The organism is Streptomyces sp. NPDC001156 (assembly GCF_053598275.1).
Genome location: NZ_JBSFJX010000007.1, coordinates 55,319 through 167,078 on the forward strand (window position 1 = coordinate 55,319; position 111,760 = coordinate 167,078).

At 70.8% G+C, this 111,760-nt stretch carries 101 protein-coding genes, 5 pseudogenes and 1 riboswitch (2 of these 107 cut by a window edge); of the genes and pseudogenes, 46 read left to right on the forward strand and 60 right to left on the reverse strand.

What is annotated here, in order from left to right; all coding sequences use genetic code 11:
- Positions 1-74, forward strand: the end of a protein-coding gene (locus ACWDA7_RS06005) for an alpha/beta fold hydrolase (protein WP_450602970.1). The gene continues 787 nt to the left of window position 1, outside the view; the window shows 74 of its 861 coding nt (coding positions 788-861); the start codon falls outside the window, past its left edge; the stop codon is at positions 72-74.
- Positions 75-408: 334 nt separating this feature from the next.
- Here the strand turns inward: ACWDA7_RS06005 and pdxH are convergent, their stop codons facing one another.
- On the reverse strand, positions 409-1,047 hold the full coding sequence (gene pdxH / locus ACWDA7_RS06010) for a pyridoxamine 5'-phosphate oxidase (protein WP_450603060.1): 639 nt from the start codon (positions 1,045-1,047) through the stop codon (positions 409-411).
- Positions 1,048-1,547: 500 nt separating this feature from the next.
- On the opposite strand from pdxH, the gene ACWDA7_RS06015 reads away from it, so the two are divergent.
- Entirely contained in the window at positions 1,548-2,648 is a 1,101-nt protein-coding gene (locus ACWDA7_RS06015; protein ID WP_450602971.1) for a citrate synthase 2, read from the forward strand.
- A gap of 109 nt (positions 2,649-2,757) precedes the next feature.
- On the opposite strand, the gene ACWDA7_RS06020 is transcribed toward ACWDA7_RS06015, so the two are convergent.
- The 9 genes from ACWDA7_RS06020 to ACWDA7_RS06060 all read right to left on the reverse strand — a co-directional run bounded on the left by ACWDA7_RS06020 (position 2,758) and on the right by ACWDA7_RS06060 (position 14,230).
- Positions 2,758-3,774, reverse strand: coding sequence for an isopenicillin N synthase family dioxygenase (locus ACWDA7_RS06020; RefSeq protein WP_450602972.1), 1,017 nt, complete (start codon positions 3,772-3,774; stop codon positions 2,758-2,760).
- A gap of 232 nt (positions 3,775-4,006) precedes the next feature.
- Positions 4,007-4,603, reverse strand: coding sequence for a TetR/AcrR family transcriptional regulator (locus tag ACWDA7_RS06025; RefSeq protein ID WP_450602973.1), 597 nt, complete (start codon positions 4,601-4,603; stop codon positions 4,007-4,009).
- 37 nt (positions 4,604-4,640) lie between these two features.
- Positions 4,641-5,378 (reverse strand): enoyl-CoA hydratase family protein, encoded by a 738-nt coding sequence (locus ACWDA7_RS06030; protein WP_450602974.1) that lies wholly within the window; start codon positions 5,376-5,378, stop codon positions 4,641-4,643.
- Positions 5,375-6,940, reverse strand: a complete 1,566-nt coding sequence (locus ACWDA7_RS06035; protein ID WP_450602975.1) for a 4-coumarate--CoA ligase family protein — start codon at positions 6,938-6,940, stop codon at positions 5,375-5,377. Before ACWDA7_RS06035 ends, ACWDA7_RS06030 begins: the two co-directional genes overlap by 4 nt.
- 26 nt (positions 6,941-6,966) lie before the next feature.
- Positions 6,967-8,130, reverse strand: coding sequence for an acyl-CoA dehydrogenase family protein (locus ACWDA7_RS06040; RefSeq protein WP_450602976.1), 1,164 nt, complete (start codon positions 8,128-8,130; stop codon positions 6,967-6,969).
- Positions 8,131-8,213: 83 nt separating this feature from the next.
- Complete coding sequence (locus tag ACWDA7_RS06045; RefSeq protein ID WP_450602977.1) at positions 8,214-10,061, reverse strand: acetyl/propionyl/methylcrotonyl-CoA carboxylase subunit alpha; 1,848 nt, start codon at positions 10,059-10,061, stop codon at positions 8,214-8,216.
- A 5-nt stretch (positions 10,062-10,066) separates the two neighbouring features.
- Positions 10,067-11,665, reverse strand: coding sequence for an acyl-CoA carboxylase subunit beta (locus ACWDA7_RS06050; protein ID WP_450602978.1), 1,599 nt, complete (start codon positions 11,663-11,665; stop codon positions 10,067-10,069).
- Between the two features lie 37 nt (positions 11,666-11,702).
- Positions 11,703-13,412 carry an acyclic terpene utilization AtuA family protein gene (locus ACWDA7_RS06055; protein ID WP_450602979.1) on the reverse strand — a complete coding sequence of 570 codons (1,710 nt, stop codon included), beginning with the start codon at positions 13,410-13,412 and terminating at the stop codon, positions 11,703-11,705.
- Entirely contained in the window at positions 13,409-14,230 is an 822-nt protein-coding gene (locus ACWDA7_RS06060) for a TIGR03084 family metal-binding protein (protein WP_450602980.1), read from the reverse strand. Before ACWDA7_RS06060 ends, ACWDA7_RS06055 begins: the two co-directional genes overlap by 4 nt.
- A 340-nt stretch (positions 14,231-14,570) precedes the next feature.
- Here ACWDA7_RS06060 and ACWDA7_RS06065 point away from each other — a divergent pair, with 340 nt between their 5' ends.
- Positions 14,571-15,521: an EamA family transporter gene (locus ACWDA7_RS06065; RefSeq protein WP_450602981.1), complete on the forward strand. Its 951-nt coding sequence runs from the start codon at positions 14,571-14,573 to the stop codon at positions 15,519-15,521.
- A gap of 13 nt (positions 15,522-15,534) precedes the next feature.
- Here the strand turns inward: ACWDA7_RS06065 and ACWDA7_RS06070 are convergent, their stop codons facing one another.
- Both ACWDA7_RS06070 and ACWDA7_RS06075 read right to left on the reverse strand, forming a co-directional pair.
- Positions 15,535-16,659 carry a lipid II:glycine glycyltransferase FemX gene (locus ACWDA7_RS06070; RefSeq protein ID WP_450602982.1) on the reverse strand — a complete coding sequence of 375 codons (1,125 nt, stop codon included), beginning with the start codon at positions 16,657-16,659 and terminating at the stop codon, positions 15,535-15,537.
- 187 nt (positions 16,660-16,846) lie between these two features.
- Positions 16,847-19,801: an FAD-linked oxidase C-terminal domain-containing protein gene (locus ACWDA7_RS06075; RefSeq protein ID WP_450602983.1), complete on the reverse strand. Its 2,955-nt coding sequence runs from the start codon at positions 19,799-19,801 to the stop codon at positions 16,847-16,849.
- Positions 19,802-20,091: 290 nt separating this feature from the next.
- Here ACWDA7_RS06075 and serC point away from each other — a divergent pair, with 290 nt between their 5' ends.
- Positions 20,092-21,210: a phosphoserine transaminase gene (gene serC / locus ACWDA7_RS06080; protein WP_450602984.1), complete on the forward strand. Its 1,119-nt coding sequence runs from the start codon at positions 20,092-20,094 to the stop codon at positions 21,208-21,210.
- A gap of 66 nt (positions 21,211-21,276) precedes the next feature.
- On the opposite strand, the gene ACWDA7_RS06085 is transcribed toward serC, so the two are convergent.
- Positions 21,277-22,263 carry a WD40 repeat domain-containing protein gene (locus tag ACWDA7_RS06085; RefSeq protein WP_450602985.1) on the reverse strand — a complete coding sequence of 329 codons (987 nt, stop codon included), beginning with the start codon at positions 22,261-22,263 and terminating at the stop codon, positions 21,277-21,279.
- 142 nt (positions 22,264-22,405) lie between these two features.
- Here ACWDA7_RS06085 and ACWDA7_RS06090 point away from each other — a divergent pair, with 142 nt between their 5' ends.
- Together ACWDA7_RS06090 and ACWDA7_RS06095 are read left to right on the forward strand one after the other, a co-directional pair.
- On the forward strand, positions 22,406-23,089 hold the full coding sequence (locus ACWDA7_RS06090) for a GDSL-type esterase/lipase family protein (protein ID WP_450602986.1): 684 nt from the start codon (positions 22,406-22,408) through the stop codon (positions 23,087-23,089).
- A gap of 75 nt (positions 23,090-23,164) precedes the next feature.
- Positions 23,165-24,157, forward strand: a complete 993-nt coding sequence (locus ACWDA7_RS06095) for an aldo/keto reductase (RefSeq protein ID WP_450602987.1) — start codon at positions 23,165-23,167, stop codon at positions 24,155-24,157.
- A gap of 155 nt (positions 24,158-24,312) precedes the next feature.
- On the opposite strand, the gene thpR is transcribed toward ACWDA7_RS06095, so the two are convergent.
- Positions 24,313-24,906: an RNA 2',3'-cyclic phosphodiesterase gene (gene thpR, locus ACWDA7_RS06100; RefSeq protein WP_450602988.1), complete on the reverse strand. Its 594-nt coding sequence runs from the start codon at positions 24,904-24,906 to the stop codon at positions 24,313-24,315.
- 113 nt (positions 24,907-25,019) lie between these two features.
- Here thpR and ACWDA7_RS06105 point away from each other — a divergent pair, with 113 nt between their 5' ends.
- The gene (locus ACWDA7_RS06105; protein WP_450602989.1) at positions 25,020-25,607 is read left to right on the forward strand and encodes a Uma2 family endonuclease; all 588 of its coding nucleotides are present in this window, start codon (positions 25,020-25,022) and stop codon (positions 25,605-25,607) included.
- A 30-nt stretch (positions 25,608-25,637) separates the two neighbouring features.
- On the opposite strand, the gene ACWDA7_RS06110 is transcribed toward ACWDA7_RS06105, so the two are convergent.
- Positions 25,638-27,050 carry an MFS transporter gene (locus tag ACWDA7_RS06110; RefSeq protein WP_450602990.1) on the reverse strand — a complete coding sequence of 471 codons (1,413 nt, stop codon included), beginning with the start codon at positions 27,048-27,050 and terminating at the stop codon, positions 25,638-25,640.
- Positions 27,051-27,125: 75 nt separating this feature from the next.
- Positions 27,126-27,563 carry a MarR family winged helix-turn-helix transcriptional regulator gene (locus tag ACWDA7_RS06115; RefSeq protein WP_360993296.1) on the reverse strand — a complete coding sequence of 146 codons (438 nt, stop codon included), beginning with the start codon at positions 27,561-27,563 and terminating at the stop codon, positions 27,126-27,128.
- Positions 27,564-27,754: 191 nt separating this feature from the next.
- Here ACWDA7_RS06115 and ACWDA7_RS06120 point away from each other — a divergent pair, with 191 nt between their 5' ends.
- Complete coding sequence (locus tag ACWDA7_RS06120; protein WP_359393950.1) at positions 27,755-27,937, forward strand: plasmid mobilization protein; 183 nt, start codon at positions 27,755-27,757, stop codon at positions 27,935-27,937.
- Positions 27,938-27,955: 18 nt separating this feature from the next.
- On the opposite strand, the gene ACWDA7_RS06125 is transcribed toward ACWDA7_RS06120, so the two are convergent.
- Positions 27,956-29,407 (reverse strand): NCS2 family permease, encoded by a 1,452-nt coding sequence (locus tag ACWDA7_RS06125; protein WP_450602991.1) that lies wholly within the window; start codon positions 29,405-29,407, stop codon positions 27,956-27,958.
- Positions 29,408-29,659: 252 nt separating this feature from the next.
- Here ACWDA7_RS06125 and ACWDA7_RS06130 point away from each other — a divergent pair, with 252 nt between their 5' ends.
- Positions 29,660-29,911, forward strand: coding sequence for a DUF2530 domain-containing protein (locus ACWDA7_RS06130; RefSeq protein ID WP_359393946.1), 252 nt, complete (start codon positions 29,660-29,662; stop codon positions 29,909-29,911).
- A 101-nt stretch (positions 29,912-30,012) separates the two neighbouring features.
- Positions 30,013-32,406, forward strand: a complete 2,394-nt coding sequence (locus ACWDA7_RS06135; RefSeq protein WP_450602992.1) for a cation-translocating P-type ATPase — start codon at positions 30,013-30,015, stop codon at positions 32,404-32,406.
- 154 nt (positions 32,407-32,560) lie between these two features.
- On the opposite strand, the gene ACWDA7_RS06140 is transcribed toward ACWDA7_RS06135, so the two are convergent.
- The 3 genes from ACWDA7_RS06140 to ACWDA7_RS06150 all read right to left on the reverse strand — a co-directional run bounded on the left by ACWDA7_RS06140 (position 32,561) and on the right by ACWDA7_RS06150 (position 37,810).
- The gene (locus ACWDA7_RS06140; protein WP_450602993.1) at positions 32,561-33,400 is read right to left on the reverse strand and encodes a hypothetical protein; all 840 of its coding nucleotides are present in this window, start codon (positions 33,398-33,400) and stop codon (positions 32,561-32,563) included.
- Between the two features lie 225 nt (positions 33,401-33,625).
- Positions 33,626-36,745 (reverse strand): sacsin N-terminal ATP-binding-like domain-containing protein, encoded by a 3,120-nt coding sequence (locus ACWDA7_RS06145; protein WP_450602994.1) that lies wholly within the window; start codon positions 36,743-36,745, stop codon positions 33,626-33,628.
- 138 nt (positions 36,746-36,883) lie between these two features.
- Complete coding sequence (locus tag ACWDA7_RS06150; protein ID WP_450602995.1) at positions 36,884-37,810, reverse strand: DUF3027 domain-containing protein; 927 nt, start codon at positions 37,808-37,810, stop codon at positions 36,884-36,886.
- Positions 37,811-38,210: 400 nt separating this feature from the next.
- Between ACWDA7_RS06150 and ACWDA7_RS06155 the strand changes: the two genes are divergently transcribed.
- The 4 genes from ACWDA7_RS06155 (at position 38,211) to ACWDA7_RS06170 (ending at position 41,749) form a co-directional block, all read left to right on the forward strand.
- On the forward strand, positions 38,211-39,635 hold the full coding sequence (locus ACWDA7_RS06155) for an MFS transporter (RefSeq protein ID WP_450602996.1): 1,425 nt from the start codon (positions 38,211-38,213) through the stop codon (positions 39,633-39,635).
- 91 nt (positions 39,636-39,726) lie between these two features.
- A complete protein-coding gene (locus tag ACWDA7_RS06160; protein ID WP_450602997.1) occupies positions 39,727-40,188 on the forward strand; it encodes a DUF2771 domain-containing protein in 462 nt (153 codons plus the stop codon).
- Positions 40,158-40,898, forward strand: a complete 741-nt coding sequence (locus ACWDA7_RS06165) for a futalosine hydrolase (RefSeq protein WP_450602998.1) — start codon at positions 40,158-40,160, stop codon at positions 40,896-40,898. The genes ACWDA7_RS06160 and ACWDA7_RS06165 overlap by 31 nt, the downstream gene beginning before the upstream one ends.
- The gene (locus tag ACWDA7_RS06170) at positions 40,895-41,749 is read left to right on the forward strand and encodes a 1,4-dihydroxy-6-naphthoate synthase (protein WP_450602999.1); all 855 of its coding nucleotides are present in this window, start codon (positions 40,895-40,897) and stop codon (positions 41,747-41,749) included. The genes ACWDA7_RS06165 and ACWDA7_RS06170 overlap by 4 nt, the downstream gene beginning before the upstream one ends.
- Before the next feature lie 6 nt (positions 41,750-41,755).
- Here the strand turns inward: ACWDA7_RS06170 and ACWDA7_RS06175 are convergent, their stop codons facing one another.
- The gene (locus tag ACWDA7_RS06175) at positions 41,756-42,139 is read right to left on the reverse strand and encodes a cold-shock protein (protein ID WP_359399790.1); all 384 of its coding nucleotides are present in this window, start codon (positions 42,137-42,139) and stop codon (positions 41,756-41,758) included.
- A gap of 175 nt (positions 42,140-42,314) precedes the next feature.
- Here ACWDA7_RS06175 and ACWDA7_RS06180 point away from each other — a divergent pair, with 175 nt between their 5' ends.
- Entirely contained in the window at positions 42,315-42,566 is a 252-nt protein-coding gene (locus ACWDA7_RS06180; protein ID WP_450603000.1) for a hypothetical protein, read from the forward strand.
- A gap of 22 nt (positions 42,567-42,588) precedes the next feature.
- Here the strand turns inward: ACWDA7_RS06180 and ACWDA7_RS06185 are convergent, their stop codons facing one another.
- Together ACWDA7_RS06185 and ACWDA7_RS06190 are read right to left on the reverse strand one after the other, a co-directional pair.
- Positions 42,589-43,206: an HAD family hydrolase gene (locus ACWDA7_RS06185; protein WP_450603001.1), complete on the reverse strand. Its 618-nt coding sequence runs from the start codon at positions 43,204-43,206 to the stop codon at positions 42,589-42,591.
- Between the two features lie 76 nt (positions 43,207-43,282).
- Entirely contained in the window at positions 43,283-44,266 is a 984-nt protein-coding gene (locus ACWDA7_RS06190) for a hypothetical protein (protein WP_450603002.1), read from the reverse strand.
- A 194-nt stretch (positions 44,267-44,460) separates the two neighbouring features.
- Here ACWDA7_RS06190 and ACWDA7_RS06195 point away from each other — a divergent pair, with 194 nt between their 5' ends.
- Both ACWDA7_RS06195 and ACWDA7_RS06200 read left to right on the forward strand, forming a co-directional pair.
- Positions 44,461-47,046, forward strand: coding sequence for a helicase-associated domain-containing protein (locus tag ACWDA7_RS06195; protein WP_450603003.1), 2,586 nt, complete (start codon positions 44,461-44,463; stop codon positions 47,044-47,046).
- A gap of 195 nt (positions 47,047-47,241) precedes the next feature.
- A complete protein-coding gene (locus ACWDA7_RS06200) occupies positions 47,242-48,885 on the forward strand; it encodes a DNA repair helicase XPB (protein WP_450603004.1) in 1,644 nt (547 codons plus the stop codon).
- A gap of 133 nt (positions 48,886-49,018) precedes the next feature.
- Here ACWDA7_RS06200 and ACWDA7_RS06205 read toward each other — a convergent pair whose 3' ends face one another.
- Positions 49,019-49,207: a hypothetical protein gene (locus tag ACWDA7_RS06205; RefSeq protein WP_359399818.1), complete on the reverse strand. Its 189-nt coding sequence runs from the start codon at positions 49,205-49,207 to the stop codon at positions 49,019-49,021.
- Between the two features lie 334 nt (positions 49,208-49,541).
- On the opposite strand from ACWDA7_RS06205, the gene ACWDA7_RS06210 reads away from it, so the two are divergent.
- Positions 49,542-51,629 (forward strand): HelD family protein, encoded by a 2,088-nt coding sequence (locus tag ACWDA7_RS06210; protein ID WP_450603005.1) that lies wholly within the window; start codon positions 49,542-49,544, stop codon positions 51,627-51,629.
- A 235-nt stretch (positions 51,630-51,864) separates the two neighbouring features.
- Here the strand turns inward: ACWDA7_RS06210 and ACWDA7_RS06215 are convergent, their stop codons facing one another.
- Positions 51,865-52,560, reverse strand: a complete 696-nt coding sequence (locus tag ACWDA7_RS06215; RefSeq protein ID WP_450603006.1) for a copper homeostasis protein CutC — start codon at positions 52,558-52,560, stop codon at positions 51,865-51,867.
- Positions 52,561-52,790: 230 nt separating this feature from the next.
- Between ACWDA7_RS06215 and ACWDA7_RS06220 the strand changes: the two genes are divergently transcribed.
- Positions 52,791-53,435 (forward strand): HD domain-containing protein, encoded by a 645-nt coding sequence (locus ACWDA7_RS06220; protein ID WP_450603007.1) that lies wholly within the window; start codon positions 52,791-52,793, stop codon positions 53,433-53,435.
- Positions 53,436-53,462: 27 nt separating this feature from the next.
- Entirely contained in the window at positions 53,463-54,530 is a 1,068-nt protein-coding gene (locus tag ACWDA7_RS06225; RefSeq protein ID WP_450603008.1) for a GNAT family N-acetyltransferase, read from the forward strand.
- On the opposite strand, the gene ACWDA7_RS06230 is transcribed toward ACWDA7_RS06225, so the two are convergent.
- Positions 54,478-54,798, reverse strand: coding sequence for a DUF4031 domain-containing protein (locus ACWDA7_RS06230; protein WP_450603009.1), 321 nt, complete (start codon positions 54,796-54,798; stop codon positions 54,478-54,480). The two genes, ACWDA7_RS06225 and ACWDA7_RS06230, sit on opposite strands and share 53 nt — an antisense overlap.
- Complete coding sequence (locus tag ACWDA7_RS06235; protein WP_360993251.1) at positions 54,795-55,178, reverse strand: hypothetical protein; 384 nt, start codon at positions 55,176-55,178, stop codon at positions 54,795-54,797. The genes ACWDA7_RS06230 and ACWDA7_RS06235 overlap by 4 nt, the downstream gene beginning before the upstream one ends.
- A 56-nt stretch (positions 55,179-55,234) precedes the next feature.
- On the opposite strand from ACWDA7_RS06235, the gene ACWDA7_RS06240 reads away from it, so the two are divergent.
- Both ACWDA7_RS06240 and murQ read left to right on the forward strand, forming a co-directional pair.
- Positions 55,235-56,173, forward strand: coding sequence for a MurR/RpiR family transcriptional regulator (locus ACWDA7_RS06240; RefSeq protein ID WP_359399836.1), 939 nt, complete (start codon positions 55,235-55,237; stop codon positions 56,171-56,173).
- Positions 56,174-56,294: 121 nt separating this feature from the next.
- The gene (murQ, locus tag ACWDA7_RS06245; protein ID WP_450603010.1) at positions 56,295-57,230 is read left to right on the forward strand and encodes an N-acetylmuramic acid 6-phosphate etherase; all 936 of its coding nucleotides are present in this window, start codon (positions 56,295-56,297) and stop codon (positions 57,228-57,230) included.
- A gap of 116 nt (positions 57,231-57,346) precedes the next feature.
- On the opposite strand, the gene ACWDA7_RS06250 is transcribed toward murQ, so the two are convergent.
- The 6 genes from ACWDA7_RS06250 to thrC all read right to left on the reverse strand — a co-directional run bounded on the left by ACWDA7_RS06250 (position 57,347) and on the right by thrC (position 64,619).
- On the reverse strand, positions 57,347-58,834 hold the full coding sequence (locus tag ACWDA7_RS06250; protein WP_450603012.1) for an MFS transporter: 1,488 nt from the start codon (positions 58,832-58,834) through the stop codon (positions 57,347-57,349).
- A 153-nt stretch (positions 58,835-58,987) separates the two neighbouring features.
- Positions 58,988-60,112 (reverse strand): NADH:flavin oxidoreductase, encoded by a 1,125-nt coding sequence (locus ACWDA7_RS06255; RefSeq protein WP_450603013.1) that lies wholly within the window; start codon positions 60,110-60,112, stop codon positions 58,988-58,990.
- A gap of 216 nt (positions 60,113-60,328) precedes the next feature.
- Positions 60,329-61,951: a chaperonin GroEL gene (groL, locus tag ACWDA7_RS06260; RefSeq protein ID WP_359399848.1), complete on the reverse strand. Its 1,623-nt coding sequence runs from the start codon at positions 61,949-61,951 to the stop codon at positions 60,329-60,331.
- Between the two features lie 416 nt (positions 61,952-62,367).
- Positions 62,368-62,571 carry a cold-shock protein gene (locus tag ACWDA7_RS06265; protein ID WP_009339379.1) on the reverse strand — a complete coding sequence of 68 codons (204 nt, stop codon included), beginning with the start codon at positions 62,569-62,571 and terminating at the stop codon, positions 62,368-62,370.
- A 449-nt stretch (positions 62,572-63,020) separates the two neighbouring features.
- Positions 63,021-63,296 (reverse strand): MoaD/ThiS family protein, encoded by a 276-nt coding sequence (locus ACWDA7_RS06270; protein WP_359399853.1) that lies wholly within the window; start codon positions 63,294-63,296, stop codon positions 63,021-63,023.
- A gap of 42 nt (positions 63,297-63,338) precedes the next feature.
- Positions 63,339-64,619, reverse strand: a complete 1,281-nt coding sequence (thrC, locus tag ACWDA7_RS06275; RefSeq protein ID WP_450603014.1) for a threonine synthase — start codon at positions 64,617-64,619, stop codon at positions 63,339-63,341.
- An 18-nt stretch (positions 64,620-64,637) separates the two neighbouring features.
- A riboswitch (SAM riboswitch) is annotated at positions 64,638-64,794 on the reverse strand.
- A gap of 229 nt (positions 64,795-65,023) precedes the next feature.
- Between thrC and ACWDA7_RS06280 the strand changes: the two genes are divergently transcribed.
- Positions 65,024-65,968: a glucosyl-3-phosphoglycerate synthase gene (locus ACWDA7_RS06280; RefSeq protein WP_450603015.1), complete on the forward strand. Its 945-nt coding sequence runs from the start codon at positions 65,024-65,026 to the stop codon at positions 65,966-65,968.
- An 85-nt stretch (positions 65,969-66,053) separates the two neighbouring features.
- Positions 66,054-67,484 carry an alpha,alpha-trehalose-phosphate synthase (UDP-forming) gene (locus tag ACWDA7_RS06285; protein WP_450603016.1) on the forward strand — a complete coding sequence of 477 codons (1,431 nt, stop codon included), beginning with the start codon at positions 66,054-66,056 and terminating at the stop codon, positions 67,482-67,484.
- Between the two features lie 53 nt (positions 67,485-67,537).
- Here ACWDA7_RS06285 and otsB read toward each other — a convergent pair whose 3' ends face one another.
- The 3 genes from otsB to ACWDA7_RS06300 all read right to left on the reverse strand — a co-directional run bounded on the left by otsB (position 67,538) and on the right by ACWDA7_RS06300 (position 70,187).
- Positions 67,538-68,395 (reverse strand): trehalose-phosphatase, encoded by an 858-nt coding sequence (gene otsB / locus ACWDA7_RS06290; RefSeq protein WP_450603017.1) that lies wholly within the window; start codon positions 68,393-68,395, stop codon positions 67,538-67,540.
- An 80-nt stretch (positions 68,396-68,475) separates the two neighbouring features.
- Complete coding sequence (locus ACWDA7_RS06295) at positions 68,476-68,703, reverse strand: DUF3263 domain-containing protein (RefSeq protein ID WP_450603018.1); 228 nt, start codon at positions 68,701-68,703, stop codon at positions 68,476-68,478.
- A gap of 191 nt (positions 68,704-68,894) precedes the next feature.
- Positions 68,895-70,187: an ABC transporter substrate-binding protein gene (locus ACWDA7_RS06300; protein WP_450603019.1), complete on the reverse strand. Its 1,293-nt coding sequence runs from the start codon at positions 70,185-70,187 to the stop codon at positions 68,895-68,897.
- Between the two features lie 105 nt (positions 70,188-70,292).
- Between ACWDA7_RS06300 and ACWDA7_RS06305 the strand changes: the two genes are divergently transcribed.
- The 3 genes from ACWDA7_RS06305 to ACWDA7_RS06315 all read left to right on the forward strand — a co-directional run bounded on the left by ACWDA7_RS06305 (position 70,293) and on the right by ACWDA7_RS06315 (position 73,482).
- Positions 70,293-71,237: an ROK family protein gene (locus ACWDA7_RS06305; RefSeq protein WP_450603021.1), complete on the forward strand. Its 945-nt coding sequence runs from the start codon at positions 70,293-70,295 to the stop codon at positions 71,235-71,237.
- Positions 71,237-72,397 (forward strand): N-acetylglucosamine-6-phosphate deacetylase, encoded by a 1,161-nt coding sequence (gene nagA, locus ACWDA7_RS06310; protein WP_450603022.1) that lies wholly within the window; start codon positions 71,237-71,239, stop codon positions 72,395-72,397. Before ACWDA7_RS06305 ends, nagA begins: the two co-directional genes overlap by 1 nt.
- A 155-nt stretch (positions 72,398-72,552) precedes the next feature.
- Complete coding sequence (locus tag ACWDA7_RS06315) at positions 72,553-73,482, forward strand: 1-phosphofructokinase family hexose kinase (protein ID WP_450603023.1); 930 nt, start codon at positions 72,553-72,555, stop codon at positions 73,480-73,482.
- A gap of 29 nt (positions 73,483-73,511) precedes the next feature.
- Here ACWDA7_RS06315 and ACWDA7_RS06320 read toward each other — a convergent pair whose 3' ends face one another.
- Both ACWDA7_RS06320 and cdgB read right to left on the reverse strand, forming a co-directional pair.
- Entirely contained in the window at positions 73,512-74,471 is a 960-nt protein-coding gene (locus ACWDA7_RS06320; protein WP_450603024.1) for a carbohydrate-binding protein, read from the reverse strand.
- Positions 74,472-74,588: 117 nt separating this feature from the next.
- Positions 74,589-76,259, reverse strand: a complete 1,671-nt coding sequence (gene cdgB / locus ACWDA7_RS06325) for a diguanylate cyclase CdgB (RefSeq protein WP_450603025.1) — start codon at positions 76,257-76,259, stop codon at positions 74,589-74,591.
- Between the two features lie 471 nt (positions 76,260-76,730).
- On the opposite strand from cdgB, the gene ACWDA7_RS06330 reads away from it, so the two are divergent.
- On the forward strand, positions 76,731-77,306 hold the full coding sequence (locus ACWDA7_RS06330; protein ID WP_450603026.1) for a flavin reductase family protein: 576 nt from the start codon (positions 76,731-76,733) through the stop codon (positions 77,304-77,306).
- A 92-nt stretch (positions 77,307-77,398) separates the two neighbouring features.
- Here ACWDA7_RS06330 and arfB read toward each other — a convergent pair whose 3' ends face one another.
- The gene (gene arfB / locus ACWDA7_RS06335; RefSeq protein WP_433131675.1) at positions 77,399-77,827 is read right to left on the reverse strand and encodes an alternative ribosome rescue aminoacyl-tRNA hydrolase ArfB; all 429 of its coding nucleotides are present in this window, start codon (positions 77,825-77,827) and stop codon (positions 77,399-77,401) included.
- Positions 77,828-78,038: 211 nt separating this feature from the next.
- Here arfB and ACWDA7_RS06340 point away from each other — a divergent pair, with 211 nt between their 5' ends.
- Both ACWDA7_RS06340 and ACWDA7_RS06345 read left to right on the forward strand, forming a co-directional pair.
- A complete protein-coding gene (locus tag ACWDA7_RS06340) occupies positions 78,039-78,614 on the forward strand; it encodes a TerD family protein (protein WP_450603027.1) in 576 nt (191 codons plus the stop codon).
- Between the two features lie 118 nt (positions 78,615-78,732).
- Positions 78,733-79,245, forward strand: a complete 513-nt coding sequence (locus ACWDA7_RS06345) for a GNAT family N-acetyltransferase (protein ID WP_450603028.1) — start codon at positions 78,733-78,735, stop codon at positions 79,243-79,245.
- A gap of 108 nt (positions 79,246-79,353) precedes the next feature.
- On the opposite strand, the gene ACWDA7_RS06350 is transcribed toward ACWDA7_RS06345, so the two are convergent.
- Entirely contained in the window at positions 79,354-81,291 is a 1,938-nt protein-coding gene (locus tag ACWDA7_RS06350; RefSeq protein ID WP_450603029.1) for a LamG-like jellyroll fold domain-containing protein, read from the reverse strand.
- A gap of 201 nt (positions 81,292-81,492) precedes the next feature.
- Positions 81,493-82,893, reverse strand: coding sequence for a M1 family metallopeptidase (locus tag ACWDA7_RS06355; RefSeq protein ID WP_450603030.1), 1,401 nt, complete (start codon positions 82,891-82,893; stop codon positions 81,493-81,495).
- Positions 82,894-82,956: 63 nt separating this feature from the next.
- On the opposite strand from ACWDA7_RS06355, the gene ACWDA7_RS06360 reads away from it, so the two are divergent.
- Positions 82,957-83,472 carry a hypothetical protein gene (locus tag ACWDA7_RS06360; protein WP_359399951.1) on the forward strand — a complete coding sequence of 172 codons (516 nt, stop codon included), beginning with the start codon at positions 82,957-82,959 and terminating at the stop codon, positions 83,470-83,472.
- A 75-nt stretch (positions 83,473-83,547) separates the two neighbouring features.
- Entirely contained in the window at positions 83,548-84,231 is a 684-nt protein-coding gene (locus ACWDA7_RS06365; RefSeq protein ID WP_450603061.1) for a pentapeptide repeat-containing protein, read from the forward strand.
- 29 nt (positions 84,232-84,260) lie between these two features.
- Here ACWDA7_RS06365 and ACWDA7_RS06370 read toward each other — a convergent pair whose 3' ends face one another.
- The 4 genes and pseudogenes from ACWDA7_RS06370 to ACWDA7_RS06385 form a co-directional block, all read right to left on the reverse strand.
- Positions 84,261-84,734, reverse strand: a complete 474-nt coding sequence (locus ACWDA7_RS06370) for an N-acetyltransferase family protein (RefSeq protein WP_450603031.1) — start codon at positions 84,732-84,734, stop codon at positions 84,261-84,263.
- A 151-nt stretch (positions 84,735-84,885) separates the two neighbouring features.
- Positions 84,886-85,107 (reverse strand): annotated as a pseudogene (locus ACWDA7_RS06375) (glycoside hydrolase Chb); the annotation flags it as partial.
- Between the two features lie 133 nt (positions 85,108-85,240).
- Positions 85,241-86,647, reverse strand: coding sequence for an NAD(P)/FAD-dependent oxidoreductase (locus ACWDA7_RS06380; RefSeq protein WP_450603032.1), 1,407 nt, complete (start codon positions 86,645-86,647; stop codon positions 85,241-85,243).
- A gap of 10 nt (positions 86,648-86,657) precedes the next feature.
- Positions 86,658-87,356, reverse strand: a complete 699-nt coding sequence (locus ACWDA7_RS06385; protein WP_450603033.1) for a rhomboid-like protein — start codon at positions 87,354-87,356, stop codon at positions 86,658-86,660.
- Positions 87,357-87,572: 216 nt separating this feature from the next.
- On the opposite strand from ACWDA7_RS06385, the gene ACWDA7_RS06390 reads away from it, so the two are divergent.
- Both ACWDA7_RS06390 and ACWDA7_RS06395 read left to right on the forward strand, forming a co-directional pair.
- On the forward strand, positions 87,573-88,631 hold the full coding sequence (locus ACWDA7_RS06390; RefSeq protein WP_450603034.1) for a right-handed parallel beta-helix repeat-containing protein: 1,059 nt from the start codon (positions 87,573-87,575) through the stop codon (positions 88,629-88,631).
- Between the two features lie 43 nt (positions 88,632-88,674).
- The gene (locus tag ACWDA7_RS06395; RefSeq protein ID WP_360993210.1) at positions 88,675-89,727 is read left to right on the forward strand and encodes a methyltransferase; all 1,053 of its coding nucleotides are present in this window, start codon (positions 88,675-88,677) and stop codon (positions 89,725-89,727) included.
- Positions 89,728-89,824: 97 nt separating this feature from the next.
- On the opposite strand, the gene ACWDA7_RS06400 is transcribed toward ACWDA7_RS06395, so the two are convergent.
- From ACWDA7_RS06400 to ACWDA7_RS06430, 7 genes are all read right to left on the reverse strand, one after another.
- Positions 89,825-90,157, reverse strand: coding sequence for a TcmI family type II polyketide cyclase (locus ACWDA7_RS06400; protein WP_450603035.1), 333 nt, complete (start codon positions 90,155-90,157; stop codon positions 89,825-89,827).
- 17 nt (positions 90,158-90,174) lie between these two features.
- Positions 90,175-90,654, reverse strand: a complete 480-nt coding sequence (locus ACWDA7_RS06405; RefSeq protein WP_359399919.1) for an SRPBCC family protein — start codon at positions 90,652-90,654, stop codon at positions 90,175-90,177.
- Position 90,655: 1 nt separating this feature from the next.
- Positions 90,656-90,913 (reverse strand): acyl carrier protein, encoded by a 258-nt coding sequence (locus ACWDA7_RS06410; protein ID WP_359399922.1) that lies wholly within the window; start codon positions 90,911-90,913, stop codon positions 90,656-90,658.
- Positions 90,914-90,943: 30 nt separating this feature from the next.
- Positions 90,944-92,188 (reverse strand): ketosynthase chain-length factor, encoded by a 1,245-nt coding sequence (locus ACWDA7_RS06415; protein WP_450603036.1) that lies wholly within the window; start codon positions 92,186-92,188, stop codon positions 90,944-90,946.
- Positions 92,185-93,453, reverse strand: a complete 1,269-nt coding sequence (locus ACWDA7_RS06420) for a beta-ketoacyl-[acyl-carrier-protein] synthase family protein (RefSeq protein ID WP_450603037.1) — start codon at positions 93,451-93,453, stop codon at positions 92,185-92,187. Before ACWDA7_RS06420 ends, ACWDA7_RS06415 begins: the two co-directional genes overlap by 4 nt.
- Positions 93,450-93,914: a cupin domain-containing protein gene (locus tag ACWDA7_RS06425; protein ID WP_450603038.1), complete on the reverse strand. Its 465-nt coding sequence runs from the start codon at positions 93,912-93,914 to the stop codon at positions 93,450-93,452. The genes ACWDA7_RS06420 and ACWDA7_RS06425 overlap by 4 nt, the downstream gene beginning before the upstream one ends.
- Positions 93,915-93,981: 67 nt before the next feature.
- Positions 93,982-95,139, reverse strand: a complete 1,158-nt coding sequence (locus ACWDA7_RS06430; RefSeq protein ID WP_450603039.1) for a SchA/CurD-like domain-containing protein — start codon at positions 95,137-95,139, stop codon at positions 93,982-93,984.
- Positions 95,140-95,410: 271 nt separating this feature from the next.
- Between ACWDA7_RS06430 and ACWDA7_RS06435 the strand changes: the two are divergent.
- Both ACWDA7_RS06435 and ACWDA7_RS06440 read left to right on the forward strand, forming a co-directional pair.
- Positions 95,411-95,551, forward strand: a pseudogene (locus ACWDA7_RS06435) (FAD-dependent monooxygenase); the annotation flags it as partial.
- A 124-nt stretch (positions 95,552-95,675) separates the two neighbouring features.
- A pseudogene (locus tag ACWDA7_RS06440) lies at positions 95,676-96,355 on the forward strand (FAD-dependent monooxygenase); the annotation flags it as partial.
- 22 nt (positions 96,356-96,377) lie between these two features.
- Here ACWDA7_RS06440 and ACWDA7_RS06445 read toward each other — a convergent pair.
- On the reverse strand, positions 96,378-98,897 hold the full coding sequence (locus tag ACWDA7_RS06445) for a SpoIIE family protein phosphatase (RefSeq protein ID WP_450603062.1): 2,520 nt from the start codon (positions 98,895-98,897) through the stop codon (positions 96,378-96,380).
- A 333-nt stretch (positions 98,898-99,230) separates the two neighbouring features.
- Positions 99,231-99,797 (reverse strand): YbhB/YbcL family Raf kinase inhibitor-like protein, encoded by a 567-nt coding sequence (locus tag ACWDA7_RS06450; protein WP_450603040.1) that lies wholly within the window; start codon positions 99,795-99,797, stop codon positions 99,231-99,233.
- 200 nt (positions 99,798-99,997) lie between these two features.
- Between ACWDA7_RS06450 and ACWDA7_RS06455 the strand changes: the two genes are divergently transcribed.
- From ACWDA7_RS06455 to ACWDA7_RS06480, 6 genes and pseudogenes are all read left to right on the forward strand, one after another.
- Positions 99,998-100,453 (forward strand): MarR family winged helix-turn-helix transcriptional regulator, encoded by a 456-nt coding sequence (locus ACWDA7_RS06455; RefSeq protein WP_450603041.1) that lies wholly within the window; start codon positions 99,998-100,000, stop codon positions 100,451-100,453.
- A gap of 191 nt (positions 100,454-100,644) precedes the next feature.
- A complete protein-coding gene (locus ACWDA7_RS06460) occupies positions 100,645-100,974 on the forward strand; it encodes a hypothetical protein (RefSeq protein WP_450603042.1) in 330 nt (109 codons plus the stop codon).
- Between the two features lie 45 nt (positions 100,975-101,019).
- A complete protein-coding gene (locus ACWDA7_RS06465) occupies positions 101,020-101,448 on the forward strand; it encodes a hypothetical protein (protein WP_450603043.1) in 429 nt (142 codons plus the stop codon).
- 196 nt (positions 101,449-101,644) lie between these two features.
- Positions 101,645-102,136: a DUF2975 domain-containing protein gene (locus tag ACWDA7_RS06470; protein ID WP_450603044.1), complete on the forward strand. Its 492-nt coding sequence runs from the start codon at positions 101,645-101,647 to the stop codon at positions 102,134-102,136.
- Positions 102,136-102,357, forward strand: coding sequence for a helix-turn-helix domain-containing protein (locus ACWDA7_RS06475; RefSeq protein ID WP_450603045.1), 222 nt, complete (start codon positions 102,136-102,138; stop codon positions 102,355-102,357). The genes ACWDA7_RS06470 and ACWDA7_RS06475 overlap by 1 nt, the downstream gene beginning before the upstream one ends.
- Before the next feature lie 25 nt (positions 102,358-102,382).
- Positions 102,383-102,688, forward strand: a pseudogene (locus ACWDA7_RS06480) (tyrosine-type recombinase/integrase); the annotation flags it as partial.
- Between the two features lie 322 nt (positions 102,689-103,010).
- On the opposite strand, the gene ACWDA7_RS06485 reads toward ACWDA7_RS06480, so the two are convergent.
- Both ACWDA7_RS06485 and ACWDA7_RS06490 read right to left on the reverse strand, forming a co-directional pair.
- The gene (locus ACWDA7_RS06485) at positions 103,011-104,849 is read right to left on the reverse strand and encodes a hypothetical protein (protein ID WP_450603047.1); all 1,839 of its coding nucleotides are present in this window, start codon (positions 104,847-104,849) and stop codon (positions 103,011-103,013) included.
- 354 nt (positions 104,850-105,203) lie between these two features.
- Positions 105,204-105,743 (reverse strand): annotated as a pseudogene (locus ACWDA7_RS06490) (ADP-ribosyltransferase); the annotation flags it as partial.
- A 229-nt stretch (positions 105,744-105,972) separates the two neighbouring features.
- Between ACWDA7_RS06490 and ACWDA7_RS06495 the strand changes: the two are divergent.
- A complete protein-coding gene (locus ACWDA7_RS06495; protein WP_450603048.1) occupies positions 105,973-106,194 on the forward strand; it encodes a hypothetical protein in 222 nt (73 codons plus the stop codon).
- A gap of 413 nt (positions 106,195-106,607) precedes the next feature.
- Positions 106,608-107,156 (forward strand): tyrosine-type recombinase/integrase, encoded by a 549-nt coding sequence (locus tag ACWDA7_RS06500; protein WP_450603049.1) that lies wholly within the window; start codon positions 106,608-106,610, stop codon positions 107,154-107,156.
- A gap of 213 nt (positions 107,157-107,369) precedes the next feature.
- On the opposite strand, the gene ACWDA7_RS06505 is transcribed toward ACWDA7_RS06500, so the two are convergent.
- Positions 107,370-107,756 carry an ADP-ribosylation/crystallin J1 gene (locus ACWDA7_RS06505; RefSeq protein WP_384356176.1) on the reverse strand — a complete coding sequence of 129 codons (387 nt, stop codon included), beginning with the start codon at positions 107,754-107,756 and terminating at the stop codon, positions 107,370-107,372.
- Positions 107,757-108,073: 317 nt separating this feature from the next.
- Here ACWDA7_RS06505 and ACWDA7_RS06510 point away from each other — a divergent pair, with 317 nt between their 5' ends.
- On the forward strand, positions 108,074-108,427 hold the full coding sequence (locus tag ACWDA7_RS06510) for a hypothetical protein (RefSeq protein ID WP_450603050.1): 354 nt from the start codon (positions 108,074-108,076) through the stop codon (positions 108,425-108,427).
- Positions 108,428-108,582: 155 nt separating this feature from the next.
- Here ACWDA7_RS06510 and ACWDA7_RS06515 read toward each other — a convergent pair whose 3' ends face one another.
- Positions 108,583-109,095, reverse strand: coding sequence for a hypothetical protein (locus ACWDA7_RS06515; RefSeq protein WP_450603052.1), 513 nt, complete (start codon positions 109,093-109,095; stop codon positions 108,583-108,585).
- A 405-nt stretch (positions 109,096-109,500) separates the two neighbouring features.
- On the opposite strand from ACWDA7_RS06515, the gene ACWDA7_RS06520 reads away from it, so the two are divergent.
- The gene (locus tag ACWDA7_RS06520; RefSeq protein WP_450603053.1) at positions 109,501-109,902 is read left to right on the forward strand and encodes a hypothetical protein; all 402 of its coding nucleotides are present in this window, start codon (positions 109,501-109,503) and stop codon (positions 109,900-109,902) included.
- Between the two features lie 237 nt (positions 109,903-110,139).
- On the opposite strand, the gene ACWDA7_RS06525 is transcribed toward ACWDA7_RS06520, so the two are convergent.
- Both ACWDA7_RS06525 and ACWDA7_RS06530 read right to left on the reverse strand, forming a co-directional pair.
- Positions 110,140-110,685 carry a hypothetical protein gene (locus ACWDA7_RS06525; protein WP_450603054.1) on the reverse strand — a complete coding sequence of 182 codons (546 nt, stop codon included), beginning with the start codon at positions 110,683-110,685 and terminating at the stop codon, positions 110,140-110,142.
- A 366-nt stretch (positions 110,686-111,051) separates the two neighbouring features.
- A protein-coding gene (locus tag ACWDA7_RS06530) for a hypothetical protein (protein WP_450603055.1) crosses the window boundary here: on the reverse strand, positions 111,052-111,760 show its 3' portion. The gene runs 8 nt beyond the window's last position; only the last 709 of its 717 coding nucleotides appear in the window; its start codon lies off the right edge, out of view; the stop codon is at positions 111,052-111,054.

The following is a 111,760-nucleotide window of genomic DNA, read 5'->3' on the forward strand; positions in this document are numbered from 1 at the left end:
TCGTCCACTACGACCAGCCCGAGGCCTGGCGAGCGGCCGTGGAGCCGTTCCTCGACGAGGTTTTCCTGCCGTGACGGGCGGACATGGCGGCCGACCGTAGGTCATCCACCGACATCCCGGAAAAACAGTTGATCCTGGCGCGATCGGTTCTTAGGGTGGCAGGTACTTCGGAAAGGAGGTGGTTCGGCAGATGTATGAATACCGGACGGAAGAGGTGACTGCGGGCTAGCGGCCCGCTGTCGTACTCGGTTCGGCGCCGGACCAGCGCATGGCACGCCCTGCGCAGCCGGCCAATCCAACGCAGTCACCCGACCCGCGAGCTCGCCGGTACGTCCGGCCGGCTCCCCGCCGACAGGCGGAGGACCTGAGCTCGCGGGTCGTCTGCGTCTACGGGCGGCCGTCGAGGCCTCAGGGGCTCAGCCGCTCCACCCGCCACGACCCGTCCGGTTCCGCCACATAGCGGAGGCGGTCGTGGAGACGGTTCTCGCGGCCCTGCCAGAACTCGACCGTCCGGGGGGCGATACGGAAGCCGCCCCAGTTCGGCGGCACCGGGACTTGGGACCCTTCGGGGTAGCGGGCGCTCAGCTCTTCGTACGCGGTGTCGAGTCCGGTGCGAGAGGGGATGACCGAGGACTGGGCACTGGCCCAGGCCCCGAGCTGGGAGCCGTGCGGCCGGGTGCGGAAGTAGGCGGCCGTCTCGTCGCGGCCGGTGCGGCGGGCGATGCCCGTGACGATCACCTGGCGGGCCATCGGGTGCCAGGGGAAGAGCAGCGAGACATGGGGGTTGGTCGCCAGTTCGCGGGCCTTGCGGGACTCGTAGTTGGTGTAGAAGACGAAGCCCTGCTCGTCGTACCCCTTCAGCAGGACCGTGCGTGAGCTCGGGTGCCCGGCCGCGTCCGCGGTGGAGACGACCATGGCGTTCGGCTCATAGATCATCCCGGCCACCGAGGCCTGCGCCGCCTGCTTGAACCAGAGGGAGAACTGCTCCATGGGGTGGACGGCGAGGGCGGACTCATCCATGCCCTCGGCGCGGTAGTGGGCCCGCATCTCGGCGGGATCGTGCGCCAGGTCCTCGGCGGGGGCCTGGGCCGCGGCACGTTCGACGATGGGTTCGATCTCCGGCTCCGCGGCGGAGGATCCGGCGTCGTGGTGCGCGGTGCCTTCGGAGGCCGGTTCGGCTGCGGGGCCGGGGGCGGGTTCGTCCGGGAAGCGGTCGGTCACGCCGTCATCTTGCCGTATGCCTGCGGCACTTCGGAGGGGGTGTGGTTCATCACTGCGTGGCACTCAGTGCCGCAACCTCTCCCCAAAGGTGGCACTCGGGGATATCGTGCAGATGCCGGTCGCGGTGGATGACCGCCGACCGATCGGGGCATCACCCGGGTGACCGTTTCGGACCGCGAGTCTTTCGTCAGTGACCGTGGATCCGGGGCGGCAAGCTTCCCGGCAGCTGACGTCCAGCGCACGGTTCCGTCCCCTCGGACCGTGGACGGCGGCCGACGGGAATCCCACAGACCACATCCGCCGCACACATCACGAGGAGCCGCCTGATGTCCGACTTCGTACCCGGGCTCGAGGGAGTCATCGCGTTCGAGACGGAGATCGCCGAACCGGACAAGGAGGGCGGTGCCCTGCGGTACCGGGGTGTCGACATCGAAGACCTGGTCGGTCATGTCTCGTTCGGCAACGTCTGGGGGCTGCTGGTCGACGGCGCCTTCAACCCCGGGCTGCCGCCCGCCGAACCGTTCCCGATCCCGGTGCACTCCGGCGACATCCGGGTGGACGTGCAGTCGGCGCTCGCCATGCTCGCGCCGGTGTGGGGGCTGAAACCGCTCCTGGACATCGACGTCGAGGAGGCCCGTGACGACCTGGCGCGCGCCGCGGTCATGGCGCTCTCGTACGTCGCCCAGTCGGCACGTGGCCAGGGGCTGCCGATGGTGCCGCAGCGCGAGATCGACAAGGCGAGCTCCGTCGTGGAGCGGTTCATGATCCGCTGGCGCGGCGAGCCCGACCCGAAGCACGTCGCGGCCGTGGACGCCTACTGGACGTCGGCCGCCGAGCACGGCATGAACGCGTCCACGTTCACGGCGCGGGTCATCGCGTCGACGGGCGCGGACGTGGCCGCGGCACTGTCCGGCGCGGTCGGTGCCATGTCGGGGCCGTTGCACGGCGGTGCTCCCTCCCGTGTCCTCGGCATGATCGAGGAGATCGAGCGCACCGGTGACGCGGAGGCGTATGTGAAGCGGGCCCTGGACCAGGGCGAGCGGCTGATGGGCTTCGGTCACCGGGTGTACCGCGCCGAGGACCCGCGGGCGCGTGTGCTGCGCCGTACCGCCCGGGATCTCGGCGCCCCGCGTTTCGAGATCGCGGAGGCGCTGGAGAAGGCCGCCCTGGAGGAGCTGCACAACCGCCGCCCCGACCGTGTCCTCGCCACGAACGTGGAGTTCTGGGCGGCGATCATGCTGGACTTCGCCGAGGTCCCGGCGCACATGTTCACGTCGATGTTCACCTGTGCCCGGACGGCGGGCTGGTCGGCGCACATCCTCGAGCAGAAGCGGACGGGCCGCCTGGTGCGCCCCTCCGCCCGCTACGTGGGTCCCGGCCCGCGCGGCCCCCAGGAGATCGAGGGGTACGCGGCCATCGCGCGCTGAGCGATCGAGAACGAGCACGAAGGGGGCGGGGCGAGCGCGGGACCGGTGCGACCGGCCGCGCCGTCCCCGCCCCCTTCGGCCGACGGGGGCTTCGCGCTCCGCCCCGCTGTCACGCGGGGCTGAGCAGATCCGCGTGGTGGCGTTCGGCGGCCAGCGGGTGTGCCCGCAGCTTGCCCTTCAGCTCGTTGAAGCCGTACTCCGCGAACAGCGGGTTGGCCGGGTCGTCGGTGACGCCGGGCGCGGTGGAGGCGTACGGGAAGGGCAGGGGTTCGACGCGGGCGTCCAGGCGCGGGTTGTAGAAGAACGGCACGGAGAACCGCTCGACGGCGCCGGGCGGGCTGACGACCCGGTGGTTGGTGGCGAGCAGATAGCCGTCGGTCGCCACTTCCAGCAGCTCGCCCAGGTTGACCACGAACGCTCCCTCGAGCGGCGGCACATCGTGGAACCGCCCGTCCGCGCGGTGCACCTGCAGTCCACCGATCCCGTCCTGGAGCAGCAGGGTCAGGAACCCGTAGTCCTTGTGCGCGCCGACGCCCTGCTCCGCACCGTCCGAGGCGCTGCCCGGGTAGCGCACGAGCTTGAGGTGGGGGTGGGCGTGGTCGCCGAAGACCGGGTCATAGAAGCCGGCCGGTGCGCCGATCGCGGTGAGAAGTTCGTGCAGCAGCCGCCGGGCGACCCCGCTGAGCCGGTCGATCCAGGCGAGCGCGGCGGTACGCAGTCCGGGGAGAGCGGCGGGCCACTGGTTGGGACCCTGGAGCCACCAGTAGGCGGGCTCGCCGGGGCCCGGGGCGCGAGCGGGGCGTTCGGCGCCTATGTCGAGCTGGTCGCGCCAGTCCCGGGTGCCGCCGGTGCGCTCGTCGCCGGTGCGGGTGTAGCCGCGGAAGTGAGGCGAGTTGACGTTGTCGAGGGCGAGGCGGTCGGCTTCGGGAAGCGCGAAGAAGGCGTGCATGGCGCCGAGCAGCGCGTCGGTCTCGGCCTGGGTGACGCCGTGGCCGACCAGCTGGAAGAAGCCCACGTCATGGGCGGCGCTGTGGAGCTGCGTATGGAGCAGCGCCCGGGCCTGGGGGCCGCGGTCGGCCGCGGAGAGGTCGATGATCGGAAGTTGGTCGTACGACGGGTTCGTCATGGGGGGCGTCCGCAGGGTGTACGGGGGCACGGATCGGCCGCCGGGGTGGGGCGGGCTCCTGGGTGCCACGGGGGAAGAGGGGGCTGGATCAGGCAGAGCGCCGACAGCCCATGCTCGTGACGCGCACGTAGTCCACGTGCCGGCGTCGGACGAGCATCGGAAGCATGGGGCAAGCGTACTGCGGGGTACGCGAGGCGTGAGTGTGGCGGTCCCCACGCATGCCGCCCTGCCCTCAGCCCAGCGCCTCCTCCAGCAGCTGGGCCCACTGGGCCACCACCCGCTCGCGGCGAGCCCCGTCGTCGGTGAGCAGGTTGGCGAGACCGAGGCCGCGGGCCATGTCGAGCAGGCCCTGGACGGTTTCGCGGACTCCAGGGCGGGATTCGTCGGCGTCGAGGAGGTCGACGGCGATGCGATGGGTCTCGCGGCCGACCCGGGCCTCCAGCTCCGTCACCCGCAGCCGCAGCTGGTCCTCGTTGGAGGCGGCCACCCACAGATGCAGGGCCGCCCGGAACAGCGGACCGGTGTACAGGTCGACGAGGGCCGCGACCACCGCGCGCCGGTCGGCGGCCCCCTGCGGGAACAGGGCCCGTGTCGCGGTGGAGCGTTCCTCGGCGACGTACTCGACGGCGGCCGTGAACAGGTCCTCCCGGGTCGGGAAGTGGTGCTGGGCGGCACCCCGGGAGACTCCGGCGCGTTCGGCGACGACGGAGACCGTGGAGCCCGCCCAGCCGTGTTCGGCGAGGCAGGCCACGGCGGCTTCCAGGAGCCGCTGCCGGGTGGCGCGGCTGCGGTCCTGCTTGGGGACGCGTTCGACCGTGTTCACTCCCATACCGTGCTCCAGGCCGCAGCGTCGGCACGCACCGCGTTCACACCACCCACACGGGATCCCGTCGTTCGAGGAAGGCCGTCATCCCCTCGCGGGCCTGCGGGGAGGAGAACAGCCGGGCCGAGAGCGCGGTCAGGGCGGCCGCGTCCCGGTCGAAGGTCTTCAGCACAGTAGACGTGAGCAGCCGTTTCGTCTCGGTCAGGCCCTGGGGCGAGGCCCGGCGCAGCCCGTCGAGCATGGGCGCGAGCACCTCGTCGACGTCGTCGCCGGCCGCGGTGAGCAGCCCGGTGCGCACGGCCTCGGCGGCGTCGAAGCGTTCGCCGGTGAGGTAGTAGCGGGCAAGGGCCCGGGGGTCCGTGCGGGGCAGCAGGGGCAGGGAGATCACGGCCGGGGCCACGCCGATGCGCACCTCGGTGAAGGCGAAGTCGGCCGCGGCGGAGGCGGCCGCGATGTCGCAGGCGCCCAGCAGGCCGAGGCCGCCCGCCCGTACGTGCCCGGTGACCCGGGCGACGACGGGCTTGCTCAGCTCGACGATCTGCCGCAGCAGGGCGACCAGGGCCTCCGGGTGGGGCGGGTCCCGAAGGTCGGCGCCGGCGCAGAAGGTGTTCCCCGTGTGGGTGAGGACGACGGCGCGTACCTCGCGGTCCTTGCCGCAGTGGGTGAGGGCGTCGGCGAGCGCGCCGACGAGCGAGGACGACAGGGCGTTGCGGTTGCCCGGGGAATCGAGGGTGAGGGTGGTGAGGCCCCGGTCGTTCGCCGTGCGTACGAGATCGGTCACGCGTGCTCCCTCAGCTGCCGGCGCAGGATCTTCCCGGAGACCGCCCTCGGCACTCCGTCGATGAAGGTGACGCGCCGGACCCGCTTGTAGGGGGCGACGCGTTCGGCGACGTACATCATGACCTCGCCCGCGGACAGGTCGTCGGCGCCCGGACGGCGCACCACGAAGGCGTGCGGCACCTCGTTGTTCTCGTCGTTGTAGACGCCGATGACGGCGGCGTCCACGATGCCCGGGTGGGTGAGCAGCAGGGCCTCCAGCTCGGCGGGCGCCACCTGGAAGCCCTTGTACTTGATGAGTTCCTTGACCCGGTCGACCACGAACAGCCAGCCGTCGGCGTCGACATGGCCGACGTCCCCGGTGTGCAGCCAGCCGTCCCGGTCGATCATCGCGTCGGTCGCCTCCGGCCGGCCCAGATAGCCCTTCATCACCTGGGGGCCCCGGATGGCTATCTCGCCGGTCTCCCCGACGCCGAGGTCCTTGTCGGGGTCGTCGAGGGACAGGATGCGCATCTCGGTGCCGGCCACCAGCTTGCCGACGGTGCCCGGGGGCGCGTTGGGGGCGTCGAGGGGCACCACGTGGGTGCACGGGGACAGTTCCGTCATGCCGTAGCCCTGGCCGATGGGCGGCAGGCCGAGGCGCTCGGCGCAGGCCACCGCCAGGGTGGCGTCCAGGGGGGCCGCGGCGCTGATGATGTACTTCAGCGACGACAGGTCGTACTGCGCGACGGCCGGGTGCTTGGCGAGGGCCAGGACGATCGGCGGGGCCACGTACAGACCGGTGATGCGCTGGTCCTGGATGGACGCCAGGAAGCTGTCCAGGTCGAAGCGCGGCAGCACGACGACGGTGGCCCCCTGCCGCAGGGGGGCGTTCATCAGGGCCGTCATGCCGTAGATGTGGAAGAAGGGCAGCACGGCGAGGATGCGCTCCCCCGGGCCTGTCCCGATGAGCGGGCGGATCTGCGCGAGGTTGGTGCCGATCTGCCGGTGGGTGAGCATCACGCCCTTGGGTATGCCCGTGGTCCCGGACGAGTACGGGAGCACGGCGACGTCCTCCACCGGGTCGATGTCGACCACCGGTTCCGGCGCGGCCGACGCCAGCATGTCGATCAGGGAGCGGTGGCCCGGCGCGCTGTCGCAGACGAAGATCTCCCGGATGCCGCCCGCGAGTTCGGCGGCGCGCCGGGCCGTCTCCAGCAGCGGTGAGACGGTGACGATCCAGCGGGCCGCGGAGTCCCGCAGTTGCTTGGCGAACTCCTCGGCCGTGGCCAGCGGGTGCACGGTCGTGACCGAGGCGCCCGCGCGCGTGGCGGCGTAGAAGGCAGCCGGGAAGGCGATGGTGTTCGGGCTGTGCAGCGCGAGCACGTCGCCCTTGCGCACGCCCGTCTCCGCGAGCGCGGCCGCGATACGCCGGTGGAACCGGTCCAGTTGGTCGTACGTGAGGGTGGTGCCGTCCGTGCCGTCGATCAGGGCGGGCAGCTCACCGAACTCGGCGGCCCGGCCCAGGACCGCCTCGTGGATGGGGAGTTCGAGGGACGGGACGTCTTCGTACTCGCTGCGGAACACGGTTCCTCCTAGCGCGAGGGGTGCGCCTAGTACGACTTGGGCAGGCCCAGGGTCTGATGGGAGACGTAGTTGAGAATCATCTCCCGGCTCACCGGCGCAATACGAGACACGCGCGCGGCCGTAATGAGCGAGGCGAGCCCGAACTCACGCGTGAGGCCGTTGCCTCCGAGGGTGTGGACGGCCTGGTCGACCGCCTTGACGCAGGCCTCCCCGGCGGCGTACTTGGCCATGTTGGCGGCCTCTCCGGCGGCGACGTCGTCCCCCGAGTCGTAGAGGAAGGCCGCCTTCTGCATCATCAGGCGGGCCAGCTCCAGGTCGATGTGGGCCTGGGCGAGGGGGTGGGCGATCGCCTGGTGGGCGCCGATGGGCTGCTTCCAGACGGTACGGTCGCGGGCGTACTCCACGGCCCGGGAGATCGCGTAGCGGCCCATGCCGATCGCGAAGGCCGCGGTCATCACGCGCTCGGGGTTGAGGCCCGCGAACAGCTGGAGCAGTCCCGCGTCCTCGTCGCCGACGAGCGCGTCGGCGGGCAGTCTGACGTCGTCCAGAGTCAGTTCGAACTGCTTCTCCGCGCTGTTCAGTTCCATGTCGATCCGTCGCCGTCCGAAGCCGGGCGCGTCCCTGGGGACGACGAACAGACAGGGCTTGAGCCGTCCGGTGCGGGAGTCCTCGGTGCGGCCGACGATCAGGGTCGCATCGGCGATGTCGACGCCGGAGATGAAGACCTTGCGGCCGCTGAGGATCCAGTCTCCGTCGTCGTCCCGGCGGGCGGTGGTGGTGATGCGGTGGGAGTTGGAGCCGGCGTCGGGTTCGGTGATGCCGAAGGCCATGGTGCGGGTGCCGTCCGCCAGGCCGGGCAGCCACTGCTCCTTCTGGGCGGTGGTGCCGAAGCGGGCGATGACCGTGCCGCAGATCGCGGGTGAGACGACGAGCATCAGGAGGGGGCAGCCCGCGGCGCCCAGCTCCTCGAGGACGATGGAGAGTTCGGCGATACCGCCGCCACCGCCTCCGTACTCCTCCGGCAGGTTGACCCCGAGGTAGCCGAGCTTGCCCGCCTCGGACCACAGTTCGCTGGGCCGGCGGTTCTCGGCGACGACCGTGGTGAGGTAGTCGCGGCCGTAGCGCTTGCCGAGGGCGGCCACGGCCGCTCGGAGGTCTTGTTGCTCCTGGGTTTCCATGACGGCGGTCATTGCGGCTCCTCGGAAAGGTGCGGATTCGTCGTGGCTGGTCGCGCTCACGCGGCGGCGCCGCATGTCGATACGGTGCCGGGCCCCTATCGGGGCGCGTCGTCCTGGACCACGGCCAGCAGCGTGCCCACGTCCACCTGCCGTCCCGGCGTCGCGTCGAGGGCCGTGACCGTCCCGGTCACCGGTGCCGTGATCTTGTGCTCCATCTTCATCGCCTCCAGCCAGAGCAGCGGCTGTCCGGCCTGTACGGCGGCGCCGACGGCCAGCCCCTCGGCGATGCGTACGACCGTGCCGGGCATGGGCGCGAGCAGGGAGCCGGGGGCGTGGTCGGCGGTGGGCTCCCGGAAGCGGGGCAGGGCCGTCAGGGCGGTGGGACCCACATACACCTGGTCGCCGTACCGGGACACCGCGAACTTCCGCCGGACGCCGCCCGCTTCGAGGACCACGAGACGGGCGTCCGCGTGCACCACCCGCACCCCGTCGGCGGCCAGGCCCTCCCGCGTATGCCGGTAGCGGACCTCGTGCTCCTCGCCCGCCATGAGGTAGCGCTTGACCTGCGCCTGGGACGGAAGGTTGCGCCAGCCGCCGAACCGCGAGCGACCGTGGGCGTCGGCGAGGGCCGCGGCCAGAGGGGCGTACGGATCTGGAGCGGGCTCGGTCAGTTCGGCGAGGTGGCGCTCGTAGAAGCCCGTGTCCATACGGGCCGCCGTGAACTCCTCGTGGCGCAGGGAGCGCACGAGCAGGTCCCTGTTGGTCGCCGGTCCGTGGATCTCGGCCCGCTCCAGGGCGCCCGCCAGCCTGCGGATCGCCTCCGCACGTGTGGGGGCGTGGGCGACCGCCTTGGCGAGCATGGGGTCGTAGTGGACGCCGATCGCGTCGCCGTCCGCGTACCCGGTGTCCAGGCGCACGTCCGGTACGGACAGGCGGTGCAGCGTGCCGGTCTGCGGGGCCCACGCCTGCGCAGGGTCCTCGGCGTACAGGCGGGCCTCGACGGCATGGCCGCGCGGGCGCGGCGGCTCGCTCTCGAGCGCCTCGCCCTCCGCGACCCGGATCTGCAGGGCCACCAGGTCGAGGCCGTACACCGCCTCGGTGACCGGGTGCTCCACCTGGAGCCGGGTGTTCATCTCCAGGAAGTGCGCCGTGCCGTCCGCGACCAGGAACTCCACCGTGCCCGCGCCCACGTAGTCGACGGCACGCGCGGCCCGCTCCGCCATGGCGCACAGGGAGTCGGTGAGTTCGGGGGAAAGGCCCGGCGCGGGGGCCTCCTCGACCACCTTCTGATGGCGGCGCTGGAGGGAGCAGTCGCGGGTGCCGAGCGCCCACACCGTGCCGTGTGTGTCGGCGAGGATCTGCACTTCGACGTGGCGTCCGCCCTCCACGAACGGCTCGACGAACACCTCGTCGTCGCCGAAGGCGCTCAGGGCCTCGGCGCGCGCGGCCGTCAGCTCGGCGTCGAGGGCGCCCAGGTCCCGTACGACGCGCATGCCCCGTCCGCCGCCGCCGGCCGCCGCCTTGACCAGGACGGGCAGGTCGTCGGCGGTGACCGTGGCCAGCGGCTCCAGGCCCATCAGCTTCTTCGCGCGGGTCTTGGAGGCCATCGCCTCGATCGCCTTCGGCGGCGGGCCGATCCACACCAGGCCCGCGTCCAGCACCGCGCGGGCGAAGTCGGCGTTCTCGGACAGGAAGCCGTAGCCGGGATGCACGGCGTCGGCACCGGAGGCGAGGGCCGCCTTCACGATCAGGTCGCCGCGCAGATACGTGTCCGCGGGCGCCGCGCCCGGCAGCCGGACCGCCGCGTCGGCCACGCGCGCGTGGAGGGCGTTCGCGTCGGCGTCCGAGTGCACGGCGGCAGTGCGGATACCCAGCTCACGGCAGGTTCGGACGATACGGCAGGCGATCTCGCCGCGGTTCGCCACCAGAACGGTAGTAATCACGGGCCTCACATCCGGAAGACGCCGAAACCGCCACGCGCGCCCTCGTAAGGCGCCGTGTGGATCGCGGACAGGCACAGGCCGAGGACGGTGCGGGTGTCGCGGGGGTCGATGACGCCGTCGTCGTACAGCCGCCCGGACAGGAACATCGGCAGGGACTCGGACTCGATCTGCTGCTCCACCATGGCGCGCAGGGCCGTGTCCGCGTCCTCGTCGTAGGGGCGGCCCCGGTCCGCCGCGGACTGCCGGGCGACGATGGAGAGCACGCCGGCGAGCTGCTGCGGGCCCATGACCGCCGACTTGGCGCTGGGCCAGGCGAACAGGAAGCGCGGGTCGTAGGCCCGGCCGCACATGCCGTAGTGCCCGGCCCCGTACGAGGCGCCCATGAGCACGGACAGATGCGGCACCCGGCTGTTGGACACCGCGTTGATCATCATCGCGCCGTGCTTGATGATGCCGCCCTGCTCGTACTCCTTGCCGACCATGTAGCCGGTGGTGTTGTGCAGGAACAGCAGCGGGATGTCGCGCTGGTTGGCCAGCTGGATGAACTGGGCGGCCTTCTGGGACTCCGCGCTGAAGAGCACGCCCTGGGCGTTCGCCAGGATCCCGACCGGGTAGCCGTGCAGGGCGGCCCAGCCGGTGCACAGGCTCGTCCCGTACAGCGGCTTGAACTCGTCGAAGTCGGAGCCGTCGACGATACGGGCGATGACCTCGCGCGGGTCGAAGGGCACCTTCAGATCGTCGGGGACGATCCCGAGGAGTTCCTCCGCGTCGTACTTGGGCGGGGCCGCCGGTCCCGGATCGGGGTACGCCTTGCGGTGGTTGAGGCGGGCGACCACGCGTCGTGCCTGCCGCAGGGCGTCCTGCTCGTCGACGGCGAAGTAGTCCGCGAGGCCCGACACGCGCGCGTGCATCTCGGCACCGCCGAGGGACTCGTCGTCGCTCTCCTCGCCGGTGGCCATCTTGACGAGCGGCGGGCCGCCGAGGAAGACCTTCGCACGCTCCTTGACCATGATCACGTGGTCCGACATGCCCGGGATGTAGGCGCCGCCCGCCGTCGAGTTCCCGAAGACGACGGCGACGGTGGGGATTCCTGCGGCGGACAGCCGGGTGAGGTCGCGGAAGATGGCGCCGCCCGGGATGAAGATCTCCTTCTGGGACGGCAGGTCGGCGCCGCCCGACTCGACGAGGCTGATGCACGGCAGCCGGTTGGCGAGCGCGATGTCGTTGGCGCGCAGCGCCTTCTTCAGGCTCCACGGATTGCTGGCACCGCCGCGCACGGTCGGGTCGTTCGCGGTGATCAGGCACTCGACGCCCTCGACGACGCCGATACCGGTCACGAGCGAGGCGCCCACCGTGTACTCGCTGCCCCAGGCGGCGAGCGGGGACAGCTCCAGGAACGGTGTGTCCGGGTCGAGGAGCAGTTCGATGCGCTCGCGGGCGAGCAGCTTGCCCCGCCCGCGGTGCCGTTCGACGTACTTCTCGCCGCCGCCCGCTAGGGCCTTGGCGTGCTCGGCCTCCAGCTGGGCGAGTTTGGCGAGCAGGGCGTCGCGGTTCGCCCGGTGGTCCGGGTCGTCGACGTCCACGGCCGTGGAAAGGGCCGTCACGGGCGGGCCTCCGGGGTGTGGGACGGGCGTGCGGCGGTCACAGAAGGGCCTCCGGCAGATCGAGGTGGCGGGCGCGCAGCCATTCGCCGAGGGCCTTGGCCTGCGGGTCGAAGCGGTACTGCGCGGCGACGCCCTCGCCGAGGAGCCCCTCGACGACGAAGTTGAGGGCGCGCAGGTTCGGCAGGACATGGCGTACGACGGCCAAGGACCCGGTTTCCGGGAGGAGTTCGCGGAAGCGGTCGACGGTGAGCGTGTGGGCGAGCCAGCGCCAGGCCTCGTCCGTGCGCACCCACACCCCGACGTTGGCGTTCCCGCCCTTGTCCCCGCTGCGGGCCCCGGCGACGAGACCGAGCGGTGCGCGCCGGGACGGACCCGGCGGCAGCGGCTCGGGCAGGGGCGGTTCCGGCACGTCGTCGAGGGCGAGGGTGCCGTGGGCCGGGACCACGGGGATCCGTCGTCCGTCGTGGAGGACTGCCTCGTGTCCGACGGCGTCACGGTCGACGTGGGTGGCCTCGAAGACCCCGTAGGGGGAGCCCTTTCCCGGTGGCGCGACCAAGTGGAAGCCCGGGTAGCTCGCGAGCGCCAGTTCGACCGCCGCGCCGCTGAACGCCCGGCCCACCGCCTCCTCGGTCCGGTCCCGTACGACCAGCCGGAGCACGGCGCTCGCCGTCTCCTCGGTCTGTGCGTCGGGGTGATCGGTACGGGCCAGGTCCCAGCGGACCTCTGCGGGGCGGGACTTGGCCGCGTCCAGGGCCGCCTCCATCTGGGCCCGGACGAGCCCGGCCTTGGCCTCGATGTCGAGTCCCGTCAGCACGAAGGCGACCTCGTTCCGGAAGCCGCCGAGCCGGTTCAGGCCGACCTTGAGCGTCGGGGGCGGCGCCTCGCCGCGTACCCCCTCGATACGCACCCGGTCGGGTCCCTCCTGGGTGAGCCGGACCGTGTCCAGACGGGTGGTGACGTCCGGGCCCGCGTACCGGGCGCCGGCCGTCTCGTAGAGGAGTTGCGCGGTGACCGTGCCGATGTCCACGACGCCGCCGGTGCCCTCGTGCTTGGTGATGACGCTGCTGCCGTCCTCGTGGAGTTCCGCGATCGGGAAACCGGGCCGGAACAGCCGCTCGGCCGGGTGCTCGCCGAAGAAGGCGTAGTTGCCGCCGGTGGCCTGGGCCCCGCACTCCAGGACGTGCCCGGCGGCCACCGCGCCGGCGAGCCGGTCGTACTCCTCGGCGCCCCAGCCGAAGTGGGCGGCCGCGGGCCCGGTGACGAGCGCGGCGTCCGTCACCCGACCGGTGACCACGATGTCGGCGCCCTCGCGCAGGCACGCCGCGATGCCGTGCCCGCCCAGGTAGGCGTGGGCGGCGAGGGCCCCGGGGTGGGACGCGGTGAGGTCGTCGCCCTCCACATGGGCCACGCGTGCCGGGACGCCGAGCCGGCCGGCCAGTTCCCGGACCGCGTCCGCGAGTCCGGCCGGGTTCAGGCCACCCGCGTTCGTCACGATCCGCACACCCCGCGCATGGGCGAGGCCCAGGCACTCCTCCAACTGGCCGAGGAACGTGCGCGCGTAGCCTCCGGCAGCGTTCTTGAGGCGGTCACGGCCGAGGATCAGCATGGTCAGCTCGGCGAGGTAGTCGCCGGTGACGACATCGAGCGGGCCACCGGTGAGCATCTCGCGCAGGGCGTCGAAGCGGTCGCCGTAGAACCCGGAGGCGTTGCCGATGCGGAGGGGGCGGACGGGCGTCGGGGGGGTCAACGGGACTCCCTCTCGCCTTCCGCGCCCGATGTGCCCTTGGGTGCCCGCCCCTCGCCCGGCGGTCCCGCGAACGCCTGCGCGATGTCGAGCCACCGGTCGGCGTCCGGTCCTTCGGCCCGCACCGCGAGGTCGGCGCGGTGGGCGCGCTGGGTGACCAGTAGACAGAAGTCGAGCGCCGGGCCGGTCACCCGCTGGGCGGCGTCCTCGGGCCCGTACACCCAGACGTCGCCGCCCGTGGGCGCGGCCAGCTCCACCCGGAACTCCTCGCCCGGCGCGCTCAGTCCGCGTACCGCGAAGGCGAAGTCACGCGCCCGGACGCCGATACGCACCACATGCCGCAGCCGGTCGGTCGGGGTGCGCCGCACACCGAGCGTGTCGGCGACGTCCTGCCCGTGCGCCCAGGTCTCCATCAGCCGGCCGGTGGCCATGGACGCGACGGACATGGGCGGCCCGTACCAGGGGAAGCGGGTGCCCGAGGGGGCGGCGCGCAGCGCGCGGTCCAGGGCGGCGCGGCCCTCCCGCCACTCGGCGAGCAGACGGGCGGACGGCAGTGCGGCCCCCTCACGCGCGGCATCGTCGACCCAGGTGCCGGGGGACGCGAGCGCCTTCTCCACCTCCACCGAGAACGCGTCCGCATCCGTCACGGCCAGCAGGGCGGCCCGGTCCGTCCAGGCGAGGTGTGCGATCTGGTGGGCGACGGTCCAGCCGGCGGCAGGTGTGGGGAGGGCCCATCGGCTCTGGGCCAACCCGGCCACCAGCCGGTCGAGTTCCTCGCTCTCCCGGCCCAGATCGTCGATCACTGACGATGCGTCGGACACGATGCGCTCCCCTCGGGGCACGACGGTGTGCGTGGGGAGCATGGCAGCGGGCACAGAAACAAGCAAGCGTGCTTGCATTGATTTTCCCTCGCAGGACGGAGCGAGACAGCCGCGGGCGCACGGCGCGCGGGTCGCCAGGGAACGCACAGCGTGGGCCCCGGGGGGACCGGACGGCCGCCCGCTGTTCCGCGACGGGACGCCCTGGTACGGCATCTGACGCGCACGCGACGCCACCCGTACAGGCGCATACAGGGTTCACACGCCTGACTGAGTCCATTACCCTGGACCGTCAGGTGCACCATGCTGAACGAACTCTGCGTCGACTCCTCTGGAAGGCCCCGTGAACACGCCCAGCGCCGCCCCCTCCACCCCGGCTGCCGCGACCGGACCGGCTCCCGCGCACCCGGCGCCCGGCGGACCGCGCCTGCGGGGCGGCTCCCTGGGTCCCGTGGGCCTGGTGCTCGCCGGAGGCATCTCCGTCCAGTTCGGCGGGGCACTCGCGGTGACCCTGATGCCCCGTGCGGGCGCTCTCGGTGTGGTCACCCTGCGGCTCGTCGTCGCGGCCGTCGTGCTGCTTCTCGTCTGCCGGCCGCGGCTGCGCGGGCACTCGCGCACCGACTGGGGCACGGTCGTCGTCTTCGGTATCACCATGGCCGCGATGAACGGCCTCTTCTATCAGGCCGTGCACCGCATCGCGCTGGGCCCCGCCGTCACCCTGGAGGTCCTCGGCCCGCTGGCCCTGTCCGTGCTCGCCTCCCGGCGGGCGGTGAACCTCATCTGGGCGGGCCTCGCGCTGGCCGGCGTCTTCCTGCTGGGCGGGGGCTTCGGGCACATGGACCCGGCGGGCGTGGCCTTCGCGCTCTCCGCGGGCGCGATGTGGGCGGGGTACATCGTCTTCAGCGCCCGTACGGGCCGGCGGTTCCCGCAGGCCGACGGGCTCGCGCTCGCGATGGCCGTCGCGGCGGTGCTGTTCGTGCCGCTGGGGATCGCCGAATCAGGCTCGAAACTGCTCGTGCCGACGACGGTCGGGCTCGGCGCGGCCGTGGCGATGCTCTCCTCCGTCCTCCCGTACACCCTGGAGCTGCTCGCCCTGCGCCGTCTGCCCGCCTCCACCTTCGCGGTCCTGATGAGCCTGGAACCGGCGCTCGCGGCGACCGCGGGCTTCCTCGTCCTCGGCCAGTCCCTGACCGCGAGTCAGGCAGTGGCCATCGTGCTGGTCATCGCGGCGAGCATGGGCGCGGTCCGGACACAGGTCGGGCGGGGCAAGGTGCCGGCGGAACCGGAAGCGTAGAGCAGGGCGACGCTCACCGGCGCGACATGTAGAGACCCAGCGCCCTGTGCAGCAGCCGGTTGAGCGGGAGATCCCACTCGCCCAGGTACTCCACCGCGTGGCCGCCGGTGCCGGTCTTGAACCGGAGCAGGCCCAGCAGGGGGTCGGCCTCGTCGAGGGTGTCGGAGATGCCGCGCAGGTCGTAGACGGCGGCGCCGCTGCCGTGGGCGTCGGTCATCATGCGCCACTGGATCGCGTTGCTCGGCTGGACCTCGCGCCGGCGGGCGGTGGAGGCGCCGTACGAGTACCAGACGTGTGTGCCGACCGTCAGCATCGTCGCGGCGGCCAGGACGTCGCCCTCGTGGTGGGCGAGGTAGAGCCGCATGCGGTCCGGGTCCTCCGCGGTCAGCGCGGTCCACATCCGCTGGAAGTAGGGCAGCGGGCGCGGGATGAAGCGGTCGCGCTCGGCGGTCTCCGCATAGAGGGCGTGGAAGACCGGCAGGTCGTCGTATCCGCCCTGGACCACCTTCACGCCCGCCTTCTCGGCCTTCTTCACATTGCGCCGCCACTGCTGGTTGAGGCCGCTCCGGACGTCCTCCAGCGTCCGTCCCTCGAGCGGTACCTGGAAGACGTAGCGCGGCTGACCCGCCGCGAAGCCGTCCTCGCCGCCCGCTCCCGTCTGCCGCCAGCCCATGCGGCGCAGCCGGTCCGCGACCTCCATGGCGCGCGGCTCGTGCTCGGTCGCCGGCACCTCCCCAAGCCGCCGGGCGTGCGGGTCCGCGATGGCCGCCTTGACGGCGTCCGCGCTCCAGCGGCGGACGACCACCGGAGGGCCCATCTTCAGCGAGAAGGCCCCACGGCTCCTCAGATGCGCGACCATCGGCCGGAGCCACCGGTCGAGGTCCGGCGCATACCAGTCGATGACCGGGCCCTCGGGCAGATACGCCAGACACCGCTTGAGCCTCGGTAGCGGGCGGAGCAGGACCAGGCCCACACCGATCGGCCACCCACCGCCCTCCTCGAACCAGCCGAGGCTCTCCGCGTGCCAGTCCGGCTTCACGTCTCCCCACGACGGCACCTGCATGTGGCTGACCGACGGACGCGATGCGACGAACTCCAGGTGCTCCTCGCGGGGGATCGGGCGGATGCGGAGGGTCATGCGGAGCTCCTCGGATGGTGGACGGCACGTCGACGCCGATACGGACGCGGCCGGCCCGGAATCCGGCTCAGGACACCGGGGGTCCGTCACCGGCCGGGCCGAGGGGCCCGCTCAGCCCCGCCTCTTCATCCTTCCGGGCAGCTCCGGTGCCGCCACGTCGTCCGCGTGGAGTTCACCGCGTTGGTCGTCACCTGCCCGTCCCCTCCAGCCCCTCCGCCAGCACCTCTGCCAGATGCCTCGCGCGACGGCCCGCGAGCTGCTCCATCTGGGTACGGCAGGAGAATCCGTCCGCGAGGAGGACTGCCCCCTGAGGAGCCGACCGCACCGCGGGCAGCAGCCGCTCCTCCGCGACGGCCCGCGACACCTCGAAGTGGCCCTTCACGAAGCCGAAGTCGCCCGCGAGTCCGCAGCAGCCGCCTTCCAGTTCTCCGGTGAGGCCCGCCGCCTCGCGCAGCCGGCGATCGGCCGCGTCACCCAGGACCGCGTGCTGGTGGCAGTGGGTCTGGCCGACCACCGGGCGGTCCACCGCGGGAGGAGTCCAGCCGGGGGCCAAGCCCTCCAGGGCCTCCGCGAACGTGAACACTCCGGAGGCGAGGGCGGCCGCCCGCGGGTCGTCGTGCAGCAGCTCCGGCAGATCGGTGCGGAGCGCCGCCGCACAGCTCGGTTCGAGGACGACCACCGGGAGACCCTCCTCCAGCACCGGTTCCACCAGGTCGAGCGTGCGGCGCAGAACGGTGCGGGCCCGGTCCAGCTGGCCCGTGGAGACATAGGTCAGGCCACAGCAGACCCGGCCGCGACGGGCCGCCGGCCGTGCGCCGCCGTCCCATGCCGAACGCGCGCGTGCCGTCGGCGGCAGGACCGGCCTCAGTCCCGCCGCCTCCAGCACGCGCACGGCCGCCTTGCCCACCGCCGGGGACAGATGCTCCGTGAAGGTGTCGGGCCACAGGACGAGTCGCGGTCCGCCACCCGCCTCGGCGCGCGTCCGTCCGCTCCACCACCGGCTGAACGTCTCCTCGGCCAGCCGCGGAATCCCCCGCTCGGGTGCGATGCCGCCCAGTCGCCTGCCCAGCGCCGCCAACGGCCCGGCGGACGCAAGGGCGTTGACGACCGGCGCGGTGCGCGTACGGGCGACCGCCCGCAGCCACACCGGCAGCCACCCCATCGCGTAGTGCGCGGCCGGTCTGCGCCGCCCCGCGTAGTGGTGGTGCAGGAACTCCGCCTTGTACGTGGCCATGTCGACGCCGACCGGGCAGTCCGTGCGGCAGCCCTTGCAGGACAGGCACAGGTCCAGGGCGTCCCGCACCTCGGTCGACCGCCAGCCTTCGGTGACCACCTCGCCCGCCAGCATCTCGTGCAGCAGCCGGGCCCGCCCGCGTGTGGAGTGCTCCTCCTCGCCCGTCACCCGGAAGGAGGGGCACATCACGTCCGTCCCGGACACCGTCGTCGTACGGCACTTGGCGACGCCCACGCACCGGCGCACCGCAGCCGAGAAGTCGCCGCCGTCCGCGGGGTAGCCGAAGGCGACCTCGACAGGCTCGCGGGGAAGGACCGCGAACCTCAGGTTCTCGTCGAGCCGGGCCGGGCGCACCAGCATCCCCGGGTTGAGCAGGTCGTCCGGGTCCCAGACGGCCTTGGCCCGCTCGAAGAGGGCGACCAGTCCCGGTCCGTACATCTTCGGAAGCAGCTCCGCCCGCGCCTGGCCGTCGCCGTGCTCCCCGGAGAGCGAGCCGCCGTGGGAGACGACCAGGTCCGCGATGTCCTCGGAGAAGCGGCGGAAACGGGCGATGCCCGCATCGGTCAGCAGGTCGAAGTCGATGCGGACGTGGATGCAGCCGTCCCCGAAGTGGCCGTACGGCCTCCCGCGCAGACCGTGGTCGGCCAGCAGGCGTCTGAAGTCCCTGAGATACGGGCCGAGTCGGGCCGGCGGCACCGCGCAGTCCTCCCAGCCGGGCCAGGCCTCCGTACCTCCCGGGGCCCCCGTCCCGGAGGTGTCCGCGGGCATCCGCGTGGCCGTACCGCTCGCGTCCTCGCGCAGGCGCCACAGCGCACGCTGTGCCGCCGGGTCCGTGACCACCAGGGAGTCCGTCGCGTCGGCCGCCCGGACGATCGCCTCCGCATGCGCGCGTGCCTCCGGCGCGCTCGCTCCGCCCACCTCCACGAACAGCCAGGCGCCACCGCGCGGCAGCCCCGCCGACGGCGGCACGAGGTCGGCGGCCATGCCCTCCAGCGTCAGCGGGCCTCCCCAGCCCCCGGCTTCGCCCGAGCGGGGGGACCGCGACGGCCGCAGTCCCGCCGCGGCCTGGGCCGCCGCGCTCTCGTCCCCGTACGCCAGCACGGCGAGCGCATGCGCGCGGGGTGCCTCGACGAGGTCCACGACCGCCTCGGTCAGCACGCCCAGCGTGCCCTCCGAACCGCAGAGGGAACGCGCCACGTCCACGCCCTTCTCCGGCAGCAGCGCGTCCAGCGCGTACCCGGAGATACGGCGCGGCAGCTCCGGATACCCCGTGCGCAGCAGCGCCAACTCGCCCTCCACGAGGGAGCGCAGACCCTCCGGGGCGCCCCGCCAGTCGCGGCCGAGGGTCAGCGCGGCGCCTCGCGCCGTCAGCACCGACAGCTCGCGCACGTTGTCCGCCGTGGTGCCCCAGGCCACCGAGTGGGAGCCGCACGCGTTGTTGCCGATCATTCCGCCCAAGGTGCAGCGGCTGTGCGTGGAGGGGTCCGGGCCGAAGCGCAGGCCGTGCGGCGCGACGGCCTCCTGAAGGCGGTCCAGGACCACTCCCGGCTGCACCACCGCCGTGCGCGCCCCGGGATCCAGGGACACGATCCTGTTCATGTGCCGGGTGAAGTCGAGGACCACGCCTGTGCCCGTGGCCTGCCCGGCGATCGACGTGCCGCCGCCGCGGGCGACCACCGGCACGCCGTGCGCCCGGCACACGCTCAGCGCCGCGGCCACGTCGTCGGCGTCCCGAGGGGCCACCACACCGAGTGGCACCCGTCGGTAGTTGGACGCGTCCATGGTGTGCAGCGCCCGCGCCGTCGTACCGAACTCGACCGCGCCGCGCATCGCCGCGCGCAGCCGCGCACCCAGCGCGCCGACGTCCACGCCCGCCGGTCCGTGCCCTCGTCCACCTGGATCCGTCATGCTTCCCAGCATGCCTCCCCTCACTGACAGTGACCGTCCGGGATCACGCCGATACCGTCTCGTGGGCCGGCGGCGACACAGAACGAACCGAGCCGAATGCCATGGGCTGATCATTCGGACCGTCATGGGTCCCCCGCTCGAGGGAAGCCGCGCGTGGGGGAGTTCGTGGGCAGGGCGGTTCGGGCCACGGCCGGGGCCTGGGGCGCGACCTCCCGTGGACGGCCGACAACCACGTCTCATCGAATGGATACGCTTCGCCCGGGTTTCGCGAAACGGATACGCTCCCCTGCGTGGCTGACATCCAGATTCCTGCTGACCTCAAGCCCGCTGACGGCCGTTTCGGCGCGGGTCCCTCCAAGGTGCGGGTGGAGGCGCTGGACGCCCTCGCCGCCACGGGTAGCTCCCTGCTCGGCACGTCCCACCGCCAGGCCCCGGTCAAGAACCTGGTCGGCAAGGTACGCGAGGGCGTCCGCGAGCTCTTCCAGCTCCCCGACGGCTACGAGGTCATCCTCGGCAACGGCGGCTCCACCGCGTTCTGGGACATCGCGACCCACGGTCTGATCGAGAACAAGTCGCAGCACCTCAGCTTCGGCGAGTTCTCCTCCAAGTTCGCGAAGGCGGCGAAGCTCGCCCCGTGGCTCGCCGAGCCCACGGTCATCTCCTCCGACCCGGGCACGCACCCGCAGCCGGGGGCGGAGGAGGGCGTCGACGTCTACGCCCTCACCCACAACGAGACGTCGACGGGCGTCGCGATGCCGATCAGGCGCGTCGAGGGCGCGGACCCCGGGTCCCTGGTCCTCGTGGACGCCACCTCCGGCGCCGGCGGTCTCCCCGTCGACATCGCCGAGACGGACGTCTACTACTTCGCCCCGCAGAAGTCCTTCGCCTCCGACGGCGGCCTGTGGATCGGGATCTTCTCGCCGGCCGCACTCGAGCGCGCCGAGCGCATCCACGCCTCCGGGCGCCACGTGCCGGAGTTCTTCAGCCTCCCCACGGCGATCGACAACTCCCGTAAGAACCAGACGTACAACACCCCGGCCCTCGCCACCCTGTTCCTGCTCAACGAGCAGGTGGAGTGGCTGAACGGCCAGGGCGGCCTGGACTTCGCGGTCCGCCGCACGGCCACCTCCGCGCGCACGCTCTACGGCTGGGCCGAGGACGTGAAGTTCGCGACCCCGTTCGTCGCCGACCCGGCCAAGCGCTCGCAGGTCATCGGCACGATCGACTTCTCCGACGAGGTCGACGCCGCGGCCGTCGCCAAGGTGCTGCGCGCCAACGGCATCGTGGACACCGAGCCGTACCGCAAGCTCGGCCGCAACCAGCTGCGCATCGCGATGTTCCCGGCGATCGACCCGGCGGACGTCGAGGCGCTGACGAAGTGCGTGGACTACGTGATCGAGAAGCTCTGACCTCTCGCCGCGTCACCGAGGGGCGCTCCGGTACTCACCGGGGCGCCCCTCGTGCATGCCTGACGGTCAGCGGGGGCCGCGGCGCAGCAGCCGTTTGAGGCCGAAGACGAGGACGAAGCCGATGGCGAGCACCAGGGCGCCGACCTTGTAGTCGGCCTTCATGGCCGCTCCCCCGCCGGCGTCGCCCTGTGTACTGTCCTTCCCGGACGGCGACTTGGAACCGCCGGCGCCCTGCCGGTAGGGCACGCTCTCGGCCTGCACCTCGCTGTCGGTGCCCTCGCTGCCGTACAGGAGCTGCGACCCGTCGGTGGTGTACGTGACCGATTCGCCCTGCCGTTGCAGGGGCACCTCGAGCCGGCCCTGCCGCTTGATGTGCCCGTCGTTCCACGCGTATGCGATGCCGCCGAAGTAGCCGCGCACGGCGAGTTGCCCGCCGTCCGGTGAGAAAGCGGCGTCGGTGGCCCACAGGTCGACGGTGGCGACGGGCCGGAAGACGTTCGTCCCGGTGGACGACAGCTCGGCCGGGCCTTCGTAGAGGTGCCCGCCTTCCTCCTTCTTGTCGATGATGTAGACGCGCCCTGTCTTGGGGTGCACCACGAGGGACTCCGCGTCCCGGGGCCCGTTCGAGTACTTCACCACGTACTGGGTGGCGCGGACCGTCTGGTCCTTGAGCACCTTGGGCTCGGGCAGCTTGTAGATCCACACGTACGGCCAGGTGCCGCCGAGGTTGTCGCCGATGTCCCCGACGTAGATCTGGTTTCCCGGGCCGATGGAGATGGCCTCGACGTCGCGCGGTGTGCCGACGCCGCGGAGGGTGACGGTGGCGACCGTCTTCCCGGTGCGGCCATCCACGGCGTAGATGTACGGGCCGTCGTCGCTGTCGTTGTGGGTCCAGTAGATGCCCGGGTGCAGCCGTGAGGCGGCGAGCCCGCTGGACTCGGTGATGCGGGGGTCCGTGATGGTGAAGCCGTCGCCGTCACCGGCGGCGGAGGCGGGCGCGGCGAGCGCACCGATGAGAAGGGCCCCGGCGAGTAAGGCGAGCGATCGACGCATGCCCTCAAGCCTGCCATCCGCGGGCCTGTTCATCGGCCTCCTTGATCAACGCAGCCGATTTCCACCGTGCGTGTCGATCCTCACACCCGCCCCGCCCCATACGTCCTCCCTGCGTCAGGCGGCGATCGTCCATGATGAGCGGATGCTCAGGTTCATGCCCGTAGGCGATTCCATGACGATCGGGAGCGCGGGCGAACACACATGGCGCTACCGGCTGTGGCAGCACCTGTGCGCGACGCACGGCGGCCCGTTCTCGCTCGTGGGGCCGCGCGAGACGCTCCATGACAAGGCGACGGACGCGCCGACGTCGTACGCCTACGCCGAACCCGGCTTCCCGCGGGCCCATCTGGCGGGCTGGGGCGAGGGCTGGTTCCACATGGTGCCGCTGATCGCCGGCGCCGTACGGGAGTCGCGCGCGGATGTGCTGCTGGTCTCGCTGGGCCTGATCGACCTGGGCTTCTACACGAACGCGGAACAGACCGCGGAGAACGTGAGCAGGTTCGTGGCCGAGGCGCGCACGGCGAACCCGCGCATCCGCATGGTCCTGCTCCCCGTGATCCCGAACATCCGGGCCGAGGCTGACGACTCGTTCGCGACGCAGGTGACCCTCTTCAACGAGCTTCTGGCGAAGGCGGTGGCGGATCTGGACGAGCCCCGCTCGCCGCTTCTGCTCACCTCGATCCCGCCGTCGTACGACTTCCACCGGGACACCTACGACGGCACGCACCCGAACGCGAGCGGCGAGCACAAGATCGCGGAGGCGTTCGCGGGGGCGATGTGGGAGGCATGGGGGGTCGGGCACACGTACGCGGCCGGAACAGGCTGACTCGATCCCGGCGTCCCCTGCTCACGGTGCGGCTCCCTTGCCTAGAGCGCACTCCACGCATTTGGGTAGGCAGTCATGGAGTACACGCAGCTCGGACGCACAGGACTCAAGGTCAGCCGGCTCGTCCTCGGGACCATGAACTTCGGCCCGCAGACCGACGAGGCCGACAGCCACTCGATCATGGACGCGGCGCTGGACGCGGGCATCAACTTCTTCGACACCGCCAACGTGTACGGCTGGGGCGAGAACAAGGGCCGCACCGAGAGCATCATCGGCAACTGGTTCGCCAAGGGCGGTGACCGGCGCGACAAGGTCGTCCTCGCCACCAAGGTCTACGGCAACATGGCCGCGGACGGCGACGCCTGGCCCAACCACGACAAACTCTCCGCCCTCAACATCCGGCGGTCGGTCGACGCCAGCCTGCAGCGGCTGCAGACCGACCACATCGACCTGTACCAGTTCCACCACATCGACCGGCGGACCCCCTTCGAGGAGATCTGGCAGGCCATCGACGTCCTGGTGCAGCAGGGCAAGATCCTCTACGCCGGATCCAGCAACTTCCCCGGATACAAGATCGCCCAGGCCAACGAGATCGCCGCGCGCCGGCACGGCACGATCGGCCTCGTCAGCGAGCAGTGCCTCTACAACCTCGCCGAGCGCCGAGCCGAGATGGAGGTCATCCCGGCCGCGCAGGACTACGGGCTCGGCGTCATCCCCTGGTCGCCGCTGCACGGCGGGCTGCTCGGCGGCGTCATCAAGAAGGAGGTCGAGGGCGGACGCCGCGCCACGGGCCGCTCCGCCGACGCCCTGGCCAACACCTCCGTGCGGGCACAGGTCCAGGCCTACGAGGATCTGCTCGACAAGCACGGCGTCGAACCCGGTGAGGCGGCCCTCGCCTGGCTGCTGACCCGTCCCGGTGTCACCGGCCCCATCGTCGGCCCGCGCACCGCCGGGCAACTGGAGTCGGCCCTGCGGGCGGTGGAGCTGGAGTTGTCCGAGGAGCTGCTGGCCGGGCTGGACGACATCTTCCCGGGTCCGGGGCCGTCCCCGGAGGCGTTCGCCTGGTGAGCTCGCACGGCTCCCGGTAGGCCGGGCCGGCCGCGCTCCGCATCACCTGCCGAGCGCGGCCGCCACGGCTACGACGGCGAACAGCAGCACAAGCGCACCGGCCATGATCTGGTTCCGTGTTTTCGGGTCCACTCTTCGAGACTAACCGGCACCCTCTAGGAACCGTCCGCCGGACCATGCCCCGCGGGCCCTAGCGGCCAGCGGGCGACCGGCTCGTAGCGGGGCTGCTCACCGGGCACGCCGGACCTCGGCAGGTTGCTGCGGACCAGGACCAACTCGTCCACCGTCCAGGTACTGCTGCGGAAGTCGCGCAGGGTCTCGACATACGGCCGCGCATCCACCGCGTCACGGCTGCGCGCCACCGTCAGGTGTGCCTTGTAGCGGCGGTGCTCCCCCATGGATACGCCCGCCTTGCGCGCCGCCGCCTCGGAGCGGTCGGCCAGCAGCCCCAGGGTCGGCAGGTCGCCCTCGGCGCCCGCCCACAGCGCCCGCCCGTGCCCGAACTGCCCGCCGCCCCGCAGCGCGAGCGGGAAGGACGGCGTACGGCGTGCCACGCTCTCCAGGCGCGCCGAGAGCTCCGGTAGGACCTCCTCGTCGACCTCCCCGTAGAAGGCGAGCGTGAAGTGCCAGCCGGGCCGGCCGGTCCAGCGCAGTGCGTCCGCCCCGGGCAGCCGCTTCAACTCGGCCACCTCACGGGCGAGCTCGTCGGTGACGTCTTCCGGTGGCAGGAGCGCGACGAAGAGTCTCATGGGACCAGTCTCCCCGGGGTGCCCTTGAAGGTCCGGGCGTGTCCTGGTCACCGTGCGTATCGTTGTACCGCGCGGCTGCATGCAAACAGGCAGCAGCGCGGAGGAGCGGCACAGTGACTGTTCTGGCAGACAGGATCGAGATGGCCGACCAGGGCGAGGAGCTCAGCCTCGACACTATGTTCGACTGGCTGGAGCAGATGCACATCCCCGAGGGTTTCAAGACCGAGATCGTCGAGGGGGGCATCTTCGTGACGCCACAGCGGGACACCCACTGGGAAATCATCGCGGCCATCTACGAACAGCTGCGCACCAAGTATCCGCGCCAGCGCGTGAAGTCCGACGTCCGCATCGACTACCCGGGGCATCTCAACGGCTTCGCGTCCGACGTCGTGGCGCTCGCGGAGGACGCTCGGAAGGACGACAAGGGTCACTGGCGTCACCAGGACGTCGAGTTCGTCGCCGAAGTGATCTCGAGGGACACCGCTCGCAACGACCACGGGCCGAAGAAGGCCGCCTACGCCGCCGCCGAGGTGCCGGTGTACCTGATCGTGGATCCGTACACCGGCACCTGGCATCTGCACACCCTGCCGAAGGACGGCGCATACCGCGGCGAGCTCACCCTGGACTTCGGCGAGGAGATCGACCTGACCGGGACCGTCGTGGGGCTGGTCCTCAAGACGGACGAGTTCCCTCGCGACTGACCCCCGGGCCCGCAGGGGCCAGGGCCCGGTCTACGCCGCCGTCGCCAGCTCCTCCCGCCGCTCGCTCGGGACGAAGCGGACCTCCGGGCGGCCGCGGTTCCAGCCGACCGACAGGCGCAGCCCGCCGACCCGGGCGAGGACCAGGCCGATCGTGACGGCCGCCGCGGCCGAGACGGCACCGCCGAGGGCGAAGCCGACCCGCGGGCCCCAGGTGTCCGTGATCCAGCCGACCAGGGGCGCGCCCAGCGGCGTACCGCCCATGAAGACCATCATGAACAGGGCCATGACGCGGCCGCGCATCGCCGGGTCCGTGCCCATCTGGACAGTCGTGTTCGCGGTGACGTTCACGGTCAGACCGAAGATCCCTATCGGGACCATCAGCAGCGCGAACAGCCACAGCGACGGGGCCCCGGCCGCCACGATCTCCAGCACGCCGAAGACGGCCGCCGCCGCGATCAGCACACGCAGCCGGGCCGCGCCGCGGCGGGCGGCGAGCAGCGCACCGGTCAGCGAGCCGAGCGCCATCAGCGTGTTGAAGAGGCTGTAGGCGCCGGCGCCCGCGTGGAAGACATGCCCCGCGTACGCCGACAGCCACACCGGGAAGTTGAAGCCGAAGGTGCCGATGAAGCCGACCAGGACGATCGGCCAGAGCAGCTCCGGTCGCCCGGCCACATAGCGCAGGCCCTCACGGAGCTGGCCCTTGCCGCGCGGGGCGCGCTCCACCGTGTGCAGCTCACGGGCCCGCATCAGCAGCAGGCCGACGATGGGGGCGAGGAAGGACAGTCCGTTGAACAGGAAGGCCCAGCCCGTGCCGACCCCGGTGATCAGGACACCGGCCACCGCTGGGCCCACCAGACGGGCGGACTGGAAGTTCGCCGAGTTCAGGCTGACCGCGTTCTGCAGCTGCCGGGGGCCGACCATCTCGGAGACGAAGGACTGGCGGGCCGGGTTGTCCACGACCGTGGCGAGTCCCACGGCGAAGGCCGCGAGGTAGACGTGCCAGACCCGGACGTCGCCGGAGAGGGTGAGGAACGCGAGGACGATGCCCGTGGCACCCATCGCCGACTGCGTGACCAGCAGCGCCGGGCGCTTGGGGAGGCGGTCGACGAGGACGCCGCCGTACAGGCCGAAGAGCAGCATCGGCAGGAACTGCAGCGCCGTGGTGACACCCACGGCGGCGGAGGAGCCGGTCAGGCTCAGCACCAGCCAGTCCTGGGCGATGCGCTGCATCCATGTGCCGGTGTTGGAGACGACCTGGCCGAGGAAGAACAGCCGGTAGTTGCGCACGCGCAGCGAGCTGAACATGGAAGAGGTGCGGGGCTTCGCCCGTTCGACGGGCTCGGCGCTCCCGGCGGGGGTGGAGGCCTGGTCGGTCTCGTGGATGGACGGGGAGTCGTGGGTGGCTGGTGCGGGGGCGGAAGCTGCTCCGGTTCCCGAACTCAAAAGGGTTCGCCTCCTTGCGATGACGGCTTCGTGCGTACGCGGGTGGGGGCCGCGTCTGTCATGGGTGCGCACCGGTCACAGGTGCGCGAGCTTCTCCAGCACGGGGGCGGCGGCGCGGAGTTTCGCCCACTCGTCCTCGTCCAGGCCCTCGACCAGTCCGGCCAGGAAGGCGTTCCGCTTGCGGCGGCTCTCCTCGAGCATCGCCTCGGCCCGCTCGGTCTGGGTGACCACCTTCTGGCGCCGGTCCTCGGGGTGCGGCTCGAGCTGCACCAGACCCTTGCTCTCCAGCAGCGTCACGATGCGGGTCATCGAGGGCGGCTGGACGTGCTCCTTGCGGGCGAGCTCGCCCGGTGTGGCGGAACCGCAGCGGGCCAGGGTGCCGAGCACCGACATCTCGGTCGGGCTCAGCGACTCGTCGACCCGCTGGTGCTTGAGTCGGCGCGACAGGCGCATCACAGCGGAGCGGAGAGCGTTCACGGCGGCAGCGTCGTCGCCATGGGTCAGGTCAGCCATACCCTTAGGGTAACTCATTACTTTCCCTAAAGACCACCGGAGCACGCCGCCAGTCGGGTGACACAGGCCACTAGCCGCCGCTTGCTCTTGATATTGTCCGTGAAGCTTCTGAGCTGCACTTATCACCCAAACGAGTGATCCATCGGCGGACGTGACGCACCACCCGCCCGAGTCCGGCAACCCTCATAGCCATGGGGACCAACGTGCTCAGCGTGCGGATGGACCGGGAGCTGCTCGACCGCATCCGGCATCGCGCCGCCCAAAGAGGGATGAGCGTCCAGGACTATGTCGTCCGGACGCTCATCCGAGATGACTTCGACGAGCGGTTCAAGGCCGCCGTCGAAGAGACGGAACGGTTCTACGGGGTCACCTGACCGGCGGCCCCCGGCGGATCAGGTCAGGCCCAGTGCCGGCATCAGGTAGTAGAAGCCGAAGACCGCCGCCACCACGTACATCGGGGCCGGCACCTCGCGGCCGCGGCCGGCCGCGAGGCGCAGGATCACGAAGGTGATGAAGCCCATGCCGATGCCGTTCGTGATCGAGTAAGTGAAGGGCATCGTCATCATCGTCACGAAGGCGGGGATGGCGATCGTGTGATCCGACCAGTCGATCTCCTTCACGGAGCTGGACAGGATCAGGAAGCCCACCGCCACCAGTGCCGGGGTGGCCGCCTGGGACGGAACCATGGTGGCGACCGGGGTGAGGAAGAGGGCCACGGCGAACAGCGCGCCCGTGACGACGTTCGCGAAGCCCGTGCGCGCGCCCTCGCCGACGCCCGCCGTGGACTCCACGAAGCAGGTGGTGGCCGAGGAGGAGCTCGCACCGCCCGCCGCGACGGCGATGCCGTCCACGAAGAGGACCTTGTTGATGCCGGGCATGTTGCCCTCGGCGTCGGTCAGCTTGGCCTCGTCGCTGATGCCCATGATCGTGCCCATCGCGTCGAAGAAGCACGACAGCAGGACCGTGAAGACGAAGAGGAGCCCGGTCAGCACACCGACCTTGCCGAAGCCGCCGAAGAGGCTGACCTTGCCGATCAGGCCGAAGTCCGGGGTGGCGACGGGGTTGCCGGGCCACTTCGGAACGGTCAGGCCCCAGGACGGGATCTTGGCGACCGTGTTGAGGATCAGCGCGAGGACCGTCATCGAGACGATCGAGATCAGGATCGCGCCCTGCACCTTGCGGACGATCAGCGCGAAGGTGAGCAGCGTGCCCAGGATGAAGATCAGCACCGGCCAGCCGTTCAGATGGCCGTCGCCACCCAGCTGGAGCGGGACCGTGGTCTGCGCGACGTCCGGGATGCGGGTGACGAAGCCGGAGTCGACAAGACCGATCAGCATGATGAACAGGCCGATACCGATCGAGATGCCCTTACGCAGGCCGAGCGGCACGGCGTTCATCACCCGCTCGCGCAGTCCGGTGGCGACCAGCAGCATGACCACGACGCCGGCGAGGACCACCATGCCCATCGCGTCCGGCCATGACATCCGGGGGGCGAGCTGGAGCGCCACGACCGTGTTCACGCCGAGGCCGGCCGCCAGGGCGATCGGGACGTTGCCGATGACGCCCATGAGCAGCGTGGTGAAGGCGGCGGTGAGGGCGGTGGCGGTGACGAGCTGGCCGTGGTCCAGGTGGTGCCCGTACATGTCCTTCGCGCTGCCGAGGATGATCGGGTTCAGCACGATGATGTAGGCCATCGCGAAGAAGGTGGCGAAACCGCCTCGGATCTCACGCGGCAGCGTGCTGCCCCGCTCGGAGATCTTGAAGTAGCGGTCGAGGGCTCCGGACGGGGGCCGGGTGCCCGGCTGCTGCGGGGCGGGGACCTTGGCGGGGGCCGAGGTGGGCATACGGGACCTCAAGGGTGCGGGGGATCTCGAACAAAAAGTGATCGAGTCTCACCGCCGTCGGATCTCCAGCGGATTCCCCATGTGCCCGTTGGAGGTTCCTACGAACATAAGCGGCCAGACTCGAACTGTTTCAGTATGAACATATAAGGCGCAGATCGCTATCTCCGCGCGTAGACCCTTGGCAGGCGCAAGCCTCCGCGGAGCACACGGGGTGTCCGCACCCCGCGGACGCGCTCCTCGTAAGCTGTGCCCATGGCGAAGTGGACCCCCAGGCACGAGGCGCCGGAGCCCCTTGAGGGCCCCGTGGTCGCCACCATCACCGGCGGCACGATCCTCTGGTTCGTCCTCTTCCTGGCCCAGCTCCCCTTCTACGGCTGGTTCGCCGACCACGGCCACACCTGGTGGCTGTGGACGTGCCTGGCCGGAGCGGGCCTCGGCTGCATCGGCATCTGGTACGTCCGCAGGCGGGACGCGGCCATCAAGCGGGCGGCCGCTCAGCAGTAGCCGGGTTCCGTACAACCACCCCACGACCCCCGTCCTCCTCGGGTCGGATCTTTGGGGCACTCGGCGGGTGAAGGCGCAAATCCGCACGTACCGTCGAATGCATGACGCATATCGACGCGGGCGCCGAACTCGATCCCGTCCACCCCGTCCCCGTGCCGGGGCGGACGCGGGGACTGTCCGCCGCCGAGGTGGCCGAACGGGTCGCCCGCGGTCAGGTCAACGATGTTCCCGTCCGCAGCAGCCGCTCCCTGGGCGAGATCGTCCGCGCGAACGTCTTCACCCGCTTCAACGCGATCATCGGTGTGCTCTGGGTGGTCATGCTGTGCGTGGCGCCCTTCCAGGACAGCCTCTTCGGTTACGTGATCATCGCCAACACCGGCATCGGCATCATCCAGGAGTGGCGCGCCAAGAAGACCCTGGACTCGCTCGCGGTGATCGGCGAGGCGAGACCGACGGTGCGCCGGGAAGGGGTGGCCGTCCTCGTGGGCACCTCGGAGATCGTGCTGGACGACGTCATCGAGATCGGGCCCGGCGACAAGATCGTGGTCGACGGCGCCTGCGTCGAGAGCGACGGGCTGGAGATCGACGAGTCGCTGCTGACCGGTGAGGCGGACCCCGTGGTCAAACGGCCCGGGGGCACGGTGATGTCCGGCAGCTTCGTCGTCGCCGGCAGCGGCGCCTTCGAGGCGACCAAAGTGGGGCGCGAGGCCTACGCCGCCCAGCTCGCCGAGGAGGCCACCCGCTTCACGCTCGTCCACTCCGAGCTGCGCAGCGGTATATCCACGATCCTCAAGTACGTGACCTGGATGATGGTCCCGACCGCGATCGGCCTGATCATCAGCCAGCTGGTGGTCAAGCAGTCCGGGTTCAAGGACTCCCTGGCCCGCACGGTCGGCGGCATCGTGCCCATGGTGCCCGAGGGGCTCGTCCTGCTGACCTCTGTCGCCTTCGCCATCGGGGTCATCCGGCTGGGGCGCAAGCAGGTCCTGGTCCAGGAACTCCCCGCGATCGAGGGGCTCGCCCGGGTCGACACCGTCTGCCTGGACAAGACGGGCACCCTGACCGAGGGCGGGATGGACGTCACCGAGTTGCGGCCACTGCAGGGCGCCGACGAGACGTACATCCGCCAGGTCCTCGGCGCCCTCGGCGAGTCGGACCCACGCCCGAACGCCTCCCTCCAGGCGATCATCGACGCCTACCCGGACAGCGAGGAGTGGCGCTGTGTCCAGGCGCTCCCCTTTTCCTCGGCCCGCAAGTACAGCGGCGCGTCCTTCAGCGAGGGCGACGGCGAATCCAGTACATGGCTCCTGGGCGCCCCCGACGTCCTGCTGGACCCCGACGACCCGGCCCTGACCGAGACCGAGCGACTCAACGAGCAGGGGCTGCGCGTGCTGCTGCTCGCCCGGGTCTCAGGGGACCTGGACGACCCCCGGATCACGGCGGGCGCCCAGCCCACCGCCCTGGTCGTGCTGGAGCAGCGGCTGCGGCCCGACGCCGCCGACACCCTGCGCTACTTCGCCGACCAGAACGTCCGCGCCAAGGTGGTCTCCGGCGACAACGCGGTGTCCGTCGGCGCGGTGGCCGGAAAACTCGGCATCGCAGGCAAGGTCCTGGACGCTCGGCGCCTGCCCTCGAACCAGGCCGAGATGGCGAAGTCGCTCGACAAGGGGACCGTGTTCGGACGGGTCACCCCGCAGCAGAAACGGGACATGGTGGGCGCGCTCCAGGCGCACGGGCACACGGTGGCGATGACGGGCGACGGAGTGAACGACGTGCTCGCGCTCAAGGACGCGGACATCGGCGTCTCGATGGGCTCCGGCTCGGAGGCGACCCGGGCCGTGGCCCAGATCGTGCTGCTGGACAACAGCTTCGCGACGCTGCCGTCGGTGGTCGGCGAGGGCCGGCGCGTGATCGGGAACATCACCCGGGTGGCCACGCTGTTCCTGGTGAAGACGGTCTACTCGGTGCTGCTCGCGGTGCTGGTGGTGTGCTGGCAGGTGGAGTACCCGTTCCTGCCCCGGCACCTGACGCTGCTGTCGACGCTGACGATCGGCATCCCCGCCTTCTTCCTCGCGCTCGCCCCCAACAAGGAGCGGGCGAAACCGCACTTCGTGCGCCGGGTGATGCGGTACTCAGTCCCGGGCGGGGCCGTGGCCGCGATCGCGACCTTCGTCACCTATCTGATCGCCCGGCACCACTACACGGGTCCTGGCTCACTGGACGCGGAGACCAGCGCGGCGACCCTCACTCTGTTCCTGATCTCCATGTGGGTGCTGGCGATCGTCGCCCGGCCCTACACCTGGTGGCGCGTCACCCTGGTGGCGGCGATGGGCGTGGCGTTTCTGTTCGTCCTGATCGTGCCCGCCCTCCAGCGCTTCTTCGCACTGAAGCTGGTCGGGCTCGCCATCCCGTGGATCGCGGTGGGCATCGCGGCGCTGGCGGCGGTCGCCCTCGAGTTCGTCTGGAAGTGGGGCGACCGCCGCGTGCCCGCGTGAGCTGCACCGTGGGCCACACGCTCTGGCGGCCGTAGCCGGCCGAGCGCACGAAACGGGCCGGGGCCGCCCCGTCGGAGCGGCCCCGGCCCGCAGAACGGAATCGGCCCCCGTGTCCCGGACGGAACGCGGGGGCCGAGCCGTACCTCGGGTCAGATCACTTCACGTCGACGTAGTCAGCGGTGGCGCTGACGCCCGCGACGGTCGGGCTGCCCGCGAAGCTGTAGCGGAAGTAGCCGTCGGTGGACGCCTTGACCGTGGTCTTGAGGGCGCCCGTCGAGGACGTCTTGATGGACTTCACCGTGGTGTAGGTGGTGGAGCCCTTCTTGCGGAACTGGAGCTTGACGTACTGGCCCGCGTAGCCGGCGTACGTGCCGTTCTCCCAGTTGGCGCGCGAGAGCTTGCCCGCGACGGTGATGGTGCTGCCCTTCTTCACCGGCTCCGGGGTGGCGTCCGTGGTCAGCTTGCCGCCGCGCAGCACCTTGACGCTGCCGAGGTTGCCCTGCTCCTTGGAGTCGGCGTTCTGGGTGACGGCGATGCCACCGGCGGTCCAGGTACCGGCGTCGGCGTTCGCGAGGTCGGACCGGTAGACCGTGAGGACGGCCGTGCAGCTGAGGACCGTCGACGAGGTGGCGGTGCAGGTGCCCGGGTCGTCGGCGATCTCCACGTTGGTGGGCTTGGTGATCGAGGAGCCGCGGTAGATGAGCGGTCCGGTGAGGAAGTTGTCGACGCTGGTGTCGAGACCGGCGGCGTGCGTCACGGTGTAGGTGACCGGCACGTTCACCTTGGTGCCGGTGCCGAGAACGATCGCCTTGCCCTTGTTGACCTTCATGTTGGAGAAGGTGACGTTGAGCGTGGCGGTGGCGCCCGTCTTGGCGGTGACGGAGCTGAAGGAGGCCTTGGCGGACGGGGCAGCAGCCGCCTGGGCGGCCGGCACGGCGAAGGCGGAGATGGCCAGGGCGCCGGTGAGGGCGGCCGCAGTGGCGCGAATACGCATTGCGTTCTCCACGTGGAGAAAGGGGCCAGGGGTTGCCCACCCCTGGGGCCCAAGTGTCTGGGGAGTCTGTTGACTCGGATGATCAGATCAACAGCCGAAACCCTTGGTTGTGCACGGCCAAGCTTTCTTTGCCGTCGCATGACCAGGCCGCCCGGCGGCACGTTCCGCGGGCACCGCCCGGAGCCGCGGGCACCGCCCGACGGCTCCGGGAGTAGGGTCAGGGCCTCAGTCGAACCAGCGGTCCCGTGCCAGTTCCTCGGTGCGGGACGGGTCCTCCAGCAGCGCCGCGACCTCGAAGCGGCGCGGCCACTGGCCCGCCGCCCAGGCGAGGCCCGCGGCGACGCCCTCCAGCGTGGCGGCGTGGAGCACGCCGTCCGAGGTCAGGCGCCAGTCGATCTCCACACCGTCCACGACGAGCTCGTCGTGCTCGATGTACGACGCCGGCGTGGCTGAACCCAGCAGGACCCGTACGGACTCCGGTACGTCGTGCTCGACGCCCTCGGAGGTGACCTCGCCCGTCACCGACTCGCTCAGCCGCCGCACCTGGAACAGCTCGGCGAGTTCGGCCGCCCGCGTCGGGCGCACCGGGAGCAACGCAACGCCCTCGGTGAAGGGCAGCAGATCGGGCGAATCGACGACCACCGCGTCGGCGGCGTCCACGACGGCGACCCGGCCGTCGACGACCGCGCGCAGGTCGTCGGGCAGCGTCACCTGCTCCGGGTCCAGTTCGGCCAGGGCCCCGTACAGACCGTGGAGTTGGGCGGCGGACACGGGCCGCTCGGGTTCGGCGAGCCGGTCCAGCAGTTCCGCGGCACCACCGGGCTCCTCCAGCAGGGCCGCCACCGAAGTCCTCACGCCGAGAGCCCGCAGCACCTGTTCGTCGTCGAAGCCGGTCGCGTCCGCCTCGTCGTACAGACCGTGCAGCAGCGGATCGCCGCCCGCGGCCCGCAGACCGGCGGGGCGCCGTCCGTCGAGCACGGGGTGACCGCGCAGCCACCAGGCCGTGTACGGCCGGACGATCTCGTGCGTGCCGTCCGGCAGCAGGATGCGCACGGGCTGGGTGAGGGCGTCCCGCAGCGGGGGCTGCGAGAGCAGGGCGAGCGCCTGCGGCCAGCGGTCGTCGTCCACGAGGTCGAGGTCGCGTACGGCGACGATCTCGGTGGCCACCGGCGGTACGGGGGTGTCGGGCAGCCGGTCCAGGACGTCCTCGCACCACACGTCGACGGCGTCGAGGAGCCCGACGTCGTCGGGTTCGGCGAAGTCCGACTCGCGGGGCTCCAGTTCGTCCGGGTCCAGGACGACATCGGTGGCACGCACCAGGGTGAAGTTGACCAGCACCCCGCAGGCGGCCAGCGGCTGTTCACCCCAGCGCTCGGCCAACTCGGAGTCGACGAAGGCCAATTCACCCTCACGCATGACGCGCGCGAAGTAGCTGCCGGGCAGGACCAGTTCCCCGGCGGGTGCGAGCTCACCGTCCTCGTCGGGCAGGGCGAGCGCGCCGAGCCAGGGCTCCTCACCCGGTTCGAGCCCGGCGTCCCGGACGAGCGCGAGCACGGTGTCGGCCAGCTCCTCGGCGTCCAGGCCCTCCTGGTCCCAGCCGGGGCCCTCGTCGTCGAGCGAGGCGGCGACCGCTGCCCGCACCTGCGGGGTGGTGAGCACGGCGCGCGGGGTGGCCGGCAGGGCCCCCAGCTTCTCCAGCAGGGGGTGCGCCGCGTCCGGGTGCGCGACCTTGAGGCCCAGCCGGGCCAGGGCCTCCGGAGCCACCGGCGGACCCTCCACGGTCGGCAGCAGGATCTGCCGCGGCCCGATCGTCGTCCGTCCGTCGGCCAGCGGCACGGGCAGGCCGGACAGCCGGTCCGGGTCGACCCCGGCCAGGCTGTTGTACAGCCGCCACCACCAGTCGGGCTCCTTCTCGAGACCCGCGAGCCGGTCGACCGCCTCCGTCAGCGGCACCCGGGCGACCCCCAGCGTCCGCAGCTCCACGCGGCGCTCCAGACCGGCGGGCAGCAGACTGGGCAGCACCTCGGCGAGGACCCGCACGGTCTCGGCGCCGGCGCCCTCCACGATCTCGGCGTCCCGTGGGCGCAGCGCCTCCGGCAGCTCCATGTCGTCGCCCGCGTCGTTGGCCGGCGGCAGGAAGGCGGTGCGCGGCAGCCGGTCGAGGACGGCCTGGCGCAGCGCGCCGTCCAGCGCACCCTTGCCGAGCGGGCCCGGGACCAGGTCGATGATGCCCGGGGTCACCGGGCGCCAGACGCCGAGGAGTTCGGCGTACGCGTCGGCCGCCCGCTCCACCAGGAAGTCGGTCAGCGGGCCCGGGGCGGTGTGCCGGCGGGTGGTGTCCAGCGGGAACGAGGCGATGAGCAGGGCGGGTACCCCGAGGGCCTCGTCGCTCGGAGTGGGGGCGTGCACGACCGGTGCCGTACGGGGCCGGGCCGGGGTGCCGTCCGCGTTGACGGGGACGGCCCAGGTCACGGACCAGTGGGGGCGCAGTCGCTCCTCCACCGGGCGGTCGGCGAGGAGGTCAGGGGTGAGGGGGCCGTGCTGGGAGACGGTCCGCCAGCGGGTGGTGCCGTCCCGGGAGTCCTCGACGACCGTGTCGGTGCCGTCGGTGCGGCGGCGCAGCGTGCGCAGGCCCGTGCCCTCGATCTCGACGACGACCTCTTCGAGACCGGGCAGGGCGAGCAGGAGGGCGTCGTCGACGGCCTGCAGGAGCCGTTCGGCGAGGTCGGCGGCGGCCGTGTCGCGCAACGGGAGGATGACGACGGTGTCGTACGGGTCGGGAGCGGTCCCCTCGGCGGCGAACGGCAGCCGCAGCAGCGGTACGTGCCCATCGCGGCGGCGGATCTCGTCGCCGAGGCCGGGGCTGCGCCGGGCGGTCTCGTCGGCCAGTTCACGGGCCTCGGCCAGGGACCAGCGGACACCGCCGTGCCGGCCGACGACCGCAGGCTCGTCGCTGACCGCGAGGACGGCCGCGAAGCCGACGCCGAAGCGGCCCACGGTCGCGTCATGGCTGTCGCGCTTGGCGGAGGCCCGCAGCGTGGAGAGCGACTCGACGCCGACCGCGTCGAGGGGCGCGCCGGTGTTGGCCGCGACCAGCACACCTTCGCGGAGGGTGAGCCGCAGGCGGCCGGGCACCTGCGCCCGGGCCGCGGCGTCGGCGGCGTTCTGCGCGAGCTCGACGACCAGGCGGTCGCGGTACCCGCCGAGTACCAGGTCCTCCTCGGCGTTGGCGTCCTCACGGAACCGGGCCGGGCTGGTGGCCCAGGCCTCCAGCACCCCGTGCCGCAGGCGGGCCGTGCCGAACGGGTCCGCGCCCTCGGCTGCCGGCTGCACGAACTTGCTCACGGTTCACTCTCCCTCTCAGCGCGTGCGGGACGAAGGTACCGTGCGCCGGGGACACCGCGGCTCGCGGAATGCGCCGTCTGCCCGGTGGGCGGACCGGGCCGTCGCACCCGGACCGCGGCTTGCGGGACGCTCTGCCGGTTACGAGTGCCCCAGCTCCGCAGACGACTCGTCAGGCACCGCGGGCACCGAGCCCGAGTCCGGAGAGGGCCGCAGCGGGAAGGGCTCCACCTTCGTCTCGTCGACCACCGGGGGAGCCGGCCGCGGTGTCCTCGGCATGACCGCCGCCTCCGAGTGGGCGCCGCACCCGTACGACAAGGAGACCATACGGCCGTCCGCCGGGGAGAACTCGTTGGCGCACACGCCGAAGGCCTGGCCCAGCGAGCCGCCGACCGGCACCAGGAAGGCACAGCTGGCGCAGGTCGCGGGCGCCGCCTGGGCCATTTGAGTCTTCGGACCGAACGCGTCCTCCCAGCGGTCCGCTGCCATGTGCAGTCCGTACCGGGACAGGACCCGGGCGCGTCGCATGCCCAGTTCCTCCGCCACCGCGGCGATCGTGCCGCGCGACGGAGTGATCGGCAGGTTCGCCGGAGCTCCCGCGGTCACCTCCGCGTCCTCCGCCTCGACCAGCTCCGCCATCTCACCGGAGACCGCGGAGTTCGGCGGCGGCTCGTCGTCGCCCGAGTAACCGGGCTCGAGACGCAGATCGTCCGCGTCCGTCGGCAGCAGGTCACCGGGGCCGAGGTCACCGGGGCGCAGTCGTTCGCTCCACGGCACCCACTCCGGCGCGAGCAGCGCGTCCGCGCCCGGCAGCAGGACCGTCTCGTCGAGCGTGACCACCTTGGCGCGCGACGCCCGCGCCACCGTCACCGCCCAGCGCCAGCCCCGGTACCCGAGCTCCTTCGCCTCGAAGAAGTGCGTGACAACGCGGTCGCCCTCGGAGACCGTGCCGACGTGCTCGCCGACGACACCGGGCGCGGCGGCCTCCTCGGCGGCGGCTCGGGCGAGGTCGACCGCCTCGGCGCACAGACGGTCGGGGGTGCGGCTTCGCGTTGTCGCTGCGCTCACAGGTATCGCTTCTCTCCTACGCCGTCTCACGGTGCGCCCTTCCTCGGCTGGGGGAGCGGACGGAGCGGACCAACGGACCGCGTCGACGTCCGCGCCCGATCGCGCTCGGGCGCACCTACACCACCCATTCTGCGGGATGGATGAGAGGCGCGCGGCCGAGAACAATCGCCACGGCGCGCTAGGCACGCTACCTTCTCCCGGCCTCCCGGCCCACACCGAGTCGCTGGCCTTTCCCGGAGCCCGGTCCTCCGCGGGCCGGGCCGGTGCGTCACGCAGACGGCTCCCCGGCCCGCCGGCCGGTTCCCGCCCTCGGGCCTGTCGCGCCCTCCGCGGACGCCACTCCGCCCCCGTACGCGCGGTAACCGCACTACCCCCGCCTTTCTCGGGGCACTATGACGGGGTGGCAGCCGCGAGGTCGTCCCATGGAGCCGCCGGGGCAGGGGGAGTCAAGGGACGCAGCCAAGAGGGCGGTTCGGGCCGGTTCGGCGGGTCCGTCCGCGCGGTCGGCCGTGCCCTGCACCTGCCCGTCACCGGCGCCGCCCGCGGAATCCGCCGGGCCACGCACGCGCACGGCGCCGGCGAGTCCGGTCTCGGCAAACTGATCGAACTGCACGCGGTCAACGGCGCCGGCGATGTGATGATCACGGTCGCTCTCGCCTCGACCGTCTTCTTCTCCGTGCCGACCGACGAGGCCCGCGGACGCGTCGCGCTGTATCTCGCCATCACCATGGCGCCGTTCACGATCCTCGCCCCGGTGATCGGCCCGCTCCTGGACCGGCTCCCGCACGGCCGCCGGGCCGCGATGGCGGGCGCGATGCTCGCCCGTGCCCTGCTCGCGCTGATCATCGCGGGCGCCGTGGCAGGCGGGGGCCTGGAGCTGTATCCGGCCGCGCTCGGCGTGCTCGTCGCCTCCAAGGCGTATGGCGTCGTCCGCAGCGCCGTGGTGCCACGGCTGCTGCCGCCGGCGTTCTCCTTGGTGAAGGCCAACTCCCGGGTCACCCTCAGCGGCCTGCTCGCGACCGGTCTGGCCGCTCCCGTGGGCGCCGCGCTGCACACCGTCGGCCCGAGCTGGCCGCTCTACGGTGCTTTCGTGATCTTCGTCGCGGGTACGTTCCTGTCCTTCTCGCTGCCGCCGAAGGTCGACTCCGCCAAGGGTGAGGACATCGCGTTGCTGGCGGCGGACCCCGGGCACCTGCACGGGTCGCGCCGCACCACGGCCCGGCGCCCTGGGCTGCGCACGGTCGGGCCCGCCGTGACCCACGCGCTGGGCGCCAACGCCGCCCTGCGGTGCCTGTCCGGCTTCCTGATCTTCTTCCTCGCCTTCCTGCTGCGGGAGCACCCGCTCACCGGTGAGAGCGCGGCGGTGTCGCTCGGCATAGTCGGCGTCTCGGCGGGCGTGGGCAACGCGCTGGGCACGGCCGTCGGAGCCTGGCTGAAATCGCGCGCACCGGAAGTGATCATCGTGACGGTGGTGGCGATCGTGCTGGGCGTGGCGATCACCGCTGCGATCTTCTTCGGCGCGTTCCTGGTGGCGTGTCTGGCGGCGTTCGCCGGGTTCGCGCAGGCGCTGGCCAAGCTGTCGCTGGACGCGCTGATCCAGCGGGACGTGCCGGAACTGGTCCGCACTTCCGCGTTCGCGCGCTCCGAGACGCTGCTGCAGATGGCCTGGGTGCTGGGCGGGGCGATCGGCATCTCGCTGCCGCTGAACGGTGTGCTGGGGCTCGTGGTCGGCGCCGCCATCGTCGCGGCGGGCTGGCTGCCGACCGTGCGGGGCCTGCTCGCCTCGGCCCGGCGCGGCGGCGCGGAGCGAAGGCAGGCCGCCTGACCACAACCCTCGGCACCTGATCGCACGAGTGCGCGGCACGTCGCGCACCCCAGGTGGGGAGCGGCTCGGCGGTGCCCGATAGCCTTCGGCCATGACCGCACTGCGTTCCCGCCGCGCCGTAGCCGCCCTCGGCGCCGTTTCCGCCGGACTTCTCCTGCTGTCCGCCTGCAACAAGCCGACCCCGCTGGCGACCGTCACGGTCGGCACGAACTCGGTGAGCTCCCAGACCGACTGCTACAACGACGGCAACGAAGTCCCGGCAGCGGAGCTCGCGAAGTGCCTCAAGTCCAAGGACATCAAGTCGATCAAGGTCGACCCCGATGAGACGGTCCGCTTCGGTGTGGACCCGAGCATCGCGGACCAGGGCTGGACGATCCTGATGAACGGTCAGCCGCTGACCGAGTCCAGCAAGAAGACCTACCGCACCATCCCGGGCAGTGTGTTCTTCAACGCGCAGTACGGGGCGAGCGGCAACTCCACGCTCGTCTCCATCAAGGAGGGCGAGAACAAGGTGCTGGGTCTGTGGACCTTCAAGCTCGAGAAGGCCTCCTGATCACGCCCCGCGCACATGTCCTGGTGGCCACCGCGGTCCCGGTCGAGCGGGATGCGGTGGCCCAGGCGTTCCCGTCCCCGGCGGTCGAGATCCCCCTTCCCGGGGTGACCCTGCACCGCACGGGCGCCCTCGACCTGCTCGCGGCCGGCGTGGGCCCCGCCCTCGCCGCCTCCTCCACCGCCTGCGCGCTCACCGCCGCCGCGCTCGGCGGCACCCCGTACGACCTCGTCGTCTCCGCCGGCATCGCGGGCGGATTCGCACCGCACGCCCCCGTCGGCTCGCTCGTGGTCGCCGACGACATCGTCGCCGCCGACCTCGGCGCCGAGACCCCGGACGGATTTCTGCCCGTCACCGCACTCGGCTTCGGCACGGTCAATCACCGGCCACCGAATTCACTCGTACGAGACCTCGTCGCCGCCACCGGTGCGCTCGCGGGGGGCGTGCTGACCGTCTCGACCGTCACGGGGAGCGCCGCGCGCGCCGCGGAGCTGCGCATCCGGCATCCGCACGCGCTCGCCGAGGCGATGGAGGGCTTCGGCGTCGCCGAGGCGGCCACCGCGCACGGCACACCCGTCGTGGAGATCCGCGCTGTGTCCAATCCCGTCGGACCGCGCGACCGCGCCGCCTGGCGCATCGGCGACGCCCTCGCGGCCCTCACCGAGGGTTTCGGGAAGCTCGCGCCCGTATTGGAGAGTTGGAAACCAGCATGACCGCAACCAGTGAGCCCCTCCGGATCGCCTACTCCCCCTGCCCGAACGACACCTTCGTCTTCGACGCCTGGGCCCACGGCCGTGTCCCGGGCGCGCCCGCCCTCGACGTCACCTTCGCCGACATCGACATCACCAACGGCATGGCCGAGCGCGGCGAGCTCGACGTGCTGAAGGTGTCGTACGCCGTCCTGCCGTACGTCCTCGACGAGTACGCCCTGCTGCCGTGTGGCGGCGCGCTGGGTCGCGGCTGCGGGCCGCTGGTGCTCACCCGGGAGCCGGGAGCCGATCTCACGGGCCGCACGGTCGCCGTGCCGAGCGAGAGGTCGACGGCGTATCTGCTCTTCCGTCTGTGGGCCGCCGACACCGTGCCCGGCGGGGTCGGCGAGATCGTGGTCATGCCGTTCCACGAGATCATGCCGGCCGTGCGCGACGGGAAGGTCGACGCGGGCCTCGTCATCCACGAGGCGCGGTTCACGTACCAGAACTACGGGCTGCACAAGCTCGCCGACATGGGCGAGCACTGGGAGGACACCACCGGCCTGCCCATTCCGCTGGGCGCGATCATCGCCAAGCGCTCGCTGGGCGCGGACACGCTGAAGCTGCTCGCCGAGTCGGCCCGCACGTCCGTACGCGCGGCCTGGGAGGACCCCGAGGCGTCGCGGCCCTACGTCATGGAGCACGCACAGGAGATGGACCCGGCTGTCGCGGACCAGCACATCGGGCTGTACGTCAACGAATTCACGGCCGACCTCGGCGAGGACGGCTACGCCGCGGTCCGGGGGCTGCTCACCCGTGCCGCGGCCGAGGGGCTGGTGCCGCCCCTCGGCCCGGACGCGCTCGTCTTCCCCTGACCGGGATCAGACGTCCAACTGGTCGGCGACCGCGCGCAGCAGGCCCGCGATCTGCTTGCCGGAGGCCTTGTCGGGGTAACGGCCCTTCTCCAGCATCGGGGTGATGTTCTCGAGGAGGGTCGTCAGGTCCTGAACGATGGACGCCAGTTCGTCCGGCTTCTTGCGCTGCGCGGCGGCGACCGACGGGGCCGGGTCCAAAAGGGTGACCGACAGCGCCTGGTCGCCGCGCTGACCGGCGACGACTCCGAACTCCACGCGCTGGCCCGGCTTCAGGGCATCGACTCCGGCGGGGAGAACCGAGGAGTGGACGAAGACGTCGCCGCCGTCGTCGCGGGAGAGAAAGCCGAAGCCCTTCTCGCTGTTGAACCACTTGACCTTGCCGGTAGGCACGTCTGTCCTCGTCCTCGTACTCGTCGGAAACTGCGTCTGCAAAGTGTTTCGGTAAACGGCTCTGGATAGCACTGCAGCGGGCCGCACGGACCCGCCGGTACCAAGGCTAATGGTCCGGGGCCCGGTGACAAGACGTCGCCGAGTGGTTCCTCGCGCTGGGAACTACCCTGGTCCGGTGCGTGACAAAACCCAAGCGAATTCCGCTGCGGCCAGCGACCGTCTGATCCGTGCCGGTGCCATCGTGTTCTTCGTCGGAGCGGTGGCCACTTTGGTCACGGTCGCCCCGTTCCTGCTCGGAACGAAGCCTTTCCCCACCTACATGTTCGGCCTGAGCATGCTCATGGCCGTCGGCTTCCTGATGGCCGGGGCGGGTGTGTTCCAGTCGATCGCGGAGGGCCGCCGGCGAGCGCGCGGGGCCCGTTCCTAGCGCCTCGGACCGAGCCCGGCCGCTACCGGGACTTGTACGCCGTCAGCCAGGCGGGGAACTCGGTGAGGCCGGCGAGGACGACGTCGGCGCCCGCGGCCCGCAACTCGTCGGCGGTGCAGGGCCCGGTGGCGACGGCGACGGAGAGGGCGCCGGCGCTGCGGGCGCCCCGGACGTCCCCGATGTGGTCGCCGACGTAGACGGCGGCGCCGTGCTCGACGAGTGCCTCCGCCTTCTGCTCCGCCCACAGGTCGCCGATCACCGCGTCGGGCTCGATACCGAGGTGCTCCAGGTGCAGCTTGGCGTTCGGCTCGAACTTGGCGGTGACGACGATCGCGCGTCCACCGGCCGCCCGTACCGCCTCGATCGCCTCACGGGCGCCGGGCATGGCGGGCGTCGCGGCGATGGCGATGGCGGGATACATCTCCCGGTACAGGTCCGCGGTGGCGGCGATCCCGTCCGCCGGGAACCAGTGGACGAGTTCGTCCTCCAGCGGCGGCCCGAGCCGGGTGATCGCCAGATCGGCGTCGATATACGTCCCCGTACGCGCGGAAAGCGCCTGGTAGCAGGCGTGGATTCCGGGCCGGGAGTCGATCAGCGTCATGTCCAGGTCGAAGCCGACGGTGAGGGCGCGAGAGGTCATATGCGCGATTGTCCCAGGAGGGCGTGCCCGAGGACACGGGGCTCCGGCCGTCGCCCCGCGCTGCGGCGCCGCCGCCTCATCTGACCCGCTGTGACCGCCAGGCCAGATACAGGGCGGAGGCGACGGCGGCGCCCCGGACCACCCACGGCCAGGTCTGCACCACCGCGTCGTTCATATGGCCCTGGGCGATCGGGTCGCCCCAGCGGCCGTCTGTGCGGCCCCAGATCCAGACGATGCCGGCGGCCGCGGCCAGGCTCGGCATGCCCACGACCGCCCACTTGGACTCGGCCCGTGTCAGCCGGCGGGACGCCCCTGCGATGAGCCAGCCGAGACCGAGGGCGATCCAACTGCCGAGCACCGCGCCCGCGACGAGCAGCCCGGCGGCCAAGAGAAGCAGCGGGTTGCGCCGGCCTGTGAACCGGAGCAGCCGACGGCGCGGCGCCGCGGTGTCCTCGGCCGCGGGGGCGGCCTCCACGGCCGGCTCCGGGTCCTCGGCGTGGCCGCCCTGCGGCTTCGGCGGGTCGGCCGGCGGCGGTTTCAGCAGTTCGGGGATCTCCACGCCGCCGACGAACCCGGGCACGGCATCACCGAGCTCGAACCCGCCGCCGCGCGGGCCGTCGACCCGCCACCAGTCCGGCACGGCGGCGCTGTCGCCCAGTTCGTCCGCACCGGCGAGATGGGGCGGGGACGGCGTGTTGCGGGAGGTGCCCGCGGGATCCGCGGACCGTGGCCGGGGCACGACGCGCCGCAGGCCCTTGGGCCGGTCCCCGGAGTCGTCGGCGCGCTGAAGGGGGACGGCGGCGGGACGGCTCACCGAGCCGCCGGGTGCGGAGTCGTCGGACGCGGCGGCGACGACCTCGTCGGGTGTGCCGAGACGGGCGAGGATGCGGCGGACCGCGGCCGGGCTGTCGACCGGGGACTTCGCGCGCCGCCGGTCGATCTCGTTGCGCAGGTCGGACACGAGCCGCATCCGCGCGGCCGACGGCAGCTGGCGCTGCTGGGCCACGTCGCCGACCCGGCTCAGATAGTCGAAGACCAGTTGGTCGCTCTCGATCCCCACGAAACCCCTCCGGGGTGGGCCGATTTCACCCCGTACCGTATCCCGCGCATGCCCTCTCCGGGCGCTCCGCCCCGGGCCCGACGGGCCCGGGCGCCGCCCGCGTCCTCGATCGCCGGACGGGCCCGTGGCGCACGACCGGGCTGAACCGTGCCGTCCTCGGCACCACCGTGACCTGACCCGCTACCGTGGACCGGATGACCCCCGAGGAGCGCTCACGCAAGGACTCGTCGGCCACGGGAAGCGGCGCCGCCGCCCCGCGTTCGCTGGCCGAGTCGCTGCGCGCGCGGGACGACGCCTCCCTGTCCGCTCTCCTTCGCGCCCGCCCGGACCTCATCACCCCCGTCCCCACCGACCTCACCCAGCTCGCCACGCGGGCCGCCACCCGGGCGAGCGTGGTGCGGGCGCTGGAGCGTCTGGACCGGTTCGCCCAGCAGACCGCGGAGGCCCTGGCCGTCGCCGGGGACCCGGCCACGTACGCCGAACTGCTGGGCCTGATGGCCGGTGACGGCGGCGCGGAGGGCGACCCCGCGGTCGCCGAGGCCTTCCCACGCGCGCTCGCCACGCTGCGCGAGCGGGCCCTGGTGTGGGGCGACGACGAGCGGCTCCGGCTCGTGCGCACGGCCCGGGAACTGCTCGCCCCGTCCCCGCAGCACCCCTCCCCCACCGGCCTCGGACCCACCGCCGCCGAGACGACGGCCGGCATGTCCCCGGGCCGTATCCAGGAACTCCTGACCACCGCCGGGCTGCCGACCACCCATGACGCCGTCTCCGCCGTGGCCTCCCTCACCGCCCTGTTCACGGACCGCGCGCGCATGGCCGCGCTCCTCGAGACCGCCCCCGCCGAGTCCCTCGAGGTGCTGTCCCGGCTGGTGTGGGGACCCCCTTACGGCCAGGTCACCCCCGATCCCGCGGCGCGGCTGCGCTGGCTGCTGGACCGGGGCCTGCTGCTGCCCACCGCTCCCGGCACCGTCGTCCTGCCCCGCGAGGTGGCCCTGCATCTGCGTTCGGGCCGCGCCCACCGGCACACCGAGCCGCTGCCACCCGCCGTGGAGGTCGCCGCCACGCACCGCCCGCAGATCGTGGACGCGACGGCGGCGGGCCAGGCCTACACCGCGCTCGCGACCGTCGAGGAACTGCTGAAGGACTGGGACGAGGGCGGCCCTTCGGTACTGCGCGCGGGCGGGCTGAGCGTGCGGGACCTCAAGCGGACGGCCGTGGCACTCGACGTGTCCGAGCCCGTGGCCGCCTTCTGGGTCGAACTGGCCTACACGGCGGGCCTGCTGGCGTCGGACGGCGAGGCCGACGAACGGTACGCGGCGACCCCGGCGTACGACGAGTGGCGGGAGCTGTCCGCCGCCGAACGCTGGACCCGGCTCGTCACCGCCTGGCTGTACGCGACCCGCACCCCCGGGCTCGTCGGCGGTCGCGACGCCAAGGACCGTACGCTCTCCGCGCTCGGCCCCGGCCTCGACCGCTCGGCCGCGCCCGAGGTCCGACACCGGGTCCTCACCCTGCTCGCCGGGCTCCCCGAGGGTGCCTCCGCCGCCCCGGAATCGGTCCTGGCCCGCCTGCGCTGGGAACGCCCCCCGCGCGCGGACCGGCCCACGGCCGACGATCTGCGCACCCGCCTCGCCCAGTGGACCCTGTCGGAGGCGGAGCTGCTGGGCGTCACAGGCCGCGGGGCCCTGTCAGCGCAAGGCCGCGCCCTGATCGGTGCGCCCGGGCCCGCGGACCGCACACCGCCCGCCGGGCCGGCCGGCCCGGGCGACAAGCTCCCCGTCCACCGGCAGCACCACCGCCCCGCCCCCCGTGTCCCCCTCACCGCCGCCGAACAGGGCGCGGCGGCCTCCCGCGCCGCGCGTCTGCTCGCCCCCCTGCTGCCCGAACCCCTGGACCACGTCCTGCTCCAGGCGGATCTGACAGCGGTGGCACCCGGCCCGCTGGAGCGGCCCCTGGCCGACATGCTCGATGTGCTCGCGGACGTCGAGTCCAAGGGCGGCGCGACGGTGTACCGGTTCACGCCGGCCTCCGTGCGCCGCGCCCTGGACGCCGGACGGACCGCGTCCGACCTGCACGCGTTCCTCGCCGCGCACTCCCGCACCCCGGTTCCGCAGCCGCTCGCGTACCTGATCGACGACGTGGCCCGCAAACACGGGCACCTGCGCGTGGGCGCCGCCTCGGCGTATGTGCGCTGCGACGACGACGCCCTGCTGAACGAGATCCTCGCCGACAAGCGCTCGGCCGCCCTGCGCCTGCGCCGGCTGGCCCCGACGGTCCTGGCCGCCCAGACCGACCCCGCGGCGCTCCTCGAAGGCCTGCGCGCGCTGGGCCTCGCGCCGGCCGCCGAGTCGGCGGAGGGCGACGTCCTGATCACCCGCGCCCACGCCCACCGCACCCCACCGCGCACCGCGCCCGAGCCGGTCCCGGAGGGTCCCCCGCCGCCCGACGCCACCCTGCTCACGGCGGCTCTGCGGGCCATCCGCGCCGGCGATCTGGCCTCCACGACACCGCGCAAGACCACGGGAGCCCCCACCGCGAGCGGGGACCTGCCCCGCACCACCTCCGCGGAGACGCTGGCCACCGTGCAGGCCGCCGTCCTCACCGGCGAGTCCCTCTGGATCGGCTACGTCAACGCCGAGGGGACCGCCAGCCAGCGGGTCATTGGCCCCATCCGCGTCGAGGGCGGTTTCGTCACGGCGTACGACCACACGGCCGACGAGGTCCGGACGTACCCCTTGCACCGGATCACGGGAGTGGCGGAGCTGGCGGACGAGGGCTGACCGGCGGGCCCGGTCGGCGGTCCGTGACCGCGCGCTTCTCATCCCGCCGCGCACGTGCGCCGCGACGGTCGGTCATGACCCGTATGGGCGGGCGGGAGTTGCACGTGGGGGCTGTGGGCCGTGTGCCATGCCCTGCCGTGATCACCCCCGGATGAGGCACACTGGACGTTTGGCCACAGGGAAAGGGTGCCGCGCGTGAATGGTCCTCTCATCGTCCAGTCCGACAAGACCCTGCTTCTCGAAGTCGATCACGAGCAGGCAGACGACTGCCGTCGGGCCATCGCGCCGTTCGCCGAACTGGAGAGGGCACCCGAGCACATCCACACCTATCGGGTGACCCCGCTGGGACTGTGGAACGCGCGGGCCGCCGGGCACGACGCCGAGCAGGTCGTGGACGCGCTCGTGCAGTACAGCCGCTATCCGGTGCCGCACGCGCTGCTGGTCGACATCGCCGAGACCATGGACCGGTACGGACGGCTGACCCTCACCAAGCACCCCGCGCACGGGCTTGTCCTGACGACCACCGACCGGCCCGTCCTGGAGGAGGTGCTGCGCTCGAAGCGGATCGCCCCGCTGGTCGGGACCCGGATCGACCAGGACACGGTCGCCGTCCATCCCTCCGAGCGCGGGCAGATCAAGCAGACGCTGCTCAAGCTGGGCTGGCCCGCCGAGGACCTCGCCGGTTACGTGGACGGCGAGGCGCACCCCATCGAACTGCGCGAGGACGGCTGGGCCCTGCGGCCCTACCAGAAGCAGGCCGTGGAGAACTTCTGGCACGGCGGCAGCGGCGTCGTGGTCCTGCCCTGCGGCGCCGGCAAGACGCTGGTGGGCGCCGGTTCCATGGCGCAGGCCAAGGCCACCACCCTCATCCTCGTCACCAACACCGTCTCCGCACGGCAGTGGAAGCACGAGTTGGTGAAGCGGACCTCGCTCACCGAGGACGAGATCGGCGAGTACTCCGGTACGCGCAAGGAGATCCGGCCGGTCACCATCGCGACCTACCAGGTGCTCACCACCAAGCGGAAGGGTGTCTACCCGCACCTGGAGCTGTTCGACTCCCGGGACTGGGGACTCATCGTCTACGACGAGGTGCACCTGCTGCCCGCGCCCGTCTTCAAGTTCACCGCGGACCTCCAGGCGCGGCGGCGGCTCGGGCTCACGGCGACCCTGGTGCGGGAGGACGGCCGTGAGTCGGACGTGTTCTCCCTCATCGGCCCCAAGCGGTTCGACGCTCCCTGGAAGGAGATCGAGGCGCAGGGGTACATCGCGCCCGCCGACTGCGTGGAGGTGCGGGTCAACCTCACCGACTCCGAGCGGCTCGCGTACGCCACCGCGGAGACCGAGGAGAAGTACCGGTTCTGCGCCACGACCGACACCAAGCGGAAGGTGACGGAGGCCCTGGTGCGGCGCTTCGCGGGGCAGCAGATCCTCGTCATCGGGCAGTACATCGACCAGCTGGACGAGCTGGGTGAGCACCTGGGCGCGCCCGTGATCAAGGGCGAGACCAGCAACGCACAGCGCGAGAAGCTCTTCGGTGCCTTCCGCGAGGGCGAGATCAGCGTGCTCGTCGTCTCCAAGGTCGCTAACTTCTCCATCGACCTGCCGGAGGCGACCGTCGCCATCCAGGTGTCGGGGACGTTCGGGTCACGGCAGGAGGAGGCGCAGCGGCTGGGACGGGTGCTGCGCCCCAAGGCCGACGGCCATCAGGCGCATTTCTACTCGGTCGTCGCCCGCGACACCATCGACCAGGACTTCGCCGCCCACCGCCAGCGCTTCCTGGCGGAACAGGGCTACGCGTACCGGATCGTGGACGCCGACGAACTGCTCGCCGAGAACTGAGATCGAGAGCGCGGAGCGAAGCCGGAGAAGAAGCCACAGACGGTGTACGAATGGTCACGGTCCGTCACATATGGAGCGGACCCTCGTACTCCGGGCGGTGCCGCCCGTGCGTTCGGGCGCCGCGCGGACGCCGTCACCGGCTGCTGCGGACGCCCGCCTCTTCGCCGTACTCGCCGAGGAGGACCACGTCGATCGCGGCGCCGAGGAACACCTTGACGGCGCGCACGGCGTCGCCGAGGCGATGGCGGTGACGGTTGCCGTCGACGGCGGTCGCGCCGGACGGCGGCCCGTGCCGGGCCGGGGTGAAGGTACCTGCACTCATGTCTCCATGGTGGAACCGCCTGACCCGAATGGCGTCGGACCAAGGACGTAACCTGCACGGCTTCACCGTCCCCCTCCGGTCGGGGCCCGTGTACTCCTCCGGAGGGATGCCGTCCCCTAGGGCGGGCGGACACGCGACCCCGAGGTGCCGGAAAAACCGTTGGCCGGCCCATTCACCCGTCACCTAGAATCTCCTCTCTTGCCCGCCTCCCTTCACGGAGAGCCGTCGTCCGGACGGAAACCGGACGGCACCACCGCCACCCGTCACCGCGCCGCCCGGCCGGTGCGCCCACGCGCCCCGCCCGGCCCGCCGCCCGCCCCGGAGGCACCTTTCCGTGTCCACCCCGTCCGCCCCGTCTGCTCCCGAGCCCGTCTCCCCCCTGTCCGCCCCGTCCGCGAGCGACCCCCTCTCCCGTGAGCGCTCGCATCTCGCCGCCTCGCGGGCCGCGCTGCGCGCGATGCGCGAGGACGTCGAGAACCTCGACATCAGAGACGTCACCGCGAACTGGGTCAACGCCGAGGTGCTCGCCCGGCAGATCGACGAGCGCATCAAGGCCCTCGCCGATCTCAGCCACACCCCGCTCTTCTTCGGCCGCCTCGACTACCTGCACGCGCCCGGCGCCGATCAGGCGGAGGGAGCGGACGGCGAGCGCTTCTACATCGGCCGGCGTCATGTGCACGACGGCGACGGCGACCCGATGGTCATCGACTGGCGCGCGCCCGTCTCCCAGCCGTTCTACCGGGCCTCGAAGAAGGACCCGATGGACATCGGGCTGCGCCGCCGCTTCGGCTACACCGGGGGCGACCTCACCGCGTACGAGGACGAGCACCTCTCCGACCCCGGCGAGGCCGCCGCCGTCAGCAAGCTGCTCCAGCAGGAGATCGAGCGCCCGCGCGTCGGCCCGATGCGCGACATCGTGGCCACCATCCAGCCCGAGCAGGACGAGATCGTGCGGTCCGGACTGTCGGGAACCGTCTGCGTGCAGGGTGGTCCCGGCACCGGAAAGACGGCCGTCGGCCTGCACCGGGTCGCCTACCTTCTGTACGCGCACCGCGAACGGCTCGCCCGCACCGGCACCCTCGTCATCGGGCCGAACAAGTCCTTCCTGCACTACATCGAGCAGGTGCTGCCCGCGCTCGGCGAGCTCGAGGTGCGGCAGGCGACGGTCGACGACCTGGTCGCGCATGTCGAGGTCCGCGGCACGGACACCGCGGCCGCCGCCGTGGTCAAGGGCGATGCGCGCCTGGCCGAGGTGCTCCGCCGCGCCGTCCGCTCCCACGTGACGACGCCCACCGAGCCCGTCGTGGTGGTGCGCGGCTCCCGCCGCTGGCGTGTGCCGGCGTACGAACTCGAGGAGATCGTGCGGGAGTTGCTCGACCGCGACATCCGCTACGGCGCCGCCCGCGAGGCCCTGCCGCAGCGGATCGCGCATGCCGTGCTGGTCCAGATGGAGCGAGCGGGAGAGGCACCCGACGACCGTGTGCAGGACGCCGTCGCCCGCAGCGCCGCGGTGAAGGCGGCGGTCAAGGAGATCTGGCCTGCGGTCGACCCGGCGAAGCTGGTCCTGCGGCTGCTCTCCGACGCCGACTTCCTCGCCGTGCACGCGGACGGGATCCTCGACGAGGACGAGCGGAAGACGATCCTCTGGGCGAAGCCGGTGCGCTCGGTGAAGTCCGCCAAGTGGTCGCCCGCGGACGCCGTGCTGATCGACGAGGCCACCGACCTCGTCCAGCGCACCCACTCACTCGGGCACGTCGTGCTCGACGAGGCGCAGGACCTCTCCCCGATGCAGTACCGCGCGGTCGGCCGGCGCTGCACGACCGGTTCGGCGACCGTGCTCGGCGACCTCGCCCAGGGCACCACCCCCTGGGCCACGCGGAGTTGGCAGGAGGCGCTCACTCACCTCGGGAAGCAGGAGGCGATGGTCGAGGAGCTGACGGCCGGTTTCCGTGTGCCGACAGACGTGATCACATACGCCTCCCGGCTGCTGCCGCACATCGCGCCGGGCCTGACGCCGGTGGCGTCGGTGCGTGAGAACCCGGGCTTCTTCCAGGTGCGCCCGATCAGCGAGGCCGGCGAAGTGGTCTCCGCCTGTGCCGAGTTGCTGCGCAACGAGGGCTCGATCGGCCTGATCGCGGCCGACGCCAGGGTCCCGTCGCTCGCCGAGGCGCTCGCCGCGGCGGGCATCGGCCACCTCGGCCCGGGTGAGGAGACGACCCGGGAGACCCGGCTGACCCTGGTCCCGGCCTCGCTCGCCAAGGGTCTGGAGTACGACTACGTGGTCCTCGACGAACCGCAGGCGGTCGTCGACGGCGAACCGGACGAGCGCACGGGCCTGCGCCGGCTGTACGTGACCCTCACCCGAGCGGTCTCGGGCCTGATCGTCACCCACGCGGCCCCCCTACCGCCGCAGCTCGCCTGAACCGGCTGCCGGACGGGACGGCGACGGCCACCGCGCCCGCCCCACCGACCGGCGCCCGCCGCGATTGCTTTGTCCGGCGGACGCTGGTTCGTTCAAGGAGGCGCGGGGCCGATGGACGGCGAGGAGGGGCGGCCTCCCGCCCCGTGCGTCCAGGTGTGCTGTCCTGGCGGCCGGAGACCGCCGCCCCCTGTGCCCGACCGTGACCGGGGACACGCGTGCAGCGGGCCCAGGTGGCTCACCGGCAGGTGTCGACCGCCGTACGCCACTCCCGGACCGCGTCCACGGAGACCGGCGAGTCCCAGCCGTCGGTGCGGGCCGCCCCGCCGATGTGGAAGGCGTCGACCCCCGCGGCGCGCAGCCGGGGCACGTGCTCCAGACGCAGGCCGCCGCCGACGAGGAGCCGCTGGTTGTAGCCGGGCTCGCCGCGCCGCGCGGCCTCGGTGACGAGTGTGGGCAACCCGTCGTCCACGCCGTCCGGCGAACCCGCCGTGAGATAGGTGTCCAGGCCCGGCTGATCGGCGAGCTGCTTGCGCAGGGCGTCCCGGTCGGCGGCCCGGTCGATCGCGCGGTGGAAGGTCCAGTGGCAGCCCCCCAGCACCGCGACCAGCCGCTCCACGGCATCGAGGTCCGGGCTGCCGTCCTCGCCCAGGAAACCGAACACGAACTCGTCGGCACCGGCAGCACGCAGCTCGCGCGCGGTCCGGACGAGGTCCTCGACGTCACCGGCCGCGAAGCCGTCCCGCAGCCGGAGCATCACGCGCAGCGAGATGCCGACGGCGGCGCGGATCCCCGCGAAGGTCTCCGCGGGCGGGGTGAGCCCGTCGGCGGCGATGTCGGTGACCAGCTCGAGGCGGTCCGCGCCTCCGGCCTGGGCGGCGACCGCGTCCTCGACGCCGAGGGCGATCACCTCCAGGACTGCACGCGTGCTCATAGGACCCCTTCCATCGGTGTTCCCTGGAGCAACTATAGGTCTAGTCCAATTCAAGGGTACGACGGCGCGGTGTTGGGGGCGAGAAGATCACGTAGCCCGGCGGTCCCTGGGGCGCGGACGGTCGCAGAAGTCGGCTGGTCTCCGCCGGCCGGCCGGTGGGCCGTCGGACGCTCACCGTTCGTGCCGGCCGGGCACAGCGGTCCGCCCCCGGAACACGGAAGAATGCCCGCATGACCGATCTCGACGCGTTGCGTTCCCGTTGGCTGCGCACTCTGCTCGCGGCGCGGAAGGGCGCCCCGGAGCCCGACCCCGCGCCCTTCGCCGACAACCTGCTACACCGCTGGTCGGAGCCGCAGCGCCGGTACCACACGGTCGAGCATCTGGCGGCGGTGCTGGACCACGTCGACGTTCTGGCGGAGTTCGCCGACGACCCGGAAGCGGTGCGTCTGGCCGCCTGGTTCCACGACGCGGTCTACCAGCCGGACCGCTCGGAGAACGAGGAGCGCTCCGCGCGCCTCGCCGAGCGCGCGCTCCCCGAGGCAGGGGTGGCGCAGACCACGACGGCCGAGGTCGCCCGTCTGGTGCGCCTCACGGTCACCCACGACCCCGCCGACGACGACCGCAACGGCCAGGTGCTGTGCGACGCCGACCTGGCGATCCTCGCCTCGCCCCCGTCCGCGTACGCCACGTATACGGCCGCCGTCCGCGAGGAGTACGGCTTCGTGCCGAACGACGCCTTCCGCGCGGGCCGTGCCACCGTCCTCCGCCAACTTCTGGAATTGCCCCAGCTGTTCAGGACCCCGTACGGGCAGGAGCGCTGGGAGGCGACAGCCCGGTACAACATCGGGTCCGAGCTGGAAATGCTGTCGCTCTGAGAACCGGCGCCGCCTACCCTGCTCGGCATGCGGAGCATGGGTGGGGAACGGGTGACGGAAGCCGTCGAGGGGGCCGTGGCCGCGTTGCGGGCCGGCGTGGACCGGGACTGGAGCAAGGTCAGGGCGGGGCGGCTCGAGTGGGACTGCCGCCGTACCGCCGAGCACATCGCGGGTGACCTCTTCGCGTACGCCGGGCAGTTGGCGGGGCGGGCGCAGGACGCGTACGTGCCCTTCGACATCGTGCTCGAGGACGACGCCGGCAACGAGGGCGCACTGCAGGTGATCGAGACCGCGGGAGTGCTGCTCGCCGCCGTCGTCTCCACCACGCCCCGCCAGGTGCGGGCCTTCCACCCCTACCCCTTCCGCAGTGCGGACCGGGAGGGGTTCGCCGCGATGGGCGTCGCCGAGGTCCTGCTGCACACGCACGACATGGCGCAGGGCCTCGGACTCGCGTACGAACCGCCCGCCGAGCTCTGCGAGGACGTGCTGACCCGGCTCTTCCCGCACGTGAGACCCGACCCCGACCACTGGCGCACCCTCCTGTGGGCCACAGGTCGCGGCGACCTGCCGGGACGCGTCCCGGTGACCGAGTGGCGCTGGAGCAACAACCCGGTGATCCCCACCGCACGAATCACTCTTCAGGGCGTCACTCCGGCGGCCGCCACCGATCTGCGTCTGGGCGGGACGGGCGGCTTCAAGTGGCTCGACGGCGGCCCCTTCGAGGGCACACGCGACGCGGCCGGCATGCTCCTCAAGGCGTACGCGGCGGGGGTGCACCGGCCGGAGTGGGGGGTGTTCGTGCTCGTGCGGACCGAGGACGGACGGGCCGTCGGGAGCATGGGCTTCCACGGTCACCCGGACGAGGAGGGCCGAGTGGAGGTCGGCTACGACCTGGTCGAGGGCGCCCGGGGGAACGGCTACGCCACCGAGGCGCTGCGCGCCCTCGCGGCCTGGGCACTGGCCGGGCGCGGCGTGCGGACCCTCCTCGCGACCGTCGACCGGGCGAACATCCCCTCGCAGGGTGTGGTCACACGGGCCGGGTTCACCCGTGTGAGTGAGGACGAGCAGACCTACGCGTACGCACTGGACGGCTGAGCCCGGGAACGCGGCCCTTGCGCCTGCGCAGCCCGGACGCGTGCAGCAGCCGCACCACGTCGCGGCTCCTGACCTCCACCGCCCCGGCCCGCACCGCGTCCGCGTACCGGTCGGACGGGAGGTCGTAGTGGTCGCGTTCGAAGGCGCGGCGCGGTAGGTCCAGCTCCTCGGCGAACGCGTGCAGTTCCTCGAACGAGACGTCGCTGATCAGGTGCGACCACATACGGCCGTGGCCCGGCCAGGTGGGAGGGTCGACATAGATCGTCACGAGGACGGCATCCCGCCCGTCGCCTGCGCGAGAGAGCCGACCGCCGCGACCTTCACGCCCGCCTGGGAGCACACCCAGTGCGGATCGGGGCCGAGTTCCGGCTCGACGTCGAGAGCGTGCGGGTCGCCGGTGCCGCAGACGGGGCACAGCGGCCAGCGCCCGTACCGCTCCAGCAGTGCGTCCTGGACGTCCTGCGCGACCAGTCCCGCCACGTACTCCGCACCGTCCGGCCACTGTTCGACCCACCATCGACGCTGTGCGACGGAGTCCTCGACGATCGAGACGACGTCCGCCTCGGCGACCTCTCCCGCGACCAGATCGGCCAGCACGAGGGCGCGAGCAGCGTGCAAGGCCTGCTCCAGGGGGCTGATGGGGTCCATGCACCTATTGTGCGCACTCTTGACCCGACGTCCGAACGGAAAATATCTTTCACTTCGTGTCCCAGGATGTGAAGGGAATTTTCCCGGGGTCCGTGGGCCCGGAGGCGCCGCCCGCCCCCGCCGCGCTCTCCGCAAAGGTGCGGACCCTCGCACCCTCGATGACGCGGTCCATGCAGCGCGTCGCCGAGGCGGTCGCCGGTGACCCGGCCGGCTGCGCGGCCCTCACGGTGACCGGGCTCGCCGAACTGACCGGGACCAGCGAGGCAACCGTCGTCCGCACGGCCCGACTCCTCGGCTATCCCGGCTACCGCGACCTGCGGCTCGCCCTCGCCGGACTCGCCGCCCATCAGCAGTCGGGCCGCGCCCCGGCCGTCACCGCCGACATCGCCGTCGACGACTCCATCGGGGACGTCGTCGCCAAGCTCGCCTACGACGAGCAGCAGACCCTCGCGGACACGGCGGCCGGAATCGACACCGTGCAGCTCGGAGCCGCGGTCGCGGCGCTCGCCACCGCTCGCCGCATCGACGTGTACGGCATCGGGGCGTCCGGGCTCGTCGCCCAGGACCTCGTCCAGAAACTGCTGCGCATAGGGCTCATAGCGCATGCGCCCAACGACCCCCATCTCGCGGTCACCAACGCCGTGCAGCTGCGCGCGAAGGACGTGGCGATCGCGATCACCCACTCCGGCTCCACCGGCGACGTGATCGAGCCGCTGCGCGTGGCCTTCGAGCACGGCGCGACGACCGTGGCGATCACCGGCCGCCCGGACGGGCCCGTGACGCAGTACGCCGACCACATCCTCACCACGTCCACGGCGCGCGAGAGCGAGCTCAGGCCGGCCGCGATGTCCTCGCGCACCAGCCAACTCCTCGTCGTGGACTGCCTGTTCGTCGGCGTGGCGCAACGGACGTACGAGACCGCGGCGCCCGCCCTGTCCGCCTCGTACGAGGCCCTGGCGCACCGTCACCGCCCACGCGGCGGAACGAAGCGGTGACGCTCCGCGGGAGGCCAGGACCGAACGAGGCAGTACGGCCGCGGGTCCCACGGCCGGTCACGCAGTTCCCGGCGCGCCAGCGAGGGCGCGACACCACACGCACCGGAAAGAGCCGTCCGTCATGACCTCCTCGTCCCGCCCCCGCGATCTCCGAGCCGAGCTGGAGACGCTGACCACCGAGGCGTTCCGGCCCGAACTGGCCGAGATCGACCAGCTGCCGACGCTGGAGATCGCGAAGATCATGAACGGCGAGGACGCGACCGTGCCGGCCGCAGTGGCCGCCCTGCTCCCGCAGATCGCCGCCGCGATCGACGACATCGCCGAGCGGATGGCCCGCGGTGGCCGCCTCGTCTACGCGGGCGCGGGCACCGCGGGACGGCTCGGCATCCTGGACGCCTCCGAGTGCCCGCCGACCTTCAACACGGACCCCTCGCAGGTGGTGGGCCTGATCGCGGGCGGCCCCGGCGCGATGGTGACCTCGGTCGAAGGCGCGGAGGACTCCCGGGAACTCGCGGCCGAAGATCTCGACGCGCTGGGGCTGACGGACCGTGACACGGTGGTCGGCGTCTCCGCCTCGGGCCGTACACCGTACGCCGTCGCGGCGGTGGAACACGCCCGGGCGCGCGGCGCACTCACGGTCGGCCTGTCCTGCAACGCGGACAGCCCCCTCGCGGCCGCCGTCGACCACGGCATCGAGATCATCGTCGGACCCGAACTGCTGACCGGCTCGACGCGTCTGAAGGCGGGCACCGCGCAGAAGCTGGTCCTCAACATGCTCTCGACGATCACGATGATCCGGCTGGGCAAGACGTACGGGAACCTGATGGTCGACGTCCGTGCCTCCAACGACAAGCTGCGGGCCCGCTCCCGCCGCATCGTGGCCCTGGCCACGGGCGCGTCGGACGAGGAGATCGAACGCGCCCTCGCCGCCACCGACGGCGAGGTCAAGAACGCGATCCTGACCATCCTGGGCGATGTGGACGGACCGTCGGCGGCCCGGCTGCTCGCGGAGAGCGGAGGACGGCTGCGCCTGGCGCTGGAGAAGGCGGGGAGCTGACCCCGGTCCGCAGCCTTCTCCAGCCGGAGAGCGGCGAGGGCCCCGCGCGGCTCGGCGCCGCAGAGGTACCCGGTACCTCATGCGCCGCCGGCCTGCGCATTCCTGCCGAAGCAGCGTCACGACGTGGCGCCGGAGACCTCACCTGCCGGTTCCTGCGCGCCTGCTCCCGTGGCGGACGAGGACCGCTCGTCGGCCGGGCCGCGGCGCGGGATGAAGGACGCCACGGCGAAGGCGATCAGTGCGGCACCGGCGCCGATGGCCAGGACGGTCTTGAAGCCGCTCTCCGCGGGCAGGGTGACGGGCCCAAGCGTGGTGGTCATGTGGGCGAGGATGACGCCGGCCACGGCGCTCGCGGTGGACGTACCGATGGACCGCATCAGGGTGTTGAGGCTGTTGGCCGCCCCGGTCTCGGACGCGGGCACGGCGCCCATGATCAGGGCGGGCATCGCACCGTAGGTGAAGCCGACACCGGCGCCGATGACACAGGAGACCAGCACGAAGTGCCAGACCTGGTCCATCAGCAGGATGTTGATTCCGTAGCCGGCGGCCACGATCAGCGAGCCGATCATCAGGGTGACCTTGGGTCCCTTGGCGCGTGAGACGGCGGCGGAGACCGGGGCCGTGGCCATCATCACCAGGCCGGAGGGTGCCATGACCAGGCCGGCCGTCAGCAGGGACTTGCCGAGGCCGTAGCCGGTGGCCGCGGGCAGCTGCAGAAGCTGGGGGATGACGAGGGACATGGCGAACATGCCGAAGCCGAGCGCCACCGAGGCCAGGTTGGTGACCAGCACCTGACGGCGGGCCGTGGTGCGCAGGTCCACCAGCGGCTGCTCGATGCGCAGTTCGAAGACGCCCCACACCACCAGGATCACGACGGCCGCGGCGAACAGGCCGAGCGTGGTGCCGCCGCTCCAGCCCCAGTCGGCGCCCTTGGAGACCGCCAGCAGAAGGCAGACCAGACCGGCCGCCATGCCGAGGGCGCCCAGCACGTCGAAGCGGCCACCGCTGCGCACCGCCGACTCCGGTACGAATACCAGGACGAGCACGGCCGCGACCGCACCGAGCACGGCCGAGGTCCAGAACAGCATGTGCCAGTCGAAGTTCTCGGCGATCACCGCGGCGGTCGGCAGACCGAGGGCGCCGCCGACCCCGAGAGAGGCGCTCATCATCGCGGTCGCCGATCCCAGCCGCTCGGCGGGCAGTTCGTCGCGCATGATGCTGATGCCGAGCGGGATGACGCCGGACGCCAGCCCTTGGAGGGCGCGTCCCACGATCACCGGCGTCAGGCCGTCGCTCAGCGCCACGGTGACCGAGCCCAGCACCAGCATGGCCAGCCCGACCAGCAGCATGCGGCGCTTGCCGTACATGTCGCCCAGCCGGCCCATCACCGGGGTGGCGACGGCGGCGGCGAGCAGGGTCGCGGTGACGGCCCAGGCCGTGTCCGACGACGAGGCGTTCAGGAGCTTGGGCAGCTCCGGGACGATGGGGATCACCAGGGTCTGCATCAGCGAGACCACGATGCCGCCGAAGGCGAGCACCACGACCAGGAGGTTCGATCCGGGTGCTGCGGATGCTCCGGCGGGCCGGGTGGGTGCGTCGGACATGGAAGGGCGCCTCCGTCGGAGTGCAGGCGTGCTTGACTCAGGCAACCTTAATCCGATTGATTGACTTAAGCAAGCTAAAAGGCGGGCCTCGGCGTTCCTCGTCCGGACGCCCGGCCACCCCGCGCCGCTCGGGCGCGGGGTGGCACGGGTCGCTCAGTGCAGGGTCTTCAGGGCTGCGGCGTCGTAGGGCTTCAGCTCGTCGAAGCGGCCCTCGAGGACCTTCCGCGCCCACTGCGGGTCCTGGAGCAGCGCGCGACCGACGGCCACCATGTCGAACTCGTCGCGCTCGAGGCGGTCCAGGAGGTCGTCGATCCCCTTGAGCGGGGCGCCCTCGCCCTGGAAGCCCTTGAGGAAGTCGCCGTCCAGGCCCACCGAGCCGACGGTGATCACCTGCTTGCCGGTCAGCTTCTTGGTCCAGCCCGCGAGGTTGAGGTCGGAACCCTCGAACTCCGGGAGCCAGTACCGGCGGGTGGAGGCGTGGAAGACGTCGACACCGGCCGCGGCCAGCGGGGTCAGGATCGCCTCCAGCTCGTCCGGGGTCTCGGCGAGCCGGGCGTCGTAGGCCTCCTGCTTCCACTGCGAGTAGCGGAAGAGGACCGGGAAGTGCGGCGAGACCGCCTCCCGCACGGCGGCCACGATCTCCGCGGCGAACTTCGTGCGGGCCACCGGGTCGCCACCGTACGTGTCGGTGCGCCGGTTGGTGCCCGACCACAGGAACTGGTCGAGCAGATAGCCGTGGGCGCCGTGCAGCTCGACGCCGTCGAAGCCGATCCGCTCCGCGGCAGCGGCACCCTCGGCGAACGCGCCGATGACATCGTCCAGGTCCTGCCGGGTCATCGCCTCGCCGGCGCCCTCGGTGCCGTCGAGGCGCAGTCCGGAGGGGCCGACGGCGGGCGCGTCCGCGAACGGCGGCTGACCCTGCCTGCGCACCATGCCGATGTGCCACAGCTGCGGCACGATCGTCCCGCCGGCCGCGTGCACCGCTTCGGCCACCTTGGCCCAGCCGGCCAGCTGCCCCTCGCCGTGGAACCGCGGGACGCGGTCGCTCTGACCGGCTGAGTCGTGGCCCACATAGGTGCCCTCGGTGACGATCAGGCCGACGCCGGCGGCCGCGCGGCGCTCGTAGTACGAGACCACGTTCTCGCCGGGGACGCCACCCGGCGAGAACTGTCGGGTCATGGGCGCCATGACGATCCGGTTCGGGACGGTCAGGCCATTCAGCGTGACGGGACGGGACAGGATCTGGGCCGCGCGGGAGGCGGAGGCGGGGGCAGTCACGTGGGGGAGCTCCTCGGCAGGGATCAGGCTGGGGGAACCAGCTGGTATGTGCACATGCATCGATAACCTTGCGTAGAAGACAACCCGTCCGGTCGGTATGGCATTCCGGCACGCAGGCGGCCCCGCGTGTGATCCCGGGCACGCCCGAGGGCGGCACCCCCTGTCTGAAGGGGGTGCCGCCCTCGGTCTGAAGGACGGTCGATCAACCGGGGTTGATCAGAAGTCCATGTCACCGCCCGGCATGCCGCCACCGGCGGGCGCGGCGGCCTTCTCCGGCTTGTCGGCGATGACGGCCTCGGTGGTGAGGAACAGCGCGGCGATGGAGGCGGCGTTCTGCAGCGCGGAACGGGTCACCTTCGCCGGGTCGATGATGCCTTCCTTGACCAGGTCGACGTACTCGCCGGTCGCGGCGTTCAGGCCGTGGCCCGGGGTCAGGTTGCGCACCTTCTCCACCACGACGCCGCCCTCGAGGCCGGCGTTGACGGCGATCTGCTTCAGCGGGGCCTCGAGCGCCAGCTTGACCGCGGCGGCACCGGTGGCCTCGTCGCCCTCGAGCTCCAGCTTCTCGAAGACCTGGGATGCCTGCAGCAGGGCAACGCCACCACCGGCGACGATGCCCTCCTCGACGGCGGCCTTCGCGTTGCGGACGGCGTCCTCGATGCGGTGCTTGCGCTCCTTGAGCTCCACCTCGGTGGCGGCACCGGCCTTGATGACGGCCACGCCGCCGGCCAGCTTCGCCAGGCGCTCCTGCAGCTTCTCACGGTCGTAGTCGGAGTCGCTGTTCTCGATCTCGGCGCGGATCTGGTTCACCCGGCCGTTGACCTGCTCCGAGGAGCCGGCGCCGTCGACGATGGTGGTCTCGTCCTTGGTGACGACGATCTTGCGGGCGCGGCCCAGGAGGTCCAGGGTCGCGTTCTCCAGCTTGAGGCCGACCTCCTCGGAGATGACCTCGCCGCCCGTGAGGATGGCGATGTCGCCGAGCATGGCCTTGCGGCGGTCACCGAAGCCCGGGGCCTTGACGGCGACGGACTTGAAGGTGCCACGGATCTTGTTGACGACCAGGGTCGACAGGGCCTCGCCCTCGACGTCCTCGGCGATGATCAGCAGCGGCTTGCCCGACTGCATGACCTTCTCCAGCAGCGGGAGCAGGTCCTTGACCGACGAGATCTTCTGGTTGGCGATCAGGATGTACGGGTCGTCGAGGACGGCCTCCATACGCTCCATGTCGGTGGCGAAGTACGCCGAGATGTAGCCCTTGTCGAAGCGCATGCCCTCGGTGAGCTCCAGCTCGAGACCGAAGGTCTGCGACTCCTCGACGGTGATGACGCCTTCCTTGCCGACCTTGTCCATGGCCTCGGCGATCAGCTCGCCGATCTGGGTGTCGGCGGCGGAGATGGAGGCCGTGGAGGCGATCTGCTCCTTGGTCTCGACGTCCTTCGCCTGCTCGAGCAGGGCGGCGGAGACGGCCTCGACGGCCTTCTCGATACCGCGCTTCAGGGCCATCGGGTTGGCACCGGCGGCCACGTTGCGCAGGCCCTCGCGGACCAGCGCCTGGGCGAGCACGGTAGCGGTGGTCGTACCGTCACCGGCGACGTCGTCCGTCTTCTTGGCGACTTCCTTGACCAGCTCGGCGCCGATCTTCTCGTACGGGTCCTCGAGCTCGATCTCCTTGGCGATGGAGACACCGTCGTTGGTGATCGTGGGGGCGCCCCACTTCTTCTCGAGGACGACGTTGCGGCCCTTCGGGCCGAGGGTCACCTTGACGGCGTCCGCGAGCTGGTTCATGCCGCGCTCGAGGCCACGCCGCGCCTCCTCGTCGAACGCGATGATCTTGGCCATGTGAAGTGGTCCCTCCAGGACTGGGGGTGATTACTTCGGACCGCGCCCGCGCCCGCGACGGACGGCCCCGGCCGGAGGTTCCTTGCCCCACCCGGTCCGTGGCCTCACCGACCCGGTCCTTCTTTTGTCACTCTCACCTTCAGAGTGCTAACGCCAATGATTAGCACTCGCCCCCTCCGAGTGCAAGGTGCGCCCGCGGAGCGGGCTCGTTAAGGGGTGGCGGGCGGGCGCGAGGTGCGCCCGCGGAGCGGGCTCGTTGAGGGGTGGCGGGTGGGCGCGAGGGGGTATTCAGGTGAACGCGGGCTGACCAGGGCGCGCCCGCGCGGCCCCCGCCCGGGGCAAACCGAGGGGCTCGTACCCCGAACCGGGATACGAGCCCCTCGACACGTCGAACAGTTCAGTCGTCGGCGCGTTCTTCAGCCGGCCAGTCGGACCATGTCCGCCTGCGGCCCCTTCTGACCCTGCGAGATCTCGAACTCGACCCGCTGGCCCTCTTCCAGGGTGCGGTAGCCGTCCATCTGAATCGCGCTGTAGTGGACGAAAACATCCGCACCACCGTCGACCGCGATGAAGCCGTACCCCTTCTCCGCGTTGAACCACTTGACGGTGCCCTGAGCCATGCCTAACTCCCCTATTACTGGCCCTTGCACAGATCCACACTTCGCGGACCCGGGTCAGACCTCACCCCCCAACGGTTGGGGGCGTGCGCCGGAACGCGTCGACCGCGGCTGAATGTATCTGTCCAACTGCCGTCTGCAACAGGTCAATCGGACGAGAATTCCGGGCAAGACCGGTCGGGAATGTACGGAGAATTCATCCGAATTCAGGGCAAGTCGGGCCCTGCAAAAGGAGCGAATGGCTCAAAAACCCTGCCTACTTTGGCTACTTCTTATCGGCCTACGGCAGGAACTCAGAGCACCCGGCGAGGAAACCGGGAGCGGGTTCCCCAACTGTACCGTGCTCAACCATGCAGAATTGCCCCCTCCGCTTGTCTCACGGAGAGGGCAATTCGATGAACTCTCGGTGACCTGAGTTACCGAGGGTAATGATCGGGCGGGCCGAGTGACCGTCAGCCGCCCGCCACCGCCGGGATGATGGAGACGCCGGCGCCGTCGGGCGTCACGGTTTCGAGACCCTGCTCGAAGCGGACGTCGTCGTCGTTGACGTACACGTTGACGAAGCGGCGCAGCTTGCCCTGATCGTCCAGGACGCGGGCGGCGATGCCGGTGTGGTTCTTCTCCAGGTCGGCGATGACCTCCGCCAGGTTCCCGCCCTCGGCGGGAACCTCGGCCTGGCCGCCGGTGTAGGGGCGCAGGATGGTCGGGATGCGGACAGTGACGCTCATGGGGTGTGACCTCCGGTGGGGTACGGCCGGCGGGACGGGTGCTCAGACGAGCCCGGCCGCACGGAAGGAGTCCAGGTTCGGGCGGATCGTGGCGGTGAGCCCGGTGCCGGCCACCGCGTCCAGCGTCTTGAGACCGTCGCCGGTGTTGAGGACGACCGTCGTCTTCGCCGGATCGAGGACACCGCTCTCGATGAGCTTGCGCGTGACACCGACGGTCACGCCACCGGCCGTCTCGGCGAAGATGCCCTCCGTACGGGCGAGCAGCTTGATGGCATCGACGATCTGATCGTCCGTCACATCCTCCACCGCACCGCCCGTGCGGCGCGCGATGTCGAGGACGTACGGGCCGTCGGCCGGGTTGCCGATCGCCAGCGACTTGGCGATCGTCTTCGGCTTCTGCGGCCGTACGACGTCCTGGCCCGCCTTGAAGGCGACCGACACCGGGGAGCAGCCCTCGGCCTGCGCCCCGAAGATCTTGTAGGGCGTGTCCTCCACGAGCCCCAGCTTGATCAGTTCCTGTAGCCCCTTGTCGATCTTCGTCAGCTGCGAGCCGGAAGCGATCGGAACCACGATCTGGTCGGGCAGCCGCCAGCCGAGCTGCTCGGCGATCTCGTACGCCAGGGTCTTGGACCCCTCCGCGTAGTACGGACGGAGGTTGACGTTGACGAAGCCCCAGCCCTCGCCGGCCGGGTCGCCGATCAGCTCGGAGCAGAAGCGGTTCACGTCGTCGTAGTTGCCCTCGATGCCGACGAGCTGACCGCCGTAGACCGCGGCCATGACGATCTTGCCCTGCTCCAGGTCGTGCGGGATGAAGACGCAGGAGCGAAAGCCGGCCCGTGCCGCCGCGGCACCGACCGCGCCCGCGAGGTTGCCGGTGGAGGAGCAAGAGAGGGTGGTGAAGCCGAAGACGCGCGCGGCCTCCAGCGCCTGGGCGACCACGCGGTCCTTGAAGGAGTGCGTGGGGTTGCCCGAGTCGTCCTTCACGTACAGCCCGCCGGTCACGCCCAGCTCACGCGCCAGGTTGTCCGCCTTGACGAGCTTGGTCCAGCCCGGGTTGAGGTTCGGCTTGCCGGCGACGTCCGCCGGGACCGGCAGCAGCGGCGCATAACGCCAGATGTTGGCGGGGCCGGCCTCGATGCGCTTACGCAGTTCCTCGGTGTCGTAGCCCGAGAAGTCGTACGCGATCTCCAGCGGGCCGAAACACTCCTCGCAGGCGAAGACCGGGCCGAGGGGCACCCGGTGGCCGCACTCACGACACGAGAGAGCCGCGGCGGGACCGAGATTCACGGAGTCGGTGGTGCTTGCAACTGTCTGCACAGCCATGTCAGGCGAGGCCCTTTCTCCTCATCTTCCTCACGACGCATCTCGCCGTGAGACGGATTTGGCACCTTCCCTAGCCGGGAGCCTCGCGAAGACGATCAGGAGCGATCTACGAGAACCGACTGGAGGGTTGCCGGGGCTTCATCGGGCCGTGTCCCTCTGCCCCTCTGGATGAGCGGTATGCGGTTGTTTCACCGTGGTGAGCGACGGCGACCCCCGACATGCGATGGTCACCGGCGTTGTTCAAGACTGTAACCGAAGGCCAGGACAGTTGAGAGAGTCGTCCGAACCGCGAGATGGACGGATCACCACCCGCACCCCATGGGAGTCCCACTCGGGGATCTCTTCCGATCTCTTCCGATCTCTTCTGCCGACCACCGCCGTACGAACGTGAGGAGCCGCAGACTGTGCTGGAAGAAGTCGAGCGCTGGCTGAGCACCCGCTCCTGGTCCCTCGCCGATCGCCCGCTCCACCAGACCCTGGCCGCGAAACGCTCGTCCGGTTCAACGGTCAGTGTGGTGCTGCCCGCGCTCAACGAGGAGGAGACGGTCGGCGACATCGTCGCCGCCATCCGCCACGACCTCATGCAGAAGGTCCCGCTCGTCGACGAGATCGTCGTCGTCGACTCGGGCTCAACCGACCGCACCTCCGAGGTCGCCGCGGCAGCCGGCGCGAAGGTGGTCCACCGCGACGCGATCCTGCCGCGGATCCCGGCCGTGCCCGGCAAGGGCGAGGTGCTGTGGCGGTCCCTGCTCGTCACCCGTGGCGACATCGTCTGCTTCATCGACGCGGACCTGAGGGAGTTCTCCTCGGAGTTCGTCTCCGGAATCGTGGGCCCACTGCTCACCGACCCCGGCGTGGACCTGGTGAAGGCGATGTACGACCGGCCGCTCGGCGCCACGGCCGGCCAGGGCGGACGTGTCACGGAGATGATGGCGCGCCCGCTGCTCAACATGCACTGGCCCCAGCTGGCCGGATTCGTACAGCCGCTCGGCGGCGAGTACGCGGCCCGCCGTTCCCTGCTGGAACGGCTGCCGTTCCCGGTCGGGTACGGGGTGGAGCTCGGCATGCTGGTCGACGCCCTGCACCTGGTGGGCCTGGACGCCCTCGCCCAGGTCGACGTGGGGGTGCGCAAGCACCGCCACCAGGACGGACAGGCGCTCGGCCGCATGGCCGCCGCGATCTACCGCACCGCACAGCTCCGGCTGGCCCGCGGCCATCTGATCCGCCCGTCCCTCACCCAGTTCGAACGGGTGGCGGGTGGGTTCGAGCCACGGACGTACTCGGTGGACACCGAGGAGCGCCCGCCGATGGAACAGATCGCCGAGTACATGGAACGAAAGGCGGCCTGAATGGCTCCGGAACCCGTTGTATACGGCTCCACATACGGCTGAATGGAACGTTTGAGCGTTTAGGCTCCGGGCTAGGTTTCGTGGCATGGCTTCCCCGCACACGGCTTCCGTACTTGTCGCCTCCAACCGCGGCCCGGTCTCGTACGCGCTGGACGAGAGGGGGGAGCTCACCGCCAAGCGGGGCGGTGGCGGACTGGTCTCCGGACTGTCGGCGATCGGCCCGGACACGGACGCCGTCTGGATCTGCTCCGCCCTGAACGACGCCGACCGTGAGGCCGTCCGGCGCACGGGCGGTGCGCTCGATCCGGCCGACACCGGCGGGCAGCGCGTACGGATGCTCGACATCGACGCGCAGGTGCACGCCGACGCGTACAACGGCATCGCGAACTCGGTGCTGTGGTTCGTGCACCACATGCTGTATCAGACGCCGCTCGAGCCGGTCTTCGACACGACGTTCCGGCGCCAGTGGAAGGCCTACGAGGAGTACAACCGCGCGTTCGCCGAGGCGCTCGCCCAGGAGGCGGGCCAGGGCGCGGCGGTCCTGATCCAGGACTACCACCTCACCCTGGCCCCCCTGATGCTCCGCGGTCTGCGCCCGGACCTGCGGATCGGTCACTTCTCGCACACTCCGTGGGCGCCGCCGGAGTACTTCCGGATGCTGCCCGACGACATCGCGGCGCAGGTGCTCGGCGGGATCCTGGGCGCCGACCGGGCGGCGTTCCTGACGCAGCGCTGGGCGGACGCGTTCACCGAGTGCTGCCACGCGGTCCTCGGCCCCGGCATCGCCTCGGGCACGCGCATCGGTGTGCACGGACTGGGCGCTGACGCCGACTTCCTGCGGTGGCGGGCGCACCAGCCGGACGTGAACGAGCGGATGGCGGCGCTGCGGCAGCAGATCGGCGCGGCCCCCGACGGCAGGCCCCGGAAGACGATCGTGCGGGTGGACCGCACCGAGCTGTCGAAGAACATCGTGCGCGGGCTGCTGGCGTACGAGGAGTTGCTGGAATCCCGTCCCGAATGGCGCGAACGGGTCGTCCACATCGCCTTCGCGTACCCCTCCCGCCAGGACCTGGCCGTCTACCGGGACTACACCGCGGAGGTGGAGCGGGTGGCGACGGAGATCAACTCGCGGTACGGCACCGCGGACTGGACTCCGGTCGAGCTGCATGTGAAGGACGACTTCGCGCGCTCGCTGGCCGCGTACCGGCTGGCGGACGTGGCCCTGGTGAACCCGATCCGGGACGGTATGAACCTGGTCGCCAAGGAGGTCCCTGTGGTCTCCGACGAGGGCTGCGCACTGGTGCTGTCCCGGGAGGCAGGGGCGTTCGAGGAACTGGCCGAGGACGCGGTGCCGGTGAACCCGTACGACATCGGGGGCATGGCGGCGGCCCTGCACCATGCACTGTCCATGGGACCGGGTGAGCGCGCGGAGCGCACGAAGCGGTTGGCCGCGCAGGCCACGGCGCTGCCTCCGGCCCGGTGGTTCCTGGAACAGCTGGCCGCGCTGGAGGGTTGAGCGGTCCGCTCCGGGCCGCGGGCCGCTCGTGCCGGCGGCCCACCCCCTCGCCCCTATCGGGGCGGTTCGGCGAGCCGCTGTGCCAACGACCTCAGCAGCCGCACCACTCCTCCGGGGCCGTCGACCACCAGATCCGCGCGTTCGGCCAGTTCGGTGACCTCCTCGCTGCCGCTGCAGACGAGGAGGCCGGGCACGCCGTCCGAGCGGAGCTTTTCGACGGCCGCGAAGGCGGACAGGTCACCGAGGTCGTCGCCGGCGTACATGACCGCTCCCGCGCCGATCTCGCGCAGGTACTCCAGCAGGGCCACCCCCTTGTCCATGCCCGGCGGGCGCAGCTCCAGGACCATGCGGCCCGGCTCGACGATCAGCCCGTGCCGGGTGGCGAGGTCGGTGAGAGGTTCGCGCAGGGCCTCGAAAGCGGCTTGCGGATCCTCGGCGCGGCGGGTGTGCACGGCGACGGCGCGCCCCTTCTCCTCGATCCACGTCCCCCTCCAGGCTCCGATCCGGTCGAGGACGCCGGGGAGTTCGGCGCGGACGGCGGCGACACCGGGATGCGGGGCGGGGGCGTCGACGGTGCCGGTGCGGGCGTCCCAGCGTTCGGCGCCGTAATGGCCGAGGACCACGAGGTGTTCGAGTCCGGGAACGTCCGCGAAGCCGCCGTGGCGGACGGCGACGCCGGCCGGACGGCCGGTGACGACCGCGACGGAGGCGACCTTGGGGGCGAGGGCCGCGAGGGCCGGCACCGCGTCGGGGTGGGCGCGGGCCTGATCGGGGTCGGGGACGATCGGGGCGAGCGTCCCGTCGAAGTCGAAGGCGAGAACGGCCCGCTCGGGCCGGGCGAGGATGGCGTCGAGACCGTCGCGCCCCGCCGGAGTGGCGGGCGTCGGCAAGGAGTCCGTGTGGCTGCCCATGACACGACCCTATCCGCGCGAGGGCGGGCTCACGCATGGCTCGGGGACGCGCGGGCGGCGCGCCCCGCCGCGCGGCGCGCTCAGCGCTCGGCGCGGCGGGACTCGCGGACGCGGCGGAGCCGGTTGACGGTGACCGGGGCGTGCGCCAGGGCTCTCGGATCGTCGAGGAGGGCGTTGAGCAGCTGGTAGTACCGGACCGGGGCGAGACCGAGCTGCTCGCGTATGGCACGCTCCTTGGCCCCCGGGCCGGAGAAACCGCGTCCCTCCAGAGCGAGGATGGCCTTCTCGCGGGGGGTGAGGTCGTCCATGGAGGAACCGTAGCCGCAGGGTCCGACAGCCGGCCCGTCGCGGACCCCCCAACCCCTCGGCCGAAGCCGAGGGGGAGATCGAGGGGCGAGAGCGAGGACAGGCCGGTCGGGCCGCCCGGGGCACGGGGGCGAGGCCCCCTGGGACTGATCCCTGAGCCGACCGACACCTTTCCCGCCTGCCCCGCCTGAGGCTAGCCCGCGGAGCTGTTGTCGGCCGTCACCGCCGACCGCTGCAGCCCGCCCAGGATCGCCGCCGGGCTGCCGCCGGGGCCGACCGCCCTGCCTATCTGCTGCTTGATGTCCGCGCTGACGCCCGCCCAGGACGTCTTGCCGGCGGGATACAGCTCCGAGGTCGGCAGTTCCTCGAGGAAGGGCGACAGATCCGCGTCCTTGGGCGACGCCGCCATCGTCTCCTGCGCCGAGCTCGTGACCGGCAGCAGGTCGTACTCCCGCGAGAGGGCCAGCACGTTCTTCTCGTCGTACACGTAGTCGAGGAACGCGCGGATCTGGTCCTGGTGGCCGCCCTGCCTGAACGCCGTCATCCAGTCCGCCACGCCCATCGTGGACTTCGCCCGGCCGTCGGCCCCCGGCATCGGCACCATGCCGAACCGCACGCCCTTCGCCCGCGCCGTCTTCATCAGTGAGGGATGCCCATTCAGCATGCCGACCTCGCCCCGGGTGAAGGCGGCGAAGGCGTCGGCGCGGTTCAGCTTCCCCGGCGCGACGGGACCCGTCAGGCCCTTGTCCACCAGCTCGTCCTTGAGCCAGTCGAAGGTGGCCACGTTCTGGGCGGAGTCGAGGTCGTAGGAACCGAAGCCGTCCAGGTATCCGTCGCCGCCGCTGAGCAGCCACTGCATCGTCTCCGCCTGCGCCTCCTCCGGGCCCAGCGGCAGCGCATACGGGAACTTCACCCCTTTGGCCTTCAGCGCCCGCGCGTCCGCCGCCAGTTCGCTCCAGCTCGTCGGAGGGGTGATTCCCGCCTCGGAGAACAGCGTCTTGTTGTAGAAGAGGAGCCGTGTCGACGCCGCGAACGGCATGCCGTACTGAACGCGGTTCACCTTGCCGGCGTCGCTCAGTTCGGAGGCGAAGTCAGCCTGGACGGGGATCGAGAGCACCTCGTCGGCCCGGTACAGCTTCCCCGCCGCCCCGTAGTCCGCGTACGCCCCGATCTGCGCCATGTCCGGCGCATGGCCCGCGGCGACCATCTCCTTGACCTTGCGGTCCACCTCGTTCCAGGAGTAGACGCCGACCTCGACCTTGATCCCCGGGTGCTCCGCCTCGAAGTCGTGGACCAGCTTGTCCCAGTACTTCTTGGAGCTGTTCGCCGGTGAGTTCCCGTAGTCCGCGGCCACCAGCCGCAGCGTCACGTCAGCGGAGCCGGCCGGGCCTCCGCAGGCCGCCAGAGTCCCCGTCGCTCCCAGAGCGGACACCGCCGCGATCAGACCCTGCTGCCATGTCGTCCTACGCGTCCTGCGCCGCTGCACTTTTCTAGACCAACCCTGTTGTCTTGCTATTTGGACTATCGACATCAGGTCTACACCACGTGAGTGGACTAGACCTCTTGCGGGTGCAGGCGCCACACTGTTTCCGTGAGACATGTCATCGCCCTCGACGTGGGCGGCACCGGGATGAAGGCCGCCCTGGTCGGGGCCGGGGGCGAGCTGCTGCACCAGGCGCGCAGGGCCACCGGCCGCGAGCGCGGGCCCGAAGCGGTGGTGGAGTCGATCCTCGGCTTCGCCGCCGAGCTGCGCGCACACGGCGAGCGGCACTTCGGCGAGCCGGCCGCCGCCGCAGGCGTGGCCGTCCCCGGCATCGTCGACGCCGACCGCGGCATCGCCGCCTACTCGGCCAACCTCGGCTGGCGCGATGTACCCCTGCGTGACCTGCTCAGCCACCGCCTGGCCGGGGCGCCCGTCGCCCTCGGGCACGACGTGCGCACCGGAGGGCTCGCCGAGGGCCGGATCGGCGCGGGCAGGGGAGCGGACCGCTTTCTGTTCGTGCCCCTCGGCACCGGCATCGCGGGCGCCATCGGGATCGGCGGCCGGGTGGAGGCCGGCGCCCACGGCTTCGCGGGCGAGATCGGCCATGTCGTCGTACGGCCCGGCGGGACCCCGTGTCCGTGCGGACAGCACGGCTGTCTGGAGCGCTACGCGTCCGCCGCGGCGGTGAGCGCGGCATGGGCCGAGGCCTCCGGGAACCCGGAGGCGGACGCCTCGGACTGCGCGAAGGCCGTGGCGTCCGGTGAGCCGAACGCCGTCCGGGTCTGGCAGGAGGCGGTGGACGCACTCGCCGACGGCCTGGTCACCGCCCTCACCCTGCTGGACCCGCGCACGCTCATCATCGGTGGCGGGCTCGCCGAGGCAGGGGAAACGTTGTTCACACCGCTGCGGGACGCCGTCCGGCGGCGGCTCACCTTCCAGAAAGCGCCGTCGATCGTCCCCGCGGCCCTGGGAGACACCGCCGGATGCCTGGGCGCGGGACTCCTCGCCTGGGATCTCCTCGAATCCACCGACCGTTCGGAGGTAACCACCTGATGGCCGCTAGCAAGGTTCTCGCCGGTGCCCGGGTGGTGCTGCCCACCGGGATCGTCGACGACGGCCGCGTCGTCGTGGAGGGTACACGGATCGTCGACGCCGGTGCTCCAGGGCCGGAGGCCGCCGGAAGTGCGCAGGTGACCGACGTACGGGGCCACTGGCTGGTGCCCGGATTCGTCGACATCCACAACCACGGCGGCGGCGGTGCGTCCTTCTCGGGTACGGCCGAGGACGCCCTGGCGGCCATCCGCACCCACCGGTCGCACGGCACCACGACTCTCGTCGCCTCGACTGTCACGAACGACATGGGCTTCCTGACCAAGCAGGCCGGGTTGCTGTCGGAACTGGCCGAGCAGGGCGACATCGCCGGCATCCACTTCGAGGGACCGTTCATCTCCCCCTGCCGCAAGGGCGCACACTCCGAGGAGCTGCTGCGCGACCCCGATCCGGCGGAGGTCCGCAAGCTGATCGACGCGTCCCGCGGCCACGCGAAAATGGTCACCCTCGCCACCGAGCTGCCCGGCGGCATCGAGTCGGTGCGGCTGCTGGCCGAGCACGGCGTGATCGCCGCGATCGGGCACACGGACGCGACGTACGAGCAGACGGTGCAGGCCATCGACGCGGGTGCCACGGTCGCCACCCACCTCTTCAACGCGATGCCGCCACTCGGCCACCGCACCCCGGGCCCCATCGCGGCACTCCTGGAGGACGAGCGGATCACGGTCGAGCTGATCGACGACGGCACGCATCTGCACCCGGCCTCGCTCCAACTGGCGTTCCATCACGCCGGCGCGGGGCGGGTCGCGTTCATCACGGACGCGATGGACGCGGCCGGTGGCGGCGACGGGCGGTACATGCTCGGCCCGCTCGAGGTGGAGGTGGCCGACGGCGTGGCGCGTCTGGTGGAGGGCGGCTCGATCGCGGGCTCGACGCTCACCCTGGACCGCGCGTTCCGGCGGGCGGTCACCGTCGACCGGCTGCCGGTGCAGGACGTCGTCGCGGCCATTTCGGTCAACCCGGCGAAGCTGCTGGGCGTCTACGACCGCGTGGGCTCCCTGGAGCCCGGCAAGGACGCCGACCTGGTGCTGCTGGACGCGGACTTCGCCCTCAAGGGCGTGATGCGTCGTGGCGAGTGGGTGGTCGATCCCCAACTGGGGTGATTCATTCGCTTGTTGACGCAAGGCGGTCGGTCCGGGGGACTGGGCCGACCGCCGCTGATTTGGCATGATCGAGCCTCCGCACACGCCAGACGGCAAGCGCCATCCGGAACCCCTGGACCACGCAGCGCACCGTCACCTTCGAGGGAGGTCCCCAGGTGATCCTGACGGTCACGCTGAACACCGCTCTCGACATCACCTATCGCGTGCGCGCGCTGAGGCCGCGCGGCTCGCACCGGGTGACCGAGGTCGCCGAACGCCCTGGCGGCAAGGGGCTGAACGTGGCCCGGGTGCTCGCCGCACTCGGCCACGAGGTGACCGCCACGGGCTTCGCGGGCGGCGCGACGGGACGTTCCGTCCGTGACGGGCTCGGCCGCACGCCGGGCGTGGTGGACGCGCTCGTCCCGGTCGAAGGCGCGACCCGGCGCACGATCGCGGTCGTCGACCGGACGACCGGCGACACCACCCAGTTCAACGAGCCGGGCCCGGTGATAACCCCCGCCGAGTGGGCCGCGTTCCTGAAGACGTACGGGGATCTGGTGCCCTCGGCCACGGCGGTGGCCCTGTGCGGCAGCCTGCCGCCGGGCGTGCCGGTGGGTGCGTACGCCCAACTGGTGCGCACCGCACGCGCGGCGGGGGTGCCTGTGCTGCTGGACACGAGCGGTGAGCCGTTGCGCCGCGGCGTCGCCGCGCGCCCGGACGTGGTCAAGCCGAACGCCGAGGAACTGGCCGAACTCACCGGCTCCCACGAGCCGTCGCAGGCCACCCGGGACGCCCGTCGGCGCGGGGCCCACACGGTGGTCGCCTCGCTGGGCGCGGAGGGTCTGCTCGCCGTGAACGCGGAGGGCCGCTGGCGTGCCGCCCCGCCGCGCCGGTTCCAGGGCAACCCGACGGGTGCCGGCGACTCGGCGGTCGCGGGCCTGCTGTCGGGTCTGGTGGAACGCCTGTCGTGGCCCACCCGCCTGGCCCGGGCGGTGGCCCTGTCCGCGGCGACCGTACTGGCGCCGACGGCGGGCGAGTTCGACCGGCGGATCTATGAGGAGTTGCTGGAGCAGATCACTGTCACCGGGGAGGCGACGGCGGCCTGACGGCCCCGGCACACGGCCCCTCGCGGCGTCTAGCCGTTGAGGCCCGTCAGGTAGAACTGGTCCAGGTAGGCGTTGCACTGGTTCCCGTTGACGCAGCCCAGCTCGATGGTGTTCGTGCCCTTGTTCAGGTTGACCTGGGCCCAGGTGGTCTGCCAGCCCTTCTCCCAGTCGCCCGCGGGCTGCCCGCTGAAGTTCTTCATGTTCAGCGGCTGGGTGTTGGGCGTGCCGTTGACCGTGAGCGTCCCGTTGGCGTCCACACCGGGGATGTCGTACCGGACGTACAACCGGTAGCCGCCCTTCTCAGGCGCGTCGACACTCCAGGTGACCTTGGCCCCGACCTGGTTGAAGCCGGTCACGTAGATGCCGCCGTCGGACTTGGCGCCCTTCACGTCGGAGGCGAGTGCCGTACCGCCTTCCAGCCGCAGCGCCTTCGCGTCGACCTTCGGCAGGTCACCGGCGGTCGCGGAGGCGGACGCCGACGCGCTCGAGGAGGCGCTGTGCGAGGCCGCCGGGCTGTTCGACGGGCCGCCCGCCGCGTTCTTGTCGTCGTCCGAGTTGCCGCCGATCATGGCGACCGAGATGCCGATCACCACCGCGGCGACCACCGCGATCGCACCGATCAGCAGGCCCTTGGTGTTCGGGCCCCGGCCCCGTCCGCCGCCTCCCCCGCCGACCGGGGTCTGACGGGTCGTGGGCGCGGCCCCCGGCACGGTCTCGGGCGCGGCGTAGTGCGCGTTCGGCTGGCCGTAGGCGGTCTGGCCGTACGTCTGCTGCTGCTGCTGCGGGACCTGGCCGTAGGCGGCCGTCGCGGGCTGCGGCTGCGGCTGGCCGTACTGGCGCTGCCCGACCGCACGCACTCTGTTGACGGAGCCCGGGTAGCCGTAACCGCCTGTGGGCGGCTGTGCGCCGTTGGCCTGACCGTCGGCGTAGAGATAGCCGAACGGATCCTCGTCCTCGGGCGTGCTCGCGCCGTTGTTGCCGGCCGTCATCCCTAGGTCTCCTCAGCAGGTGCGGGTCCAGATGCATACGGGGCTGAATGGCGAGCCTACCCGTTCCGCGGACCCCACACGGATGTTCTTCCCGTCACCCATACGCCGACCTGCGGCCTAACCGGCGCGCCGATGCTGTTTGGGACGAGATCGTTTCTCTACGTACATGCGTTCGTCAGCGGATTTCAACACTTCGTCCGCCGTCATTCCACAGTGCGCCCAGCCGATGCCGAAACTCGCGCCGACCCGCATGGCGCGGCCGTCGACCCGGATCGGCTGGATGATCTCGTTGCGCAGGCGCACCGCGAGGTCCTGGGCGTCGGCCTTGCCGAGCCCGTTGGCGAGGACGACGAACTCGTCGCCGCCGAGCCGGGCGACCGTGTCCCCGTCGCGCACGCCGCGGCTGAGCCGCCGGGCGACCTCGATGAGGACGGCGTCGCCCGCGTTGTGCCCGAACCGGTCGTTGATCGACTTGAAGCCGTCGAGGTCGCAGAAGAGCACCGCGAGCCCCTTGGTGCCGTCGTCGGTGTCACCGTCCGGGGCGACGGTGTGCACATGGTGGTCGAAGGCGTCGTACGGGCCCGGGGCGGCATGGAAGTCGAAGGTGTGCCCGGGGCCGTCGAACGCCGGGTGACCCACCCCGTGATCCCCGTACGCGGCGTCCAGGGAGTCCGCCGCGCCCAGCGGCAGGGACTGCGGGCGCTGGCAGAGACGGGCGGACAGCCGAGAGCGCAGCTCGGCGGAGTTGGGCAGACCGGTGAGCGAGTCGTGCGAGGCCCGGTGGGCGAGCTGTAGCTCGCGGCGCTTGCGCTCCTCTATGTCCTCGACGTGGGTGAGCAGGAAGCGGGGCCCGTCGGCGGCGTCCGCGACGACGGAGTTGCGCAGGGAGACCCAGACATAGGTGCCGTCCCGGCGCCCGAGCCGCAGCTCGGCCCGCCCGCCCTCGGCGGAGGTCCGCAGCAGTGTGCCTATGTCCTCGGGGTGCACCAGATCGGAGAAGGAGTAGCGGCGCATGGCGGAGGCGGGCCGGCCCAGCAGACGGCACAGCGCGTCGTTGGTCCGCAGGATGCGCCCGTGCTGCTCGCCGCCCATCTCGGCGATGGCCATGCCGGAGGGGGCGTACTCGAAGGCCTGCCGGAAGGACTCCTCGCTGGCGCGCAGAGCCTGCTGCTCCCGCTCCAGGCGGACCAGGGCCCGCTGCATGTTGGCCCGCAGCCGTGCGTTGCTGATCGCGATGGCGGCCTGGAAGGCGTACATCTGCAGCGCCTCCCGGCCCCAGGCCCCGGGCCGCCGCCCGTTGCGCGGCCGGTCGACGGATATGACCCCGATGAGCTCACCGCAGGAGCCCTGCACGCCCGGCGTGTACATGGGCGCGAAGAGGCGGTCGGAGGGGTGCCACTCGTCCTCGAAGCGGGGCTCGGGACCGTCGGTGTGCCACTGCGGCACATCGTCCTCGTCGAGGATCCAGCCCTCGGTGTGGGATATGAACCTGAGGTCGCCCCAGGCCTCGCCCATGCCCAGCCGGCGCTCCCAGGCAGCGCGGGAGCCGACCCGTCCGGTGATCAGCGACTCCGCGGCGGAGTTCCCGGCGAATGCCGCGACGACGAGGTCGCCGTCCGGGCGTACGAGGTTGACGGCCGCCAGCTCGTAGCCGAGACCGGTCACGATGCCGTCGGCGACGGTCTGCAGTGTGTCGGCCAGGCTGCGGGCGGTGTTCATGTCCGCCATGACCTGATGCAGCTGCCGCAGGGTCGCAAGGCGGACATACGGCTCCGACTCGGTCTCCATTCGCCCTCCCCTCGAGGTCTCGCAGCAACTCCAGGGACGCGTCGGCGTACTACGGTTCTCCCGGTTTCCCTAGGTGCGCTACTCGGCGTACTCCGCGCGTAGCGTCGTGCAGCGTCCCCGCCACTGAATCACAGCGCGCTCCCCACTAGGTACACAGGGTCAACAAATAACGGCCCCTGTGACTCAAGTCACAGTGAAAGATGAACAATTGAGTGGTGATTCCGCGTTTTCTCTGTGCGTTTACAGAACACAATTGAGCGCCTGTGCAGATCTTGTGATCATACGCGCCAACGGAGTGCGGTCCAGAGTCTGTTGAGTTTACGGCACGCCTCCCGTCGCGGCCGGTCCGGGGTGCGCGCAGGCCTCCCGCAGCGCCCCGGGGCGTCCGCCGGCGTCCGCCGATGGTCCTAGGTCGCGGTTCGGGCCCGGGCCCGATGTGCGGGTTCGCGGGCGCCGACTAGCGTTCCCGACGTGCTGAAGGCTCCCCCTGCCACGCCCGTGCCCGTCGTACCGCCCGCCCCCGGGCATGCTGAGGGGGTGAGCAACGACGAGTTCCGCGCCGCCATGTCCCGGCTTGCCGCGGGTGTGGTCCTGGTGACCTCGCGCGAGCCGGCGCTGGACCCCGAGGGGCCCGGCGCCGAGGACGTCGGCATGACCGCAACCGCTTTCATGTCGGTGTCCCTGGACCCGCCCCTGGTACTGGTCAGCCTGCGCGAGGGTTCCCGTATGGACGACCTCCTCGCCGAACAGCCCCTGTGGGCCGTCTCGGTGCTCGCGGAGAGCCAGCGGCACATCGCGGGCCGGTTCGCCATGAAGGGCCGCATCAGCGACCGGCTCCTGTTCGAGGACATCCCGTACGTCCGCGGGGAAACCTCCGACGCCCTCCTGGTCGGCGGTGCGCTGGCGACCCTGGAGTGCCGTACGGAGCAGCGCGTGGCGGCCGGCGACCACACCCTGGTCATCGGCCGCGTGCTCGGCGCCCGGGTACCGAGTGCGGAAGGCGGGCCGCTGATGTACTTCCGGGGCCGCTACCGGCATCTGGGTTGAGGGAGTTCGCCTTCCCCGGACGCCCGGTGAAGGCATGGAGAATTCGCTTTCCCGCTCCGCCGTTTTCCGTCGCGAATTCGAAAAGGAGCCTTTTAACTCCAGTCCCGCCCCGACCGGCCGCGCTTGGTTTCGGAGCGCTGCTTCTTCTCGCGCAACCGGCGCTCGTTGATCCCCCGGGGGATGCGGGTCGCCCTCCTGGGTCTGGGTGGTGGCGCCGTCGCCTCGGCGAGCAGCGAGGCGAGGCGTACGGCGGCGGCCTCGCGGTTGCGCCACTGCGAACGGTGCTCGGAGGCGCGCACGGTGACGACTCCGTCGACCAGCCGCCCCGCCAGCCGCTCGAGGGCCCGCTCCTTCCACACCGGGGGCAGCGCCTCGGTCCTCGCTAGGTCGAAACGCAGCTCGACCTGCGTGTCACTGGTGTTGACGTGCTGCCCGCCCGGCCCCGACGACCGCGAGAAACGCCACATGAGCTCGGCCTCGGGAAGCGAGACGGAGCCGCGGATGGTGTACGGACCGGACATGCCCCCATGGTCGCGCGGACCCGCGGCCCGCGTCACGCGAATATCGCCGGCGCCCGGCGCCGCCCGAGACCGCAGGTAAAGAAAGTAAAGAGATGCGGAACCATCAGGACCCCTCTTGGCGTTGATACCGGTAGCTGTAGCTTCGTCCCCGTACGAAGCCAGCGCACAAGTACCGCACCGCGTACGCGACCGAGGGAAGGGACTCCCAACAATGGCTGTAAGCCTGTCCAAGGGTGGCAACGTCTCGCTCACCAAGGAGGCTCCGGGCCTGACCGCCGTCACCGTGGGCCTCGGCTGGGACGTCCGCACCACCACCGGCACGGACTTCGACCTCGACGCCTCGGCGATCGCGGTCAACAACGAGGGCAAGGTCTACTCCGACGCCCACTTCGTCTTCTTCAACAACAAGCAGACCCCCGACAACACGATCGTGCACACCGGTGACAACCGCACGGGTGAGGGCGCTGGCGACGACGAGGCGATCAACGTCAACCTGGCGGCCCTCCCGGCCGACATCGATAAGATCGTCTTCCCGGTCTCCATCTACGACGCGGAGTCCCGCTCGCAGAACTTCGGCCAGGTCCGCAACGCCTACATCCGGATCGTGAACCAGGCCGGCGGCCAGGAGATCGCCCGCTACGACCTCTCCGAGGACGCGGCCACCGAGACCGCCATGGTTTTCGGCGAGCTGTACCGCAACGGCGCGGAGTGGAAGTTCCGCGCCGTCGGCCAGGGCTACGCCTCGGGCCTGGTCGGCATCGCCCAGGACTTCGGCGTCAACGTCTGACATCCCGCAGCAGGCCTGAGCGGGAGCCCCGGCGCGCCGGGGCTCCCGTCTGTCCTCCCGGAGCGCCGGGTCCCAGCTTCCCGAAGGCGCGCCGCCGGGTGCGCGATACGTTGGCTCTGTGATCCTCGAGCCCCTCCGCCTCACCCGCGACCACGACATCCCGGCGCCGCTGCTCACCGAACTCACCGCGCTCTACGCGTCCAACCGCGACTTCCACGCGCTCAGCGGTGACTTCCCCGACCCGGCCGACATCCGCCCGGAGCAGGTGGCGACGGCGCTGGCCGGGGAGGTGGTCAACCCGGACGTGGAGGTCCTCCTCGCCCGCAGTGCCGGGCGCCTGGCGGGAGTCGCGATCACTCTCGCCCACCACCCGGACCCGGCCGATCCGGACCCCTGGATCGGCCTGCTGATGGTGGACGCGGGCTTGCAGAGGCAGGGACACGGCCGGCGGCTGGTGTCCCTGGTCGAGGACCGTTTCCGGGCGGCGGGTCGCACCGCTCTACGTCTTGCGGTGCTGGAGAACAACCCCAGGGCGCTGGCCTTCTGGACGGCACTCGACTACGAGACGATCGCCCGCCGGCCGGACCTGCAGCACGGCCGCCCCTGCTTCGTGATGCGCAAAGAGCTGTAAGGAACCCCCGTCACCGTCGCGTCCTGGGTCGAGGCCACCGACGTAGACCAGTCCCCGGAACGGGTGTCTCCCGTCTCCGGCGGGTGGGCCGGAGACGGGAGGGACCGCTTACTGGCCGGTGAGGAACTCGTCCCTGGAGAGGGGGCGGTTCACGATGCGGATGTCACCGACATTGCCGTGGAAGACCATGTCGATGGCGCCCGCGTACGCGTGGCCACCCACCAGCCAGGGCAGTCCGAGCGAGGTGATGCCCTGCGACACCCGGCTCGGGTTGTCGGCGACCGGGGCGCCCTCGACGTACAGCCTCGTGTAGCGGCCATCGTTGACCACCGCGAGGTGCCACCACTTGAGCTCCACCAGGCCGTGACCCCAGTTGGTCGTCGGGTAGGTGTTGTTCAGCGGGTAGTGGTTGAACTGCGGCTCGCGGCCGTTGTTCGAGATGGAGAGCTGGGCCAAGGGCTCGCCCGGGTCGGTGTTCTTGCCGTGCTTGCCGGCGTCTCCGGCCGAGCCCCGGCGGCTGAGTATCGACGCCCAGCCGTTCTTGCCGGCGTCCCAGTCCAGCGGCATCATCACGAACGTCTCGATGGTGTACCCGCTCTTGAACGTCTCGGCGTTCAGCGGAGCCTTCTCCCCCGTGGTCAGGTACGCGCCGTGAAGCGGGTTCCTGCCACCGACGAACTTCAGGCTCGCGTGCGCGGGCTGGTCGGGGTGGTGGTCGGCGGACCAGGTCAGCGCGTCGGCGGCCGTGCCCGGCAGGGTCACCACCGTCAGGTCGTTGCCCTTGCCGGACAGGTCGTGGATCGTCTGGCCCGCGGTGAGCGAGGTGCCGGGCGCGCCCTGGCCGTCGAAGCGCCAGTACGCCAGCGTGCCCTTCACCAGCTCCTTGCTCGCCGGGCGGGCGGGCCGGACCGCGACCGGGGCGAAGCTCGCGAACCGCTCGTCGAAGTCGATCGCCATCGAGAAGTTGTCGACCGGGCCGGTGACCTGGGCGATCTCGGCGGCCAGCTCGGTGCGGGACTCCGGGTCCTGGGCCAGGATCCACGGGTTGATCGTCTCGACGTCGATCGTGTTGCGGGCCAGGTCGAAGTGGTACAGCCGGATCATGCCACCACCGCCGAAGTACCGGTTCTGGTAGTTCGTGATGTGCATGTGCACGTCGTTGCCGGAGGCGTTCTTCTGCGTCATGCGCCCGGGTGGCCAGTAGTGGCCGTTGAGGGTCAGGAAGACCTGGTCGTTCTCATTGATCAGCTTGTCCCACATCGCCTGACCGTTGCCCACGATCACGGCGTTGTTCTCCGGGTCGCCGGACTCGTACGGGAAAACGTTGTCATCGTACGGCGAGGCGACGATGTCGTGAGACGTGACGATCACCGGCATCTTCGGGTGGGCCTTGATGACCTTGTTCGCCCACGCGTAACCCTGGTCGGTGGTCCGCCAGTCCAGGGCCAGCAGCAGCCACGAGCGGCCGGCGGCCTGGAAGATGTGCGCCGTGTTGTAGCCGGTCTCGTCCGACCCGGCGAAGGTCTTCGAGTGCCGGAACCGCTGGGGGCCCATGGTCTGGAGGTAGGGCGTGTCGCCGCGGCTGTCGTCGCCCGAGACGTCGTGGTTGCCGGCCAGCACGCTGTACGCGGCACCGTGCGCGTCCAGCACAGCGAACGCCTTGTCTACCTCCTGGAACGACAACGGGTCGGCGTCCTGCGTCAGGTCACCGAGGTGCGCCATGAACACGATGTTGTTGTCGGCGGTCCCGCTGTTTTCGATGATGTAGCGGAACGACTCCTCCTGCGGCGTCCGGTTGACGCTGTCCTGGGAGCCCCAGTACAGGAACTGGGTGTCGGGCATCACCGCGAGGGTGAACTGGAGGGCGGTCTGATCCGGTCTCCACGTGCCGGCCTTGCCGGTCTTGGCGGCGTCCGCGGCGAAGGCGGGCGACGCGCCGACTCCTACGGCTGCCGCTCCCGCACCGGCCAGCGCCGCGTTGCGCAGAAAGCCGCGCCGGCTCTGCCCGGTCGTGTCGTGTGACGGAGTATCACCGTGAATGGACATAGGGGCCCTTCCCGGGTCGATGGTTCAAACAGCAACGACGCTAGTCAGAAGCGACCCAAGGCGGGCAGACGCCAGATGACGAACGAAGACCGAGTGTCTGTCCGGGACTAAAAGCTCGCGACAAGTGATGCCCACAAGCTGATCTCTTGCTGAGCACGCGGTGACCGACAAGGAACCGGGGCCCAGGCCATGCGAGTCCGCCTAGGCGTGTGACGGTCTCCCATCCCCGTACAGCCAGTCCCGCCAGATCGCGCGGAAGTCCTTGCCCGGCGCCTTCTTCTCGACGTACGCGGTGAAGTCGGCGGTGCTCGCGTTCCCAAGACGGTGGGTGGCGGCCCAGCCCTGGATGATCCCGTAGAAGGCGTCGTCGCCGACGGTCTGGCGGATCTTGTGGAGGACCATCGCGCCACGCTCGTAGACGGGTTTGTCGGAGACGTGCGCGGCGCTCGGCGGCCTCCCGGGCGGAAACGCCCAGATCGCCTCGTCGTCAGCCGGGTCGTCGTAGTAGTCGCCCCGGTCGAGCGCTTCGAAGATCTGCTGGACCGTGTCGCCGCCGTGGTCCTCCTGCCACAGCCACTCCGCGTAGGTCGCGAAGCTCTCGTTGAGCCACATGTCCTGCCAGCTCTCCGGTGTGACGGAGTCGCCGTACCACTGGTGGGCGAGCTCATGGACGAGGGTCTCGGTGTCGGGGGGGCCCGGGAAGACCGGACGGGTCTGGGCCTCCAGGGCGTACCCGGCGTCCTCCGGCCGGTCCACGATGGCGCCGGTGGAGGAGAAGGGGTAGGGGCCGAAGTTGCGCTCCTCCCACTCCAGGATCTCCGGGATCTTCGCCAGGACATCTCGGCTCGCCCGCGACTGGGTCGGGTCGATGGCGACGTACACGGGCAGGCCGTTGCGCAGGGTGGAGCGGGTGACGGCGTAGTGCCCGATCGCGACCGTGGCGAGATAGCTCGCCATCGGCTGTGCGGTGCGCCAGGCATAGGTGGTGCGGTCGTTCTTCGTCGTCTCGCTCGTCAACTCGCCGTTGGAGACCGCCTGGAGCCCCTTGGGGACGGTGATCGTGATGTCGTACGTGGCCTTGTCGGACGGGTGGTGGTTGCCGGGGAACCACGCCATCGAGCCGGTCGGCTCACCGAGCGCCAGCGCGCCGTCGGCGGTCCTCAGCCAGCCCTCCTTCGAGCCGTCCGGGTCGGTGATCGTCTCGGGGGTGCCCGCATAGCGCACCGTCGTGCTGAACGTCTCGCCCTTGTCGAGGTCCCCGGCCGGGCGCACGGTCAGCTCCTGGTCCGCACGGCTCCAGCGCGCCGCACGGCCCTCGACCGAGACGCCGGCCACGTCGAGCCCCTTCAGGTCGAGGTCGAACGCGGACAGGTCGCGGGTCGCGCGTGCCGTGATCACCGCCTTGCCGGTGAGGTGACGGCGGCCCGGGTCGTAGTCCAGGGTGAGGGCGTAGTGGGTGACGTCGTACCCGCCGTTGCCCATCCTCGGGAAGTACGGGTCGCGCAGACCGGATCCGCCGGGCGTACCGCGCACACCGCCGTCGCACGCGGCGAGCGCCAGCGCCAGGACGACGGACGGGACAAGCCGTACGGATCGGGACATGCCCGAGATCTTATGGGGCGGCCCACGACGGCGCGGGCGACCACGGCGTGACACCATCGCCCCGTGCTCGACATCGGCTACGCCCTCTCCAATCGCTTCCCCGACCCCCCGCAGACCGACTACCGCCGCGCGGACGTCCACGCGCTGCGGCACGACCTGTTCTGCGGTGACGTCTACCTGGCGGACACGGAGGCGGACCGCGAGCTGTCCACAGCCTGGGGATGGGTGCCGGTGCTCGACTTCGCGTGGGCGCTGTGCGACATCGCCGAACGACTCGACCGCGACCCCCTCGGCAGCCGGGCCGCACGGCCGCAGCACGCGGAGCTGGACTTCACCGAGTCTCCCGACCGCCTGCTCTTCGAGCGCCGCTTCGGCTGGGTGGACATCGAGGCGGAGTGGCTCCCGGCGGCCGAGCCCCCGCTGACCTTCTCCCACACCGAAGTGCGCCGGGAGGCCCGCGACTTCCTGCACGACCTGATCGCCGACCTCACCGACCTGCACGAGGACCTCGGCGAGAACCCGGCGATCTGGACGCTTCAGGCCCGTTTCCCGAGGATGCGCCAGGCGCCGCGTCGATAGGGCACGGTCCGTCCGCCCCCTTCTTTCCTGGTCCGCGGGGCAGGCCGTAGGTGATTGTCAGTGGCGCAGGGCACGATGGGGGGCATGGTGCGAGGCGACCGGGTGGTGAAGACGGCGCGGCGGCCCGAGATCCGGCTGCCGGAGCTCGTGGCTTTCGAGGACAGCGTCCTGGAGCCGGACGGGGACTACGACGGGCTCGAGTTCCAGGACGCGGACTTCGCAGGCCAGGACGGCGGGGGCGCCCGGTTCATGGACTGCGCGCTGACGGGCTGCGCCCTGGACGAGACGCAGCTGCGCCACGCGCGCGTGCTGGACTCCGTACTCACGGGTGTACGGGGCGTGGGTACGGACCTCGCTGAGGCGAGTCTGCGCGACGTGGAGCTGGTGGACGCCCGGCTCGGCGGGGTGCAGCTGCACGGCGCGGTGCTGGAGCGTGTGCTGGTGCGCGGCGGCAAGATCGACTATCCGAATCTACGCAAGGCACGGCTCAAGGACGTCGTCTTCGAGAGCTGTGTCCTGATCGAGCCGGACTTCGCAGGCGCCCGGCTGGAGCGGGTCGAGTTCGTGGACTGCGTCCTGAAGGGAGCCGATCTCACGGCGGCGACGCTGGTGGACGTGGATCTGCGCCGCGCGGCGGAGCTGGACATCAACCGCGGGATCGACCGCCTGTCCGGCGCGGTGATCAGCCATGCCCAGCTCCTGGACCTGGCCCCCGTGCTGGCGGCGGAGATGGGCGTGCGGGTGGCGGGGGACGACTGAGGCGGGGGCTCCACCCAGGCCCGGCGCTCCTACGCCTGACGCCCGAACTGCGCCAGCGCCGCGTCCGTCAGCCGGTACACCGTCCACTCGTCCTGCGGACGGGCGCCCAGTGCCTCGTAGAACTCGATCGCCAGCCGGTTCCAGTTCAGGACCGACCACTCCAGGCGCTCATAGCCGCGCTCCACACAGATACGCGCCAGTTCCCTCAGGAGTGCCTTGCCGTACCCGGCGCCGCGGGCCTGCGGGCGGACATAGAGGTCCTCCAGGTAGATACCGTGCACGCCCCGCCAGGTGGAGAAGTTCAGGAACCACAGCGCGAAGCCAACGACCTCGCCACCCTCCTCCACGACATGCGCGAACGCCGCCGGGCGCTCACCGAACAGGGCCTCGTGGAGCTGTTCCTCGGTGGCCCGCGCCTCGTCGAGGGCCTTCTCGTACTCGGCCAGTTCGCGGATCAGGGTATGGATGACGGGGACGTCGGCGGGGGTCGCGGTGCGTATCACCGTCGCAGTCTCACACAGAACGGGCGGGACCCGCAGGCCCCGCCCGTCCTCTCAGCCGCCGGTCAGCGCGGCACTCACCGTCAGACCAAGCACGGCGGACACGGCAAGCACCGCCGCCCATGCCTGTCTCCCGCGACACCTCTCGATCCGGTCAGCGGACAACCGCCCGTGTCGGTCCGCTCACTGCGGATCCGTCCTTGTGACCCGTGCGGTGCGCGGTCACCTTCACGGTGATCTTCTTGTCCTTCTGCGCCGACTTCAGCACCAGCGAGGACCTGGTCGCCCCGCTGATCGCCCTGCGGTCCGCGTACCACTGGTAGGAGTAGGACACGGCGGCCGGACTCCAGGTCCCGGCAGACGCCTTCAGGGTCCGTCGATTCCCCCCAAGTCAACGGCCGGTAAAGCACGTCGGGAGGATCCTCGCGCACAGGACCGACACATCACCCGCGAGATTTTGATGAGGGGACCCGAAACGATGCGCCAACTCCCTTGAGTGGCAGGTTCCTTCAGTGCCGCCCGGCCACTCGGTCGGCGAACTGGGCCAGCTTCGAGGACTCGGCGCTGTGCGTGGTCCGTTCACGCCGGTCCGCCGTGCGATAGGTGGCGTACATACCGTGCACACCGAGCCACCGCAGGGGCTCCGGCTCCCACTTGCGCACCCGGTGGTTCACCCAGGGCAGTGTGGTCAGCCCGGTCGCACCCGCCTGGCCCGAGTCCTGCCGGACGAGGTCGCGCAGTGTGCGGGCGGCGAGGTTCGTGGTGGCGACGCCCGAGCCGACGTAACCGCCCGCCCAGCCGAGGCCGGTCGACCGGTCCAGGGTCACCGTGGCGCACCAGTCGCGCGGCACTCCCAGCACACCCGACCAGGCGTGGGCCACGTTCACCCCGGCCAGCGACGGGAAGAAGCGGATCAGGATGTCGTACAGCGCCTCGACGGTGGCCGGCTGCGTACGGCCGTCGTTGTCCGTGCGGGAGCCGAAGCGGTAGGGGACGCCGCGGCCGCCGAGTGCGATCCGGCCGTCGGCGGTGCGCTGCGCGTACATGTACGCGTGCGCCATGTCGCCCAGCGTCTCGCGCCCCTCCCAGCCGATCCGCGCCCACTGCTCGTCGGTGAGCGGCTCGGTCGCGATCATCGAGGAGTTCATGGGGAGCCAGGTGCGCTTCTGGCCCTTCAGCGACGCGGTGAAGCCCTCGGTGCAGCGCAGGATGTAGGGCGCCCGGACCGTGCCGTACGGCGTCACCGCGTGCTTCGGACGGATCTCCGTGACCGGTGTGCACTCGTGGATCGTGACTCCGAGCGCCTCGACGGCCGCCGCGAGACCCTTGACCAGCTTGACCGGGTGTAGCCGTGCCCCGTGCGGGGTCCAGGACGAGCCGACCGCGTCGGCGACCCTGATGCGCTCGGCGGTCTCCCGGGCGCCGTACAGCTCGCGGTCCTTCTCGCCGAACGACAGCTCGTGCTCGTGGAACGCCTTCAGCCGGGCGAGCTGCGCGGGCGTGTAGGCCACCTCCAGGACGCCGCCGACATGCACGTCCGCGTCGATGTCCTCCTCCCGGGTGACCCGCACGACCTCGGCGACGGTCTCGTTCATCGCCTGCTGCAGCCGTACGGCGGCCTCGTGTCCGTGCAGCGCCGCGTACCGGTCGCGGCCCGCGACGCCGTTGTAGAGCCAGCCCCCGTTGCGTCCGGAGGCGCCGTAGCCGCAGAACTTCTGCTCCAGCACGGTGATGCGCAGGAAGGGCGCGGCCTTCTTCAGGTAGTACGCGGTCCACAGACCGGTGTAGCCGCCACCGACGATGACGACGTCGGCGGACCCGTCCCCGGCGAGGGGCTCCCGCTGGGCGGGGATGCCGTCGTCGGCATACCAGAAGGAGACGCCGCCGTTGACGGCGCTGCTCACTACGCTGCTCATGTGCCGGACGTTAACTCCTGAGGACGGCCAGTGTCTCCTTCGGATTCCATGGTTTTCCGCGGCCCCGGGTCAGCGGACAGCACGCGAGACCGATCAGCACCGCGATGAAATGCCCGAAATCGGTGAACGTGGGCGAGGCGGTGAGGGGGACGGTGTACACCAGCAGCACGACCGCCAGATAGGCGTACCGCCAGGGCACCGCGATCCGGTACGTGAGCACGGCGACCGCTCCGGCCAGTGCGTAACTCACCCCGATGTCCAGCGTGTTGGCCGCAGACTCCGGGGCCGCCCCGTCCCGTATGGCCTGCAGCAGCGCGCCCTCGCCGGCGAGTGTGGCCAGCACGTGCGCGGCGACGCACACGGCCAGCCAGCGCGCGGTGCCCAGCCAGCGCTCCGCCTGCGCGTGGAAGACCGTGTAGAGCGCGGCGCAGGGCAGCCAGTGCCCGCCGTCGATCCACATCGCGCTGCTGATGAACGCGCGCACCGGGTCGGACGACAGCTGGTTGATGTTGGTGGACCGGTGCCGCAGGAAGTTCTCCTCGAACTGCGGCGGCATGTGGTGCAGGACCACGGTGGTGACGAACAGGATCAGCAGCCAGACGTAGGTGCCCGGGGCGCTGCGGACGTAGGCAGCCACCGCCGCCACCCCGCGTCTGATTCGTATGGCCCTGTACACATACGCAAGTATGGTCGGGAAGGTGATCGACATGCCTCGCGAGCAGGCCACCTCACAGTGGAAATTCAGCGGTGTGGCGGGACGCCCCGCACAGTCGACCGCCGGCCGGGTCCGGCGCGGCCCCCACGGGCCGACTCCCGGGGCACACACGGCGATCGGCCTTGAGGGGACGCGCCACGGCCGATGCAGACACGCCGCCGGATGGCCGATCCGGCTTTCAACGGCCCATCCAGTCATAGCGTACAGAATATGACGAAACGCAATACCGCCTATCTCCTGTGCACCACCGCGCTCATCGGGTCGGGACTCAGTTGCTCGGCCGCCACCGCCGCGGGCCCCATGACCCACATGGTGCGTCCCGGGGACTCGCTTCAGAAGGCCGTGGACGCCGCCGGGCCCGGCGACACCATCGTCCTCGCCTCCGGCACCTACCGTGAGAGCGTCCGGGTGACCAAGTCCGGGCTGACCCTGCGCGGCACGGGGAAAACCGTGATCGCGCCGGCCGCATCCTCCTCGAACGCCTGCGCGCGAGCCGGTAGCGGCATCTGCGTCGAGGGGACGAACGGCCACCCGGCCGACAACGTCACCATCGAGTCACTGACTCTGTCCGGCTTCTCCAAGAACGGACTGTGGTCGTCGCGGGCGGACGGGCTGACGGTCCGCCAGGTGACCGCCGAGAAGAACGGTCAGTGGGGCATCTCGCAGGAACGTTCCACCCGCGGCACGTTCGTCGACAACACCCTCCGGGACAACGGGAACGCGGGACTGTATCTCGCCAACACGTTCACGACCGAGGCAGGAGCCACGGACACCCGCGGGACGCTGATCGGACGGAACCGTCTGCAGGGCAACCGGATCGGCATCACCCTCAAGCGCCTCAGAAACCTGACCGTCGCGACCAACGACATGACCGCGAACTGCGCGGCGGTATTCGTCATCGGTGACGAGAACAAACCGCGGGCCGGGGCCCTGACCCTGAGCGACAACTACATCCACAAGAACAACAAGCTCTGCCCGAAGACCGCCCGGGTGCCTGTCGTCCAAGGCGCCGGGATCGTCCTGACGGGCGGCACCGAGAACATCCTGATGACGCGCAACACGATCACCGACAACGTCGGCAATTCCCCCTTCTCGGGCGGCATCGTGCTCTTCAAGAGCTGGTTGGGTGTCCCCAACGAACGGAACCAGGTCATCGGCAACACGCTGCAGCGCAACTCCCCGGCGGACCTCGTCAAGGCGGACACCGGAAAGGGCAACACCTTCCAGGGCAACTCCTGCCGGGCCTCCAAGCCCGCGGGACTGTGCTGACCCGGCCGGCGACCGGCCGCGGACCAGAGAGGAAAAGCAGCACATGACGACCGCAACCACCGCCCCGCCGACGACCGCGAACCCTGCGCCCCCGCCGTCCATGCGGCTGAGGGAACTCGTCTTCGGGGCCGCGTGCGCCGCCGCCCTCCGCGCGGCGGCCCGCCTGGGCGTCGCCGACGCCCTCGGCGACGCACCGATGCGCGCGGAGGACCTCGCGGCCGCCGTAGGGGCCGAGCCCAAGCCGCTGCGACGGCTGCTGCGAGCCCTGTCCTGCTACGGCGTCTTCACCGAGCACGAGGACGGCACCTTCACGCACACCGACATGTCCCGGCTGCTGCGCGAGGACGACCCGAACAGCCTGCGCAACATCTCCCTGTGGTGCACCGAGCCGTGGACCTGGGAGGCATGGCCGCGTCTCGACCAGGCCGTACGCACCGGCCGGAACGTCGTACAGGACCTGTACGGCAAGGAGTTCTTCGTCTATCTCAACGAGGACGCCCCGGAGTCGGCCGACGTCTTCAACCGGGCCATGACGACCTCCAGCAAGCAGTCCGCGCAGGACGTCGCCGAACTCCTCGACCTGTCGGGAAGCTCGTCGGTGGCGGACATCGGCGGCGGCCAGGGCCACGTGGTGGCCAGCCTGCTGGAGAAGTACCCGTCGATGCGGGGCACCCTGCTCGATCTGCCCCGCGTGGTGGAGAAGGCGGACCCGCGGCTGCGCCCGGGAGGCGCGCTCGCGGACCGCGTCAGCATCGTGCCCGGCGACTGCCGTACGTCCATCCCGGTTCATGCGGATGTGTACATCATCAAGAACATCCTGGAGTGGGACGACGAGAGCACCGCCCGGACGCTGCGCAACGTCATCGAGGCGGGCGGCCCCAAGGCGCGGGTCGTGGTCATCGAGAACCTCGTCGACGACACCCCCTCCATGCGGTTCAGCACCGCCATGGACCTCTTGCTGCTGCTCAACGTCGGCGGGGCCAAGCACACCACCAAGAGCATGGTCGACCGGTTGACCGCCGCGGGTCTGATCATCGACACGATCGACCCAGTCAACCCCTATCTGCACGCCTTCGACTGCACCGTCCCGGCATGAACGGCTGCGGCCGGCCCCGCGGGGCCGGCGCCCGCACACCACCGGTCGCCGGGCCCGCGCTGACGCGGGGCCGGCGACCGGTGGCCGTGCGGACGGTTCAGACTGCGGCGTTCCGCTCCCACAGATAGAAGCGCTGCGCCATGGCGTCCTTCGGGGAGCGCCAGGTCGCGGGGTCGTACGCGCTGACGTACGCCGACAACCGCTCACTGATGTCCCGGAAAGCGGGGTGCTCGGCCACCTTGGCGATGGCGGGGCCGGGCTCCCGCTCCGACTCGACGAGATGCATGTACACATCGCCGAACTGGAAGAGGCTGCGCCGGGTGACCCCGACGAGGTGCGGCAGTTCTCCCCGGTCCGAGTCCTCGAACACCTTGGCGATGTCGGGGGCTGATCCGGGGGCCATGCGGGCGACGATCAGGGCCTGGTGCATGAGCTCCTCCGTGCGGTTCAGTCGGCCAGGACCGGCGCAGGCCGTTGCCCGGCAGCGGCCTTCTCGATCTTGTCCCGGATCAGGCCCATCTGGACCTTGGAGTTCCGGTTGATGTTGTCGGTCATCCAGGCGTCGTCGACCGGTGCGTCCGGCCGCATCTCGAAGTCCTGCGTCCAGACCATCCGGGTGCCCTCGGGGACCTCCTCGTACTGCCACCGGATGTTCATGTACGCGAAGGGGCCGGGCTCGACGCGGCGGGCCTTGACGCTGAGCGAGGGGCGGTCCGTCTCCCGCTCCGAGACCCAGCTCCACACGGTGCCCTTCTCGTCGGGATGCATGGTCAGCCGGAACGTCGTCCGGTTCCCCTCACGCGAGAGCACGTCACAGGCGGCGTACTCGCTGAACAACTGCGGCCAGTTCTCGAGGTCGTTGGTCATGTCCCAGACCAGATCGACCGGGGCGGCGATGGTGACGGCGTTCTCCGTGTGTCCGGCCATGTCAGGCTCCTGCCATGAGAGTGCTGTTGACGAGGTCGAGGAACTGTCGAGGGGTCTTGCACCGTTCCGCGTCGGGCGGCATCTGCGTGCCGTGCCGGTTCTCCAGCTCTCCCACGATGCCGAGCAGGCCGAGCGAGTCGACGCCGAGGCTGTCGAAGCCCGTGTCGTAGCACTGCTGGAGTTCCTGCGGGGCGACGGTGACCCCGGCGGCCTTCTTCATCAGGTCGGCCAGTTCTTCCAAGGTGATGCGGTCACTCATGCGGTTTCTCTCCTTTGCTCCAGGACGGCCTCAGAAGGAGGCGTCGCCGACGTCGCGCCGCAGCACGAGCGCCGAGTTCGACCCCATGAGTCCCCGGCTGAGGACCAACGCCGTGCGCAGCTCGGCGGAGCGGACGCGGCCGGTCACCAGGTCGAGGTCATGGTCGATGTCGAAGACGTTGGGGGTGGGCGGGATCAGGTCGTGCTCCATCGCGAGCACCGCGGCCGCGGTGTCCAGGACGGGCGCCGCGCAGTAGCCGCGGCCTATCGCCGTCTTGGGCGCCGTGACCGGCACGCGGCGGCCGAGGGCGTCGGCGATGGCCAGTGCCTCGGCACGATCCGCCTCGGGCACACCGAGGGCGTCGGCGAAGACGACGTCGACCTCCTCGGGGGCGCAGCCCGCCTCGTCCAGCGCACCGCGGATCGCATGGACCAGTCCCTCCCGGGACAGGTCCCAGCGGGAGGCGCCGGTGAAGGTCGCCGCGTGTCCCGCGATGGTGGCCCGTACCCGGGCACCCCGCTCACGGGCCGAGGCCGCGTCCTCCACGACGAGCATGGCGCCGCCCTCGGCGGGCACGAACCCGGAGGCCTCGGCGGTGAACGGGCGGTAGGCCCGTGCCGGGTCGTCGATGGTGCTGAGCTCCTCGTAACCGAGCTGGCAGACCATCGAGTAGGGGGCCAGCGGGGCCTCGGTCGAGCCGGCGACCATCACGTCGGTACCGCGTGCCACGGCCCGTGCGGCGTGCGCCAAGGCGTCCAGGCCGCCCGCCTCGTCGGCGGCGACGACCGAGCAGGGCCCCTTGAAGCCGCGGCGGATGGAGATCTGGCCGGTGCTCGCCGCGTAGAACCAGGCGATGGACTGGTAGGGGCCGACGTAGCGGCTTCCCTTCCCCCACAGCTGCTGGAGTTCCCGCTGACCGAACTCACCACCGCCGGAGCCGGCCGCGGTGACCACACCCAGGGAGAACGGCGCCTCTTCGGCACCGTCCCGGCCGATCCGGGCGTCCTCCAGCGCGAGATCGGCCGCGGCCATCGCGAAGTGCGAGAACCGGTCGGTCTGCACGATGAACCGTTCCTCGATCGCCGACGTCGGCTCGAAGGAGCGGACCTCGCCGGCCACCCGCAGCGGCAGATGGTCGCAGCCTTCGCGGGTGATCCGGTCCAGGACGCTTATGCCCTCCCGAGTGGCCTTCCAGAAGGTATCGATACTCGTTCCGTTGGGCGCGACGACGCCGATTCCGGTGACGGCGGCGCGCCGGGCGCGGGCTGCACTCATCGTGTCCTCTCCCTCTGCCGGGTCATGATCACCGCAGACTGGAAGCCGCCGAACCCGCTGCCCACGGAGAGGACGCTGTCCAGTCTCCGCTCGCGTGCGACGCGAGGCACATAGTCCAGGTCGCACTCGGGGTCCGGGGTCTCGTAGTTCGCGGTCGGCGGTACGACCTGGCGGTCCAGGGCCAGCACACAGGCCACGACCTCGATCGCGCCGATCGCCCCGAGGGAATGCCCCACCATGGACTTGATGGAGCTCATGGGCGTGTCGTAGGCGTGATGGCCGAGGGCCTTTTTCACTGCGGCCGTCTCGTGCCGGTCGTTCTGCCGGGTGCCCGAGCCGTGTGCGTTGACGTAGTCGATCGCCGAGCCGTCGAGGCGGGAGTGGTCGAGCGCCACCTCGATGGCCCGGGCCATCTCCACGCCCTCGCTGGTCAGACCGGTCATGTGGTAGGCGTTGCCGAAGGTGGCATAGCCGCTGAGCTCGCAGTACACGCGCGCGCCACGGGCCCGGGCGTGCTCCAGCTCCTCCAGGACCAGCACCGCGCCGCCCTCGCCCATGACGAACCCGTCACGGTTGTTGTCGAAAGGCCGGGAGGCGTGCGCGGGGTCGTCGTTGTTCGGGGACGTGGCCTTGATCGCGTCGAAGCAGGCCATGGTGATCGGTGAGATCGGTGAGTCCGAGGCACCGGCGATGCAGACGTCCGCCCGGCCCTCCTCGACGGCGTGGAAGGCGTATCCGACCGCGTCGAGCCCGGAGGTGCAGCCCGTGGAGACGGTCTGCACGGGCCCGCTCGCGCCGAAACGTTCCGCCACCGCCGAGGCGAGTGTGCTCGGCGAGAACGCCCGGTGCAGATGAGGCTCGGCCTCACGATGGTCCACGTCCCAGCGCTGCCCGTGCCGGCTGACCAGGACGTAGTCGTGCTCCAGACGAGTGGTGCCGCCGACCGCGGTCCCCAGGGACACCCCGACCCGCCAGGGATTCTCCCGGGCGAGGTCGAGGCCGGCATCCCGTACCGCCTCGTCGCCGGCGACGAGGGCGAACTGGATGTACCGGTCGGCGTGTGCGATCTGCTCCGCGTCCAGCCCGTGGGCCGCCGGGTCGAAGTCGCACTCGGCGGCGATCCGCGAACGCAGGCTGCTCGGGTCGAAGAAGGTGATGCCCCGCGTCGCGGTACGGCCGTTGGCGAGCAGATCCCAGAACGCCGGGACGCCGATGCCGCCCGGTGCCACGATGCCTATGCCGGTGACCGCCACGCGCCGGGTCATGAACGGACCTGACCTCGGTCGGCCGCCCGGGCACCGCCCGCCTCGGCTCCTTCCGCGGCGCCGACCGCGACGGCGTCGGTCTCCTCCGTGTCCACATGGCCGAGCTGCGGGCGCGGCGCCAGCGGACCCAAGTGGAAGACGATGCGGGCCTCGTCGTCCCCGACGTTGCGGAAGCGGTGCCGCATGTACGCGGGGATCATGAGCCCCTGCTCGGGCCGCAGCGGATAGGGGTCGCCGTCCAGGTCGACCTCCAGCTTGCCGCAGACGACGTACACGAACTCCTCGGAGTACGGATGGTAGTGCTCGCCGATGCGGTCGCCGGGCTGCACGATGGCCACGCCCATGAAACCGCTGGTGGAGCCGACCGTGGCCGGCGTGAGCATGGCGCGCAGATCGCCGCCGCGTCTGCGGTTGGGGTCGACCTCGTTGAGATCCACGATTCTGGGACGGGGTTTGATCACGTCGTTTCCTCCGATGGTGTGCTTCGTCGACATGAGGGCGTGGCCGCCACGGCCCGCGGGGTTCCGCTCAGGCGTCGGGCGAGGACCGGCGGTCGGTGATGGGTTCCATGCGAGCGAACGCGAGGAATCGCGCGAAATCGCCGTTCTCCAGCGCGGCACCGTCCGCGCCGACGGCCGCTTCGTCGAGGAAGGCGCTCATCTCGGCCGCCTGTGCGCGGTCCGCGAGACCGAGGGACAGGCCCGGGTCGGCGCCGACGTCGCCCCGCACGTCGATCAGCCGCACCACGATCTCGTCGCGCTGGAAGATCGTGCTGCTGCAGACCGGGTAGCGGGGATCCTCGGCTGCCGCCGCGTCCTGCTGGGCCAGCAGCCGGGCCAGCTGCATACCGCAGCCCTGCCGGGCCGGGTAGTACAGGGCGTGCCGCTCCGCATTCGAGCAGGACTGATCCCCCGTCACATGGTGCACGGCGGGCAGCGCCGCCCGGGTGAAGAAGACTCGGGCGGCCTCCGGGTCGTTGAGGTCCCGTTCGAGCTCCAGATACGGGTTGATGGCCTCCTCGACGGCCCGGATCTCGGGCTGCTGTGCGACATGGCGCAGCGCGGCGAGCAGATCGCCCTCCACCTCGATCGCCCGCACGACCCGGTTGCCGTGCATGAACAGCGAGGTGCGGCACAGCCGTGTGGTGTCGTCGACCTGCGCCTCGGGCGAGGCGTAGTCGGCGAGGATCTTGGCGACGACCTGCTCGCTGCCGGGCTTGACCGTGAAGGTGAGCGCATGACGGATCTTGCCGTCGCCGATCCGGGGAGCGACCTGGAGACGGCGCTCGGAGGCGCCGGCCCGCGCCTGTGTCCCGGTCTCGCGAACGATGTGGAAGCGCAGCGAACGGGTGTCCCGGACACAGCTGTGCAGCGGTCGCACCATCTGCACGTGCTCCTCGCTGTTCACCCAGTCGAGGAAGGGCGGGGCGCTCTCCCACTCACTGGTGATCAGCCACTGGGACGGATTTTCGATCGACTGGCAGAGCTGGTCACTCATGTGTCCGGGTACGGACGCGACCTGGCTGCACAATTGCTCGTACGCCTCCAGGAACTGCTGCTGAGCTCCGTCGTAGACATCCACCAGCAGCACGACACGCAGCCCGGAGCCGTCGAAGACGGACTGGGACACCCGTTTCGACACCTGTCGCGCCAGCGGTTCTGAAACACGTTCAGACGTTGTGGTCATCCTGGACACTTCTCCTTCACGAGGGGGCGGAGGCAACGTCGGGCCGCGGGTGACGCGACGTCAGCGTTCCTCGATCGTGTGCCGGTCGCAGGGAGTGCGCGACTCGTATGAACCACGTGGGTGACTGCGCAGGCGGACCCTCTCCCGGAGGGCACGGAAACTGCGGCGCGCCTCACACCCGCACCTCTTCCTCGGGAGGCAACCGATGCGTGAAGGAGCCGACCACCGGGTTCCGGTCCTCATCGCCGACGACTCCCTGATGGGCCTGTCCATGCCGCTTTTCCCGGGCCGCCACGGGGTGCGGCACACCCTCGCCGAGCGGCACGCCGCACCATCCGTCCACCCACGTGGACGCGGCAACTACGCCCGGACGATGGAACTGTTCCGGGTGCCGAGCATCGACGAGGACGGCGTCGCTACTGACGGACGTACGGCATCCTGCGGATCCGTCCCTGCGCGCCGACGGCGGCGAGTGGCTGTTCAGGCACATCGATCCGGACGGTGCGCTCGCGGAGTTCAGTCCCGCCTCCTGGCGTCTGTGCAGCCAGAACGACCTCGGATCCGTCCTGCTGCGCGGCGCCCGGGAACTCGGCGTCGGCCTCAGGTACTTCCACCACATGGAGTCCTTCGAACAGGACCCCGAAGGAGTGACCACGGTCGTGCACGACCGGAGCAGCCGACGGCGCCGCACGGTCCGCGGGGACTACCTCGTCGCGGCCGACGGGCGGCGCAGTCCGGTCCCAACTGCCGGCCGACGCGGTCGGTGTTCCATGCCGGTGACTGTGCCCACGAGATGCCCTCTCACCTGGGCCGCCGACTCGAACACCGGTATCCAGGACGCGCCCGACCTGGCGTGGAAGCCAGCCGCCGTGCTCGGCGGCTGGGCACGGACAAGGGCTGCTGGAGAGCTACGAGGCCGAGCGCCGGCCCTGTCCACCGGTACCCGCGCCTCCGCCCCCTCCGTGGAACACAGCCACCCGGGCCTCTCCCCGGTCACCGGCGCAGGACCCGACGGCACCCGGAGCGGCATGCTCGACGTCGCCCTTGGCCACCGCTCCCCCTCAGGGGCGCCGTCATGGGTGCGGATCCGGATCAGCCGGTGGTGCCCGCCCGGATGCGGCTGATCGGCGGACCCGGGAGCCGGGCCCCGCACCTGTGGCTTCGGCGCGCCGGCGCCCGGCTGTCCACGCTCGACCTGCACGAGCGCTCGATGGTGCAGACCCTTCGTTGACGGCATGTCACACAGTGAGCCCCCTGCCGGATTCGAACCGACGGCTTTCGCAGGACGGTCCGGCCGATCGGGAGCCGGATGTGCGAGGCAGGTCCTGTTCGACCCACACGACCTTGCCGCCCGATTCCAAGCGGGAGCCCCAGCTGCGGGACATCTGCGCGACCAGGCCGAGTCCGCGGCCGTTCTCGTCCACGGGGCTCGCGCGGCGCGGACGCGGGGCGTAGGCCTCGGTGTCGGACACCTCGCAGGTCAGGACCTTGTGCCGCTTCAGGCACAGACCTATCGGGCCGGAGGCGTGGTGGACGGCGTTGGTGACCAGTTCGCTGACGATCAGCATTGTGGAGTCCTTGAGATCCTCCAGGCCCCAGGCGCTCAGCTGACGGGACGCCAGGTTGCGCGCGTGGCAGACGGCGGTCTCGTCGGGCGGAAGCGTCCAGGAGGCCACCTGGCTCGGAGCGAGGAAGCGGGGGCGGACAAGGAGGAGAGTGATGTCGTCGCACGACGCCTGGCTCGGGAAGGACCTCGTCGCGATGTCGCAGAGGTCTTCCAGGGACCGGCCCGGTTGTGCCAGGGCGGTACCAAGGCGGTGCATCCCCTCCTCGATGTCGTGGTCGCGGGCCTCGATCAGACCGTCGGTGTACAGGGCGAGCAGGTATCCCTCGGGCAGTTCCAGCTCTACGGCCTCGAAAGGGTCTCCCAGCCCGATACCCAGGGGGGTACCGGTGGGTAGGTCGGGGAAGGTGACCCGGCCCTGCGGGTCGACGATCGCAGGCGGGGGATGTCCGGCTCCCGCGATGGTGCACCGGCGGGTGGCCGGGTCGTAGACGGCGTACAGGCAGGTGGCGCCCACGGTCGGCGGGAGCTGGTCCGGGGCGTCGACGTCTTCTTCCTCGGCCAGCCGCTGGACCGTGTCGTCGAGACGGGTCAGCAGCTCGTCGGGGGGCAGCTCCATGACGGCGAGCGTGCGCACGGCCGTGCGGAGCCTGCCCATGGTCGCGGCGGCATGCAGGCCGTGCCCGACCACATCGCCGACGACGAGGGCCACCCGCGCGCCGGACAGCGGGATCACGTCGAACCAGTCGCCCCCGACTCCGTGGTCCACATCGGCGGGCAGGTAGCGCGCGGCCGCCTCGACCGCCATGCCGCCCTTCAAACGATGGGGGAGCAGGTTGCGTTGGAGCGTGAGGGCCGCGGTGTGCTCACGGGCGTACCGGCGGGCGTTGTCCAACGACAGCGCGGCGCGGCTGACGAGTTCTTCGGCCAGGAGCAGGTCGGCCTCCTGGAACGGCACGGGATGCTCGGTACGCACGAACAGCACCACGCCCAGCAGGCCGCGGCGCGCGCGGATGGGAACGACCATCAGCGAGTGCATGCGGTTCTCCCGCATCCTCTGGGCCAGCACCGGGACGCCGTCGGTCCACAGGCCCGGAGCGATGTCCAGGGTGGGCTCCAGGTGCGATCTCCCCGTGCTCAGGACGGCGGCGAACGGTGAGGCGGGAAGCACGGGGACCGGCTCACCGCGCACCCACGGGGATTCCGGCACTCCTTGGTGGATCGAGGCCAGACCGGCCCGTCGGAAAACGGGGAGGCGCCCGTCCGTCGGCCCGATGCGGACCGGGGGCCCCTCGCCGAACGAGACCGACTGCTCCAGGTCCACGGCGACATAGTCGGCGAGCAGGGGCACGGCGAGGTCGGCCAGTTCCTGGCTGCTCTGCATCACGTCCAGGGTGCCGCCGAGGCGCGTGTTGACCTCCCCGACGACAGCGAGACGCTCGCGGACCTGCCGGTTCTCCGTGACGTCGGCGCTGATGATGCACACCCCCAGCGATTCACCGTCAGCGCCCTGGAGGCAGTTGAACGAGACCGCGAACGGGTGCTCCGGGTCCTGGTTCGTCGGCAGCCACGTCCGGTACTCGTGGACCTTCGTCGTATCGCTTTGGATGACCTGCCGCATCACCGCCTCGTGTGCTTCGGCCTTGGCACCGGGCAGTACCTCGGCGAAGCGGCGTCCGAGCCGCCGCTCACGGGCAATGCCGTCGTGGCTCTCCATCACGTCGTTCACGAAGGTGCACCGCAGCTGCCGGTCGCGAACGGCGACACCGATCGGCGCGCGCGCCAGGAGCAGCCCCCGCACCGATCCGTTCACCACCTCCCCGGACAGCGGGCCGGTGTCGGTCACCGACGCGAGCCAGCGCGCTGCTCCGCCCTGACCTCGCAACATCGTGATCCGCAGGCTGAGGTCGAGCACGCGGCCGTCCCGGTGGCGCACCGCCGTCACGCCTGGCCAGCCGCTTCGGGCACGGCACTGCTCGACGAACGCCGATGTCGTCGCCGCTTCCCCGAAGGACGGCAGCACCAGTGCGGCGGACCGGCCCACGACGTCCCGGGCGGAATATCCGACGAGGCGTTCTGCGGTCTTTGTCCAGCCGGCGACCGCCCCCTGCTCGTCGAGCAGCGCGATTACCGTGTCGGACATGTCGGACACAGTCAACTGCTCACCGAGTGTCGCTGCGTCGAGGGTGGTCATCGTCATCGAGTTGCTGCCCTCGGATGTCTGGAGGGCCGGCTGCACAGGACGCGAAAGCATGATTCGCCCCTTTTGGATGGATGACCAAATAAAGCCCTGTTTTGTGACAGCACCGCGGTGGTGGCCGATACAGCCCGGCCCGGGTCGATGTCACCCGTGAATGCCGAACGCCCCGGACCGATCATCGGTCCGGGGCGTTCGTACTGCTCAGCGGTGGAGCCCCCTGTCGAATTCGCCTCGTGAGCACGCGTCCGATGCCGAAGCGGCGTCGGGATGCCCGGAACGAATCCCCACGCCGGCGAGTGCCCTGGGGCACGGGATGTCGGGCAGGTGCTAGCGGATTTCGTAGGTCCCATCCAGTCGGGCGCGGCCGATGACGTGGCCGGAGATGGCCGCAATCACCTCATCGAGGGCGCAGCCGACCGGCAGCCCGGGGGCCCGGTCGAGGGCGAAGAGCTGGAAAGCATAGGCGTGGGGTCCGTGTGATCGGATCGGCATGGGTCCCGCCCAGCCGCGGCGGCCGAGGCCGCCTTTCCCGTGCCGGATGCCCGGAACCGGGCTGGGGTCGGCGAGGCCGTTCTCCGGGATGCCGTCCAGGGAAGGGTGGATACCCAGCGTGAGCGCATGGGTGGCCGACTTCCCGAGAGGGACGTCGGGATCTTGCACGATGAGCACGAGCTCGACGGTGCCGGCCGGCGGCCGCGTCCAAGTGAGGGCGGGCGAGATGTTCGCACCGAACAGCCTGCCGCGGTGCCTTTCCGGTATGGGTGCCTCGTGGTCGAAGGCGGGGCTGGTCAGAGTGAAGTTCTCCGGGGCCTGCAGGTCGGGGCGGGCCCAGACGAGGGTGTGGTGACCGGCGCGCCGGTTACGCAGTGCGACGCCAAGGGGGTTTGCGGGCATGACTGCAACTCCTCCTAACTGTGAATCTCGCTGCCTGTGAGCCTGGGTTGCGGCCGGCGGCCGGTCGGCGACATGAGCGCGGCCGTCGTCGCGTCGTCGCATGCCTCGGGGTACGGGGCACGGGGCACCGCGCAGTGAGCGCGGAACCCGCGCTCACTGTTTAGGTATAAGAAGGATCTCTTTAGGTATACTAAAGAACCATGGAGAAGAAGGCAACTGAAGATCAGCCCGCCGAGGCGGAGACGGCCGACCTCGGTGGACAGTTGCGCTCCGCCGTCGGACGCCTGTACCGCCGCTTCCGCAGCGAGCGCCCCGAAGGCAGCCTCGGAGACGCGGCACTCGCCGTGCTCACCCGTCTCCACAAGCACGGACCACAGACACTCACCGAACTCAGCGAGCACGACCGGGTCTCGCCTGCCTCCATGAGCCAGACGGTGAACCGCCTCACCTCAGCCGGCTACGCCGTACGCACCCGCGACCCGGACGACCGCCGCAAAGTACTCTTCAGGGCCACCGCAGAAGGCGACGAACTCGCCGGCGCCGCCCGGGCCCAGCGCAACGCCTGGCTCGACGAACAGCTACGCGCCCTCAGCGCCGAAGACCGCGCGGTAATCGCCCGCGCCTCAGCACTGCTCATCAGCATCGCCGACTCCTGAGTGGCCTTCACCACCCGCACCGGCCGCCGGATCCTTCGTTCCTCCGTGAGGCTCAGCCGGCCGTTGGAACCGCCTCGAACCTGGTCGGCATCGTCGTCACCCTTCCCACGCATCTGGTCCCATGCGGCAGGGCCAGCGTTGGCGCCGCGGCCCGGGGCGGGTGAGGTGAGGCCAACTCAAAGCAACCTGGCATGATCGCGTCGCCGCAGCTCACGCGCGGTCGGGCCTGTGAAAAGAGGACGATTATGGGGTTGCTGATCTCGGACGTATTCCTCATCGTTCTCGAATGTGGCCTGATGGGAATACAGCTTGTCGGTGTGATCCTTTTTCTTTTGAGTTTGACTTCGTTCGTCAGGCACTTCGCGACCGCGCGTAGGCGAAAAATCGGTGGCGGCTTGCCGGAAGTGACGCCGTGGACGCCGTATGCGCTTGGCGGCATCGGAATTTTCTTCCTGGTTCCAGCCTCAGTAGCGCTCTTTACCGGGAAGTGGCTAGGTGTTTTCGACACGTGGGTGGTGTAGGTGCAGCGGCTCTGGACGGACCGTCACCCCTGCTAACGTCCCCTCGTGCCTTCGGAGATACCGCGCCTGGTGGACGAACTCGTCACACGGATGAAATCCGGCTCCGCTCCCGCTTACCGAACCGCGATGAAGCGGCTTGCGGACACTGCTCGGGCGGGAGGTCCCGAGAGCCTGACGGCCGCCGTAGAAGCCCTCGCACCCTTGCTGCCGGGTCTCAGCGGGGACTTCGCCATGACCGCGGTTCTGGCGGGCGCCTGCGTCGAGTGGGGTGCGTCCCCCATGGCTCTCGTCGACGTGCTGCCGCAGCGTGCCTCGGAAGCCATGATGCTCAACGAGGTGGTGCCGGAATTCTGGGCCAAAGCAGCACGCGGGCGGCCGCTGCCCGAACCGGTGAGCGCCAGCAGCCCTGAAGCCGCCTCGTTCGGCCGACGCGACTCGGACGGTACCCGGGGCCTGGGCAGGGCCTCGGCGTAGTCCGGTGGCGTCCGATTTGTGCTTAAGCGAGACCGGCTTCAACAAGATCAAGTCGGTTCGTGCGAAGGCCATGCCATGGGAGGGACTGCGGCGTCTCGCCACGGTGCGAAACCGCCGCCCACCTCTCCGTCCCAGCTCTTGCTTCATCTATCGACATTCGATAGATTCCCATCGCAACTCGATGGAAGGATGGGTCATGGGAAAGCTGGCAGTACGTGCGCTGCGCGCCGTGCTCGTGGTGGTGCTCGCCGGCACCGTGTTCGTACAGGCAGGGATGGTGTGGGCGTTGGTCAGCGGGAGCGACCCGGAGGACGGGTCGCTCCCGCTGACGCCGCTGCGCGTGATCACCATCTTGGGCATGGTGTCGGCCCAGGTCGCCCTGGTCTGTGTATGGCGGCTGGTGACGATGGTGCGACGCGGAACCGTGTTCTCCCATGCCGCCTTCCGGTACGTGGACGGCGTGATCGGCGCGTTCGTGGCGGCTGCCCTCGTGTGGTTCGCGGTCACGATCATCAATGCGCCGGGCCAGCGGGACGACCCGGGCGTCACCGTCATCATGGGCGGGGTTGGCGTGGCCATCCTGGGGGTCGCGCTCATCGTGCTCGTGCTGCGGATGCTGCTCGCCCAGGCCGTGGCGCGCGACGCCGAAGCGGCACAGATGCAGGCCGAGTTGGACGAGGTGATCTGATGCCGATCGTCGTCGACATCGACGTGATGCTGGCCAGGCGGAAGATGTCCGTGGGCGAGCTCGCGGAGCGCGTAGGGATCACGCCCGCCAACCTGGCGGTACTCAAGAACGGCCGTGCCAAGGCGGTGCGCTTCGCGACGCTCGCCGCGCTCTGCGAGGCGCTCAAGTGCCAGCCGGGCGACCTGCTGCGCTGGGAGGCCGCGGACGCCGCGGGCGGATGACGTACCCCGGGCGGGCGTGAAAACGCCCAAGAGCGGCCGGGCCCGCCCCGTGCCTCTCCTGCTGATCTGCCCGGCGGCGCTGCGCTGGCACCGGATGCGACAGACCGAGGCGGCTCGGCGAAAGGGAGTCGGGCGGGCCCCGTCCTCATACGTGTTCACCACCCGCACCGGCCGCCCGATCGCGCCGCAGAACATCAACCGATCGTTCTTCCGGATCACAGCGGCCGCCGTCCTTCGGCGCATCCGCCCGCACCAGGCTCGGCACGGCTGCGCCACGCTCCTCACCGCGGACGGCGTGGCTCCCCGCGAGATCCTCGGTCACAGCCAGATCCACGCGCACAGGAAGTTCTCCGCGCCGGCCTCTGCAGGGGGTCACCGCGGTCGCCACTGCGCTGACGGCCAAGCCGAGGTCTTGGAGGTTCGTCGTCAGGCGGCGCCGGTCGGGCTCGGGCTTTCCCCCTGAGGTGGCTTCATCGCGGGGGCAACACCGGCACCACCGGGCCCTTCGGCTGGGCATCGCGTTCCCCGTTCACCCGGATGTGGACCGGATGGAGGCGGAGCTCCTCGTGGCACGTGGCCAATCGGCCGCAATGGCGAAGGGCGCCTCGGAGGTTTCCGGGGCGCCCTTCGCGGTGGTCGTCGGAAAGGGCTACTCAGCGCACGTCCACGTAGTCGTGGTAGCTCTCGGCGTCCACGTAGGAGCCGGACGCGAGGTAGACCCCGACCCAGGTGCCGTCCTGCTTCGCCGTGAAGCGGGCGGTGAAGTGGCCGTGTGAGTCGGTCTTGACGGAGCCCAACTGCGTCCAGGACTTTTTGCCCTTGGCCTGGAAGAGGATGTAGACGCGCTGCTTGCCGAACGCCACCCACTTCGTGCCGCTCAGCCGCTGCAAGGTGCCGGTGGTGGTCACGGTGTGGCCCTTGCGCACCGGCTCGGGACCGGCGTTGAAGCCGGTGATCCTGGTGGCGGTGCGGTTGAAGTGCACGGAGTTGGAGTAGCCGGACTGGTAGTCCGACGACCCCGCCGAGTACAGCCGCCAGTAGCCCTTCGGCACCGACACGTACGCGTCGAGGTTGAAGGTGCCGTCGGACTTCGCGGTGAACCAGCCGAGCGACTTCCAGCCGGACTTGCCGTCGGCCGACTGCTGGAGGTACAGCTTCCGGTTCGGCGGCACCTTGCCGTTGCTGCCGTTCATGCTGCCCTGGATGTGCAGGTTGGAGTACTCGTCAAGCCAGCTCGAACAGAAGCAGATGTTGGTCCGGTTGATGACGTCGACCTTGAACTGCGCGTGCGAGGCGGTCAGATACGGGTCGGCCAGGTAGCTGTCGAGGCTGGTCTCCACCGTGAACGTGCCGTCGTTGGAAAGCAGGTACGGATAGGTGAGCGTGAACCGCCCGTCGGCACCGCTGGTCGCCGTGGCGTAGTAGCCCATGTCGAGCGCGACGCCCTTGGCCGGGCGCCAGGTGCCGTCGTACAGGTACTCCACGACCCCGGATGAGGACGCCTTGGCGCCGTACTTGATCTGCACGCTGGAGTGGTCCAGCCGAATCCGGCTCGGGCTGACCACGACCGGCAAGGTCTTGCTGTCGACGAGCACATAGGTGTTCGTGCCGTCGGGGTTGGCGATCCAGAAGGAGAGCGAGACCGGCACGGACGTGGCGTTCTCGCCGTTCAGCCGCGGCGCCACGTCGATCGCGTAGCTGCCGTCGGCGGCGGTGACGGCGCTGTAGGCGTTCTCGGCCGTCACACTCAGCGTCTTGCCGGCCAGCGGCGAGGTGTCGCCGGTGATCGGGTCGAAGACCGAGATGCGGCCGCTGAGCGTGACGTGCGTGTGCTCCACGTCGAGCACGGCAGGACTGATGCTGCGGTCGGCGAAGACCGGCTTCGGCTCGACGTCCACGGTGGTGGCGTCCGCCGCCGAAGTGCTGTCGCCGTCGCTGTCCTGGGCGCTGACCGTCACGTCGTAGCTGCCGTACGAGGGCAGTTGCGACATGCGCGGCGAGCGCCAGATGCCGTCCTGCGGCGTGCCGGAGACGAGCGTGAAGCCGGTGACTGCGACGGTCGCCGGGTCCGCGCCGTGCAGCTCCGTCAGCTTGGCGGACACCTCGGTGATCGCCGAGTCGGAGGAGACGGCGACCGTCAGGAAGCCGGCGTCGGAAGGGTCGGAGCCTACGTTGCCGAACACCGGGGCGCCGGTGCCGTCGGCAGGCACGCTGCTGCTCGGGGTGGGCGTCGGGTCGCCGGAGGGCGGATCGGACGGGATCGGTTGGGCGGGGGTCGGGGTGTCCGACGGTTCGTCGATGGGCGGGTTGGACGGGGTCGGGGTGTCCGAAGGAGTGTCGGACGGGGCGCTGGTGGGCGTGTCCGCCGCCGTCGAATCGGCCGTCGGGTTCGTGGTCGCGGTGGCCGCCGGGTCCTGCCCGGGCGTGCCGCCGTCGGCCGCGTACGCCAGCGCGGGCGCGGCGAGGAGTGCGGCGCCCAGCGCGGCGGACATGGCCGCCGACACCAAAGAGCGTGTTCTCACTACTGGATTCCCCCCACGGGAATGGCGCGGCCTCGCTGCCTCGGATATTCGGAGGCGGGCCGCGCTCTTTGTACGGTTGCTGTGAACATCACGCAACACGTCGAACTCTAGTGTCTGCCGCCGACACGGAAGCAAGGGGTTTGTTGAACCGCCCGAGGACCTCACCTGCCCCTGTCTGCAAGGTTGTTGAGAATCCTGCCCAGAGGGGTCCGCTGGTGTCAGGGCGACCCGATGACGACCGCTCATGCCCAGTCTGGCGGTACGTCCGGTACGTAGTCGGGATCCGGGCCCACGAGGCCCATCGAGTGATCCAAGATCTCAGTCCGCACCCGACGCCGCACCGCCCGCGCCGCCGGTGAAGACCGTCGTCAGGACATTGAAGGTGACCGCACCCGCGGCGCGAGCCGGGTTCTTTCCCCACTCGTCCCACGCCACCAGTGCCTTGCCTGTCTCCTTCATCGCCGTGCGCGAATCGCGCAGCCATGACGGCAGCTTGTCATCCGGCATGAGCCAGAAGGCCGTCCCCACGCCCGGGATTGCGGTGATCGCCAGGCCGGTCGCCAGCTGGGCCAGGCCCTTCCACGCCTGCCCCATGGCGTCCCAGCCACCGAAGCCCACCAGCGTTCCCAGAGCCTTGATCGTGCCCCAGATCCCGTCGACGATGATCCCGTCCCATACGAACGACTCCACCCAGTGGCCGACCTCGTACCAGTGATGCTTCTCCTCCACAGGATCGCCCCACGGGAGCTTGGCGTTCGTCATGTCGGCGGCGCTGAACCCGTACTGGTTCTTGCGGTCCGAGCCGTCCCCGGCGACCATCTGCGTGCCGCCCCACAACGCCGTGATCTTGTTGTGGCAGGCCCGCGGCCTAGGCACTCGCGCTGGAGTGCACCAGGATGCGTCGCAGTTCCTGCGACGCATCGCTCTTGCGCAGGCCCTCCCAAACGAAGGCATAGTCTTCCACCACGCGGTAGCAGCAACGCTGTTCGGCGTTCCTGCCCTGGTCACAGTCGGCCGTGTACGGCCAGCCCTAGCCCTCGAAGTCGTCCCGGTGATCCGCTGGGCCACCTCGCTCCGAACGGCGGCGATTCCCGTGGCGACTGCCGCAGATCATCAAGGTGCCGACGCCAAGTGGCTGCTGACGGAGGAGACCTCCTGGAGCCAGGTCAACGCCTTCCCCCACCGCGAACCCGCCGTCCCCGGGGCCGCCCAGGTGGACGGCTGCCTCGTCGCTGCCGCCATAGCCCATGGCGACCAGCAGGCGCAGGACCGCCTTCTCCAGGAACTCCGTGGCAGGACGCCAAGACCCCCTTGAAGGAAGCCCGCGCCCTGCCCACGCATGTGACCCCGGCACGCAGTTGAGGATGCGCAACACTCTCTCCGGCGCCCTGGACGAGCCGTGGACGAGAAGCTGATCTCCGAGAACTGGACGAAGGGTGTCGTCCTGCCGAAGTACGTCCGTCCCAAGCCCCTTGTGTGGACACCGGCCCGGATCGAGGCGTGGCGTCAGACCGGCGAGAAGCCCGGCAAGGTCATGGTGTGGATGCCCGAGCAGACAGGCGAATTCCTGGACGCCGTCGCCGGGCACCGCCTGTACCCGATGTTCCACCCGATGATCTTCAGGGGACTGCGCCGCCGCGAGGCTGCCGGCCTGCCGTGGGCGGAGACCGACCTGTCACACGGCACCGTGTACATCAGCGAGCAGCTGGTGGTCGCGTCATACGACGTGTGGGAGGACACCCCAAGAGCGAGAGCGGCGAGCGGACGATCAAGCTGGACTCGGAAACGCGGACGCTGCTGGAACTGGGGCGCGAGCGGCAGGCCGGGGAGCGCGCCGAGTGGGAGGAGAGCGCCAAGGCGTGGAAGGACACGGGCCTGGTGTTCACCTGGGATGACGGTCACGCCTACCACCCGGAGCACCTGTCGCAGACGTTCACGCGCCTCGTAGCGAGGCTCGGCCTGCCGCTTGCGCGGCTGCACGACCTGCGGCACTGCGCGGCGACGCTGCTGGCCGCCGGTCTGCACATGAAGGCCATCCAGAATCTACTGGGGCACGGCTCGTACTCGCTGACCGCCGACACGTACACGTCGGTGCTGCCGCAGTTCGAGGACGCCCAGGCCGAGGCTCCGCTTGCTCTGGCCCGCGCAGGTCCCCGGCGCACCGTGACGTTGCTCACGAGCCGGACGCGGAGGTCGGTGCTCCCGCGGCCGAGAATCCCGCCGGCGTTCCCAGCGACGACGCCGCGTGACGCCTCGTTCCCATGGCGTTCCCATTGACGCTCAACAGGCCCACCGGAGATGGTCTCCGATGGGCCTGTTTGATGCTCCGACGCAGGTCAGAGGGTGAGCCCCCTGTCGGATTCGAACCGACGACCTTCGCTTTACAAGTTCGATCCAGGGAATGTGCGAGCTGCCCGGACTCGTGCTTCCCGGGCGGTCGCGGGTCGAGCTCCGGCCGCCCGGATCCGTCGTCGTCCGGTGACGTTGATGTCAGCTGGTGATGTCAGCCGAGGCGGTGGCCCGGAACTCATGCACGACCTCAATCAGGCCGACGATGTGCCGGTTGAACTCCTCCAGCTCTTCCGCTGGCACCCACAGCTCCAGAATCGTCTGACCGCCCGCCTGGCGCACCGGATACCGCTTCACGAACTCCGCGTCGACCTCGAACCGGGTCACGTAGCCGGATCCGGACGCGGGCACGTTCCAGTCGCGGGCGATGCGCACGGCGTAGTCCTCGTTCAGCACGGGGTAAAAGATGGGCTGCTCGGGCAGACGCGGAGGCCAGGCGGTCCACCCGGACGCCTCGACAAGGGCCAACTCCTCGGGACCGGTCGGACGCCACAGCGTCACTGTCGCTCGTGCCTGCTCATTGGTCATCGTTCGCTCCCCTCCACCGGGCTGGCGGGCGGCTCACCGTATCGGCCCCGACTCGTCTTGAGCCAGCGAGTTCGGTGTCCCCCGCCATCGCAGAGCGAGGTGGGTCTATAACCGCTTTAGGAGCGAGGTGGGGCGAACACCGGCCTGACCTGTGGATTCCCCGCCTCGGATGGAGTGGGCGGCGCGTCCCCCTACGCACCGCGATTCCCCCTGGCTCCCCGCCCGTTCTGGCACGAGAGTGGCACGGGCCCCACGCAAGGGCACGATCGGGAGGCTAGGCTCCGCGTTCGGAATGGAGTGGGGGAGTCAGGAGCGCCATGTGGGACGGGCCTTTTTACCGGGTGCGGCGGGACGGGTACGAGATCTGTTTCGTGCCCGATGCGGGCGAAGCGCTTGAGGACATCTGCAACGTCGACATGTGGGTGATCTTCGCGGACGGGCTCCGGTGGTCAGGGACCATCTTCACGCTCGCTGAGGTCCAAAGGCTCATGGACCGGTGGGCGACGACAGGTGAGGAGCTGGGAGGAAGCTTCTTCACCTGCTGGGACGGGCTCATCGTCCGTGACGCCGGTGTACCGGCCATGGTGAGAGTTGTGGATCACCTGGTCCAAGCAGGTGAGTACAAGACTGTGTTCCGCTCCGTAGGCCGCGCAGACTCTGACGCGGACTGATCTCCTGAATGCGAACTACCGGCAGGGCGGATGCGGAGGTCTGCTCGGCTGGTCAGCCGGTCGGCTGTGGTCGGGGTGGTTGCTGTACTTCGCTGCTGTACGGACGCGTTGTGCCCTGATGCGACATCTCCCGTCTACTGGTAGCTCTGCACCGGTCAGGCTGTGGGGAGTTCGCGCTTGACGAGGCCAGCGCTGACTGCCTGGTGGTCATCTATCCCGACGCGGTGGAGGAAGGCCCACCGATCCAGTTGTGTGCAGGCCCAGTCGGGGTCATACGCAGCGGTTGGGAGCTGCGGGACGCGCTTGCGCCGAGTCTCGTCGAGTCGGTAGGGCTCCTCGAATGCCTCGTTCCAATCTCGAATGGCTGGGGTGTAACGCTCCTCGGCCTCGGCGGCGCTGATCCCTAGGTAGTCGGCGATTTGCGCCCAGGTGCTGCCGCGTTCCCGTTCGTAGATGACTGCTGATGACAGGGTGCGTTGCGCCAGTTCAATCAGCTGTTGTGCCTGACTGGCCCGGCCGCCGAGACCGGTGTCCGTGTCGTGGCGTGTTCCCACGAGGCCGGTAGCGCTGTCGGCCACCGTCGTCGCTTGGTCGCTGAGTACGAGACGGGCTAGTGCTTGCCGGGTGTACAAGGACCGCTCGTCGTCGTAGGGGGTCGTCTCAGACATGAGGCACAGCGTTTCACAGGCGCCTCGAACAGTTCTTCTGGAAGTGATGGGTCAAGTCTCTGACGTGCGGTTGCCCACCTATGCCATCTTCCTGAGCTGCGCAAACGCCGGGGCCGGTTGTCATCGTCTGTCAACGTTGGTTTGCCTCGCACGGCCCCCAGACGGCCCGGCATGGCAGACATGGTCGATCACGGGGCAGATTTCACCACGTGCCCCAACGCGATGAGACCGGGTCCGATGACGATCAACGACGGATGATCAAGTCCGCTCATTGAGGTCGGGTTTACGATCCACGGCATGGCTGGCAAGACGATGTTCGGCTCCGCCGGGCACTGCTCATGTCGAGCGGGGAACTCAAAAGGCCCAGGGGCATGGACCGTCCCGTACGACCGCTAACCTCTCGGCGTGACGAGAGAGCAAGGCGCCGAAACTGTCCCGATTCGCCGTGATGCGTGGGGCGTGGTCGTCTCCGTCGCCTTGCGTGCTCTGCTTGGCCTTGTTGTCTGGGGAGTCGTGACTCTGGCGCTTTGGCACTTCGAAGACGGGGTCGATAGAACACTCACCTACGCGGTCATTGTGTTCGCCGCTGCCCCGATGCTCGGGCTCTACATCGCCGAGCCTCCACGCCGGCGCGTTGGATGTGCCGTCGCTCTCGTGGCCGTGCTCGTGATGGCAGTGCTCGGCTTTGCAGTGCAGGCGTGGCTCTGCCCCACGCTCCATGTGGGTTTCCAGGTAGGTGAGATTGTCGGGGTACCCGTTGGTGCAGCCCTGTTCGCTTTGATCGTCAGCCGGGCAAAGGCTGCCTGATCGCTTACCTGGGCCGCTGATCGCTCGGTACCCGCAGATATGGCAGCCAGTGATCGAGCGGCGGGGTCCGCTCGGCGTGGCTGATCCCCTCGATGCGAACTATCGGCTGCTCGGTCGCTGAGGTCTGCCGGGCTGGTCGAGCGGTTGGCTGCGGAGGGCGTCGGCCATATGCGGTCACGGCGGTTGCCGTACTTCGCTGCTGTACGGCTGACCGCAACCGAGCACCCGGCACGAGTCCTACGGCGTTGAAACGCTCACACCAGGCTGGTCGTTCGGATCGCTCGGGTACGTGCCGACGTCCCAGAACCGCCACGAGTCCGTCGACGACGGGTTCGCCAGGTGGATGTCCAGCTCCTGCCGCACGCCGTCCGCGTAGCGGATCACCACGGTGGCGTCTGCGCTGTCAACGTCATCGTCCCGGACGGTTACTGTCGCAGTTCCGCTGTTCACGTCCTGTGTATGGGCGAAGTCGGCCGCGGAGAACCCGGTCGGGCCGTCATTCTCCCGGGCCCGGACCACTGTGCGGAGCTCGCTCGTACTGTGGTGGGCGATCGCGCGCAGATAGCAGCGGATGAGTCCGGCCTGGTCCGGGTTGGCCTTTTTGAGGTGGACGGGCCAGGAACACGACGGTGCCGCTGCATCAGGCCCTTGGGCGAAATCCTGGATGGTCAGCCACGGATCGGGCACGAGCCACCTGCCCAGCAGCACTCCTGCCGCTACGGCCACCGCAGCGAAGACGACCCAGCCCCTCATGCGCCACCAGGACCCCGCATCGACGTTCATCCCGCCCCTTCCGGCCGCCCTCGCGGCACGGGACGCGCTGCCGCTGATCGCCGTACTTTCGCATCCCGTCAGCCTCGGCCGCCAGTCATCCAGCTCCGCAGGACTCGCGACGTCCTCCGATGTCATTCCACCCCACCGCAACGGACGCCATAAGCGCGTGATCTTGATGACTTGAACCTGTGGCCTCTTCCTTATCAGGTCGATCACCGGGGACCGTCGACGTCGGCCAACCGGTCCTACCCCTCGGCAGATCGTCCATTGAGGTCCGACGTCGACCGCTGCTGTTCGCGCTTGTTGGTGTCAGTCGCTGGTGTCAACCGTCGTGCGCGGTCTTGACAAGTGCGGCTATCCCGCCGATCACCGCTTTCAGAATGGCGGGTCGTCGGAATAGCCGTCCGCCCAGGGGCGATCCATCGGTTCGGGACCTGAGATCCGCGGGTCGGGTAGGGGGCCGGGCTCTACACCCCAGGTCACGAGGCACCGCTTAGCAAGGTATCGGTAACCCCGGTAATCGCTGGTGCTTAGCGTGCTGCGTACCAGCGGCACGAACTCCGGGATGTGTACGGCCAGCTCTGGCACGGCGAGCGTCATCGCAGCTGCGTGCACAGCAGCTTCCCGGATCAGAAGGTCCGCATCGATAAGGTACGGCCGCGCCGCCTCGTAGATCAGCGGGAGGATGGCACGCACCGCGGCGACGTCGTCAGGTTTGCCAGGGCCGTCTTCGTCGTAGGTCGCGTCGTCAGCGAGGTCACCTAGCCATTGCAGGAGTGCCGCGCGCATGGGCCGGCGGCGCTCCTCGTGGAAGTAGACCCCCAAGGTCATCGTTCGGGAGTGGCCGAGGATGGCGATAACGAAGCGAGCGGCCGGGGCGGTGGCGCCATAGATGCTGTTCTGGTGGGTCACGGCCTGACCGAGGTTGTGTACGGCGGTTCGCTGAACATCCTCGTCGTCATCCAGTAGCCCCGCCAGAATGACAGGGGTCGCCGGGGCTGTGTTAGGGCAACAGTGGTCGACGCTGCTCCAGTCCGTCTCCAGGAGGAGTGCCCAGGGGTCGATTGCCCCGCTGCCATCGTTG

What these genes read in the sequence shown, in the direction of transcription:
- ACWDA7_RS06380 (WP_450603032.1), bottom strand. Translation starts at nt 86,647, where the DNA reads ATGAGCAGCGTAGTGAGCAGCGCCGTCAACGGCGGCGTCTCCTTCTGG.
- ACWDA7_RS06225 (WP_450603008.1), top strand. Translation starts at nt 53,463, where the DNA reads ATGCGGAGCATGGGTGGGGAACGGGTGACGGAAGCCGTCGAGGGGGCC.
- ACWDA7_RS06095 (WP_450602987.1), top strand. Translation starts at nt 23,165, where the DNA reads ATGGAGTACACGCAGCTCGGACGCACAGGACTCAAGGTCAGCCGGCTC.
- ACWDA7_RS06320 (WP_450603024.1), bottom strand. Translation starts at nt 74,471, where the DNA reads ATGACGGCCGGCAACAACGGCGCGAGCACGCCCGAGGACGAGGATCCG.
- ACWDA7_RS06115 (WP_360993296.1), bottom strand. Translation starts at nt 27,563, where the DNA reads ATGGCTGACCTGACCCATGGCGACGACGCTGCCGCCGTGAACGCTCTC.
- ACWDA7_RS06090 (WP_450602986.1), top strand. Translation starts at nt 22,406, where the DNA reads ATGCTCAGGTTCATGCCCGTAGGCGATTCCATGACGATCGGGAGCGCG.
- ACWDA7_RS06430 (WP_450603039.1), bottom strand. Translation starts at nt 95,139, where the DNA reads ATGACCACAACGTCTGAACGTGTTTCAGAACCGCTGGCGCGACAGGTG.
- ACWDA7_RS06205 (WP_359399818.1), bottom strand. Translation starts at nt 49,207, where the DNA reads ATGAGTGCAGGTACCTTCACCCCGGCCCGGCACGGGCCGCCGTCCGGC.
- ACWDA7_RS06025 (WP_450602973.1), bottom strand. Translation starts at nt 4,603, where the DNA reads ATGGGAGTGAACACGGTCGAACGCGTCCCCAAGCAGGACCGCAGCCGC.
- ACWDA7_RS06125 (WP_450602991.1), bottom strand. Translation starts at nt 29,407, where the DNA reads ATGCCCACCTCGGCCCCCGCCAAGGTCCCCGCCCCGCAGCAGCCGGGC.
- arfB (WP_433131675.1), bottom strand. Translation starts at nt 77,827, where the DNA reads ATGTCCGGTCCGTACACCATCCGCGGCTCCGTCTCGCTTCCCGAGGCC.
- ACWDA7_RS06340 (WP_450603027.1), top strand. Translation starts at nt 78,039, where the DNA reads ATGGCTGTAAGCCTGTCCAAGGGTGGCAACGTCTCGCTCACCAAGGAG.
- ACWDA7_RS06020 (WP_450602972.1), bottom strand. Translation starts at nt 3,774, where the DNA reads ATGACGAACCCGTCGTACGACCAACTTCCGATCATCGACCTCTCCGCG.
- cdgB (WP_450603025.1), bottom strand. Translation starts at nt 76,259, where the DNA reads ATGGAGACCGAGTCGGAGCCGTATGTCCGCCTTGCGACCCTGCGGCAG.
- ACWDA7_RS06470 (WP_450603044.1), top strand. Translation starts at nt 101,645, where the DNA reads ATGGGAAAGCTGGCAGTACGTGCGCTGCGCGCCGTGCTCGTGGTGGTG.
- ACWDA7_RS06385 (WP_450603033.1), bottom strand. Translation starts at nt 87,356, where the DNA reads ATGTCGATCACCTTCCCGACCATACTTGCGTATGTGTACAGGGCCATA.
- ACWDA7_RS06365 (WP_450603061.1), top strand. Translation starts at nt 83,548, where the DNA reads ATGGGGGGCATGGTGCGAGGCGACCGGGTGGTGAAGACGGCGCGGCGG.
- ACWDA7_RS06120 (WP_359393950.1), top strand. Translation starts at nt 27,755, where the DNA reads ATGGGGACCAACGTGCTCAGCGTGCGGATGGACCGGGAGCTGCTCGAC.
- ACWDA7_RS06420 (WP_450603037.1), bottom strand. Translation starts at nt 93,453, where the DNA reads ATGACCCGGCGCGTGGCGGTCACCGGCATAGGCATCGTGGCACCGGGC.
- ACWDA7_RS06410 (WP_359399922.1), bottom strand. Translation starts at nt 90,913, where the DNA reads ATGAGTGACCGCATCACCTTGGAAGAACTGGCCGACCTGATGAAGAAG.
- thrC (WP_450603014.1), bottom strand. Translation starts at nt 64,619, where the DNA reads ATGGCTGTGCAGACAGTTGCAAGCACCACCGACTCCGTGAATCTCGGT.
- murQ (WP_450603010.1), top strand. Translation starts at nt 56,295, where the DNA reads ATGACCTCCTCGTCCCGCCCCCGCGATCTCCGAGCCGAGCTGGAGACG.
- ACWDA7_RS06130 (WP_359393946.1), top strand. Translation starts at nt 29,660, where the DNA reads ATGGCGAAGTGGACCCCCAGGCACGAGGCGCCGGAGCCCCTTGAGGGC.
- ACWDA7_RS06485 (WP_450603047.1), bottom strand. Translation starts at nt 104,849, where the DNA reads ATGTCCGCCGCGCTGGGCGCCGCACTCCTCGCCGCGCCCGCGCTGGCG.
- otsB (WP_450603017.1), bottom strand. Translation starts at nt 68,395, where the DNA reads ATGGGCAGCCACACGGACTCCTTGCCGACGCCCGCCACTCCGGCGGGG.
- ACWDA7_RS06170 (WP_450602999.1), top strand. Translation starts at nt 40,895, where the DNA reads ATGACCGCAACCAGTGAGCCCCTCCGGATCGCCTACTCCCCCTGCCCG.
- ACWDA7_RS06460 (WP_450603042.1), top strand. Translation starts at nt 100,645, where the DNA reads ATGATCGCGTCGCCGCAGCTCACGCGCGGTCGGGCCTGTGAAAAGAGG.
- ACWDA7_RS06405 (WP_359399919.1), bottom strand. Translation starts at nt 90,654, where the DNA reads ATGGCCGGACACACGGAGAACGCCGTCACCATCGCCGCCCCGGTCGAT.
- ACWDA7_RS06250 (WP_450603012.1), bottom strand. Translation starts at nt 58,834, where the DNA reads ATGTCCGACGCACCCACCCGGCCCGCCGGAGCATCCGCAGCACCCGGA.
- ACWDA7_RS06510 (WP_450603050.1), top strand. Translation starts at nt 108,074, where the DNA reads ATGTGGGACGGGCCTTTTTACCGGGTGCGGCGGGACGGGTACGAGATC.
- ACWDA7_RS06455 (WP_450603041.1), top strand. Translation starts at nt 99,998, where the DNA reads ATGGAGAAGAAGGCAACTGAAGATCAGCCCGCCGAGGCGGAGACGGCC.
- ACWDA7_RS06265 (WP_009339379.1), bottom strand. Translation starts at nt 62,571, where the DNA reads ATGGCTCAGGGCACCGTCAAGTGGTTCAACGCGGAGAAGGGGTACGGC.
- ACWDA7_RS06215 (WP_450603006.1), bottom strand. Translation starts at nt 52,560, where the DNA reads ATGAGCACGCGTGCAGTCCTGGAGGTGATCGCCCTCGGCGTCGAGGAC.
- ACWDA7_RS06355 (WP_450603030.1), bottom strand. Translation starts at nt 82,893, where the DNA reads ATGTCCCGATCCGTACGGCTTGTCCCGTCCGTCGTCCTGGCGCTGGCG.
- ACWDA7_RS06160 (WP_450602997.1), top strand. Translation starts at nt 39,727, where the DNA reads ATGACCGCACTGCGTTCCCGCCGCGCCGTAGCCGCCCTCGGCGCCGTT.
- ACWDA7_RS06350 (WP_450603029.1), bottom strand. Translation starts at nt 81,291, where the DNA reads ATGTCCATTCACGGTGATACTCCGTCACACGACACGACCGGGCAGAGC.
- ACWDA7_RS06445 (WP_450603062.1), bottom strand. Translation starts at nt 98,897, where the DNA reads ATGACCACCCTCGACGCAGCGACACTCGGTGAGCAGTTGACTGTGTCC.
- ACWDA7_RS06070 (WP_450602982.1), bottom strand. Translation starts at nt 16,659, where the DNA reads ATGACCCTCCGCATCCGCCCGATCCCCCGCGAGGAGCACCTGGAGTTC.
- ACWDA7_RS06040 (WP_450602976.1), bottom strand. Translation starts at nt 8,130, where the DNA reads ATGACCGCCGTCATGGAAACCCAGGAGCAACAAGACCTCCGAGCGGCC.
- ACWDA7_RS06295 (WP_450603018.1), bottom strand. Translation starts at nt 68,703, where the DNA reads ATGGACGACCTCACCCCCCGCGAGAAGGCCATCCTCGCTCTGGAGGGA.
- ACWDA7_RS06450 (WP_450603040.1), bottom strand. Translation starts at nt 99,797, where the DNA reads ATGCCCGCAAACCCCCTTGGCGTCGCACTGCGTAACCGGCGCGCCGGT.
- ACWDA7_RS06525 (WP_450603054.1), bottom strand. Translation starts at nt 110,685, where the DNA reads ATGAACGTCGATGCGGGGTCCTGGTGGCGCATGAGGGGCTGGGTCGTC.
- ACWDA7_RS06270 (WP_359399853.1), bottom strand. Translation starts at nt 63,296, where the DNA reads ATGAGCGTCACTGTCCGCATCCCGACCATCCTGCGCCCCTACACCGGC.
- nagA (WP_450603022.1), top strand. Translation starts at nt 71,237, where the DNA reads ATGGCCGCTAGCAAGGTTCTCGCCGGTGCCCGGGTGGTGCTGCCCACC.
- thpR (WP_450602988.1), bottom strand. Translation starts at nt 24,906, where the DNA reads ATGAGACTCTTCGTCGCGCTCCTGCCACCGGAAGACGTCACCGACGAG.
- ACWDA7_RS06140 (WP_450602993.1), bottom strand. Translation starts at nt 33,400, where the DNA reads ATGCGTATTCGCGCCACTGCGGCCGCCCTCACCGGCGCCCTGGCCATC.
- ACWDA7_RS06085 (WP_450602985.1), bottom strand. Translation starts at nt 22,263, where the DNA reads ATGCGTCGATCGCTCGCCTTACTCGCCGGGGCCCTTCTCATCGGTGCG.
- ACWDA7_RS06395 (WP_360993210.1), top strand. Translation starts at nt 88,675, where the DNA reads ATGACGACCGCAACCACCGCCCCGCCGACGACCGCGAACCCTGCGCCC.
- pdxH (WP_450603060.1), bottom strand. Translation starts at nt 1,047, where the DNA reads ATGCGGGCCCACTACCGCGCCGAGGGCATGGATGAGTCCGCCCTCGCC.
- ACWDA7_RS06400 (WP_450603035.1), bottom strand. Translation starts at nt 90,157, where the DNA reads ATGCACCAGGCCCTGATCGTCGCCCGCATGGCCCCCGGATCAGCCCCC.
- ACWDA7_RS06075 (WP_450602983.1), bottom strand. Translation starts at nt 19,801, where the DNA reads ATGACGGATCCAGGTGGACGAGGGCACGGACCGGCGGGCGTGGACGTC.
- ACWDA7_RS06285 (WP_450603016.1), top strand. Translation starts at nt 66,054, where the DNA reads ATGGCTTCCCCGCACACGGCTTCCGTACTTGTCGCCTCCAACCGCGGC.
- ACWDA7_RS06390 (WP_450603034.1), top strand. Translation starts at nt 87,573, where the DNA reads ATGACGAAACGCAATACCGCCTATCTCCTGTGCACCACCGCGCTCATC.
- ACWDA7_RS06195 (WP_450603003.1), top strand. Translation starts at nt 44,461, where the DNA reads ATGACCCCCGAGGAGCGCTCACGCAAGGACTCGTCGGCCACGGGAAGC.
- ACWDA7_RS06015 (WP_450602971.1), top strand. Translation starts at nt 1,548, where the DNA reads ATGTCCGACTTCGTACCCGGGCTCGAGGGAGTCATCGCGTTCGAGACG.
- ACWDA7_RS06475 (WP_450603045.1), top strand. Translation starts at nt 102,136, where the DNA reads ATGCCGATCGTCGTCGACATCGACGTGATGCTGGCCAGGCGGAAGATG.
- ACWDA7_RS06505 (WP_384356176.1), bottom strand. Translation starts at nt 107,756, where the DNA reads ATGACCAATGAGCAGGCACGAGCGACAGTGACGCTGTGGCGTCCGACC.
- ACWDA7_RS06135 (WP_450602992.1), top strand. Translation starts at nt 30,013, where the DNA reads ATGACGCATATCGACGCGGGCGCCGAACTCGATCCCGTCCACCCCGTC.
- groL (WP_359399848.1), bottom strand. Translation starts at nt 61,951, where the DNA reads ATGGCCAAGATCATCGCGTTCGACGAGGAGGCGCGGCGTGGCCTCGAG.
- ACWDA7_RS06185 (WP_450603001.1), bottom strand. Translation starts at nt 43,206, where the DNA reads ATGACCTCTCGCGCCCTCACCGTCGGCTTCGACCTGGACATGACGCTG.
- ACWDA7_RS06220 (WP_450603007.1), top strand. Translation starts at nt 52,791, where the DNA reads ATGACCGATCTCGACGCGTTGCGTTCCCGTTGGCTGCGCACTCTGCTC.
- ACWDA7_RS06515 (WP_450603052.1), bottom strand. Translation starts at nt 109,095, where the DNA reads ATGTCTGAGACGACCCCCTACGACGACGAGCGGTCCTTGTACACCCGG.
- ACWDA7_RS06415 (WP_450603036.1), bottom strand. Translation starts at nt 92,188, where the DNA reads ATGAGTGCAGCCCGCGCCCGGCGCGCCGCCGTCACCGGAATCGGCGTC.
- ACWDA7_RS06235 (WP_360993251.1), bottom strand. Translation starts at nt 55,178, where the DNA reads ATGGACCCCATCAGCCCCCTGGAGCAGGCCTTGCACGCTGCTCGCGCC.